Origin of the sequence: Sphingosinicella sp. LHD-64 (assembly GCF_031157375.1) — a bacterium.
GTDB lineage: Bacteria > Pseudomonadota > Alphaproteobacteria > Sphingomonadales > Sphingomonadaceae > Allosphingosinicella.
Genome location: NZ_JAVIFV010000001.1, coordinates 508,185 through 621,003, shown reverse-complemented (window position 1 = coordinate 621,003; position 112,819 = coordinate 508,185). Strand labels below are relative to the sequence as shown.

At 68.2% G+C, this 112,819-nt stretch carries 106 protein-coding genes, 1 tRNA gene and 1 pseudogene (2 of these 108 only partly in view); 45 read left to right on the top strand and 63 right to left on the bottom strand.

Annotation, left to right across the window (positions count from 1 at the left end):
• Both RCO27_RS03010 and RCO27_RS03005 read right to left on the bottom strand, forming a co-directional pair.
• Positions 1-1,207, bottom strand: partial view of an alpha-L-arabinofuranosidase C-terminal domain-containing protein gene (locus RCO27_RS03010; RefSeq protein ID WP_309001157.1) — the 5' portion only. The gene continues 365 nt to the left of window position 1, outside the view; 1,207 of the gene's 1,572 nt are visible here — the first part of the coding sequence; its start codon is at positions 1,205-1,207; the stop codon falls past the left edge of the window.
• A 45-nt stretch (positions 1,208-1,252) separates the two neighbouring features.
• Positions 1,253-2,563: a sugar MFS transporter gene (locus tag RCO27_RS03005; protein ID WP_309001901.1), complete on the bottom strand. Its 1,311-nt coding sequence runs from the start codon at positions 2,561-2,563 to the stop codon at positions 1,253-1,255.
• A 147-nt stretch (positions 2,564-2,710) separates the two neighbouring features.
• Here RCO27_RS03005 and RCO27_RS03000 point away from each other — a divergent pair, with 147 nt between their 5' ends.
• Both RCO27_RS03000 and RCO27_RS02995 read left to right on the top strand, forming a co-directional pair.
• Entirely contained in the window at positions 2,711-3,838 is a 1,128-nt protein-coding gene (locus RCO27_RS03000) for an aldose epimerase family protein (protein WP_309001156.1), read from the top strand.
• Positions 3,839-3,845: 7 nt separating this feature from the next.
• A complete protein-coding gene (locus tag RCO27_RS02995) occupies positions 3,846-5,636 on the top strand; it encodes an IlvD/Edd family dehydratase (RefSeq protein ID WP_309001155.1) in 1,791 nt (596 codons plus the stop codon).
• A 16-nt stretch (positions 5,637-5,652) separates the two neighbouring features.
• Here RCO27_RS02995 and RCO27_RS02990 read toward each other — a convergent pair whose 3' ends face one another.
• A complete protein-coding gene (locus RCO27_RS02990) occupies positions 5,653-7,269 on the bottom strand; it encodes a glycoside hydrolase 43 family protein (protein ID WP_309001154.1) in 1,617 nt (538 codons plus the stop codon).
• Between the two features lie 77 nt (positions 7,270-7,346).
• Here RCO27_RS02990 and RCO27_RS02985 point away from each other — a divergent pair, with 77 nt between their 5' ends.
• Complete coding sequence (locus RCO27_RS02985; RefSeq protein ID WP_309001153.1) at positions 7,347-8,096, top strand: FCD domain-containing protein; 750 nt, start codon at positions 7,347-7,349, stop codon at positions 8,094-8,096.
• Here RCO27_RS02985 and galB read toward each other — a convergent pair whose 3' ends face one another.
• The 4 genes from galB to RCO27_RS02965 form a co-directional block, all read right to left on the bottom strand.
• Positions 8,097-10,844 carry a beta-galactosidase GalB gene (gene galB / locus RCO27_RS02980; RefSeq protein ID WP_309001152.1) on the bottom strand — a complete coding sequence of 916 codons (2,748 nt, stop codon included), beginning with the start codon at positions 10,842-10,844 and terminating at the stop codon, positions 8,097-8,099.
• Positions 10,845-10,877: 33 nt separating this feature from the next.
• Positions 10,878-13,970, bottom strand: coding sequence for a TonB-dependent receptor (locus RCO27_RS02975; RefSeq protein ID WP_309001151.1), 3,093 nt, complete (start codon positions 13,968-13,970; stop codon positions 10,878-10,880).
• Between the two features lie 290 nt (positions 13,971-14,260).
• Positions 14,261-14,336, bottom strand: a tRNA-Thr gene (locus RCO27_RS02970).
• A gap of 50 nt (positions 14,337-14,386) precedes the next feature.
• The gene (locus RCO27_RS02965; protein ID WP_309001150.1) at positions 14,387-16,327 is read right to left on the bottom strand and encodes a TonB-dependent receptor domain-containing protein; all 1,941 of its coding nucleotides are present in this window, start codon (positions 16,325-16,327) and stop codon (positions 14,387-14,389) included.
• An 80-nt stretch (positions 16,328-16,407) separates the two neighbouring features.
• Between RCO27_RS02965 and RCO27_RS02960 the strand changes: the two genes are divergently transcribed.
• Complete coding sequence (locus RCO27_RS02960) at positions 16,408-17,349, top strand: LysR substrate-binding domain-containing protein (RefSeq protein WP_309001149.1); 942 nt, start codon at positions 16,408-16,410, stop codon at positions 17,347-17,349.
• Here RCO27_RS02960 and RCO27_RS02955 read toward each other — a convergent pair.
• The 6 genes from RCO27_RS02955 to RCO27_RS02930 form a co-directional block, all read right to left on the bottom strand.
• Positions 17,287-18,174, bottom strand: coding sequence for a hypothetical protein (locus RCO27_RS02955; protein ID WP_309001148.1), 888 nt, complete (start codon positions 18,172-18,174; stop codon positions 17,287-17,289). The genes RCO27_RS02960 and RCO27_RS02955 overlap by 63 nt on opposite strands.
• A complete protein-coding gene (locus RCO27_RS02950; protein WP_309001147.1) occupies positions 18,155-18,499 on the bottom strand; it encodes an MmcQ/YjbR family DNA-binding protein in 345 nt (114 codons plus the stop codon). Before RCO27_RS02950 ends, RCO27_RS02955 begins: the two co-directional genes overlap by 20 nt.
• Complete coding sequence (locus RCO27_RS02945; RefSeq protein WP_309001146.1) at positions 18,496-19,863, bottom strand: serine hydrolase; 1,368 nt, start codon at positions 19,861-19,863, stop codon at positions 18,496-18,498. The genes RCO27_RS02950 and RCO27_RS02945 overlap by 4 nt, the downstream gene beginning before the upstream one ends.
• Before the next feature lie 13 nt (positions 19,864-19,876).
• On the bottom strand, positions 19,877-21,196 hold the full coding sequence (locus RCO27_RS02940) for a replication-associated recombination protein A (RefSeq protein WP_309001145.1): 1,320 nt from the start codon (positions 21,194-21,196) through the stop codon (positions 19,877-19,879).
• 174 nt (positions 21,197-21,370) lie between these two features.
• A complete protein-coding gene (locus RCO27_RS02935; protein WP_309001144.1) occupies positions 21,371-23,581 on the bottom strand; it encodes a M28 family peptidase in 2,211 nt (736 codons plus the stop codon).
• A gap of 27 nt (positions 23,582-23,608) precedes the next feature.
• Positions 23,609-24,430 carry a DUF2189 domain-containing protein gene (locus tag RCO27_RS02930; RefSeq protein ID WP_309001143.1) on the bottom strand — a complete coding sequence of 274 codons (822 nt, stop codon included), beginning with the start codon at positions 24,428-24,430 and terminating at the stop codon, positions 23,609-23,611.
• 114 nt (positions 24,431-24,544) lie between these two features.
• Here RCO27_RS02930 and RCO27_RS02925 point away from each other — a divergent pair, with 114 nt between their 5' ends.
• Entirely contained in the window at positions 24,545-25,573 is a 1,029-nt protein-coding gene (locus RCO27_RS02925) for an aspartate-semialdehyde dehydrogenase (protein ID WP_309001142.1), read from the top strand.
• A 77-nt stretch (positions 25,574-25,650) separates the two neighbouring features.
• Positions 25,651-25,992 carry a GFA family protein gene (locus tag RCO27_RS02920; RefSeq protein WP_309001141.1) on the top strand — a complete coding sequence of 114 codons (342 nt, stop codon included), beginning with the start codon at positions 25,651-25,653 and terminating at the stop codon, positions 25,990-25,992.
• Between the two features lie 32 nt (positions 25,993-26,024).
• Here RCO27_RS02920 and RCO27_RS02915 read toward each other — a convergent pair whose 3' ends face one another.
• The 7 genes from RCO27_RS02915 to RCO27_RS02885 are packed head-to-tail and all read right to left on the bottom strand — an operon-like array spanning position 26,025 to position 30,649.
• Complete coding sequence (locus RCO27_RS02915) at positions 26,025-26,477, bottom strand: hypothetical protein (protein WP_309001140.1); 453 nt, start codon at positions 26,475-26,477, stop codon at positions 26,025-26,027.
• Positions 26,474-27,367, bottom strand: coding sequence for a GTPase Era (gene era, locus RCO27_RS02910; protein ID WP_309001139.1), 894 nt, complete (start codon positions 27,365-27,367; stop codon positions 26,474-26,476). Before era ends, RCO27_RS02915 begins: the two co-directional genes overlap by 4 nt.
• Positions 27,364-28,026 (bottom strand): ribonuclease III, encoded by a 663-nt coding sequence (gene rnc, locus RCO27_RS02905; protein ID WP_309001138.1) that lies wholly within the window; start codon positions 28,024-28,026, stop codon positions 27,364-27,366. The genes era and rnc overlap by 4 nt, the downstream gene beginning before the upstream one ends.
• Positions 28,026-28,883: a signal peptidase I gene (gene lepB / locus RCO27_RS02900; RefSeq protein ID WP_309001137.1), complete on the bottom strand. Its 858-nt coding sequence runs from the start codon at positions 28,881-28,883 to the stop codon at positions 28,026-28,028. Before lepB ends, rnc begins: the two co-directional genes overlap by 1 nt.
• A gap of 37 nt (positions 28,884-28,920) precedes the next feature.
• Complete coding sequence (locus RCO27_RS02895) at positions 28,921-29,046, bottom strand: hypothetical protein (RefSeq protein ID WP_309001136.1); 126 nt, start codon at positions 29,044-29,046, stop codon at positions 28,921-28,923.
• Positions 29,043-30,239, bottom strand: coding sequence for an MFS transporter (locus RCO27_RS02890; protein ID WP_309001135.1), 1,197 nt, complete (start codon positions 30,237-30,239; stop codon positions 29,043-29,045). The genes RCO27_RS02895 and RCO27_RS02890 overlap by 4 nt, the downstream gene beginning before the upstream one ends.
• A complete protein-coding gene (locus tag RCO27_RS02885; RefSeq protein ID WP_309001134.1) occupies positions 30,236-30,649 on the bottom strand; it encodes a MarR family winged helix-turn-helix transcriptional regulator in 414 nt (137 codons plus the stop codon). Before RCO27_RS02885 ends, RCO27_RS02890 begins: the two co-directional genes overlap by 4 nt.
• Positions 30,650-30,729: 80 nt before the next feature.
• Between RCO27_RS02885 and RCO27_RS02880 the strand changes: the two genes are divergently transcribed.
• The gene (locus tag RCO27_RS02880; RefSeq protein WP_309001133.1) at positions 30,730-31,245 is read left to right on the top strand and encodes a hypothetical protein; all 516 of its coding nucleotides are present in this window, start codon (positions 30,730-30,732) and stop codon (positions 31,243-31,245) included.
• Positions 31,246-31,303: 58 nt separating this feature from the next.
• Here RCO27_RS02880 and RCO27_RS02875 read toward each other — a convergent pair whose 3' ends face one another.
• Positions 31,304-31,789: an OsmC family protein gene (locus tag RCO27_RS02875; protein ID WP_309001132.1), complete on the bottom strand. Its 486-nt coding sequence runs from the start codon at positions 31,787-31,789 to the stop codon at positions 31,304-31,306.
• Positions 31,790-31,847: 58 nt separating this feature from the next.
• Here RCO27_RS02875 and RCO27_RS19250 point away from each other — a divergent pair.
• The 5 genes and pseudogenes from RCO27_RS19250 to RCO27_RS02855 form a co-directional block, all read left to right on the top strand.
• Positions 31,848-32,027 (top strand): annotated as a pseudogene (locus RCO27_RS19250) (GntR family transcriptional regulator); the annotation flags it as partial.
• Between the two features lie 33 nt (positions 32,028-32,060).
• Positions 32,061-32,468 (top strand): FCD domain-containing protein, encoded by a 408-nt coding sequence (locus RCO27_RS02870; RefSeq protein WP_309001131.1) that lies wholly within the window; start codon positions 32,061-32,063, stop codon positions 32,466-32,468.
• A 67-nt stretch (positions 32,469-32,535) separates the two neighbouring features.
• The gene (gene pgi / locus RCO27_RS02865; protein ID WP_309001130.1) at positions 32,536-34,035 is read left to right on the top strand and encodes a glucose-6-phosphate isomerase; all 1,500 of its coding nucleotides are present in this window, start codon (positions 32,536-32,538) and stop codon (positions 34,033-34,035) included.
• Between the two features lie 105 nt (positions 34,036-34,140).
• Positions 34,141-35,490, top strand: a complete 1,350-nt coding sequence (gene gorA, locus RCO27_RS02860) for a glutathione-disulfide reductase (protein WP_309001129.1) — start codon at positions 34,141-34,143, stop codon at positions 35,488-35,490.
• 52 nt (positions 35,491-35,542) lie between these two features.
• Positions 35,543-37,120, top strand: coding sequence for an NAD(P)/FAD-dependent oxidoreductase (locus tag RCO27_RS02855; RefSeq protein ID WP_309001128.1), 1,578 nt, complete (start codon positions 35,543-35,545; stop codon positions 37,118-37,120).
• Here the strand turns inward: RCO27_RS02855 and dapE are convergent.
• The gene (gene dapE, locus RCO27_RS02850) at positions 37,110-38,246 is read right to left on the bottom strand and encodes a succinyl-diaminopimelate desuccinylase (RefSeq protein ID WP_309001127.1); all 1,137 of its coding nucleotides are present in this window, start codon (positions 38,244-38,246) and stop codon (positions 37,110-37,112) included. The genes RCO27_RS02855 and dapE overlap by 11 nt on opposite strands.
• 35 nt (positions 38,247-38,281) lie before the next feature.
• On the opposite strand from dapE, the gene RCO27_RS02845 reads away from it, so the two are divergent.
• From RCO27_RS02845 to RCO27_RS02805, 9 genes are all read left to right on the top strand, one after another.
• Complete coding sequence (locus RCO27_RS02845) at positions 38,282-38,734, top strand: cupin domain-containing protein (protein ID WP_309001126.1); 453 nt, start codon at positions 38,282-38,284, stop codon at positions 38,732-38,734.
• A gap of 89 nt (positions 38,735-38,823) precedes the next feature.
• Positions 38,824-39,294 (top strand): carboxymuconolactone decarboxylase family protein, encoded by a 471-nt coding sequence (locus RCO27_RS02840; RefSeq protein WP_309001125.1) that lies wholly within the window; start codon positions 38,824-38,826, stop codon positions 39,292-39,294.
• Complete coding sequence (locus RCO27_RS02835) at positions 39,291-40,184, top strand: sigma-70 family RNA polymerase sigma factor (RefSeq protein ID WP_309001124.1); 894 nt, start codon at positions 39,291-39,293, stop codon at positions 40,182-40,184. Before RCO27_RS02840 ends, RCO27_RS02835 begins: the two co-directional genes overlap by 4 nt.
• 259 nt (positions 40,185-40,443) lie before the next feature.
• Complete coding sequence (locus tag RCO27_RS02830; protein WP_309001123.1) at positions 40,444-41,160, top strand: TylF/MycF/NovP-related O-methyltransferase; 717 nt, start codon at positions 40,444-40,446, stop codon at positions 41,158-41,160.
• A gap of 131 nt (positions 41,161-41,291) precedes the next feature.
• Positions 41,292-42,704, top strand: a complete 1,413-nt coding sequence (ahcY, locus tag RCO27_RS02825; protein ID WP_309001122.1) for an adenosylhomocysteinase — start codon at positions 41,292-41,294, stop codon at positions 42,702-42,704.
• A gap of 102 nt (positions 42,705-42,806) precedes the next feature.
• On the top strand, positions 42,807-45,206 hold the full coding sequence (locus RCO27_RS02820) for a PAS-domain containing protein (protein ID WP_309001121.1): 2,400 nt from the start codon (positions 42,807-42,809) through the stop codon (positions 45,204-45,206).
• A complete protein-coding gene (gene tsaE / locus RCO27_RS02815; RefSeq protein ID WP_309001120.1) occupies positions 45,203-45,646 on the top strand; it encodes a tRNA (adenosine(37)-N6)-threonylcarbamoyltransferase complex ATPase subunit type 1 TsaE in 444 nt (147 codons plus the stop codon). Before RCO27_RS02820 ends, tsaE begins: the two co-directional genes overlap by 4 nt.
• Positions 45,631-46,635: a phosphotransferase gene (locus RCO27_RS02810; protein ID WP_309001119.1), complete on the top strand. Its 1,005-nt coding sequence runs from the start codon at positions 45,631-45,633 to the stop codon at positions 46,633-46,635. The genes tsaE and RCO27_RS02810 overlap by 16 nt, the downstream gene beginning before the upstream one ends.
• Entirely contained in the window at positions 46,632-47,396 is a 765-nt protein-coding gene (locus RCO27_RS02805; protein WP_309001118.1) for a nucleotidyltransferase family protein, read from the top strand. Before RCO27_RS02810 ends, RCO27_RS02805 begins: the two co-directional genes overlap by 4 nt.
• A gap of 53 nt (positions 47,397-47,449) precedes the next feature.
• Here RCO27_RS02805 and RCO27_RS02800 read toward each other — a convergent pair whose 3' ends face one another.
• Both RCO27_RS02800 and RCO27_RS02795 read right to left on the bottom strand, forming a co-directional pair.
• On the bottom strand, positions 47,450-48,121 hold the full coding sequence (locus RCO27_RS02800; RefSeq protein WP_309001117.1) for a hypothetical protein: 672 nt from the start codon (positions 48,119-48,121) through the stop codon (positions 47,450-47,452).
• Between the two features lie 263 nt (positions 48,122-48,384).
• A complete protein-coding gene (locus RCO27_RS02795; protein WP_309001116.1) occupies positions 48,385-48,882 on the bottom strand; it encodes an AAA family ATPase in 498 nt (165 codons plus the stop codon).
• Between the two features lie 162 nt (positions 48,883-49,044).
• Here RCO27_RS02795 and addB point away from each other — a divergent pair, with 162 nt between their 5' ends.
• Complete coding sequence (addB, locus tag RCO27_RS02790; protein WP_374990347.1) at positions 49,045-51,942, top strand: double-strand break repair protein AddB; 2,898 nt, start codon at positions 49,045-49,047, stop codon at positions 51,940-51,942.
• A 106-nt stretch (positions 51,943-52,048) separates the two neighbouring features.
• On the opposite strand, the gene RCO27_RS02785 is transcribed toward addB, so the two are convergent.
• The 3 genes from RCO27_RS02785 to RCO27_RS02775 form a co-directional block, all read right to left on the bottom strand.
• A complete protein-coding gene (locus RCO27_RS02785) occupies positions 52,049-53,995 on the bottom strand; it encodes a prolyl oligopeptidase family serine peptidase (protein ID WP_309001114.1) in 1,947 nt (648 codons plus the stop codon).
• A gap of 70 nt (positions 53,996-54,065) precedes the next feature.
• Positions 54,066-54,434: a hypothetical protein gene (locus RCO27_RS02780; protein ID WP_309001113.1), complete on the bottom strand. Its 369-nt coding sequence runs from the start codon at positions 54,432-54,434 to the stop codon at positions 54,066-54,068.
• An 82-nt stretch (positions 54,435-54,516) separates the two neighbouring features.
• Positions 54,517-55,278: a sulfite exporter TauE/SafE family protein gene (locus tag RCO27_RS02775; RefSeq protein ID WP_309001112.1), complete on the bottom strand. Its 762-nt coding sequence runs from the start codon at positions 55,276-55,278 to the stop codon at positions 54,517-54,519.
• 191 nt (positions 55,279-55,469) lie between these two features.
• On the opposite strand from RCO27_RS02775, the gene RCO27_RS02770 reads away from it, so the two are divergent.
• Entirely contained in the window at positions 55,470-56,447 is a 978-nt protein-coding gene (locus RCO27_RS02770; protein ID WP_309001111.1) for a PilZ domain-containing protein, read from the top strand.
• 4 nt (positions 56,448-56,451) lie between these two features.
• Entirely contained in the window at positions 56,452-57,105 is a 654-nt protein-coding gene (locus RCO27_RS02765) for a DUF4893 domain-containing protein (RefSeq protein ID WP_309001110.1), read from the top strand.
• On the opposite strand, the gene RCO27_RS02760 is transcribed toward RCO27_RS02765, so the two are convergent.
• The 4 genes from RCO27_RS02760 to RCO27_RS02745 form a co-directional block, all read right to left on the bottom strand.
• Positions 57,102-57,581, bottom strand: a complete 480-nt coding sequence (locus RCO27_RS02760; RefSeq protein WP_309001109.1) for a DUF4440 domain-containing protein — start codon at positions 57,579-57,581, stop codon at positions 57,102-57,104. The genes RCO27_RS02765 and RCO27_RS02760 overlap by 4 nt on opposite strands.
• A 68-nt stretch (positions 57,582-57,649) precedes the next feature.
• Entirely contained in the window at positions 57,650-58,429 is a 780-nt protein-coding gene (locus RCO27_RS02755; RefSeq protein ID WP_309001108.1) for an STAS/SEC14 domain-containing protein, read from the bottom strand.
• 76 nt (positions 58,430-58,505) lie between these two features.
• Positions 58,506-58,709 carry a hypothetical protein gene (locus RCO27_RS02750; protein ID WP_309001107.1) on the bottom strand — a complete coding sequence of 68 codons (204 nt, stop codon included), beginning with the start codon at positions 58,707-58,709 and terminating at the stop codon, positions 58,506-58,508.
• 147 nt (positions 58,710-58,856) lie between these two features.
• The gene (locus RCO27_RS02745) at positions 58,857-59,336 is read right to left on the bottom strand and encodes a twin-arginine translocation signal domain-containing protein (RefSeq protein ID WP_309001106.1); all 480 of its coding nucleotides are present in this window, start codon (positions 59,334-59,336) and stop codon (positions 58,857-58,859) included.
• Between the two features lie 303 nt (positions 59,337-59,639).
• Here RCO27_RS02745 and RCO27_RS02740 point away from each other — a divergent pair, with 303 nt between their 5' ends.
• Positions 59,640-60,194 carry a methylated-DNA--[protein]-cysteine S-methyltransferase gene (locus RCO27_RS02740; RefSeq protein ID WP_309001105.1) on the top strand — a complete coding sequence of 185 codons (555 nt, stop codon included), beginning with the start codon at positions 59,640-59,642 and terminating at the stop codon, positions 60,192-60,194.
• Here the strand turns inward: RCO27_RS02740 and RCO27_RS02735 are convergent.
• Entirely contained in the window at positions 60,191-61,273 is a 1,083-nt protein-coding gene (locus tag RCO27_RS02735; protein WP_309001104.1) for an ATP-binding protein, read from the bottom strand. The two genes, RCO27_RS02740 and RCO27_RS02735, sit on opposite strands and share 4 nt — an antisense overlap.
• Positions 61,274-61,620: 347 nt before the next feature.
• Here RCO27_RS02735 and addA point away from each other — a divergent pair, with 347 nt between their 5' ends.
• The 4 genes from addA (at position 61,621) to secA (ending at position 68,549) form a co-directional block, all read left to right on the top strand.
• On the top strand, positions 61,621-65,013 hold the full coding sequence (addA, locus tag RCO27_RS02730; protein ID WP_309001103.1) for a double-strand break repair helicase AddA: 3,393 nt from the start codon (positions 61,621-61,623) through the stop codon (positions 65,011-65,013).
• Between the two features lie 54 nt (positions 65,014-65,067).
• Entirely contained in the window at positions 65,068-65,388 is a 321-nt protein-coding gene (trxA, locus tag RCO27_RS02725; protein ID WP_309001102.1) for a thioredoxin TrxA, read from the top strand.
• 69 nt (positions 65,389-65,457) lie between these two features.
• Entirely contained in the window at positions 65,458-65,721 is a 264-nt protein-coding gene (locus tag RCO27_RS02720) for a hypothetical protein (protein WP_309001101.1), read from the top strand.
• A gap of 95 nt (positions 65,722-65,816) precedes the next feature.
• Positions 65,817-68,549, top strand: a complete 2,733-nt coding sequence (gene secA / locus RCO27_RS02715; protein WP_309001100.1) for a preprotein translocase subunit SecA — start codon at positions 65,817-65,819, stop codon at positions 68,547-68,549.
• Positions 68,550-68,591: 42 nt separating this feature from the next.
• Here secA and RCO27_RS02710 read toward each other — a convergent pair whose 3' ends face one another.
• Positions 68,592-69,203 (bottom strand): hemerythrin domain-containing protein, encoded by a 612-nt coding sequence (locus RCO27_RS02710; protein ID WP_309001099.1) that lies wholly within the window; start codon positions 69,201-69,203, stop codon positions 68,592-68,594.
• Positions 69,204-69,362: 159 nt separating this feature from the next.
• Here RCO27_RS02710 and RCO27_RS02705 point away from each other — a divergent pair, with 159 nt between their 5' ends.
• Positions 69,363-70,706 carry a TIR domain-containing protein gene (locus RCO27_RS02705; protein ID WP_309001098.1) on the top strand — a complete coding sequence of 448 codons (1,344 nt, stop codon included), beginning with the start codon at positions 69,363-69,365 and terminating at the stop codon, positions 70,704-70,706.
• A 149-nt stretch (positions 70,707-70,855) separates the two neighbouring features.
• Here RCO27_RS02705 and RCO27_RS02700 read toward each other — a convergent pair whose 3' ends face one another.
• The 3 genes from RCO27_RS02700 to RCO27_RS02690 are packed head-to-tail and all read right to left on the bottom strand — an operon-like array spanning position 70,856 to position 73,251.
• The gene (locus tag RCO27_RS02700; RefSeq protein ID WP_309001097.1) at positions 70,856-71,740 is read right to left on the bottom strand and encodes an alpha/beta hydrolase; all 885 of its coding nucleotides are present in this window, start codon (positions 71,738-71,740) and stop codon (positions 70,856-70,858) included.
• A 41-nt stretch (positions 71,741-71,781) separates the two neighbouring features.
• On the bottom strand, positions 71,782-72,210 hold the full coding sequence (locus RCO27_RS02695) for an OsmC family protein (protein ID WP_309001096.1): 429 nt from the start codon (positions 72,208-72,210) through the stop codon (positions 71,782-71,784).
• Positions 72,211-72,246: 36 nt separating this feature from the next.
• A complete protein-coding gene (locus RCO27_RS02690; RefSeq protein WP_309001095.1) occupies positions 72,247-73,251 on the bottom strand; it encodes a WYL domain-containing protein in 1,005 nt (334 codons plus the stop codon).
• A gap of 84 nt (positions 73,252-73,335) precedes the next feature.
• Between RCO27_RS02690 and RCO27_RS02685 the strand changes: the two genes are divergently transcribed.
• Positions 73,336-73,944, top strand: coding sequence for a DUF1579 domain-containing protein (locus RCO27_RS02685; protein WP_309001094.1), 609 nt, complete (start codon positions 73,336-73,338; stop codon positions 73,942-73,944).
• A 139-nt stretch (positions 73,945-74,083) separates the two neighbouring features.
• On the opposite strand, the gene RCO27_RS02680 is transcribed toward RCO27_RS02685, so the two are convergent.
• Both RCO27_RS02680 and RCO27_RS02675 read right to left on the bottom strand, forming a co-directional pair.
• On the bottom strand, positions 74,084-76,603 hold the full coding sequence (locus RCO27_RS02680) for an FtsX-like permease family protein (RefSeq protein WP_309001093.1): 2,520 nt from the start codon (positions 76,601-76,603) through the stop codon (positions 74,084-74,086).
• Entirely contained in the window at positions 76,600-77,298 is a 699-nt protein-coding gene (locus tag RCO27_RS02675) for an ATP-binding cassette domain-containing protein (RefSeq protein WP_309001092.1), read from the bottom strand. Before RCO27_RS02675 ends, RCO27_RS02680 begins: the two co-directional genes overlap by 4 nt.
• 18 nt (positions 77,299-77,316) lie before the next feature.
• Here RCO27_RS02675 and RCO27_RS02670 point away from each other — a divergent pair, with 18 nt between their 5' ends.
• The 5 genes from RCO27_RS02670 to RCO27_RS02650 all read left to right on the top strand — a co-directional run bounded on the left by RCO27_RS02670 (position 77,317) and on the right by RCO27_RS02650 (position 82,040).
• Positions 77,317-78,021, top strand: coding sequence for an arylesterase (locus tag RCO27_RS02670; protein WP_374990346.1), 705 nt, complete (start codon positions 77,317-77,319; stop codon positions 78,019-78,021).
• Positions 78,022-78,054: 33 nt separating this feature from the next.
• On the top strand, positions 78,055-78,711 hold the full coding sequence (locus RCO27_RS02665; protein ID WP_309001090.1) for an epoxyqueuosine reductase QueH: 657 nt from the start codon (positions 78,055-78,057) through the stop codon (positions 78,709-78,711).
• Positions 78,712-78,751: 40 nt separating this feature from the next.
• Positions 78,752-79,504 (top strand): alpha/beta hydrolase, encoded by a 753-nt coding sequence (locus RCO27_RS02660; protein WP_309001089.1) that lies wholly within the window; start codon positions 78,752-78,754, stop codon positions 79,502-79,504.
• A 64-nt stretch (positions 79,505-79,568) separates the two neighbouring features.
• Entirely contained in the window at positions 79,569-81,452 is a 1,884-nt protein-coding gene (locus RCO27_RS02655) for a M2 family metallopeptidase (protein WP_309001088.1), read from the top strand.
• 57 nt (positions 81,453-81,509) lie between these two features.
• A complete protein-coding gene (locus RCO27_RS02650; RefSeq protein WP_309001087.1) occupies positions 81,510-82,040 on the top strand; it encodes a YbjN domain-containing protein in 531 nt (176 codons plus the stop codon).
• Between the two features lie 407 nt (positions 82,041-82,447).
• On the opposite strand, the gene RCO27_RS02645 is transcribed toward RCO27_RS02650, so the two are convergent.
• Together RCO27_RS02645 and RCO27_RS02640 are read right to left on the bottom strand one after the other, a co-directional pair.
• Complete coding sequence (locus RCO27_RS02645) at positions 82,448-82,606, bottom strand: hypothetical protein (RefSeq protein WP_309001086.1); 159 nt, start codon at positions 82,604-82,606, stop codon at positions 82,448-82,450.
• A 61-nt stretch (positions 82,607-82,667) separates the two neighbouring features.
• Positions 82,668-83,150 (bottom strand): peroxiredoxin, encoded by a 483-nt coding sequence (locus tag RCO27_RS02640; RefSeq protein WP_309001085.1) that lies wholly within the window; start codon positions 83,148-83,150, stop codon positions 82,668-82,670.
• 160 nt (positions 83,151-83,310) lie between these two features.
• Between RCO27_RS02640 and RCO27_RS02635 the strand changes: the two genes are divergently transcribed.
• On the top strand, positions 83,311-83,871 hold the full coding sequence (locus tag RCO27_RS02635; RefSeq protein WP_309001084.1) for a YqgE/AlgH family protein: 561 nt from the start codon (positions 83,311-83,313) through the stop codon (positions 83,869-83,871).
• Positions 83,872-83,874: 3 nt separating this feature from the next.
• Here the strand turns inward: RCO27_RS02635 and RCO27_RS02630 are convergent, their stop codons facing one another.
• The 8 genes from RCO27_RS02630 to RCO27_RS02595 form a co-directional block, all read right to left on the bottom strand.
• Positions 83,875-84,315 carry a nuclear transport factor 2 family protein gene (locus RCO27_RS02630; RefSeq protein ID WP_309001083.1) on the bottom strand — a complete coding sequence of 147 codons (441 nt, stop codon included), beginning with the start codon at positions 84,313-84,315 and terminating at the stop codon, positions 83,875-83,877.
• Positions 84,312-84,977, bottom strand: a complete 666-nt coding sequence (locus RCO27_RS02625; RefSeq protein WP_309001082.1) for a glutathione S-transferase family protein — start codon at positions 84,975-84,977, stop codon at positions 84,312-84,314. Before RCO27_RS02625 ends, RCO27_RS02630 begins: the two co-directional genes overlap by 4 nt.
• 88 nt (positions 84,978-85,065) lie before the next feature.
• Positions 85,066-85,704 carry a ribosome biogenesis GTP-binding protein YihA/YsxC gene (yihA, locus tag RCO27_RS02620; protein WP_309001081.1) on the bottom strand — a complete coding sequence of 213 codons (639 nt, stop codon included), beginning with the start codon at positions 85,702-85,704 and terminating at the stop codon, positions 85,066-85,068.
• Complete coding sequence (yidC, locus tag RCO27_RS02615) at positions 85,701-87,458, bottom strand: membrane protein insertase YidC (RefSeq protein ID WP_309001080.1); 1,758 nt, start codon at positions 87,456-87,458, stop codon at positions 85,701-85,703. The genes yihA and yidC overlap by 4 nt, the downstream gene beginning before the upstream one ends.
• A 26-nt stretch (positions 87,459-87,484) precedes the next feature.
• Positions 87,485-87,697, bottom strand: a complete 213-nt coding sequence (yidD, locus tag RCO27_RS02610; protein ID WP_309001079.1) for a membrane protein insertion efficiency factor YidD — start codon at positions 87,695-87,697, stop codon at positions 87,485-87,487.
• The gene (gene rnpA / locus RCO27_RS02605; RefSeq protein WP_309001900.1) at positions 87,694-88,020 is read right to left on the bottom strand and encodes a ribonuclease P protein component; all 327 of its coding nucleotides are present in this window, start codon (positions 88,018-88,020) and stop codon (positions 87,694-87,696) included. The genes yidD and rnpA overlap by 4 nt, the downstream gene beginning before the upstream one ends.
• An 8-nt stretch (positions 88,021-88,028) precedes the next feature.
• Positions 88,029-88,163 carry a 50S ribosomal protein L34 gene (rpmH, locus tag RCO27_RS02600; protein ID WP_309001078.1) on the bottom strand — a complete coding sequence of 45 codons (135 nt, stop codon included), beginning with the start codon at positions 88,161-88,163 and terminating at the stop codon, positions 88,029-88,031.
• An 89-nt stretch (positions 88,164-88,252) separates the two neighbouring features.
• Positions 88,253-88,573: a hypothetical protein gene (locus tag RCO27_RS02595; protein WP_309001077.1), complete on the bottom strand. Its 321-nt coding sequence runs from the start codon at positions 88,571-88,573 to the stop codon at positions 88,253-88,255.
• A gap of 113 nt (positions 88,574-88,686) precedes the next feature.
• On the opposite strand from RCO27_RS02595, the gene RCO27_RS02590 reads away from it, so the two are divergent.
• The gene (locus RCO27_RS02590; protein ID WP_309001076.1) at positions 88,687-90,195 is read left to right on the top strand and encodes a YifB family Mg chelatase-like AAA ATPase; all 1,509 of its coding nucleotides are present in this window, start codon (positions 88,687-88,689) and stop codon (positions 90,193-90,195) included.
• A 39-nt stretch (positions 90,196-90,234) separates the two neighbouring features.
• Here the strand turns inward: RCO27_RS02590 and RCO27_RS02585 are convergent, their stop codons facing one another.
• Both RCO27_RS02585 and RCO27_RS02580 read right to left on the bottom strand, forming a co-directional pair.
• On the bottom strand, positions 90,235-91,494 hold the full coding sequence (locus RCO27_RS02585; RefSeq protein WP_309001075.1) for a hypothetical protein: 1,260 nt from the start codon (positions 91,492-91,494) through the stop codon (positions 90,235-90,237).
• A 131-nt stretch (positions 91,495-91,625) separates the two neighbouring features.
• Entirely contained in the window at positions 91,626-91,886 is a 261-nt protein-coding gene (locus RCO27_RS02580) for a hypothetical protein (RefSeq protein ID WP_309001074.1), read from the bottom strand.
• 133 nt (positions 91,887-92,019) lie between these two features.
• Here RCO27_RS02580 and RCO27_RS02575 point away from each other — a divergent pair, with 133 nt between their 5' ends.
• On the top strand, positions 92,020-93,549 hold the full coding sequence (locus RCO27_RS02575) for a M20/M25/M40 family metallo-hydrolase (protein ID WP_309001073.1): 1,530 nt from the start codon (positions 92,020-92,022) through the stop codon (positions 93,547-93,549).
• Between the two features lie 11 nt (positions 93,550-93,560).
• On the opposite strand, the gene RCO27_RS02570 is transcribed toward RCO27_RS02575, so the two are convergent.
• From RCO27_RS02570 to RCO27_RS02555, 4 genes are all read right to left on the bottom strand, one after another.
• Entirely contained in the window at positions 93,561-94,415 is an 855-nt protein-coding gene (locus RCO27_RS02570; protein ID WP_309001072.1) for a hypothetical protein, read from the bottom strand.
• Positions 94,412-95,332, bottom strand: a complete 921-nt coding sequence (gene cysK / locus RCO27_RS02565) for a cysteine synthase A (RefSeq protein ID WP_309001071.1) — start codon at positions 95,330-95,332, stop codon at positions 94,412-94,414. Before cysK ends, RCO27_RS02570 begins: the two co-directional genes overlap by 4 nt.
• 3 nt (positions 95,333-95,335) lie before the next feature.
• Positions 95,336-96,667, bottom strand: a complete 1,332-nt coding sequence (locus RCO27_RS02560; protein ID WP_374990361.1) for an MFS transporter — start codon at positions 96,665-96,667, stop codon at positions 95,336-95,338.
• A gap of 144 nt (positions 96,668-96,811) precedes the next feature.
• Positions 96,812-97,264 (bottom strand): hypothetical protein, encoded by a 453-nt coding sequence (locus RCO27_RS02555; RefSeq protein WP_309001069.1) that lies wholly within the window; start codon positions 97,262-97,264, stop codon positions 96,812-96,814.
• 67 nt (positions 97,265-97,331) lie between these two features.
• On the opposite strand from RCO27_RS02555, the gene RCO27_RS02550 reads away from it, so the two are divergent.
• On the top strand, positions 97,332-97,802 hold the full coding sequence (locus RCO27_RS02550; RefSeq protein ID WP_309001068.1) for a GxxExxY protein: 471 nt from the start codon (positions 97,332-97,334) through the stop codon (positions 97,800-97,802).
• Positions 97,803-98,117: 315 nt separating this feature from the next.
• Here RCO27_RS02550 and RCO27_RS02545 read toward each other — a convergent pair whose 3' ends face one another.
• Positions 98,118-101,489 (bottom strand): UvrD-helicase domain-containing protein, encoded by a 3,372-nt coding sequence (locus RCO27_RS02545; RefSeq protein ID WP_309001067.1) that lies wholly within the window; start codon positions 101,487-101,489, stop codon positions 98,118-98,120.
• A 104-nt stretch (positions 101,490-101,593) separates the two neighbouring features.
• Between RCO27_RS02545 and RCO27_RS02540 the strand changes: the two genes are divergently transcribed.
• Positions 101,594-102,046: a nuclear transport factor 2 family protein gene (locus RCO27_RS02540; protein WP_309001066.1), complete on the top strand. Its 453-nt coding sequence runs from the start codon at positions 101,594-101,596 to the stop codon at positions 102,044-102,046.
• 100 nt (positions 102,047-102,146) lie between these two features.
• Here RCO27_RS02540 and RCO27_RS02535 read toward each other — a convergent pair whose 3' ends face one another.
• The gene (locus RCO27_RS02535; RefSeq protein ID WP_309001065.1) at positions 102,147-102,434 is read right to left on the bottom strand and encodes a putative quinol monooxygenase; all 288 of its coding nucleotides are present in this window, start codon (positions 102,432-102,434) and stop codon (positions 102,147-102,149) included.
• A 121-nt stretch (positions 102,435-102,555) separates the two neighbouring features.
• Here RCO27_RS02535 and RCO27_RS02530 point away from each other — a divergent pair, with 121 nt between their 5' ends.
• Entirely contained in the window at positions 102,556-103,824 is a 1,269-nt protein-coding gene (locus tag RCO27_RS02530) for an MFS transporter (protein WP_309001064.1), read from the top strand.
• Positions 103,825-103,848: 24 nt separating this feature from the next.
• On the opposite strand, the gene RCO27_RS02525 is transcribed toward RCO27_RS02530, so the two are convergent.
• Genes RCO27_RS02525 through RCO27_RS02510 form a run of 4 tightly spaced genes read right to left on the bottom strand, consistent with a single transcriptional unit; the run spans position 103,849 to position 106,995 of the window.
• The gene (locus RCO27_RS02525; protein WP_309001063.1) at positions 103,849-104,022 is read right to left on the bottom strand and encodes a DUF1508 domain-containing protein; all 174 of its coding nucleotides are present in this window, start codon (positions 104,020-104,022) and stop codon (positions 103,849-103,851) included.
• 57 nt (positions 104,023-104,079) lie between these two features.
• Positions 104,080-105,537 carry an AarF/UbiB family protein gene (locus RCO27_RS02520; protein ID WP_309001062.1) on the bottom strand — a complete coding sequence of 486 codons (1,458 nt, stop codon included), beginning with the start codon at positions 105,535-105,537 and terminating at the stop codon, positions 104,080-104,082.
• Between the two features lie 45 nt (positions 105,538-105,582).
• Entirely contained in the window at positions 105,583-106,128 is a 546-nt protein-coding gene (gene rsmD / locus RCO27_RS02515; protein WP_309001061.1) for a 16S rRNA (guanine(966)-N(2))-methyltransferase RsmD, read from the bottom strand.
• Positions 106,129-106,995 (bottom strand): pseudouridine synthase, encoded by an 867-nt coding sequence (locus RCO27_RS02510; protein ID WP_309001060.1) that lies wholly within the window; start codon positions 106,993-106,995, stop codon positions 106,129-106,131.
• A 130-nt stretch (positions 106,996-107,125) separates the two neighbouring features.
• On the opposite strand from RCO27_RS02510, the gene RCO27_RS02505 reads away from it, so the two are divergent.
• Positions 107,126-107,554 carry a response regulator gene (locus RCO27_RS02505; RefSeq protein ID WP_309001059.1) on the top strand — a complete coding sequence of 143 codons (429 nt, stop codon included), beginning with the start codon at positions 107,126-107,128 and terminating at the stop codon, positions 107,552-107,554.
• Between the two features lie 153 nt (positions 107,555-107,707).
• Here the strand turns inward: RCO27_RS02505 and RCO27_RS02500 are convergent, their stop codons facing one another.
• Positions 107,708-108,841: an SRPBCC family protein gene (locus RCO27_RS02500; RefSeq protein WP_309001058.1), complete on the bottom strand. Its 1,134-nt coding sequence runs from the start codon at positions 108,839-108,841 to the stop codon at positions 107,708-107,710.
• Positions 108,842-108,920: 79 nt separating this feature from the next.
• Here RCO27_RS02500 and RCO27_RS02495 point away from each other — a divergent pair, with 79 nt between their 5' ends.
• Complete coding sequence (locus tag RCO27_RS02495) at positions 108,921-110,279, top strand: MFS transporter (protein ID WP_309001057.1); 1,359 nt, start codon at positions 108,921-108,923, stop codon at positions 110,277-110,279.
• A 38-nt stretch (positions 110,280-110,317) separates the two neighbouring features.
• Positions 110,318-111,052 carry a tetratricopeptide repeat protein gene (locus tag RCO27_RS02490; RefSeq protein ID WP_309001056.1) on the top strand — a complete coding sequence of 245 codons (735 nt, stop codon included), beginning with the start codon at positions 110,318-110,320 and terminating at the stop codon, positions 111,050-111,052.
• Here RCO27_RS02490 and RCO27_RS02485 read toward each other — a convergent pair.
• Both RCO27_RS02485 and accD read right to left on the bottom strand, forming a co-directional pair.
• On the bottom strand, positions 111,049-112,377 hold the full coding sequence (locus RCO27_RS02485; protein WP_309001055.1) for a folylpolyglutamate synthase/dihydrofolate synthase family protein: 1,329 nt from the start codon (positions 112,375-112,377) through the stop codon (positions 111,049-111,051). The two genes, RCO27_RS02490 and RCO27_RS02485, sit on opposite strands and share 4 nt — an antisense overlap.
• 5 nt (positions 112,378-112,382) lie before the next feature.
• Positions 112,383-112,819: the 3' portion of an acetyl-CoA carboxylase, carboxyltransferase subunit beta gene (gene accD / locus RCO27_RS02480; protein ID WP_309001054.1), read on the bottom strand. 415 nt of this gene lie beyond the right edge of the window; 437 of the gene's 852 nt are visible here — the last part of the coding sequence; the start codon falls outside the window, past its right edge; its stop codon occupies positions 112,383-112,385.

The following is a 112,819-nucleotide window of genomic DNA, read 5'->3' as shown; positions in this document are numbered from 1 at the left end:
CGAAGACGTGATAGGTGGGCGTCAGCAGCATCCGCGGCCCGTCGGTCAGGATCATCGCCTGGAGGACGTTCACCATCTGGGCGATATTGGTCATCCGCACCCGATCGGTGTGACGGTGGAAGATGTTGAGGCTGAGCGCCGCGACATGGGCGTCGCGCAGCGTGTTCTGCTGGTAGAGGAAGCCCGGCGTCGAGCCTGGCTCGGGTTCGTACCAGGCGCCCCATTCGTCGACGAACAGGCCGACCCGCCGCTCGGGATCGTGCCGGTCCATCACCGCCTTGTGGCGGGTGATCAGATCGTCGATTCGACGCGCGGCGCGCAGCGTCGAAGCCCATTTGTCCTCGCCGAAGCCGGTCGCCGGACCCTTGTTCTGCCAGCTGTCGGGAATGGTGTAATAATGGAGGCTGAGCGCATCCATCTGCCCCCGCGCGCGCTCCATCATCACGTCGGTGAAGTTGGTGTCGTCCGAATTGGCGCCGCTCGCCACCCTTACGATCGGCGCCTCGCGCGGGGCCTTCACGAAGGTCTGGTAGCGGCGGTGCAGGTCGGCCGAATGGTCAGCGCGCATGCTGCCGCCGCAGCCCCAGGTCTCGTTGCCGAAACCGAAGAAGCGCACCCGCCACGGTCGGTCCCGCCCATTGCGGCGGCGCTCGTTGGCGAGCGTCGACTGGCTGCCGGAGGTCATATATTCGACCCACTCGGCCATCTCCTGCGGCGTGCCGCTGCCGAGATTGCCGGAAACATAGGCATCGGCGCCGATCAGCTCGGCGAAGTTCAGGAATTCGTGGGTGCCGAAATGGTTGCTCTCGGTGACGCCGCCCCAATGGGTGTTGACCCGCACCGGACGCTGGGTTCGAGGGCCGATGCCGTCGCGCCAATGATATTCGTCGGCGAAGCAGCCGCCCGGCCAGCGCACGACCGGGACGCGAAGCCGCCGCAGCGCCGCGACGACGTCGTTGCGATAGCCGCTGGTGTTGGAGATCGGCGAATCCTCGCCCACCCACACGCCCTCGTAGATGCCGCGGCCGAGATGCTCGGCGAACTGGCCGTAGATGTTGCGGTCGATGACCGGGCCGGCCCTGGTCGTGTCGACGGTGACCGTCACCGGCACCGGCACCGGCGCGTTGTTCTGGGCAATGGCCGCTGCTTCGCCCAGCCCCATGACCGCGACGGTCGCGGGAAGGAGGCTTTTGAGGATCTTGATCATTTCTTCCCCCGCTGCTGGCGGATGACTTCGACAGGGCTGCGCTGGTCAGGCGCCGGTCGCTGGCGGCTGCGCCTCCTCGACCTCGACCGGCGGCAGCGCGTGGGTCGGCCTGGCACCCCAGAGCGCATAGAACAGCACGTAGAGCTCGCACGCGACGGTCAGCAGGAAGGAGAGTTGCAGCCCGTATTGGTCGGCGAGCCAGCCCTGGGCCACCACCAGCGCGCCGCCGGCGATCGCCATGATCAGAAGTCCCGAGCCTTCCTCGGTCAGCGGGCCGAGGCCCTTGATCGCGAGCGTGAAGATCGTCGGGAACATGATCGAGTGGAAGAAGCCCACTGCGATCAGCGCCCACATCGCCGCCGGACCGTGGGCGAAGCTGGCGATCAGCATCACGGCGAAGGCGCCGATCGAGAAGACGGCGAGCACGCGAGCCGGATCGATCCTCTGCATGAGCACGCTGCCGAGGAACCGGCCGACCATCATCCCGCCCCACAGCAGGAAGAGATAATTGGATGCCTGCTGGTGGGTCAGGTTGCCGATGTCGGGCTGGCTGATGAAGTTGATGAACAGGTTCGAGACGCCGATCTCGGCGATCAGGTAGATGAAGATCGCCGGTACCCCGAGCACCAGGTTGCGATGGTGCCACAGCGACAAGCCCTTGCGCGCCTCGCGGCCGGCGCGCTGCGTCGCCTGCCCCATTGCGGGCAGCGGGAAGCGCGCGATCACCACCGCCAGGATCACCAGCACGGCCGCGACGATGATATAGGGCAGGATCACCGACTGGGCGTCGGCATAGCGCTCCGCGGCGGTCAGCGCGACGCCCGCTTCGGAGGTGCCGCCCTTGGACCGGCCGAGGATGAGATAGCCGCCGAACAGGGGCGCGAGCGTGGTCCCGAACGAGTTGAACGCCTGGACGAGGTTGAGCCGCGACGAGGACGTCTCGGGCGGGCCGACCACCGCGACATAGGGATTGGCGGCGACCTGGAGCAGGGTGATGCCGCTCGCGATCACGAACAGGGCGACCAGCACGACCTCGTAGGACGGGAGCCGCGCCGCCGGCACCATCATCAGCGCGCCGGCGGCCATGGCGAGCAGGCCGACCACCATCGCTTTCTGGTAGCCCACCCGTTCGATCAGCCTGGCTGAGGGGATCGAGGCGACGAAATAGGCGATGAACCACACGCTCTCGATTAATGTGGTCTGAGTATAATTGAGCTCGAATACGCTCCGCAGGTGCGGCAGCAGCGTGTTGTTGATGACGGTGATGAAGCCCCACATGAAGAACAGGCTCGCGAGCAGGGTCAGCGCAGGCCGGTAGGTATGAGCGGCATGCACGCCAGATCCGCTTCCGGCCATCGCATTGGGTGCCAGCGCCATCCGCTTCCTCTCCCTGGTCCTCCGGCGGGGTCGATGAATCGCCCGCTTGCTCCATTATTTTGTCGGACTATATGAGCAAAGGAGGACAGGTCAACGGCGCGCGGGACAAGAGGTGAGGAGTATTGCATGCGGGGGGCACTGATGGCGCTGGCTTCATGGTCGATGGCGACCCAGGCGCTCGCCGCTGAGGCGACGCGCGGCGAGGCCGGGCGGCTCTCCGACGGCACGCCGGTCGAGGCGGTGACCCTTCGGAACGCGAACGGGATCGAGGCGCGCATCCTCACCTACGGCGCGACGCTCCAGCGGCTGATCGCCCCCGACCGCAACGGCCGGCGCGCCGACGTGACGCTCGGCCATGACGACGTCGAATCCTATGTGCGCACGCCCAATTATTTCGGGGTGACGGTCGGCCGCTATGCCAACCGGATCGCCGGCGGCCGTTTCACGCTCGACGGGCGTGCCTATCAGCTCACCCTCAACGACGGACCCAACTCACTGCATGGCGGCACGCAGGGCTTCGACAAGCGCAACTGGACGATCCGATCGGTCGAAAACGGCCCCACGGCACGAGTCGTCCTCGGCCTCGTCAGCCCGGACGGCGACCAAGGCTATCCGGGCCGGCTCGACGTAACCGTCACTTATGCGCTCGACGAGCGCAACGATCTCACGGTCAGCTTCGAGGCGCGGACCGACCGGCCGACGATCGTCAACATGACCAATCATGCGCTCTTCAATCTCGCCGGCGAGGGCGCGCCGGAGGGGACTGCGGCGCATCGGCTGACCATCCCGGCGCGCGCCTATACGCCGGTCGACGAACGGCTGATCCCGACCGGAGAGCTGCGCGCCGTCGACGGCACGGTGTTCGATTTCCGCACGCCCCGAGCGATCGCCGCCGGGCTGCGCGACGGCCGGGACCCGCAGATCCGCATCGGCCGCGGCTACGATCACAATTTCGCGCTCGACAAGGGTGTGACGCGCGCGCCCGAACTGGCGGCGCGGCTGGAGGATCCGGGCTCGGGCCGAGTCCTGGAGGTGCTCTCGACCGAGCCCGGCCTCCAGTTCTACAGCGGCAATTTCCTCGACGGCACGCTGGTCGGCAAATCGGGCCACGTCTACCGCATGGGCGACGGTATCGCGCTCGAGCCGCAGAAATTCCCCGACGCGCCCAACCAGCCCCGCTTCGTCCCGGCGCGGGTCGACCCCGACGCGCCCTACCGCCACGTGATGATCTACCGCTTGAGCACGGCGCGCTGAGCCCGGCATGACCGACACAAAGCAGCTGCGCTCGCGCGCATGGTTCGACAATCCCGACAATGTCGACATGACCGCGCTCTATCTGGAGCGCTATCTCAATTTCGGCCTCAGCCTCGAGGAGCTGCGTTCGGGCAAGCCGATCATTGGCATCGCCCAGACCGGTTCGGACCTCTCGCCCTGCAACCGCCATCATCTGGTGCTGGCCGAGCGGGTACGCGAGGGCATTCGCGAGGCGGGGGGGATCGCGCTCGAATTCCCGGTCCATCCGATCCAGGAGACCGGCAAGCGCCCGACCGCCGGGCTCGACCGCAACCTCGCCTATCTGGCGCTGGTCGAGGTGCTCTACGGCTACCCGCTCGACGGCGTGGTGCTGACGATCGGCTGCGACAAGACGACGCCGGCCTGCCTGATGGCGGCGGCGACGGTGAACATCCCGGCGATCGCGCTGTCGGTCGGCCCGATGCTCAACGGCTGGTACAAGGGCGAGCGCACCGGTTCCGGCACGATCGTCTGGAAGGCGCGCGAGCGGCTCGCCGCCGGTGAGATCGACGATGCCGAGTTCATCCGCCTGGTCGCCTCGTCGGCGCCGTCGACCGGCTATTGCAACACGATGGGGACGGCGACGACGATGAATTCGCTGGCCGAGGCGATGGGCATGTCGCTGCCCGCCTCCGCCGCCATTCCCGCGCCCTATCGCGACCGGCAGGAGGCCGCCTGGCGCACCGGCAAGCGCATCGTCGAGATGGTCGCCGAGGATCTGAAGCCGTCCGACATCCTGACGCGCGAAGCGTTCCACAACGCGATCCGGGTCAATTCGGCGATCGGCGGCTCGACCAACGCGCCGATCCATCTCACCGCGATCGCGCGCCACATGGGTGTGGAGCTGCCGCTCGCAGACTGGCAGAGCGTGGGGCTGGACGTGCCGCTGCTCGTCAACCTCCAGCCCGCCGGCGACTATCTCGGCGAGGATTATTACCGCGCCGGCGGTGTGCCCGCGGTCGTGGCGCAGCTCATGCGCCGGGGGCTGATCCACGCGGATGTGCTGACCGTCAACGGCCGCACCCTCGGCGACAATTGCCGGAACGCAGGAATCGAGGACGAGCAGGTGATCCGTCCGATCGACCGGCCGCTCAAGGACGCGGCGGGCTTCGTTGTGCTGAGCGGCAACCTGTTCAACGCGGCGATCATGAAGACGAGCGTGATTTCCGACGAGTTTCGCCAGCGCTACCTCTCCAACCCCGACGATCCGAATGCGTTCGAAGGGCCGGTGGCCGTGTTCGACGGACCGGAGGACTATCATCGCCGCATCGACGATCCGGCGACCGGAATCACGTCCGGTACGCTGCTGGTGATGCGCGGTGCGGGCCCGATCGGCTATCCGGGCGCCGCCGAGGTGGTGAACATGCGTCCGCCCGCCTTCCTGATCGAGCAGGGCGTCCACAGCCTCCCGTGCCTCGGCGACGGGCGCCAGTCCGGCACCAGCGGCAGCCCCTCGATCCTCAACGCCGCGCCCGAGGCGGCGGCGATGGGCGGCCTCGCCCTGCTGCGCACCGGCGACAGGGTGCGGATCGACCTCGACGCCGGCACCGCCGACGTCCTGATCTCCGACGAAGAGCTTGCCGAACGCCGCCGCGCGCTCGAGGCCGAAGGCGGCTATCGCTATCCGCCCTCGCAGACGCCCTGGCAGGCGATCCAGCGCACCATGATCGGCCAGATGGATTCGGGCGCGATCCTGGAAGGCGCGGAAGCGTTCCAGCGTATCGCCCAGACCCGGGGCCTGCCGCGCGACAGTCATTGAACGCGTGCGGCCCTCCCTAGGGTCGGTAGCGCCGCTCCGGCCGGCCTGGCGTGATCCCGGAAAGGACGAAGTGGTCGACGTCGATCCATCCGCCGTCGCGACCCGGATTGTAGCAGAAGATCGCGAACTGCTGGCCCTGGAAGGTCCCCGTCCGCCAGTCATAGGCCAGCGGAAACGCACCGCCCAGCTCGGTCCAGGTCCGCCCGTCCTCGCTGTACGACAGGCGCGCCCGGTCCGTGGTGAAATCCATGTCGGTGCGCAGCCACAGACGGGTCGCGGCGATCGGCCGGCGTGCGACACGTGTTTCGGTGCGCGGACCCTCGGCCCTGTCCTCCATCACGCGCATCGACAGGTGCCGCGCTCCGCCATCGCCGCCGTTCACCACGATCTGGCCCGAATATTTGCCGAAGGTACCGAAGCCGCATTGATCGCCGGGCCGCATCGCACCGATGTCGAGCGCCACCTCGCCGCGGCTCGCCGGTCCCTGGCCCTTCTGGGTGAGAGTGTTGCGGGCGGTCCAGAAGCGGTCGGACCGGGTCGCCCTGAGCCTCAGGAAGCCGGGCCGCGCGGTCAGCGACCAGCTTCCGTCCTCGGGATTGTGGTTCCACTGCCATTGGCGGCCGAGCGCGGGGCCGGAAAAGTCGTCCGACGTCGGCGGCTCGCGGAAAGTGTGGCCCTGGATCGGCATGGGGGCGCTGGCGGGCACCCGGCCGGGCGCCCCAGGCGTGCCCCAGACCGGCCAGTCGTCCTGCCAGAACACCGGGCTGATATTGGTCATCCGGCCGATCGCGCCAGCATCGACCATGACAAAACCGTACCAGCTGCCGTCGGGCAGATCGACGATCGCGCCCTGGTGCCCGCCGGTCGTGTCGTCGATCTGCGGGCGCGTCTCCCACGGGCCGGTCAGCTCCCGCGCGCGCGACACGGTGAGCGCGAGCCGCGAAGGTATCGCGTTGAACATGTAGTAATAGTCGCCGCGCCTGACGACCTTCGAGCCCTCGGCGCCGCGATTGAAGTGCACCACCTGTGTCGCTTCGACGCGCCGCAGGTCCCGGCTCAGCGTCAGCATGGTGACGGTGCCGTCGGTGCCGATCGAGGTGAACAGATACGGCCGGCCGTCGCCATCGAAGAACAGCGCCGGATCGAACGCCTCCCGGTCGAGCGCGTTCATCTCCCAGGGTCCGCGAACGTCGCGCGTGCGGTAGATGCGGGTGTTCTGCCCGACCGGCGTCACCGCCACGTAGAAGGTCCCGTCATGATATCGCAGGCTCGGCGCGAACAGGCCGCGGCGGTACGACGTGCCGTCCTCCAGGTCATATTGGCTGCGCCCGGTCAGGCGCTGCACTACGTGCGAGACGATGTCCCAGTTCACCAGATCCCTGGACTGCAGGATGGTGAGCCCCGGCACGTTGGCGAAGGTGGTGGTCGCGAAATAGAAATCCGCGCCGACGCGGATGATGTCGGGATCGGGATAGTCGGCATAGAGCGGCGGGTTCCGATAGGTGCCGTCGCCCCGGTCGGCTCGCCACGCCGGAACGGCGTCGGAACCGGCGACCGCGGGCGTGCTCCGACCCGCTTCGCCGCCGGCCATCAGCGCCGCAATCGCCGCAACCTGGAGCGGGAAGGGCGTCATCGTGCCAGTTCGGCCGATTTGCTCCGCGCCGAGAGTGCGACTAACCTGATTGTGCCAGGCGCTTCGAGGCGCTTTTCATGGGGCGACGACGGGGTGGCGTGGAGGTGAGCGAAATCCAGCGCAGCGCGCGAGGCACGGGACGGCGACTCCGCGGCGCCGTCGCCCACTATCTCGGCACTGCCATCGTCTCGGGTGCGATCGCGCCGGGCGAACGCCTGTCGGGCGAAGTCGCCAATTCCGAGGCGCTGGACGTGTCGCGCACCGCCTATCGCGAGGCCGTGCAGGTCCTGACCGCGAAAGGGCTGGTCGAGAGCCGGCCCAAGGCGGGCACGCACGTCCTGCCGCGCAGCCGCTGGAACATGCTCGATCCCGACGTGCTCGCCTGGGCGTTCGCCAACGAGCCCGACATCGGCTTCGTGCGCGACCTGTTCGAGCTGCGCGCGATCGTCGAGCCGGCGGCCGCGCGGCTCGCCGCCGAGCGGCGCAGCAAGGAGGATGTCCGCGCGCTCAAGGACGCGCTGGCCAACATGCGCCGCTACACGCTCGCGACCGAAGCGGGACGCGCCGCCGACCGCGATTTCCACGACGCGATCCTGCGGGCGACCCACAACGAGGCGCTGGTGACGCTGAGCGCGGGGATCAGCGCGGCGGTCAACTGGACCACCCAGTTCAAGCAGCGCTCGCGCGCCCTGCCGCGCGATCCGGTGCCCGATCATGCGCGGGTCGCCGACGCGATCGCCGCCGGCGACATCGACGCCGCCGACAAGGCGATGCGGCTGCTGGTCGAGCTCGCACTGGAGGACACGCGCTCCGCCATGGCCCGCTAGCTAGTCCGCGTTCCGGCGCGTCTCGATCACGACCGACGCGCCTTCCAACCCCTCCGTCTCGGCACGCAGCGTGATCCGTCCGGCCTCGCCGGGCCGCGCGCGCACGATGGCGAGCGCCAGACCATTGAACGCCGGCCGGGTCGGCGAGGCGAATTCGACGAAACTGGTCGGATCGCCATTGTCGGTTGCGACCAGCTCGCCCGGTCCCTCGACGGTGAAGCGCACCGCATTGTCCGCGCGCGGTGCAGTTCGGCCCGCGGCATCGGTCACGCGCACCGTCACGAAGGCGAGGTCGCGGCCGTCGGCGTGGATCCGGCGGCGATCCACCTCGGCGGCGAGCGCTGTCGGCGGGCCGGCCGTGGTCATCGTCGCCGTCGCCCATTCCTGGCCGTTCTTCCAGGTCACGACCCGAAGCTCGCCGGGTTCATAGGTCACATAATCCCAGCGGAACCGGTAGGCGAAGGGTGCGCGCCGGATGCGTCCCTGCGACCGGCCGTTGACGAACAGCTCCGCCTCGTCGGCGGAGGAGAAGACATGGACCGGCGTCACCTCGCCCTCGCGGCCCGGCCAGGTCCAGTGCGGCAGGATGTGCGCGAACCTGAGGTCCGGCCGCCAGCGCGCCTGATAGAGATAGAAGCGATCCTTGCGGAATCCCGCCAGGTCGAAGATCCCGGAATAGGCGCTGCGCGCGTCATAATAGGGCGTCGGCTCGCCCAGATAGTCGAAGCCGGTCCAGACGAACTCGCCGGCGACGAACGGATGCTGGTCCTGCGCCGAGAAATCGCGGTCCGGCGTCGAGCCGAAATCGGCGGCGTGAAGCTCGTAGGCGCTCACCTGCCGGGTCCGCGGATCGCCGCCCGATCCGGGCCGGACCGGTCCGCTGACGCTGCCCGGGACCGGGAACAGATATTCGCCCCGGCTGCTCAGCGCCGACGCGCTTTCGCTGGCGAAGATCAGCGTATCGGGGAAACGGTCGTGAAAGGCCTGGAACTGGCCGGGCAGGGTGCGCACCCCCGTGCCCTGGTAGTTGAGGCCGATGACGTCGACCGTCCCGGGCAACGGCATGTCCGGCCTGGCCCAGTTCATCGCGGTGGTGGTGAGCCGGCTCGGATCCTCCTCGCGCGCGATCGCGGCCAGCCGGCGGGCGATCCCGGCGCCGTCCTCGCCGGTATATTGCTCGCCCACCTCGTTGCCGATGCTCCACAGGATCACCGACGGGTGGTTGCGGTCGCGCCGGACCATGGCGCGCAGATCGGGCTCGTGCCAGTCGGGGAAGACGAGGTGGAAGTCGAGCGGCGTCTTGCGGCGCTCCCAGACGTCGAACACCTCGTCGATGACGAGGAAGCCCATCCGGTCGGCCAGCTCGAGCAAAGCCGGGGCGGGCGGATTGTGGCTCATCCGGATCGCGTTGGCGCCCATCTCGCGCAGCAGCTCTAGCTGGCGCTCGGCGGCGCGGCGGTTGAAGGCCGCGCCGAGCGCGCCGAGGTCGTGATGGTTGTTGACGCCGCGGATCGGGATCCGCTCGCCGTTGACGAACAGGCCCTGGTCGGCGTCGAAACGCAGCGTCCGGATGCCGAACGGTGTCTCGTAGCGGTCGACGATGCGCTCGTCCTGGCGAACGGTCGAGACGGCGACATAGAGATGGGGCCGTTGGGTGGGCGGCGGTCCCCACAGGCGTGGCGTCGCGATCCGTGCCGTGCCCTGGATCGTCGTCGTGCCACGCGCCGCGACCCGTGCCGCCTGCGGGGCGATCTGCGCGACCGGCTGGCCGGTGCGCCGCCCGTCGGCGTCGAGCGCGTAGATCTCGGTCGCGACCTCGATTGCGGCCTCCTGTGCGGCGTCGTTGTCGATGGCGAGCTGCAGCGCGACCGTCGCCGCCTCGCGGGAGACCTCGGGCGTGGTCACGAAGCCGCCCCATTGCGCGACATGGACCGGCCGGGTCTTCACCAGCCAGACGTCGCGATAGAGGCCGCCTCCCGGATACCAGCGCGAGGATTCGGGCGGATTGTCGAGCCGGATCACCAGCTGGTTGCGCCCGCCGAATCGGACGTAAGGCGTGAGATCCAGCCGCCAGCTGTTGTAGCCATAGGGCCAGCCGCCGATGAGCCGGCCGTTCAGCCAGACCGTGGCATAGGCCATCGCGCCTTCGACATCGAGGAAGATCGACTTGCCGGCATCGCCGGCCGGGATGTCGAGCGCCCGGCGGTACCAGCCGATGCCCCAGCTCGGCAGCCGCCCCATCCCGCCATAGGGACCCTCCTCGATGAACGGCCCCGCGATCGCCCAGTCATGCGGCAGGTCGGCGCGCTGCCAGCCGCTGTCGTCGAATTCCGGCCGGACATAGGGCACCTCGCTGCCCGGATCGCCGTCGGGGCGGACGTGGCGGCGGGCGGGATCGGCGATGAAGCGGTTGGCGCTGGGCAGGATCCAGGGTCTCAGCACCCGCCGGCCCGCATCGCCGACCCGGACCGCTTCCTCGGGCTGGGCATCGGCGACCCGCCCGTCGGCGCTGCGCACGACCTCGGGGCGGACATCATAGCGAAGGTCGGTCGTGTTTCCCGGCGGGTCGCCCCGGGTGAAGCGCCAGCCGGTGCTGATCAGGATGCGCTCGCGCGGCGTCTCCGCCGGCTGCGCACGTGCTTGCGAACCCGGAACGATGAGGGAGAGGAGCACGGCCAGGGCCGCCACGCCGGGGCCGACGCGGCCGTGCATCCATTTCGCCCACCGCCCGAGCATCTTCGCCGTCATTCTCCCTCGATACGTCCAGGCTGCCGTGACCGATCAGAACCGGCCGGTCAGACCGAACACGAACGTCCGCCCCGGCGCATAGGCGCCATAGGGAAGGAGGGAGTCGCCATCGAGCTGCTGGAGCTGGATCTCGTTCAGGAGATTCTGCGCCTGCAGCGAGACCCGGATGTTGTCGATGCCCGGGATCGGGAAGCTGATCGACGCATCGAGATACTCGCCCTTGATCGAGACGCCGTCGCCCTCGACATTGTTCTGCGGTCCCAGGAAGGAGACGAACGGGTCGCGGTAGTTGTAGGACATGCGGGCCGAGATCCAGTCGCGCTCGAAATAGACCGTCACGTTGTAGGTGTTGGGCGAGAGGCCCACCACTGCGGCGCCGGGATTGAGCCGGTTGCCCGCAACCTCCGGCGCACCCTCCGATTCCTGGTCGATCCGGGTGTAGTTGGCGTTGATGCCGAGGCCCGGCAGGATGAAATCGAGCGGCTGGACGAGCGTGACCTCGAAGCCGCGCAGCGTGATCACCTCGTCGGTGTTCTGGCGCTGCGCCACCGTGACGATCGCCGCATTGGGATCGCCGTCGCCGCGCACGGTGAGGCCGTCCCGCGTGATCTGGAGCAGGTTGTCGAAGTTGATCCCGAGCTCGCCGAACCGCTGCTGGGTGCGGAAGATCGAGGTGAAGCCGGTCACCTGCTTCATCCAGAAGTTCACCGCGATCACGCTGCGCGGCGTCATGTACCATTCGAGGCCGAGATCGAGCTGGTTCGAGAAATAGGGCTCGAGCTCGGGATTGCCGAGCGTCAGTTCCTCGCCGCCCAAGCTGAGGTTGAAGGCCGGTGCGAGATCGCCGGGATTGGGCCGCGTCATGGTGCGTCCGGCGGCGACGCGGAAGACGACATTGTCGAGCACGTCGATCGATGCGTTGAAGCTCGGCAGCAGCTCGAAATAATCGTTGTCGAAGCGCGAGATGGTGCGTCCCACCGTCGGATCGGTGACGATGCCGGAGACGAACTGGTCGGTCCTGATCCCGCGTATGCCGAGGTTGAACCGCACCGGCCGGCCGGCGAGCTGTGTCTGCCCGTCGAGCTGGAGGTAGACCGCCGCGGTGGTCTCGTTGAGCTGGCGCGGATTGAGCGTGTTCAGCCGCGTGACCGGATCGATCTCGTTCTCGAAATAGTCGATGTTGATGACGTCGGCGATCGCGTCATAGTCCGGGATCGCCCAGCCGCCGTTGAACCCGACGTTGAACGGCGAGTTGGTGAAGAGCTGCCCGTATGGCCAGCGGACCATGTAATTGCCGAGCTGGGAATTGGGGATCGAGGCCAGTGCGCCGGGGAATGCCGACGGCTGCGTCGAGGTGGGGCCGCAGAAGCCGTTGACCGCATTGGTCGCGCAGGCGCTGACGTCCCAGGTCTCGATGGTGCGCTCGAAGCGGGTGACCTGCGCGCCGGCCGAGACCATGAAGTCCTCGTCGCCATATTGCAGGTGCACCTGCACGTCCTTCTGCTCCACCCAGCGACGGTTGGGCTGGACGCGCAGCGTGTCCCAGATCCACCCGAGGCCCGGATCGTTGACGTCGAAATTGGGCGTGAAGATGGGAGTGAGCGAGTCGCCGGTCTGCTCGAAGTCGACCGCGTAGCCCCGTCCGAGCGGGGTGCGCAGCAGGATCGTGTTCGCGCTCTGGCGCTGCTTGCTCTTGTTGTAGGTGAGCACGGCACGGACGCGCAGCAGGTCGCTCACCTCGTAGTTCATGCCGAACGACGTGTAGAAGAAGTCCGCGCGGGTCGAATAGGGGCGGTTCTCGGAGAGCAGCTGGGCGTTGGCGAAGGTGCCGCTCGTCAGGATATTGTCCTCATTGACCTCGAAATCGATCGGCACGTTGTTGCCGGTGCTGCGCACCGTCAGCATCAGGTCGTTCTGATTGAAGTCGTTCGCCGTCTCCGCATAGATGGTATCGAGGTTGAAGACGACCTCGGGGACCGGCGCCCATTGCGCGGTGACGAGGCCCGAGGTGCGCGTGCGTTTGCCCACCACCACCTCGGCACGCCCGAGCCGCGGGATCAGCGTATAGCTGAGCTGCTCGCAGCTGAGGCCCGACGTGCCGCCCGGCGTCGAGCCCGGGCCGCAGGGGACGAGCGGCGCCCCGTCGACCAGGCCGAAGCCGGTGCCGACCGGAACGGTCGTCGGGATCGACGCGCCGCCGCCATAGCCGACGGTCGGGTTGCCGGGAGCGCCGTCGAAATTGAGCGAGTTGCAGCCCACCTGGCCGGCCGGGCAGCGATTGCCGAGCGCGAAGGTGGTGAAGCCGACGGTGTTGAACGTGTCCGACCGATATTCGCGCTCGGCATAGGCCGCGCCGATCAGCAGGCCGATCTCGCCGATCCCGGTCTCCCAGGTGTTGCTGACGAACGCGCCGACGCGCGGCGAAATCTGCTCGCTGACGTCCTGGTAGCTGCCCTGCGCCTGGACGCTGATCTGGAAGCCGCGATTGTCGAACGGCCGGATCGGCGCGAGCTCGACATTGCCGGCGATGCCGCCCTCGATCTGCGAGGCGAGCGGGGTCTTGCTGATCGTCAGGCTGCGGAACAGCTCGGTCGGGAAGATGTCGAGGCTCGAGCCGCGGCCGTCGTTGATGAAGCCGACGCTGTTGTCGCTCGCGGTCTGGAGCTGCGCGCCGTTCATCGACAGCACGGTGAACTGCGAGCCGAGGCCGCGGACGTTGACCCGGGTCCCTTCGCCCGCCGCGTCGCGCTCGATCTGGATGCCCGGCAGGCGCTGCAGCGACTCGGCGAGGTTGAGATCGGGGAACTTGCCGATGTCCTCGGCGAAGATCGAATCGGTGAAATTGGTGTTGCGGCGCTTGGCGCCGATCGCATCCTCGAGCGAGCGGCGATAGCCGGTGATGACGATGTCCTCGGGTGCCTGGTCCTCGTTTGCTGCGGTGACGCTTTCCGCGCCCGGGGCGGCCGGGTCGCCGGTCGCCGACGACGTGACATCCTGCGAGGTCGATGCGGGCGTGTCGGTTCCCGGTACGGTCTGGCCCGCCGCCCCGCTCGACCAGATCAAAGCCGCCAGGCTGCTGCCCATCGCAAGGCCGCGCAGGGCCCGCGCGTAGGTGTCGCGCATCATCCAAATCCTCCCCTGACCCGATTTGTCCCGGCAACTTCAGCTGCCGATTTACGGTAGCGCTACCATTATGTCAGAGTAATATTGCTGTCAACGGACTCAAATTGCCTCGCTGCTAGAACGATGCGAAAGCACTATCATATTAATTTTAAAAGAATTTTATGAAAGTAGGTAGAGGCGATCGTTGTCGCTTCGCGTGTATGGCCAGTCTATCTGTATGACCATAATTCATGAGACGGCGGCGCTGCGGCCCTCCGTGAAAGATGGTGATTGGGCGGTGACGGGAGGGCCGATGGTGCCGGGTGTCGGACTCGAACCGACGGCCTACCGCTTACAAGGCGGTTGCTCTACCAGCTGAGCTAACCCGGCGCGCCCGCGCAAATGCGCCAAGTCGACCTTTTCGTCCAGCCTTTGCGAAGCTAGGCCTGCAGGTCCGCGGCGAGGGTGAGCAGGAAGGTCCGCGCGGCGACCGGGGTGAAATAGCCGCTGCTACTGACATTCCAGCCGAAGCGGTTGAAGAGATTCGTGACCTGCGCGCGCAGCAAAACGGGAGCGTTCCCGACGCTGAACCGGTAACGGGCGCCGAGGTTGACGATTGTCCGCGCCGGAATCGAAAGGCTGTTGGCGGCGTTGGCCGTCCTCGCGCTCGAACTGTCGACGAGGGCATCGATCGAGAGCCGCTCGAAAGCCGGGAAGCGATAGTCGATGCTGACGAGGGTGCGGCGGACGAATGCACCGATCGGTCGCCGCCCGATCGTGCCGGCGGCGACCTCCTCGCCGCTGATCCGGGCGTCGAGGAGCACGTTGCCGGCGACGACGTTGAGGCCGGGCGCGATCTGCCCGGCGACCGACAGCTCGACGCCGCGATTGGTCACTGCCCCGCGCTGGCGGAAGCGGCCCGCCTCGTCGACGTTGAAATAGGGCTTGGAGATGTCGAACAGGCCGAGCACGGCGGTGAGTCCCGGTGCGATCGACCAGCGCAGGCCGCCGTCGATCTGGCGCGTTCGGATCGCCGGCGGCGCCTCGTTGCGGTTGACCGCCTCGGGCGGACCGACCGGGCTTTCCTCCAGCCCGCGGACATAGCCGGCATACAGCGCCAGCTGCGGCGTCAGATGGAACGCCGCCGTCGCGCTCGGCAGCCAGGGCGAATCGCGCGTGTCGGGAAAGAGGACGCCGGGATCCGGGCTGGTGATCCGCTTGAGATAGTCGGTCCGCTGCACGCCCGCGGTCAGCTCCCCGACGCCGAGCCAGCGCAGCTGGTAGGCGATGCCGAGCGTCGCCTGCTCGACCAGGTCGCGGGTCTTGGGGCCGTCGGTGCTGCCCGGCTCCGGGCGCGGGTCCGGCCCGTCGCTGCGGCTCGGCCCGAGATCGATGAGCGCGCCCCCGCCGTAGCGTCGCGCCAGCTGGCGGGCGCGCAGCGACGCGATCAGGCCATGCCGCCGCGGCCCGTCGTCGAAGCTGCGCGACACCCGGAGCTCGCCCGAGGTCGAGGCCGACCGGTTGCCGCGCTCGCGCAGGATCAGCCGGCTGGCGACGGCGCCGTCGGGGCCGGTGCCGAACAGCAGGTCGGCGGTGGAGACGTCATTGTCGAACACGGATCGGAACAGGCCGAATCGGGTGTCGAAGCCCGCGATCCTGACATCCGCGATCACGCCGTAGGTGCCGGTCGTGTAGGAGTAATCATTCCAGGTCTGGCCGAAGAAGCGGTTGCGGGGAAAGCGCTTCGGCAGGAACGGGCCCGAGGTGAAGATGAACGGTTGCGACTCGTCATCCTCGACGCGGAAACGGCTGAAGAAGGCCCGGAGTTCGATCCCGTCGCGGGGCGCATAGCGCAGCAGGCCGGCGAAGGTGTGATCGTTGGGGGTGCCGCCGTAGAGGCGGCGACCACGATTGATGCCCAGCCCAAGCGCGACGCCGAGCCGATCGCCATAGAGGGGTAGTTGCAGATCGAGTTCCGCCGACCGCCCGCCGCGCGGCCCGTAATTGAGCCCGATCGACGCGCGCGTCTCCCCTCCCGGCTCGCGCAAGGAATAGTCGGCGATGCCGGTGGGGGCGGGAAAGGGATAGCTCTGAGCGGAAATGCCGACACGGATCGTCGAGCCCTGCTGCAGCCGGCCGGTCAGGATGCCCTGCTGGTCGTAATAGAGGCCGTGGATGCGCAGGTTGCCGGCGGTCGAGGGCGAAAAGCCGCGCACGTCGCTGTCGCTGTAGATGCCGATCGTGCTGTCACCGATGCTCCGGCCGAACGCGTCTTCGGCGGCGGTGGCTGCGTTGTCGTCGGTGCGCTGGGCCCAGGCGGCGGGTGCGGCGCAGAGGGCGGGTGCGAGCGCGGCGGAGACCAGCAGACGGGAGAAGGACATGGCTGCTGGCTACGGAGCGGCCGGTCTCCGGCAAAACGAGCAATCTACACAGTCACTTCAAGCTGTGCTTAAAATGCGCGATGGACCGCCGACTGCCGCCGCTCGAATCGTTGCGCATCTTCGAAGCCAGCGCGCGTCATGCGAACTTTTCTCGTGCAGCGCGGGAGCTCGGGATCACGCCGGCGGCGGTCAGCCTCAGAATTCGCGATCTGGAAGAGGATCTCGGCCAGCGCCTGTTCGTGCGCAACGGACCCCGGATTTCGCTGACTTCGGCAGGGGCGGCACTGTCGGCGCGCCTCGGCGAGGTCATGATGCTGGTCCGTGCCGCCGTCGCCGAATGCCGGTCGAGCGAGGCGCCGCTGCGCGTCACCGTCACGCCGACCTTCGCGGCCCGCTGGCTGGTGCCGCGTCTGCCGCGTTATCGCGCACTCACCGAGGCGGCCCGCATCCAGCTCGACGTCTCGACCGATCTGCGCACGCACGATCAGTTCGATATCGCCATCCGCAGTGGTCGCGGCGGATGGCGCGACATGATCGCCACCCGCCTCCTGCCGATGGACCTGTCGCCGATGCTGAGCCCCGGTCTCGCCGGGCGATTCCCCCTCGATTCGCCCGCCGATCTCCAGCGCCTTCCCCTGATCCGGGACGTCAGCTGGCCGGCCTGGTTCGAAGGCGCAAGCGTCGATCGCCCCGTCCTGTCCTATGCGCCCGTCGAATATGCGACCCAGGATATGGCGGCCGCCGCGGCGGCCGAGGGCGCAGGGGTCGCATTGCTGTCGCTTCAGCTGTTCGCGTCGAAGCTTGCTGACGGCAGCCTGGTCAGGCCGTTCGATCATGTCCTCAGATGCGAAGACGGCTATTACGCGCTCCGGCATCGGCAGGATCATCGTCTGTCGGTCGATCATTTCGTTCGCTGGCTGGAGGATGAGGCCGCTGCGCAAGCGGTTGATCCAGCCGCCCTAGACGACTCCGAACGTCCAGCCCTCGGTTCGAGCCAGCAGGGGGGTCAGGCCGGGAGGTGACCATCGGTGCGGGTCATCCGCGATAGCTCTCAGGCCTGCGGCCGCGATCAGGACGTCGGTCTCATGGTCGCTGAGTTGGCGATCAGGACATCCGGGCTCGCTTCCCAGCGCCTGCAGTGCCCGCGCCAGCTGATCGGGATCGCGGACCTTGCGGCCGCTCAGGCCAGCCAGGCGGATGAAAGCGCGGGTGTAGATTTCGATGATCAGGCTGCCGTACGTCGGGAGCGGATCGAAAGGCTCGCTCCAAGCGATGTCAAAGGGCCAGATCGGCAGGCGGCCGTCCGCATGATGCAGCAGCCGCATGCCGGCGAAGCTTGCCTTGGCGACCTGGGCTGCGCCGATCGCGTCATAGACGGTCGAGGCCTTGCCCCCGCCGCCCGCGTTGAACCTTTCCTCGCAGACCCGGTGATGAAGGAAGTCGCGCTTCACTCCGTCGGCGGCCCCGAAATAGAAATGGGGGCGGTGAGTCTGTTCGAGGAAGCTGGCGGCCCCAAGGTCCTCATCCTGGCATCGGTCATCGATATAGGCCCAGAAGCTTTTGGCTTCGCCAGGCAGATCGATCACCCCGGGCAGGTAGGACCCACGTGCGGCGATCGGCGGGGCGAAGCTGAAATCGAATCCGAACAGTGTCGGCGCTTCGGTGGCATATGCGATCAGCCAGTCGAGCACTTCCTGCCGCGACCAGACATGGCCCGGGCGGACGAGAGCGGGGGTGGCGCGCCCGGCCTCGGCAACGGCAATCGCGATGCCCTTGTGCCGCCGGCCCTTGGCGCCCGACCAGTCGATGGCGACGAAGCGCGCGAAGTCAGGGGCGTTCGCCGCCATGTGCCGCCCGCTGCCGGTTCGAGGCCCGATCCCACCAGGCGCGCCGGATCACATTCTCGATCCGTTCCCGGTCGACGCTGCCGAAGCGCACCAGCACGGCCGGCCAGCCGCGATAATGGGCCGTTTCCCAGAAGGTGTCCGGATCGGTCTCCATCAGGATCTCCTTCTCGTCGAGCGGCGTCGACACGGCGAAGCTGCCGGCCTCGCGTCCCGGATAGACGAACGCCTTGCCGCGGACCTTGACTGCCGGCCGGCCGTAGGACGTGGACAGCTCCGTCTCCGGCAGCGCCAACGCGAACGCCACGACCTCGCCCCAGTCCTTCATTCCAGCGCCTCCAGCAGGTCGCCGGTCAATGCCGCGGGGTCGAGGCCCATGCCGGCCCGGTCGAAGCCGCGCCGGACGATCACGAGCCGGCGCGAGGGGATGACGACGACATATTGGCCGCGATTGCCGTTGGCGAGGAAGGCGTCGACGGGCAGGCCCGCGTCGGGCGCAAAGGTCCACCAGGAGGCGCCATAGCCGTTGCCGGCCGCCGGCTGGGCGGGGCCGTGGCGGCGGACATAGTCACGCCAGCCTTCGGGCAGGATGCGCTCGCCATTCCACAGTCCGTCGCTCAGGTAGAGGAGGCCGAGCCGGGCGAGGTCGCGCGCGCTCGTCCAGACCTGGCTCGACATGACGAAATGGCCCTGCCAGTCGGTCTCCGGCACCGTCCGGGTCATGCCGATCTTCCAGAACAGGGCGCGGAACGGGAAGGCGCGCGACTCCTCGCCGTCGCCGAGCCGGTGCTGCAGGGCGCGGATCGCCAGCACGATGTCGTTGTTGGCGTAGCGGAAGCGGGTGTCCGGCGGCGCCACGACCGGCCAGCTCGCCGCCTCCTCGCCGACCGACAGGCCGCCGAAATAGAGCGCGTCGGTGCGGTTGCCGGGATAGTCGCTGTGCAGACCGCTCGCCATGCGGAGCAGGTGGTCGGTCGTGATCCGCTGCCGCGGATCGCCGGGGCGCTGCCATTCGGGCACGCCGGCGGGGGCGTTCACGTCGACCAGCCTCTGCTGGACGGCGGCACCGATCACCGTGCCGGTGATGCTCTTGGCGACCGACCAGGTGCGCTGCGACATGTGCATGTCGAAATCCGGCCGGTAGCGCTCGAAAACGATGCGGCCGTCCTGGACGATGAGGAGGGCGGTGGTCTCGCTGCCCTGGCCGTAGGTGCGGCGGTCGAAGGCCTGAGCGGCAACCTGCTCCAGCGCGTGCGTGTTGCCTCGCGGCCGGGCGGTGGCATTCCGGTCGCCCATCGGCCAGGGACGGGCATCGAGCTCGGCAAGGTCGAGCGGTGATGCGTCGATCCGCGGCAGTTCGGCAGCCGCGGCCGGATCGGCACCGATCGGCAGTAGCGCGCAGCCGAGATGCGGGCGCCAGGCGGCGACGCGCGGCGGCAGGTTGTCGGCGAAGCGGACGGTCACGCGCCGGTTCGCCTCATCCAGCTCCGCGGCCAATGTCGCGAGGAGCGGGTTCAGCTCGGCATAGGTGCCCTGCAGGTCGTCGGCAGCGGTGCGCGCCGGATCGATGCCGCCGTTGAACTGGTTGCTGCAAATGAAGCTTGCCTTGTAACCAGCTGCAATTGCGCGGAGATATTCCGGCGCATTCTGCTGCGCAGAGGCAGGAAGGATTGCCAGTCCCGCCGCCAGCAATCCCGCCGCAAACCTAATCGCCCCTTTTGGCACGCTGTTCCTCCCACCAGGCCATGCGCTCCGCGACGCGCTTTTCGAATCCGCGGTCCGTCGGCGCGTAGTAGGACTGCGGCGCCATCTCCTCCGGCCAGTAATTGTCGCCGGAGAACCCGCCCTCGGCATCATGATCGTACTGATAGCCCTTGCCGTAGCCGATCTGCTTCATCAGCCGGGTCGGCGCGTTGAGAATGTTCTTGGGCGGCATCAGCGAGCCCGTTTCCTTCGCCGAGCGCCAGGCGGATTTCTGCGCCGTATAGGCCGCGTTCGATTTGGGCGCGGTGGCGAGATAGAGACAGGCTTGGACGATGGCGAGCTCGCCTTCGGGAGAGCCCAGGAAATCATAGGTATCCTTGGCGGCGATGCACTGCACGAGCGCATTGGGGTCGGCAAGGCCGATATCCTCGCTCGCCGCGCGGGTGAGGCGGCGCAGCACGTAAAGCGGCTCCTCCCCCGCGGTCAGGATGCGGGCGAGATAGTAGAGCGCCGCCTGCGGATCCGAGCCGCGGATCGATTTGTGCAGGGCGGAGATGAGATTATAGTGGCCCTCCCGGTCCTTGTCGTAGACCGCGACGCGGCGGTGAAGCAGGGCGGCAAGCTCGCCGGGGCTCAGCGGCTGCGCGATCTCAATCGAGAACAGGGTCTCCGCCTGGTTGAGCAGGAAGCGGCCGTCGCCGTCGGCGGTCGCGACCAGCGCCTCGCGTGCCTCCGGCGTGAGCGGCAGGGGCCGCTCCGTCAACACCTCGGCGCGGTCGAGCAGCTTGCCGAGTGCAGCGGCATCGAGCCGATTGAGGATCAGCACCTGGGCGCGCGAGAGAAGCGCCGCGTTCAATTCGAAGCTCGGATTCTCCGTGGTCGCGCCGACGAGGACCACCGTGCCGTCCTCGACATAGGGCAGGAAGCCGTCCTGTTGGGCGCGATTGAATCGGTGAATTTCGTCAACGAACAGAAGTGTCTGCTTGCCGATCTTGATGTGATCACGAGATTCCGCGAACACCTTCTTGAGGTCCGCGACGCCCGAGAAGACCGCCGAGATCGCGACGAAGCGCATGCCGACCGCATCCGCAAGCAGACGGGCGATCGTCGTCTTGCCGGTGCCGGGAGGCCCCCACAGGATCATCGAGGCGAGCTTGCCCGCCGCGACCATCCGTCCGATCGCTCCGTCCGGGCCGGTCAGGTGCTCCTGCCCGACCACATCCTCCAGTCGCTGCGGCCGGAGGCGGTCGGCGAGCGGCGCGCTCTCGGAGGGCGCCGACGAAGCGGGCGGCGGGGGGTCGTCGTTGAAAAGATCGGCCACGGGCGCGGACTAGCGCATTTCTCGGGGCTTGGCACCTAGAGCGCGATCAGCTTAGCCTGAAACATCTCGTCATTGCGAGGAGCGAAGCGACGAAGCAATCCAGCCTGACTCGAAGGCCGCACTGGATTGCTTCGCTGCGCTCGCAATGACGATGCTGCTTAAGATGATCGCGCTCTAGAGGCGAAGCCGTGCATAGGCGACGGTGGAATCTGTGCCATATTGCGGGCGGGCATGGGCCGGACGCGCCCGGACGAGCGGTGCGGCCGCAGGCGGCAGGCCGCTGCGCGTGCCGACGATCGTGAACTCGATCGGCGCCTGACCCTGCGCGACGATCTCGATCAAGGCGCCGTCGCAGCTGCGGCCGACGCAGCGCGCGATCCAGCGGTCGTCGGCATCGCCGCGTCCGAACGGTTGAAGGAAGCCGGCACTGCCCGCCGCGCGCAGCACCGCTTCCGGTGGGGCGATCAGCGAGATCGTCTCGGCACCGTTTGCGGCGAGGCGAAGGGTGAGGCGGCGACCGCCGGCTTCGGCGCGCTGGGCGACCAGAATTGCGGCGGGCGGCGGCAAGGGCAGAGATGGCGCGGTCGTGGCCCAGCGCTTGCGTTGCGAATGAGGCAGCTCGATCCGCGCCCAGTCCGCGACATAGGGCACCGGCGCGCCGTCATTGTTGACCGTCCAATGGCCAGAGCGCGCATCGGCATCCCAGACATAGTCGATGGTGAATTGCTGCTGCCGGTCGGCGCTGTAGGCGGGGGCCAGGCCGGCGGCGAGCCAGCCGAGCAGGACGAGGTCGGCGGCACCGGCGGCGAGGAAGATGCGCGGGATGCGGTCGATCAGCGGCTTCAGCTCGATCAGGACGGGGAGGACGAGGACGGCGCCCAGCGGCGCGAACATGAAGTGCGGGCCACCGTTCATCAGCTCCTCGAACAGGCCGAGGGCCGGGCCGAAGGTGATGTAGAGCAGCAAGATGGCGATGATGGCGCCGATCCGCTCCGTATGGGGCCAGCGCCGGCTGGCGACGATGCCGAGCGCCATGGCGAGCGGCGGCGCGAGAAAGAAGATCGACCCGCCCGGCGCGATGACGGCGAGGGCGGCACCCAAAGCGGCGAAGGCGAGCCAATAGGCCGCACGCAGCCGCTCGATGCTCGAGTCCCGCGCGACAAGACCAAGCGCGAGGAGGATGCCGGCGATCGCCGAGGCATAGACGGCGGTGGTGGTGACGATCGGCCAGGCGCGCCAATAGTCGCCGCTGCGGACGAGACCGAGTACGAGCTGGCCGAGCCAGGCCAGGACCTGCGCAGTGGCGAACGCGGTAACGATCGCGGCCAGCGGACGCTGCAGCGCGGCACGGCGCCATGACGTCACGGCGAAGAAGGCGAGCAGCAGGCCGAGCAGGGCCAGCCCGGCGGCCAACGGCAGGACGACGAGCTGGCGGCCGAGCACATCCATGTAGAGCCGCGCGCCCCCGGCCGATGGCGTGGCGCCGGCGATCGCTACGGCGCGGGTCAGCGCCAGCGTCTGTTCGCCCATATGCTGGAGGCTGCGCCGGTCGAGCGCGGCGAGATTGTCGCCGGCGCTGTGGTAGCGGGTCTCGTTGCCGATGATCGCGAAGTTGAGGATCGTCCAGGGTCGCTCGGCGAAGACGGTGACGTCGGTGGAATTGGGGATGAGGCCGTAGAGGTCAGTGGTGAGCGAGTTGGCCAGCGGTCGGTTGACCGCGGCGCGGTAGAGCGCGATCGCCGCAGTATTGGGCCGGTTGGTTTCGAACATGACTGCCGGGCCGGTGACGCCACGCGCCTCGAGGTTGACGAGCAAGCCGACGCGATCGGCGAGCGGATCGCGGTCCATGAAGGCGCGGGCGCCGATCAGGCCCATTTCCTCGCCCTCGTTGAACAGGAAGGTGACCGGGCGGGTCAGGCGCCGGCCGCGCAGCAGGGCGGCGGTTTCGAGCAGGGTGGCGACGCCGATGCCGTCGTCGCCGGCGCCGGGGCCGGCGAACGTGCTGTCATAGTGCGCGTTGAGGAGGAGGTGCCGGCCCTGGACCGGGCCGATCGTGGCGACGAGGTTGCGGACGCGGGCGCAGCTGACGGTGCGGCTGCGCGCGAAGCCGTTGCACGCGAAATCGTCGGTGATGCGCGGGTTCAGGCCCACGGCGTGCATTTCGGCGATCAGCCGGTCGCGCACCGCGTCATTGGCGGGGCTGTCGACTGGATGTGGCCGTTCGTCGCCGAGGATGCGCGCGAGACGAGCGGCGGCGCGATTCGCGTCGAAGCCGTCGCTTGCGCCGGCGGGTGGGGCGGGCAAGGCGATGAGCGCGCCCTTGAGCGCCATTGCTGCGAGCAGCGCCGCAACGACCAGAATGAGCGCCAGCCCCCGTCTCACCATGGCGGAGGCATAGCAGATGCGCGCGGCTTAGCGAGAGCCGGGCGCGGCGACCGGAATCGCGCTGCGATCGACCAGGCGCGTGTAGAGATGCCAGGTCGCGTAGCCGAGCCAGGGCAGGACAAACGCCAAGCCGACAAAGGCCGGGATCGCACCCAGCACGAGCAAAGCCGCCACGATGATGCCCCAGCGCACCATGACGCCGCGATTGGCGCGGACGGCGCGGATCGAGGTCGCGAGCGCGGTGCGGGCGTCGGTGTCGCGATCGACCAGCATCGGCAGCGAGACGATGCTCAGCATCAGCACCACCCAGGCGAAGGCGGCGCCGACGAGATTGCCGACGACGATCAGGCCCCAGCCGCGCGTGGTCGTGAACAGGGCGGTGAGGAACTGGCCGGGCGTCTCGGGCGGCGTCTCGATGAAGGCGGCGTAGAGGATCCAGGCCGCGGCGAGCCAGGCGAAGAAGATCATCAGCAGGATGCCGGTCACCGCCATGATCGCGTCCCACGCGGGCCGCTTCACCACGTCGAAGAAGTGCGACCAGGTCGATTCGAGCCCGGCCTCGCGCCGCCGCGCCAGCTCGTAGAAGCCGAGCGCCGCGACCGGGCCCAGCAGGGCAACGCCGGCGAGCATCGGGAAGAAGAGCGGGATGAACGCCCCGCCGAGCGCGATCACCGCCGCGGCAAAGCCGATCATCGGATAGATCAGGCCAACGATGAGGAGGTCGCCGCGCTTCTCCATGAAGTCGGCATAGCCTTCGCGGAGCACGGCATTGAGGTCTTGCGCCCCGATCGTGCGGACCGGGACATCCGGCGTGTGGCCGGCGGCGGGGAGGGTGTGGGTGGCGGCCATTGGACGTCTCCTTCGGCTTGCGCGAGTCGCGTATAGCAAAAAGCGTGGCGCAAGGCTCTTGGTTCCGGGGGCATCCGTCGCTAGATCGCCCTTTCGCCAAGCGGAGATGTGAGAATGGGTTATCGGGTCGTCGTCGTGGGTGCGACCGGCAATGTCGGGCGCGAGATGCTGAACATCCTGGCCGAGCGCCAGTTTCCGGCGGACGAGGTGGCGGTCGTCGCCAGCCCGCGCTCGACCGGCGACATCATCGATTTCGGCGACAGCGGCCAGGAGCTGAAAGTCCGCAACATCGAGCATTTCGACTTCGCCGGCTGGGACATCGCATTGTTCGCGGCGGGATCGGGTCCGACCAAGATCTACGCACCGAAGGCCGCCGAGGCGGGCTGCACGGTGATCGACAATTCGTCGCTCTACCGGATGGACCCGGACGTGCCGTTGATCGTGCCGGAGGTGAACCCGGAGGCGATCGATCTCTACACCCGGAAGAACATCATCGCGAACCCGAACTGTTCGACCGCGCAGATGGTGGTGGCGCTGAAGCCGCTCCATGATGTCGCGAAGATCAAGCGGGTTGTGGTCGCGACTTACCAATCGGTCTCGGGCGCGGGCAAGGCCGGCATGGACGAGCTGTTCGAGCAGAGCCGCAACATCTTCGTCGGCGATGCGAACACGCCGGTGAAGTTCACCAAGCAGATCGCCTTCAACGTCATCCCGCATATCGATTCCTTCCTCGACGACGGCTCGACCAAGGAGGAGTGGAAGATGGTCGTCGAGACCAAGAAGATCCTCGACCCGAAGATCAAGGTGACCGCGACCTGCGTGCGTGTGCCGGTCTTCGTCGGCCACAGCGAGGCGATCAACATCGAATTCGAGAACGAGCTTAGCGCCGCCGACGCCCAGGCGATCCTGCGCGAGGCGCCGGGCGTCATGCTCGTCGACAAGCGCGAGGACGGCGGTTACGTGACCCCGGTCGAGTGCGTCGGCGAATATGCGACCTATGTGAGCCGCGTGCGCGAGGACCCGACCGTGGAGAACGGCCTCAACCTGTGGTGCGTCTCCGACAATCTGCGCAAGGGCGCTGCACTGAACGCGGTGCAGATCGCCGAGCTGCTCGGCCGGCGTCATCTCAAGAAGGCCGCCTGAATCGCGGCGGCTTTCATGAGAGCCGGACAGGCGAGACGGGCGAACTGGTGCCGGCCCCGGGGTGAAGGAGGTGCTCGATGATCGAAGGCAGCTGCCATTGCGGGGCGGTTCGCCTCGCCCTGCCGGAGGCGCCCGAAGATCTCGGCAGCTGCAATTGCTCGATCTGCCGCCGCATCGGCGGGCTTTGGGGCTATTATCGGCCGAACGAGGTCGGAGTCAGCGATCCCGACGGGCGGCTCGCCGGCTATGTCCAGGGGGATGCGACCCTGACCACCTGGCACTGCGCGCACTGCGGCTGCACGACCCACTGGTCGCCGCGCGATCCTGCATATGAGCGGATGGGCGTCAATCTGCGCATGTTCGATCCCGCGGTCTGGGAACCGCTGCCGCGCCGGCTCGTCGACGGCGCGAGCTGGTAGGGCTCACTCCACCCAATCCAGCCCATTTCCCGCTAGGATCGGTTGTCTTCCTGATCGACGATCGTTTCGGCCTGCGCATAGAGCGCCATGAATTCGGTCGCCCGGTCGACGGTCCCCACGTGAACGATCAGGCTGTTTTCGATGAGGTCGTAGGGATCGTGGGCGCAAAACCGCGCGAACCAGAAAACCTCCTCGAGTGTCTCCCTTTCATGCCAGGTCGTCATGACGAAGTCGGCCTGGGGGGGTTCATCGGGATATTTCTGGATCTGGGCGTAATCGACGGAATCGTCCCAGCTGCCGCAGTTTGGGCCCCAGGCCATCATGTAGAGGCAACCCGCATCGACCAGCCAACGACTGACCTCGTCCTGCCAGCTGTCGCTATAGTCCGCGTCCAGCACGACGACGGCACGGAACGGCCGGTATTCGCTTATTTCCGGTAGCCCGGACGCTTCCGAGATGCGGACATAGATGGGCACGGTGCTCATTCCACCCAATCCAGCCCGATCTCCTGATAAAGGCCTCGATCTTCCTCCCATTTGGGGTTCACCTTGACGTGGAGGAAGAGGTGGACGTTGCGGCCGAACATCGTCGTGAGCTCGGCCCGCGCCGCCGCACCGATCGCCTTGATCCGTGCGCCGCCCCTGCCGAGAATGATCGCCTTCTGGCTGTCGCGGCCGACCAGGATCTGCTGGTGGATCGCGACCGAGCCGTCCTTGCGCTCCTCATATTTCTCGGTCTCGATCGCGCTCGCATAAGGCAGCTCGTTGTGCAGCTGCAGGTAGAGCTGCTCGCGCGTCACCTCCGCCGCCATCATCCGGTCGGTCGCGTCCGAAACCTGATCCTCCGGGAAATGCCACGGCCCTTCCGGCATCCGCGCCGCCAGCGCCGCCTTGAGGTCCGCGACGCCGTCGCCGCTCGCCGCCGAGATCATGAAAATCTCCTCGAACGCCGCGCGGCCGTCGAACTGGGTAACGAGAGTGAGCAGCTCCTCCTTCCTCACCAGATCGACCTTGTTGAGGATCAGGAGCTTCGGCTCGGGGCGTTCCTTCAGCCGATCGAGCAGGTCGGTGACGCCGCGCTTCAGGCCGCTCGACGCGTCGACGACGAGCGCGATCAGGTCCGCGTCCTGCGCGCTGCCCCAGGCGGCGGCGACCATCGCGCGGTCGAGCCGCCGCTTGGGCTGGAAGATGCCGGGCGTGTCGAGGAGGAGGACCTGCGCCTCGCCCGCGATCGCGATGCCCATCAAACGGGTGCGCGTCGTCTGCGCCTTGGGGGTGACGATCGCGACCTTCTGGCCGACCAAAGCATTGACCAAAGTCGACTTGCCCGCATTGGGCGCGCCGACCACGGCGACGAAGCCGCAATGCTCGGTCATGCGAGGCTCGCCAGCAGCGCTTTCGCCGCTTCGGTCTCGGCCTCCTGCTTGGACAGGCCCTGACCGGTCGCGGCACCGACGCCGCTGACGCTGACCTCGACGGTGAAGCGGCGGGCGTGGTCGGGGCCGCTGGTCTCGACGATGCGGTAATCGGGCGGGCGGCGCTTGTTGGCGGCCGACCATTCCTGGAGCGCGGCCTTGGGATGCTTGGGCGGCGCGGCGAGGCGGTCGACGCGATCGGCCCAGGCGCGGTGGACGAAGGCGCGCGCCGCCTCGAACCCCGCGTCGAGATAGAGCGCGCCGATCAACGCCTCGACGACGTCGCCCAGCACATTGTCGCTGCGGAACACGCCGTCGTCGATCGCCTGCTTGCCGAGGCGGATGTGCGGCTGGGCGTCGAGCGCGCGGGCGATCTCCGCGCAGACCTCGCGCGTCACCAGCGCGTTGAGGCGATGGGAGAGCTTGCCCTCGGGCTCGTCCGGATAGGTCTCGTAGAGCCAGAGCGCGACGATCATGCCGAGGACGCGGTCGCCGAGGAATTCGAGCCGCTCGTAGTTCGCCTCGCCGAAGCTGGCGTGGGTCAGCGCGCGCTCGAACAAGGCGAGGTCGTTCGGCCGGTGTCCGGTCGCGCCTTCGATCCAGTCGGCAAGATTGCTCATCAATAGGTCCTGGCGAGCCGGTCCCAGCGGGCGGCGGTGAACCAGGTCCAGGGTTTCAGCCATTCGGCCGAGCCGTCGGTCGACCAGAAGGCGATCGCGACCTCGCCCAGCACATTGTCGAACGGCAGCAGGCCGACGCCGCCGGCCATCGGCTCGAACCGGCCGTCGAGGCTGTCGTCGCGATTGTCGCCCATGACGAGGAGGTGGCCGTCGGGAACCACGATCGGCGCGACATTGTCGCCGGGACTGGTCCGGGTCTGGTCGAGCACTTCGTAGCTGCGCCCACCGGGCAGGGTTTCGCGGAAACGCGGATAGGCGCAGATCGATGCCCCGTCCGGAGTTTCGATCCGCCGCGCACCGTCGCGGGCGACCGCGCGGCAGGGGCTGTTGGGGCTGATCGCCATGTTGAAATCGGCGATCCGCTCGCGCAGGATCGGCGTGCCGTTCAGGATCACCACCCCCTGGCGGACCTCGATCGTGTCGCCGGGCAGGCCGATGACGCGCTTGACCAGGTCCTTGTCGGGCTCGGCCGGGTGGCGGAAGACGACGATGTCGCCGCGGTCCGGCGCGCGGGCGAAGACCCGCCCGTCGAAGCTCGCGAGGCCGAAGGGGATGGAATAGCGCGAATAGCCGTAGGGCCATTTCGTCACGAACAGATAGTCGCCGATCATCAGGTTCGGCAGCATCGAGCCCGAGGGGATGCTGAACGGCGCGATGATGAAGCTGCGCAGCACCAAGGCGGCCACGAACAGGTAGAGGAAGAAGCGCAGCGTCTCGCCCCACGTCTCCTGCTTCTTTGCCGGCGTTGCCGCGGCCGGCGGCTCGGCAAGGGGCTCGGACAGGGGCTCGGACTCCATCCCGCCGCTTTCGCTTGGGGGCGGCGGAGGGTCAAGCTCAGAAGCAGGCGGCGACGAAGCCGGAGAGCCAGATCCAGGTCGCCTGCGCGCGCCAGGCTTCCAGCCCGATCAGCGCGACCGGGACCAGCGCCAGTGGGGCGAGCCAGGGCAGGGCTTTCTTCATGCCGGCTGCGGACGAGCGACCGCGGTATCGCGGATGGGCAGGTGGACGATCGCGGCGAAGACGGCGAGCAGGATCGATGCGCCCCAGGCCCAGTCGTAGGTGCCGCTGCGATCGAAGAAATAGCCGGCCGCCCAGGCGCCGAAGAAGCTGCCGACCTGATGGCTGAGGAAGACGATGCCGTAGAGCGTCGAGAGGTAGCGCACGCCGAACATCTGGCCGACGAGGCCGGATGTGAGCGGCACCGTGCCGAGCCAGAGGAAGCCCATCGCGCCGGCGAAGGCGAGGGCGGTGAACGGCGTCAACGGCAGCAGCAGGAAGACGGCGATGACGACGCCCCGGGCGGCGTAGAGCCCGCTCAGCACATAATTCTTGCGCCAGACGTCGCCGGACAGGCCGAACAGGTAGGAGCCGAAGATGTTGAACAGGCCGACCAGCGCCAGCGCGCTGGCGCCGATGCCGAGGCCCAGCCCCTTGTCGTCGAGATAGGCGGGGAAATGGGTGGCGATGAAGGCGATGTGGAAGCCGCAGACGAAGAAGCCGGCGTTGAGCAGCCAGTAGCTCGGATGTCCGGCGGCTTCGGAGAGCGCGTCCTTCAGCGACTGGCGTGGGCCTTCCTCAGCCGCGCTGTCCGGCTTGCCGGCGACGCCGATCGCCAGCACGGCGCAGACGGCGACCAGGCCGGACAGCGCGATCAGGGCGAGACGGTAGCCGAGGTCGGAGAGCAGCATCTGCGCCGCCGGCACGACCAGGAACTGGCCGAGCGAGCCGCCGGCCGTGACGATGCCGAAGGCGAGGCCGCGGCGCTCGGGCGGGACGACCCGGCCGACCGCGCCGAGCACGACGACGAAGGTGGTCGCGGCGAGGCCCACGCCGGTCAGGAAGCCGAAGGTGAAATGAAGGCCGATCGCGCTGCCGATCCACGAGGCGCCGATCAGGCCGGCGACGTAGATCAAGGTCCCGAAGAACACGACGCGGCCGGCGCCGTGGCGGTCGGCGAGCGCGCCGATGAAGGGCTGGGCGAGGCCGAAAACGAGGTTGCTGAGCGCCATTGCAAGGCCGAAGCCCTCGCGGCCGATGCCGAGCGACACGCTCATCTGGGGCAGGAAAAGGCCGAACGCCTGACGCACGCCCATCGCCAGCGTGACGATGAACGCGGCGCAGGCGATGACGATCCAGGGACGCCTCATGGTCATGGTCGAAGGGACTCCACGCGGTCCAGGATGGAGAAGAGGGCGTCGCGGTCGGCGCCGAGGGCGGCGTCGACCTTCGCCTGCGCCTCTTCCCAAAGGGGCTGGGCTGAGCGCATTGCCTGGCGTGCCTCGTCAGTGATCTTCACGATCCGGGCGCGCTGGTCCTCGCCTGGGCAGGAGGTGACATAACCCGCCTCCTCGAGCGGCCGCAGCGTCCGGTTCAATGTGGTGCGATCGTGTCCCGTCGCGCCGGCGAACTCGGTGAGCGAGCAGGGGCCGGCGCGCTGGAGCATGCGCAGCAGCGAGAATTGCGAGACGGTGAAGCCCGAAGACGACATCGTCTCGTCGTAGATCGCGGTGATGACGCGCGCCGATCGTCGGAGCTTGTTGCAGGCGCAGACCGTGTCGAGCATGTGCGTGCACATACACGTATTGATTTGAAATGCAACTGCCAGGAGGCGAAATCGTTGCCCGATCTGTTTGCGCGGGAGTGGTGGCCTTGATCGGAGAATGGGTGATCGACCCTTATGTCGGCGTGGGACCGCTCAGGTTCGGGATGAATGCGACGGAGGTTGCAGCGATCATGGGCCCGCCGGAACAGATTCTCGAACGCACGGAACCCCGCGAGGACGAGAGAGAGCAATCGCGGCCCGTTCTGAACGAATATCGCAAGCTGGGCGGAACGATAGAGCCGGTTATCGAATATGTGGCGGGCCGGGTCACTCTGATCGATTTCCCCAAGAACACCAGGAATTTGCTGCTGGACGGCGAGGATCTGTTCAAGACCAAGAGACAGGCGCTGATCGACCATCTGATCGCGCGTTCCGATAATGTCTTCGAGACGTTCGAGGGTTTCATCTTCCTCGATTTCGGGCTCAGTCTCTGCAGCGCCGAGAATTTTCGCAGCGAGCCCAATATCGGCCTGTTCGCGCGAGGAACGAGCGATGCGAACATCCGGTTCATGCTTGCCGAAGATCTGGGAGAGTTCGTCAAAGGCGAGTTCGTGTGAACACGGACTCGGCCATCTGCCGGCAATCCTTCCTGCAAGGGGCTTGCCGTCGGCTCGCTCAGATGGTCGCTGGCGCCCGCTCCACGAAGGTCGACGCGTAGGCGACGGGGAAATTGATCGAGCGGGCGATGAAGCAGTATTTGTGCACCTCGTGGTGCAGCTCGGCAGCGCGCGCCAGGTCCGCGCCGGGCTCGACCTCGATCCGCGGGCGCAGCGTGGCGCTGAGGAAGCGGCCAGCGCCGTCCGGCGCAGTCTCGCCGATCGCCACCGGATCGTCGCTGTAGGAATGGACGACGATCCCTGCGTTGCAGGCGAGGTGCAGGTACCAGAGCATGTGACAGGCCGAGACGGTCGCCAGCATCAGGTCCTCCGGATTGGGCAGGGTCGGGTCGCCGCCCAGCAGCGGATCGTTCGAGCAGTGGATGACCGGCTTGCCGGGCGTCGCGATGTCCCAGGTCCGCGCATAGCCGCGATAGCGCCGCGTGCCCTCGCCGGCGTTTCCCGTCCAGACGATCCGCGTGGAATAGTCGTGCTGCTTTATCATGTTTCCTCCGGCCGACTCCTGATGTATACATGTATACAAAAGCTGGGTGGAGTGGTCGATGGTCCCAAGGAAAATCTTTGAGCTGCTCAGGTCCGAGATCATTCAGGGCGCCCTTCCGCCTGGCGCCGAGCTCAAACAGGAAGAGCTTGCAGCTCGGTTCGGAGCGAGTCGCATTCCGGTTCGTGAAGCGCTCCGCTTGTTGGAGGCTGAGGATCTGGTCGCTTTCGGACCGAACCGCAGCGCCTATGTTGCCGCACTTTCGGCCGGTGAGGTGGACGAAATCTTCCATCTGCGGCTCCTGCTCGAAACAGACTGCCTCGCGCGGGCGATCGAGAAGATGGGCGAGCCGGACCTTGCGCTCATCGAACGCGCGCGCCGGCGTGCCGAGATCGATGCCGATACCAGCGACTGGTCGGAGAGCGACCTGGCCTTCCACGAGGCGCTCTATGCGCCGGCGGCCCGCCCGCGACAGGTCGCGCTCATCCGTCGCCTGCGCATGACGAGCGAGCTCCAGGCCCCGGCTTACCAGCGCCTGCCGGACGAGACTGCGCGCTGGCTGACCGATCACGAGGCGATCGTCGCGGCCTGTCGCGAACGACATGCGGATCGCGCTGTCGCCCTGCTGCGCGCGCATATCGAAGGCGCGCGTCGGATCGTCCTCGATGCGATGCGACGCTGAGTCCGGCGTCAATTGCTTTCCTGCCGGGTCGCCCTAGATAGGCGCGGGCGGGGGCCCGGAGGATCATATGGACGAAGCCTGGTCGGCAGTCGAAAACGCCGAGACGAAGACCCTCAAGGACCTGTTCGCCGCCGAGCCCGACCGGCTGGAGCGCCTGACGATCGACGAAGCCGGCATCCGTTTCGACTTTGCCAAGACCCACCTGTCCCGCGCCGAGGTCGATGCCTTCGCGGCACTGGCCGGGGCGGCCGATCTTGCCGGGCGCCGTGACGCGCTGTTCGGCGGCGACATCGCCAACCCCACGGAAGGGCGCGCCGCCGAGCACACGGCCGAGCGCGGGGAGGGTGCGCCGGAGAGCGTCGCGCGCGCGCGCCAGCTCCATGCGCGGATGCGCACGCTGATCGATGCGATCGAGGCGGAGGCGTTCGGGCCGGTCCGCCATATCCTCCATGTCGGCATCGGCGGCTCGGCGTTGGGGCCGGATTTCCTGGTCGACGCGCTGGGGCGGGACGCGGGCCGCTACGACACCGCGATCGTCTCGAATGTCGACGGCTCGGCGCTGGAGGAAGCGGTTGCCGGGTTCGATCCGCACAGCACCCTGCTCGTCATCGCGTCGAAAACCTTCACCACCACCGAAACGATGCTGAACGCGTCGTCGGCGCTGGCCTGGATGGAGGAGGGCGGGGTCGAGGACCCGCTCGGCCGGGTGATCGCGCTCACCGCCAGTCCGGAGAAGGCGCTGGAGTTCGGCATCGACGAGACCCGCGTCCTGCCGTTCTCGGAGAGCGTCGGTGGGCGTTTTTCGCTCTGGTCCTCGATCGGCTTTCCGGCGGCGCTCGCGCTCGGCTGGGATGCGTTCGAAAGCCTGCTCGAAGGCGCTGCGGCGATGGACCGCCATTTCCGGCTCGCGCCGCCGGAGCGCAATGCGCCGGTGCTCGCCGCCTTCGTCGACCGCTATTACGCCGACGTCCGCGGCGCCGAGACCCGCGCCGTCTTCGCCTATGACGAGCGCCTCCGGCTGCTGCCGCCCTATCTCCAGCAGCTGGAAATGGAATCGAACGGCAAGTCGGTCCGAGTCGACGGGTCGCCGGTCGGCCGCGCCACCGCGGCGATCACCTGGGGCGGCGTCGGCACCGACGCGCAGCATGCCGTCTTCCAGCTCCTCCACCAAGGCACGCATCTCGTGCCGGTCGAGTTCGTCGCCGCGATCGAGCCGGGCGATAGCCTCGACCCCGAGCATCACCGGCAGCTGCTGATCAACTGCTTCGCGCAGGGCGCCGCGCTGATGGCCGGGCGCGGTTCGGACGATCCGCACCGTTTCTATCCCGGCGACCGGCCCTCGACGACGATCCTGCTCGGCCGCGTCGATGCGCGCACGTTGGGTGCGCTGATCGCCTTCTACGAGCATCGCGTCTTCGCCAACGCCGCGCTGCTCGGCATCAACCCGTTCGACCAGTTCGGCGTCGAGCTCGGCAAGGAAATGGCGAAGGCGTTGGACGGCCGGAACGCATTGGACTTCGATCCTTCGACCGAGGCGCTGATCGCACGGGCATTTGACGCAGAATAATCCCTATACGTCGCCCCAGCGAAGGCTGGGGTCTCGTGGAGACCCGCGGTGACTTCTTGTCTTGAGATGCCAGCCTGCGCTGGCATGACGAGCTAAGGAACAAGAATGACCAAGACCTACGACTACGACCTGTTCGTGATCGGCGCCGGATCGGGCGGCGTGCGCGCCTCGCGCGTCGCCGCCGCGCACGGCGCGCGCGTCGCCGTCGCCGAGGAGTTTCGCGTCGGCGGAACCTGCGTGATCCGCGGCTGCGTGCCCAAGAAGCTGCTCGTCTACGGCGCCCATTTCGCCGAGGATCTGCAGGATGCGCGTCGCTTCGGCTGGGAGGTCGGCGACTGCGCATTCGACTGGCCGACCCTGCGCGACAACGTGCTGGCCGAGGTCGAGCGGCTGGAGGGGATCTACGGCGACATCCTGGAGCGCCACGACGTCGAGGTCGTCAACCAGCGCGCCACGGTCAGCGGCGCCAACGAGGTGACGCTCGCCGACGGGACCAAGGTTGGCGCCGGCACGATCCTGATCGCGACCGGGGCGCACCCGGTGATTCCCGACGTGCCCGGCGCCGGGCACGGCATCACCTCGAACGAGGTGTTCCACCTGGAGGCCATGCCGCGGCGGGTCGTGATCGCGGGCGGCGGCTACATCGCCAACGAGTTCGCCGGCATCTTCCACGAATTCTCGTGCCACGTGACCCTGGTCAATCGCGGCGACCGCATCCTCAGGCATTATGATGAGCAGATCCGCGACCGGCTCCTCCAGATCTCGCTGATGAAGGGCATCGAGTTCAAGTTCAACGCGCCGTTCGAGAAGGTCGAAAAGCAGGAGGACGGCACGCTCAGGATCTTCCTCGCCGGCCAGGACCCGATCGAGACCGATCTGCTGCTCTGGGCGGTCGGCCGTGCGCCGAACACCGCCGACCTCGGCCTCGAGGCGGCCGGCGTCGCTCTCGGCAAGAACGGCGCGATCCTGGTCGACGAGGACAACCAGTCCTCGGTGCCGTCGATCTACGCGATCGGCGACGTGACCGACCGGGTCCAGCTCACCCCGGTCGCGATCCGCGAGGGCCAGGCCTTCGCCGACACCGTGTTCGGCAACAAGCCGACCCGGGTCGACTATGCCAATATTCCCTCGGCGGTGTTCAGCCATCCCCCAATCGCTGGCGTCGGCATGACCGAAAGCGAGGCGCGCAACAAGCTGGGCTCGCCCAAGACCTACACCTCGGATTTCCGTCCGATGAAGAACGTGCTCGCCGGCCGCAACGAGCGGTCGCTCTACAAGCTCGTCGTCGACGAGAGCAACGACAAGGTCGTCGGCATCCACATGATCGGCCCTGACGCGCCGGAGATCCTCCAGGCGGCGGCGATCGCGGTGAAGGCCGGCCTCACCAAGGCCCAGTTCGACGAAACGATCGCGCTCCATCCGACCATGTCGGAAGAGCTGGTGCTGATGCGCTAGAGTCCGCATGACCGGACTCGCACCGCACATCCCAGCCCTTTAAGGACGCGGAATGACAACCGACGTCCTCATCATCGGCGCCGGCCATAACGGCCTCGTCTGCGCCTGGTATCTCGCGTCGCGCGGGCTCAAGGTGACGGTTCTGGAAGCGCGCGCCATTGTGGGCGGCGCGGCGGTGACCGAGGAGTTCCATCCCGGCTTCCGCAATTCCACCGCGAGCTACACGGTGGGGCTGCTCAACCCGCAGGTCATCCGCGACATGCGGCTGTACGATCATGGCCTTCGGGTCGTGCTGCGCAAGATCGACAACTTCCTGCCGACGCTGGGACCCGATTACCTGCTTGCGGGTCGCGACGGTCTGACGAAGCGGGAGATCGCGCGCCATGCGCCGGCCGACGCGCAGAATTACGACGCCTATTCGGCGGCGCTGGGCGCGGTGGTCGGCGTCGTCCGGCAGTGGCTGCTCAAGGCGCCGCCCAATGCGGGAGGCGGGCTGGCCGACCTGCTGGCGCTGATCAAGCTCGGCGGGGGCGTGGGGCGACTGGGACTCGAGGATCAGCGGCACGTCGTCGATTTCTTCACCCGCTCGGCGGCTGACGTTCTCGGCCGCTATTTCAGCCATGAGCTGGTGCAGGCGCTGTTCGGGTTCGATGCCGTCGTCGGCCATTATGACAGCCCGTACAGCCCCGGCTCCGCCTATGTGCTGCTCCACCACGTGTTCGGCGAGGCGGCGGGGATCGAGGGCGCCTGGGGCCATGCGATCGGCGGCATGGGGGCGATCACCCAGGCGATGGCCAAGGCTTGCCGGGAGCACGGTGTCGAGATCGTGCTCGATGCCCCGGTCGAGGAGATCATCGTCGAGGAGGGCAGGGCAGTCGGCGCGGTCGCCGGCGGCAAGACCTATCGCGCCAAGGCGGTGGCGGCCGGCGTCAATCCGAAGCTGCTTTTCACCCGCCTGTTGCCCGAAGGCACGGTCGAGCCCGAGATCGAACGACGCATGACGCATTGGGGCAGCGAGTCCGCAACGTTCCGGATGAACATCGCGCTGTCGGAGCTCCCGCGTTTCACGTCGTTGCCGGATCCGGGCGATCACATGACCGCCGGCATCATCATCGCGCCGTCGCTCGGCTACATGGACCGCGCCTATCTCACCGCGCGCACTGAGGGCTTCTCGGAGGAGCCGGTGGTCGAGATGCTGATCCCCTCGACGCTCGACGACAGCCTCGCGCCGGCCGGAACCCATGTCGCCAGCCTGTTCTGCCAGCACTTTCCTTATGACGTGCCGGGCGGCTGGGAGGCGCGGCGCGACGAGGCCGCGGACGCGATCATCGCCCATGTTGATCGCTATGCGCCGGGGTTCGCCGGGAGCGTGGTCGGCCGGCTCGCGCTCTCGCCGCTCGATCTGGAACGCCGCTTCGGCCTGGTCGGCGGCGACATCTTCCACGGCAAGATGGGGCTGGATCAGCTCTTCTCGAACCGGCCGATGCTGGGCCATGCCGACTACCGCATGCCGCTCGACGGCCTCTACCTCTGCGGTTCGGGCGCGCATCCCGGCGGCGGCGTTACCGGCGCGCCGGGGCACAATGCCGCCGCCGCGATCCTCAAGGACCGCCGCAAGCTCAGGCTGTAGCCAGCGCGCTGCGGATCACGCGCGCGTAGATGCGCTGCAGCGCTCGGATGTCGTCGACCGCCGTGGCCTCGTCGAGCTTGTGCATCGTCGCGTTGGGCAGGCCGAAATCGACCACCGGGCAGAGCGCGATCAGGAAGCGGCCGTCGGAGGTGCCGCCATAAGTGGTGAGCGCGGGCGTGGCGCCGGTCTCCGCCTCGATCGCGGCGCGGACGATGTCGTAGATCGGCCCGGCCGGGGTGAGGAAGGCCTCGCCGGAAATCTTCGCCTCGACCGTTGCGCCGGGCGCGGCGGCCTCGGCAGTGCGGCGCACCAGCTCGACTAGGTCGGCGCCGCGCTGGAGGTTGTTGAAGCGGATGTTGAGCTGGGCCCGCGCGGCGCCCGGGATGACGTTGGTCGCCCTGCTCGACGTCTCGACCGCAGTGATTTCGAGGTTCGAAGGCTGGAAGGCGTCGTTGCCGTCGTCGAGACGGATCGCCTCGAGCGCGTCGATCACCCGCGCGAGCTTCGGCACCGGATTGTCGGCACGGTGCGGATAGGCGACGTGCCCCTGCACGCCCGGCACGGTGATCCACATATTCACCGAGCCGCGCCGGCCGATCTTCACGACATCGCCCAATCGCGCCTCGCTGGTTGGCTCGCCGATCAGGATCATGTCGGGGCGGATGCCGCGCGCGGCCATCCAGTCCATGATCGCCGGCGTGCCGAAGGTCGCCGGTCCTTCCTCGTCGCCGGTGACGATCAGGCTGACGGTGCCCGGCTGGTCGGGCGTGTCGGCGCAGGCGGCGACGAAGGCGGCGATGCTGCTCTTCATGTCGACCGCGCCGCGGCCGTGCAGCAGGCCGCCGCGGATTTCCGGCACGAACGGGTCGCTCGCCCAGCCGTCGCCCGGCGGCACGACGTCGAGATGGCCGGCAAAGCCGAAATGCGGACCGCCGGACCCCCGCGTCGCGAACAGGTTCTCGACCGGCCCGTCCGGCGCGTCCCCGGCGATGAAGCGATGCACCTCGAACCCCAGGGGCAGCAACGCCGCCTCCAGCACGTCGAACACCGCGCCGGAGGCCGGCGTGATGCTGGGACAGGCGATCAGGCGTTCCGCCAGCGCCACCGGGTCGATTGCTCCGCTCATCCGGTTCGCCTAGCACCGGGCTGGGGAGAAACGCCATGCCGAAGCTCGACCTCGAGGCGATCGAACAGACCAACCGGACGACCTATCCGATGCCGTTCGCGGCGGAGATGGGCGGGCGGCATTTCCGGCGGCTGGCGCCGGCCGGCGGGCTGAGCCAGATCGGGGTCAGCCATGTCGTGCTCGATCCGGGCGGCGTCTCCAGCCAGCGCCACTGGCACGAAGGCATCGACGAGTTCGTCGTGATCCTGGAAGGCGAGGCGATGCTGGTCGAGGACGGCGGCGAGACGCCGATGCGCGCCGGCGATTGCGCGGCTTTCCCCAGGGACGTGCCCAACGGCCATCGCCTGATCAATCGCAGCGACCGGCCGTGCGTGTTCATCGCCGTGGACTGCCAGATCGGGGAGGGCGATTGCCACTATCCCGATATCGATCTGCATGCCGACGTCGCCAATGACCGTTATACGCACAAGGACGGCACACCTTATTAGGAGGCGGCCTGCGAAAATTTCGCCGGGCATGTCACATCGCCGGATCCTGTCTCGTCTTGTCTGCACCAGCAGGCGAAAGGATGACTGACATGACCGCACGATTGAACATCTTCAAACCCGCCCCGGACGCGATCGGGAGCTGGGTGGCCTATAGCCAGAAGGTCGCCGCCGACGGCCTCGAGCCCGGCCTGGTCCACCTCGTCACGACCCGCGTCTCGCAGCTCAACGGCTGCGCGAACTGCGTCAACATGCACACCAGGGAGGCCCGCCGGGACGGCGAGAGCGAGCAGCGGCTTCATCTCCTGAGCGTATGGCGCGAGGCGCCCGTCTTCAGCGCACGCGAGCGGGCGGCATTGGCCTGGGCCGAAGCGCTGACGATGATCGCCGTACGCGGCGCGCCGGACGACGAGACCTATGCGGCATTCGCCGAGCATTTCAGCGAGGAGGAGCAGGTGAAGCTCACCTTGCGGATCAATGCCACCAGCGGCTGGAATCGGTTCGCCGTCGGCTTCCGCCTGTTCTACGAGGACAGGGAGAGTGCATTGGCGGACGCGGCATGAACGCCGGGGCAGACGTCTCCGCCGAGGCCGCAGCGGTGTTCGCGCCGCTGCGGCCGACGCTGCAGCGTGTCGCCTACCGGATGCTCGGCTCGGTCGCCGATGCCGAGGATATGGTGCAGGAAGCGTTCGTGCGCTGGCTGCGGACGGACCGCGATGCGGTGCGCGAGCCCGAGGCATTCCTGAGGCGGATGGTCACGCGCCTTTGCCTCGACCAGCTCAAGTCGGCGCGCCGCCGCCGTGAGCTCTATGTCGGACCCTGGCTCCCCGAGCCGGTGGTGGCGCCGGAGGCCGAGCGCGACATGGACGAGGATGTGACGCTGCCGCTCCTCATGGCGCTCGACCGCCTCTCGCCGCTGGAGCGCGCCGCCTTCCTGCTCCACGACGTGTTCGGCCTCTCCTTCGACGAGGTCGCCGCGACGCTGGAGCGCGAGCCTGCCGCCTGCCGCCAGCTCGCCACCCGGGCACGCACTCATGTCCGCGCCGACCGGCCCCGTTTCCCGGTGGCGAAGGAGCGCGGCCTCGAGATCGCCAGGGCCTTCTTCCAGGCCTCGCGCAGCGGCGACATGGGCGCATTGCGCAGCATGCTGGCCGACGATGTCGCGATCTTCTCCGACGGCGGCGGCAAGCGCGCCGCAGCGGCCCGGCCCTATTACGGCATCAACGAGGCGGTGACGGTGTTCGCCACCCTGGCCCGGCTGCTCCGCCAGGGCCGCTACGAGCTGGTCGGCTATCGCATGATCAACGGCCTGCCGGGCTTCGTCACCCGCGAGGCCGACGGCATGCTCCAGACCACGGCATTGCTGATCGAGAATGACCGGATCGCCGGCGTCTATGTGGTGCGCAATCCGGACAAGCTGCGCCATCTCGAGCCGGGTCCCGAAGAAGCCTAGGACCAATCGACATTCAGCATGAAACTCCCTCTCCCCGGCGGGGAGAGGGTTGGGGTGAGGGGGTTCTGCCTCCGAGAATAGTCTCAAATGCCCGACACCCTCACCCTGCCCTCTCCCTCAAGGGAGAGGGTACAAAACTGAATGTCGATCCGCCCTAGGCGACCTTCGATCCGGCGCAACCGGAAGGCCGTCCGCCGAATCCGGCCGGACCCTTCCGGCGATGGGGCGTTGCCTTGCCGTCATTGCAAGAGGATGTCGGATGCTGCGTGGAATGCGGGGGAGGGCGCATCGCCTCGTCGATTTCTGGTCGCTGAGCCCGCTCGCCCGGTCGGTGCTGCGCCGGCGGCTCACCTATCTCCACCCGGGCAAGCTCCGCCACATCGAGCGCCGCCTCCATGAAACGATCGGCGCAGGCGTGCCCGGCGACATCATCGAATTCGGCGTCGCCCTCGGCGGGTCGACTGTCCTGCTCGCCCGGGAGGCTTCGGCCGAACGCCGCTTCTACGGCCTGGACGTGTTCGGCATGATTCCGGAGCCGACTTCGCTCAAGGACGATGCGAAATCGAAGCAGCGCTACCAGGACATCGTCGAACGCCGGTCGATCGGGATCGGCGGCGACCCCTATTACGGCTATCGCCATGATCTCTACGAGCATGCCTGCACCCAGCTCCTCTATTACGGCACACCGATGGACGGCGAGCGCATCCGGCTGGTGAAGGGGCTGTTCGAGGAGACCTGGCCGACGCTCGGCGTCGATCGGATCGCTTTCGCCCATATCGATTGCGACTGGTACGATCCCGTCAGATTCTGCCTCGGCGAGACCGCCCGCCGCCTCAGCCTTGGCGGCGCGATCGTCATCGACGACTATCACGACTATGAAGGCTGTCGGACCGCTGTCGACGAATTCATCCGCGACAATCCGGGGTTCGAACTCGTCGATGCGCGCAATCCGGTGGTGCGGCACCGGCGCGCCTGAGCTTCGGCCGGCCGCGCGGAAATCCGGATATAAAGACATCTTTATATTTGCATTTGCGCGCATGCGCGACTAGGGAGCCGCGGTGCGGCCGCCCTATTCCGGGCGGCTCCCGGCCTTTCAGGAGACGCTACGTGGCGACCCAGCCCCAGACTTCGTTCGACGATTATGTGGTCCATGACATCTCGCTTGCCGCCTTCGGCCGCAAGGAGATGGAGATCGCCGAGACCGAGATGCCCGGTCTGATGGCCCTGCGCGCCGAATATGGCGCGTCGAAGCCGCTCGCCGGCGCGCGGATCACCGGCTCGCTCCACATGACGATCCAGACCGCGGTGCTGATCGAGACGCTCACCGCTTTGGGTGCGAGAGTCCGTTGGGCATCCTGCAACATCTTCTCGACCCAGGACCATGCCGCCGCCGCGATCGCCGCGTCGGGCGTGCCGGTGTTCGCGATCAAGGGCGAGAGCCTCGAAGACTATTGGGACTATGTCATCCGCATCTTCGACTGGGGTCAGGAGGAGACCTGCAACATGATCCTCGACGACGGTGGCGACGCCACCATGTTCGCGCTCTGGGGCGCGCGGGTCGAAGCCGGGGAGACGCTGTTCACCCCGACCAACGAGGAAGAGGAGATCTTCGCCGCGACGCTGAACCGCTTCCTGAAGGAGCGTCCGGGCTACCTCACCAGGACCGTCCAGACCATCAAGGGCGTCTCCGAGGAGACCACCACCGGCGTCCATCGCCTGTACGAACTTGCCAAACAGGGCAAACTTCCGTTCCCGGCGATCAACGTCAATGACAGCGTCACCAAGTCGAAGTTCGACAATCTCTACGGCTGCAAGGAATCGCTGGTCGACGCGATCCGCCGCGCCACCGACGTGATGCTCGCCGGCAAGGTCGCCTGCGTCGCCGGCTTCGGCGACGTCGGCAAGGGCTCGGCCGCCAGCTTGCGCAACGGTGGCGCTCGGGTCCTCGTCACCGAGATCGACCCGATCTGCGCGCTGCAGGCGGCGATGGAGGGCTATGAGGTCGTGACGATGGAGGAGGCCGCCACCCGCGCCGACATCTTCGTCACCGCCACCGGCAACATGGACGTGCTGACGCTCGACCATATGCGCGCGATGAAGAACATGGCGATCGTCTGCAACATCGGCCATTTCGACAGCGAGATCCAGATCGCCGCGCTCCAGAACTTCAAGTGGACCGAGATCAAGCCGCAGGTCGACGAGGTCGAGTTCCCGGACGGCAAGAAGATCATCGTCCTCTCGAAGGGTCGCCTCGTCAACCTCGGCAACGCCACCGGCCATCCGAGCTTCGTGATGAGCTCCAGCTTCACCAATCAGGTGCTGGCCCAGATCGAGCTCTGGACCAAATCGGATCAGTACAACAACGAGGTCTATGTCCTGCCCAAGCATCTCGACGAGAAAGTCGCGGCGCTTCACCTCGACAAGCTCGGCGTCAAGCTCACCATTCTCAACCAGCGCCAGGCCGACTATATCGGTGTCCCGGTCGAAGGGCCGTTCAAGCCGGATCACTATCGTTACTGAGCGACCGTCCGCGCCGGCATCGCGACAGTTCGAGCCCGCTCGAACCGCCCGATGCCGGCACGGCTTTCGTAACGCCGTCCTCGCGTCTAGACACTGGCGCTGATGGCGCTTTCCCCCACTGCGGCTGCCCTTATCGCGCTCGTCGCCGGCATCTGGCTGGCGGTGGCGCTGTGGGCGGTGCTGCGCGCCCGCGGACAGGCGGCCGAGGCCGCCGCGGTGCTCGGCGAAAACCGGCGGCTCGCGGCTCTGCTCGGGGCCGGTGCGGCGATGCCGCTGCTGATCGGCACCGATGGCAGGATTGCAGGAACCGAGCGGCTGGCCGGCGCTCTGGGCCTGGTCGCGATTCCCGAAACCTGGCCGGACCTCGCTGCGCCCGGCGGCCCCTGGCAGAGCGAGGACGCCTCGGCGCTCGCCGCCGGCATCGCCGCAGCGCGTGCCGGCGACCGCTTCGGCCTCACCGCGCGCCCCGAAGGCTCGCAGCGCATCTTCCGGATCGAAGGGGCGCCGGCGCCCATGGGTTGCGGCGACGGCACCGTGCTGCTCTGGTTCCAGGACGTGACCGAGGCGGAGGGGCAGGCGGCCGTGGTGCGGGCCCGGCTCGACCGGCGCAGTGCTGCGCTCGAGGCCCTGTCGCGCCTGATCGAGGTCGCACCCTTCCCGATCTGGCATCGCGGGCCAGACCTGTCGCTCGCCATGGTCAATTCGGCCTACGTCGCCGCGGTCGAGGGCGATGATGCCGCCGCCGTCGTCCGTCAGGGTGTCGAGCTCATCGACGAGTCCGCCGGTCAGAGCCCGCGCCTCGACGCCGCCCGGGTCCGCGACCAGCAGGAGGCGACGCACCGCACCGTCCCCGTCACCATCGCCGGCGAGCGGCGGATGATGCGCGTCGTCGAGGTGCCGCTCGGCAATCAGGGCGTCGCCGGCTACGCGATCGACGTCGAGGATCAGGAGGAGGCGCGCGCTGAGCTGGTCCGCTTCGTGCGCGCCCAGCGCGACATGCTCGATCGCCTCTCGGCCGGCGTCGCCCAGTTCGGCCGCGACCGCAGCCTCATCTTCTTCAACCAGCCCTTTGCCCGCCTGTTCGAGCTGACGGCCGAATTCCTGGCCGACCGCCCGGAATTCGAGCGGGTGATCGATGCGATGCGTGACGCCGGCAACCTGCCCGAAGTGCGCGACTTCCCCGTCTGGAAGCAGGAGCGGCGCGACTGGTTCATCAGCGGCCCCGGGGCGGACGAGGAGGAGTGGCTGCTCCCCGGCGGGAAGCATCTGCGCGTCGTCGCCCAGCCGCTGCCCGACGGCGGCCTGCTGCTCATCTTCGAGGACCGCACCGAGCAGATCCAGCTCGCGTCCGCCCGCGACACGCTGCTCCGGGTTCGCTCGGCCACGTTCGACAACCTGTTCGAGGCGATCAGCGTCTTTTCGTCGGACGGGCGGCTCAGCCTCTGGAACAACCGTTTCAAGGAGCTGTGGGGGTTCGAGGAGGCGCAGCTCGCCGCCCATCCGCGCGTCGATACGCTCACCCCGCACCTGGCGGCACGCCTCAAGCGCTCCAATCATGCCGGCCTGGTCCGCGAGCTGGTGCGCAGTGCGACGCAGGAGCGCAAGGCGCGCTCCGGTCGGGTCGCATTGATCGACGGGCGCGAGTTCGAGTTCGCCGCCGTGCCGCTCCCCGACGGCGCTGCCCTCTTCACCATGCTCGACATCACCGACAGCCGGAAGGTGGAGGCGGCGTTGCGCGAGCGCACCGAGGCGCTCGAGGAGGCGGACCGCCTCAAGACCGCATTCGTCTCCAACATGAGCTATGAGCTTCGGACTCCACTCACCTCGATCGGCGGGTTCGCGGAGATGCTGTCGGCAGGCTATGCCGGTGAGCTGCCCGATCTCGCGTCCGATTATGTCGCCGCCATCCTGGACAGCGTCGCGCGGCTGGGGGCCCTCATCGACAATGTCCTCGATCTCACCCAGAGCGACATGGGTAGCCTGCTGCTCGCCGAGGACGAGGTCGATCTCGCCAACTTGTGCGAGGAGACGGCCGCCGCGGCGCGCGACTTTGCGGTCAAGCGCAAGGTCGCGCTCGCCGTCGAGATCGACCCCTCGGTCGGCATCATCACCGGGGACCTGCGTCGGCTCGGCCAGGCCCTCGGAAATATCGTCGAGAATGCGCTGCGCTACACGGACGAGGACGGCCGTGTGCTCTTGCGTGCCGACGGCAATGCGAAGGAGGCGCGGCTCATCGTCTCCGACAATGGTCGCGGCATCGCGGCGGCGGACCAGGCGCGTGTCTTCGATCGCTTCACCCGCACCGTTGACGGGCGCACCCAGGACGCCGCCGCGGTCGGCCTCGGCCTGCCGCTCGCCCGCCAGTTCGTCGAAGCGCATGGCGGCTCGATCGCGCTCGAATCGAAGGTGGGGCAGGGGACCACCGTCACCATCCACCTTCCCCGCACCGCCGACCAGCAGGCGGCCTATGCCGGGGAGCAGGGGGCCGCGGATCCCGCATGACCATTCGTCTGGCCGATGCCGACGCCACCGAAGCCTTCGGCCGTTCGCTCGCCCCGCTGATCCGTCCCGGCGACGCGGTCGCCCTCCACGGCACGCTGGGCGCCGGCAAGACGACGCTGGCCCGCGGCCTGCTCCACGGTCTCGGCCACGCGGGCGACGTCGCGAGTCCGACCTTCCCGATCGTCTTGGCCTATGATCCGCCCGACGTGCGCCTGCCGGTCTGGCACGTCGATCTCTACCGCATCGAGGAGGCGCGCGAGCTCGACGAGCTCGGCCTCGACGACGCGCTGATCGACGGTGCGCTGCTGATCGAATGGCCGGAGCGGCTCCCCGGCCTCTGGCCGCAAACGCTCTGCCTCACGCTGGCGGCGGACGGCGCCGGCCGCGCCTTGACAGCCGAGGTGCCGCCCGCTTGGGGAACGCGATGGCCGCCCCGATGATTCCGCCGTCCTACGCGCCCGATTTCCTCGCCGCCCACGGCTGGGCCGGCGCCGAGATCAGGCCGCTCGCCGGCGATGCGAGCTTTCGCCGCTATTTCCGCGTTTTGCGCGAGGGCGAGAGCGCGGTGCTGATGGACGCGCCGCCGCCGCACGAGGATCCAAAGCCGTTCGTCGCGGTCGCCGAGTGGCTCGCCCATGCCGGCCTTTCGGCGCCGCGCATCCTCGCCAGCGACTATGAGCGCGGCCTGCTGCTGCTCGACGATTTCGGCGACATACGTCTGCGCGAGACGCTCGACGACACGCCGGACCGCGAGCGGGCGCTCTACGAACAGGCGACCGACCTCCTCATCCATCTCCATGGCCAGCCGCCCATGCCGGGCCTACGGCCGCACGGTCCCGACGAATGGCTGTCCGAACTGACTCTGTTCCCCGACTGGTATTGTCCCGCGCTGGGACTTGACGTGGACGCCGACGCCTATCGGACGGCCTGGACCGAAGTGCTGGCGCCGGTCGCAGCCGACGGCCTCGGTCCGGTCACAGTGCTGCGCGACTACCATGCCGAGAACATCATGCTCGTGGGGGGGCGAGAGGGCATCCGCCATCTCGGCCTGCTCGATTTCCAGGACGCGCTCGCCGGCCACCCGGCCTACGATCTCGCCTCGGTGCTGGAGGACGCCCGCCGCGACGTGACCCCGGCGATCGAGACGGCAATGCTTCGGCGCTATCTCGACGCCACCGGCCACGCGACCGGCTTCGAGCGCGCCTATTGGGCGCTCGCCGCCCAGCGCAACACCCGCATCCTCGGCGTCTTCACCCGCCTCTGGAAGCGCGATGGCAAGCCCCATTATCTCGGCTACCAGCCGCGCATGTGGGGCCTGCTCGAGCGCGATCTCGCCGACCCCAACCTCGCCCCCGTCAGGGCCTGGTTCGATGCCCATATCCCCCAGGACAAGCGCGCCGCCGCCTGGGCGAACGGAGTGCCCGCATGAGCCGCTACAAGAAGCCGCTGGCGCTCCGCCCCGATCCGGGTGCCGCAGTGCCGAAGACGGCGATGGTGATGGCGGCGGGCCTCGGCAAGCGCATGCGCCCGCTGACCGCCACCCGGCCGAAGCCGTTGATCGAGGTCGCCGGCAAGCCGCTGCTCGATCACACGCTCGATCGCCTGCGCGCGGCGGGCGTCCGAAAGGCTGTGGTCAACGTTCACTATCTCGCTGGTGCGATCGAAGGGCATCTCAAGAATCGTGTCGAAGGCATTGAGATCACGATTTCCGACGAGCGCGACGTGCTGCTCGAAACTGGCGGCGGCCTGGTCCGGGCGCTGCCGCAGATCGACGCCGATCCCTTTCTCGTCGTCAATTCCGACAATCTCTGGATCGACGGCCCGATCGACACGCTGAAGCTGCTCGCCTCCTTCTGGGACGACGCGAAGATGGACGCGCTTCTCCTGCTCGTGCCGCTGGCCCGCGCCCATTGCCACGCCGGCCGCGGCGATTTCCACATGAGTGCCGTCGGACAGCTCAGGCGCCGCAAGCCCAAGGGCGTCGCGCCCTTCGTCTATACCGGCATCCAGATGGTCTCGAAGCGCCTGTTCGAGGGCGCGCTGCCGGAGGGGGCGTTCAGCACCAACCTCCTCTGGGACCGCGCGATCGAGGCCGGGCGCTGCTGCGGCGCCGTCCACCAGGGCCTGTGGTTCGACGTCGGTCGTCCCGAGAGCATCCGCCAGGCGGAGGAGATGCTGCGGGAGGGGTAGGCACGGGTTTCAGGGAAGAATGGGACCAGAACCAGCCCCGTCGATCCCTTCGACTACCGCATCTTTCCCACGATGCGCTCCACCAGATCCAGCCGCATATTGTGGTCCGGCATCAGGCGATCGTCCGCCATCCGATACCCCGCCTTCGACATGAGGCGCGCTGCGATGACATGGCGGTCGGCCTCGGGGGCCGCAGCCATCTCGTCCGCGATCGCGTCGATCAGCCAATCCCAATCGTCTGCCGGCACGACTGCGCCGCTGCGGGCAGGTGTCCGCATTGCCTGATTGGTCATCGGAACGGATATCGTTTCCGGCGCACCCGCCCGGTCTGTCGGCGCGAGGTGCGCGCGGCGCAGCCGGCCGTAGATGTCACAGGCGAGATAGAGACCGAGCCCGGTGCCGAAATAACCCGCCCAGACCATGACCCAGCGGAGATGGTCGTTGAACCGGATCAGATGGTTCGGCCAGACCTGATAGGTCACCAAGCTGGTCAGGAGGACGGCCAGGGCGGCTGGAAGGATCGCGGGAATGACGGCGAGCGGGTGAGGAAACGCCCTGGTTTCCGTCCTCTCGAGTCGCGTCACGATCACCCAGAGCGCGAACGCTCCGACCAGCGTCCCGAAGAAACGCGGCGCGCTCAGCATCGGGATTGCGCCGTCGATGCGCAGCGCCGACCAGAGCGAGAGGATTGCATAGCTCGTCAGCCAGAACAGGCCGGCGATCATCGTTGCGCGGCGCGGCCCGGAGGGCGCCGGCCGCGACCGGAGGCTCAGATTTCCATTCATAGGCTTACAGGCGGGGCCGCTCCTTCTCGTCCAGACGCACACTGGCCCTGAAAGGACCATTCGCAACCCGCCCCGCCGAATCGCCGAACCATGGTCCCGTGCCAACAGGCACCGGGCCGTGAGACGCCTCATAGCGAAGCGTGGCGAGGCCGCCAATCCTCGTCGCGGCCGATCGTCTGGTCCTTCCTGTAGATCATCGCCTGCTAGCGCGACTTCACCAGCGTCAAAACGTCCTCGACCGCGTCGGTGACGGACCGTGCCGTGTTGATCTCATGATCTGCGGATCGCCGCAGCAACGGCTCGATCGTCGCAACGAGTTCGGCGATCTTCCGGCGCTCGTCCGCCATGTGGCCATATCCCCCTGGCCGCCGGGCTGCGAGCCGGCCCATGAGCGTGTCCAGCGGCATGGAGAGCAGGATGATCGTATCGATCACGTCGAACAGCTTGCTCATGTTGGTGGCGCAACCACTGACGAACAGGTCCTCCCCGTCGCGTCGCGAGAGCAGGTCCCGAACGCGATCCTCCCGCCAGACCCAATCCTGTCCCGCGCGCGGCGTCAGGTGGTCCTCCGGCGCGGCATCAGCCCAGTGCGACCATTGGGGCGTGTCCAGATCGACCGCGCGATATGCGCGGCGCCGCAACTCGCCGATCACGGCCGATTTGCCGGTGCCGGACATGCCGGTGATGAGGATGCGCTTCATGCGTGGGTCCCGATGTACAGAAACATGGCCGATGCTCGAGCGCAATCCAGGACCGCAAGAGGCGCTTGTGACCCTTTCGGACCTGGGGCCTGGAACGATCGAAATCCGACACGGGGAATGGCCAATCTCGACTTCGCCCGCATCACGGCTAATCTGGTGGGTGTGATCCCCGCCGTCTTCACCATTCCGCCGCACCGGTCGTTCGCCGACGCGCTCGCTGCCGGCCTGATCGCGCGGTTCGGGCGGGAGAAGACGGGTCTCGCCCGCGGGCTGCTGCTGCTGCCGAACAACCGCGCGGTGCGGGCGGTGCAGGACGCCTTCGTGCGCCGCTCGGACGGCGGCCTGCTGCTGCCCCGCCTCGTGCCGATCGGCGATCCCGAGCTCGACGAGCGGATCGGCGGCGCGCTGGAGCCGCTCGACGACACGGCGCCGATCCCTGCCGCAATCGATCCGGTCGAGCGGCTGATGCTGCTCGCCCGGCTGGTCCAGCGCCACCATGGTCCCGACGCCGCCGAGGCGCTCCGCCTCGCCGAGGATCTCGGCCGCACACTCGATCAATTGCGCGTCGAGGAGGTCGATCCCGCCCGCCTCGGAACCTTCGCTGCGGAGGTGCCCGATCTTTCGCTCCACTGGCAGAAGTCGCTCGATCGTCTACAGCTGATCCTCGACGATTGGCCGCGCATCCTTGCCGAGCGTGGCCGGATCGACCTCGCCGATCGCCGCAACCGGCTCCTCGATGCCGTGGCGAAGCGCTGGCGCGAACGGCCGCCCGCCGGCTTCGCCTGCGCCGCCGGCATCACCACCACCGCACCCGCCGTCGCCCGGCTGCTGCGCACCGTTGCGCGCCTGCCCAAGGGCATGGTCGTGCTCCCCGCGCTCGATCTCGCCATGCCGGACGAGGAGTGGGCGGCACTCGGCCCCCACGAGCCCGATCCCGCCACCGGCCGTCGCCGCCCCGCGATCGAGACCCATCCGCAGTTCCAGCTGAAGCTGCTGCTCGACCGGATGGGCGTCGGCCGCGGCGAGGTCGGGCGCTGGCGCCGGGGCAGCGGCCGTGATGCCCCGGCAGCGCGCAGCCGCGCCATTGCCAACGCCATGGCGCCGCCCGCCTTCACCCGCAAATGGCAGGCGCTGAAGCCCGCCGATCGCCGCCTCACCGGCGTCCGCGCGCTGGAGCTCGCCGATCCGGCCGAGGAGGCGCAGGCGATCGCCATTGCGCTGCGCGAGGCGCTGGAGACGCCGGAGCGCACTGCCGCCCTGGTGACGCCCGACCGCAACCTCGCCGCCCGCGTCTGCGCGCACCTCAAGCGTTGGGGCATCGAGGCCGACGACAGCGCCGGCCGTCCGCTTTCCCAGACCCCGCCCGGCACCCTGCTCCTCGCCATCGCGACGGCCGTGGCCGAACGCTTCGCCCCGGTGCCGCTGCTCGCCCTCCTCAAGCATCCGCTGGTCCGGACGGGCGAGGGCAGGCTCGACTGGCTCGACGGCGCGCGCGACCTCGACTTCGCCCTGCGCGGCCCCCGCCCGCCGGCGGGTCTCGACGGCCTGTCCCGCCATCTGAAGGGCGATGTCGCGCTCTGGTGGGCCTCGGACGCGGCGCCGCTGCTGGGTTCGCTGGAAACGGCCTTCGGCGCCGGGTGCCGCTTCTTCGACCTCCTCGCTGCGGTCCGCGAGGCGGCGCAGGCGCTGGCCGGCGATGCGGTCTGGGCCGGTCCCGCCGGCCGCGCCGCCGCCGATCTCCTCGCCCGTCTCGAGGAGGCCGCGGGGGAGGGGCCGGAGACGGTGGCGGTCGCGGCCTTTCCGGCGATGCTGGAGCGGTTGCTCGCCGCCCAGGCGGTCCGTCCGCCCTATGGTCAGCACCCGCGCCTGTTCATCTGGGGCCTGATCGAGGCGCGGCTGCAGCAGACCGATCTCATGATCCTTGCCGGCCTCAACGAGGGCACCTGGCCGGCGCTGCCGGCGCCCGATCCCTGGCTCGCGCCGCGCCTGCGCGCCGATCTCGGCCTGCCGTCGCTGGAGCGGCGGATCGGCCTCGCCGCGCACGATTTCGCCTGTGCCCTCGGCGCGCCGCAGGTGCTCGTCACCCGCGCCCGCCGCGATGCCCGCGCGCCCGCCGTCGCCTCGCGCTTCTGGCTCAGGCTGGAGGCGATGACCGGTGGCCTCACCCGTGCGCCGGCCTGTCGCAAATGGGCGCAGGCGATCGACAAGCCGGGCGGTTATCGTCCCGCCGGCCGTCCCGCGCCGGCGCCGAGGGAGCGTCCGCGCCGAATCTCGGTCACCGAAGTTGATCGCCTGAAAGCCGATCCTTTCGCTTTCTACGCCCGCCGCATCCTCGGCCTTTCCGCGCTCGACGCGGTCGATGCCGATCCCACCGCCGCGTGGCGGGGCATCGCGGTCCATGCCGTGCTCGAAGCCTGGATGAAGGAGGACGCGTGCGACCCGGCGAAGCTGCGCCCCCGCGCCGAGGCCCTGCTCGCCGGCGCCGACGCCCATCCGCTGATGCGCGCGCTCTGGCAGCCGCGCCTCTTGGAAGCGATCGACTTCATCGCCGCCGAGGTCGAGAAGAACCGCGCCGCCGGCCGCTTGCCGCTCAAGGCCGAGGCCTGGGGCGAGATCGAGATTGCCGGCGTCACCCTGGGCGGCAAGGCGGACCGCATCGACCGCCTTCCCGATGGCAGCCTCGCCATCGTCGATTACAAGACCGGCAAGCCGCCTTCGAACAAGGCAGTGTCGGAGGGCTATTCGCTCCAGCTCGGCCTGCTCGGCCTCATTGCCGAACGCGGTGGATTCGAAGGCATCGAGGGCGCCGCAGCCTTCTTTGAATATTGGAGCTTGGCCCGCAAGGCCGGCAGCCTCGGCTATGTCGCCAGCCCGGTCGGCGGTCGTACCGGCATGGACGTCGCGGACTTCACCACGGCAGCGGCCCGCAACTTCATCGGCGCCGCGGCACAATGGCTGACCGGAGAAGAGCCCTTCACGGCCAAGCTCCACCTGGAATATGCACCCTATGGCGACTACGACCAGCTCATGCGGCTCGACGAATGGTACGGCCGCGAATGATCGACATCGTCACCCCGGCGAAGGCCGGGGGTCCCAGGTTGGGTCGGCGCCAGACCATCCGGCAGCGCGCACTCTCTACGGGATCCCGGCCTTCGCCGGGATGACGTCAGGGAGCCTCGAAAAGCCGGCGGAGAAACACCGTCTCGACCTCGCGCCTCAGATCGTTGTTGTGCTTCTTCTGGAAGCCGTGCCCCTCGTCGGCGAACAGCACGTACCAAGTCTCGACCCCGTTGGCCCTGAGGTCGCGCACCACCTGGTCGGACTCCGATTGCGGCACGCGCGGGTCGTTCGCGCCCTGCATCACCAGCATCGGCCGCCCGATCCGGCGGATGTTGGCGAGCGGCGAGATCCGCTCGAACACCGCCCGCATCTGGGGGTTGCGCTCGTCGCCATATTCCGCCCGCCGGTTGTCGCGCCGATAGGCCTCGGTGTTCTCAAGGAAGCTGATCCAGTTCGAGATGCCGTAGCGTTCGACCCCGCCGACCAGTCTGTCGCTGTAATGGGTCATGACCGCCAGCGACATATAGCCGCCATAGGACTGGCCGTAGACCGCGACGCGCGCGGGATCCAGGTTCGGCTGCCGGCCGATCCAGTCGAGCAAAGCGCCGATGTCGCGCACGCTGTCCTCCCGCTTCTCGGCATTGTCGAGATTGAGGTAGCGGGTGCCGTAACCGTCCGATCCGCGGACGTTGGGCAGGATCACGGTCGCGCCGAGCACATCCGCGAAATATTGCGCGCCCGGATTCCAGCCCGGCCGCGTCTGCGCCTCCGGCCCGCCATGGATATCGATGATCACCGGCGTCCGTGTCCCCGCCAGGACATTGCGCGGCCGATAGACGAAGGCCGGGACCGAAAGCCGATCGAAGCTCTCGAAGCGGATCAGCTCGGGCGAGGCGAGCTGCGCGGGATCGAGGTCGCCGAGCTCCGACATTGTCCAGCGCTCCAGCCCGTCGCGGCCGGTAAGGTCGAAGGTCCAGACGTCGCCCGCGCTGGTCGCGGTCGTCATGCCGATCGCCAGCTTTTGTCCGTCCGGCGAGAATTCGAGCCCGGTCAGCACGCCGCGCGGCAACGCCTCCGGCTGGGGCAAGGCGCGGCGGGTGACGAAGTCCTGCACGACGACGCGCGAGAAGCCGTCCTCGTTCATCGCATAAGCGAGCGCGCGCCCGTCGTCGGAGAGGTCGTAATCCTCGACGTCCCAGCGGCTTTCGGGCGAGACCGGCCGCCGCTCGCCGGTGGCGATGTCGATCTCGACCAGCCGGCGCACGTCGCTGCCGGCGTCGGTGATGGCGAGGATGGCGCGGCCGTCGCGGACGAAGCGCGGCTCCTCGTAGCGCGCCGGAGTCGCCGCCGACCAGGCGAGTTCCTGCACCTGGCCCGTGGCCAGATCGAGGATCATCAGTCGCGTCTCGCGGTTGGAAAGGCCGCGCGCGATCAGGATGCGGCTATTGTCGGCCGAGATGTCGACCGGCCCGACCGCGCCGGTGCCCTGCCAGGCGACCCGCCGGGTCGAGGGATCCTGCGGATCGGCGATCATGATCGCATAATCGGCCGACCCCCGGCTGGCCCGCGACCAGGCGAGCAGCCGTCCATCGCGGCTGAAGGTGGGCGACTGGTTGCGCGTCCCGGGCTCGGTGAGCTGTCCGGCCGCGCCGCCTTCCACTGCCCGGGCGTAGAGCTGGAACCACTCGTCGCCGCCGGTGTCGCGGCCGAACAGGAAGTGGTTGGTACCGGGCACAGTCTGCGCGCCCGCGATCGGCTCGTCGTAGAAGGTCAGCTGGGTCCGCGCGGTCCCGGGGGCGGCGACGCGGTGAACCTGTGCCGTGGTGCCGAATCGCGTGGTGATCAGCATCGATCCGTCGGGCAGCCAGTCCTGGAAGCGCGCCTCGCGATAATTCTGGTAGCGCTGGACGGCGGTGCGCACCTCGGCCGGGATCTCCGGCACGTTCTCGAGCCGCGCGGTGCCGATCTGTCGCGTCTGGACGGCCTGGGGCTGGGCGAGGACGGGGAGGGGGGCGAGCGCCAGCAGGGCGCAGAGCAGGACGGGTCGAATCACGGGCACCTCGGCGGCTGGGACGTGGCGCGAACGTTCCCCGCCACATCCCCGCCGTCAAGCCACGATGGCGCTACATGCCGCGGACGTCGCTCTCGGTCTCGTCCCGATGACGGGCATGGCTCGGGCTGTCGGTGGCGCAGCGCTCGTTGGCGGCGAGCTGATGGGTGCGGCGGGCCGGACGCTCGCGTTGCGGCTCGGCGGCAGCGGCCTCGACCCGCTCCCCGCCATGGGCAGCCTGCCAGCGCGCATAGGAGGCGCGCACGCTGCGCTCATAGAGCTGGATGCAGCGATCGTCGCTTGGGTCGCCGCGCCGGCAGGGGCGGTAGCTGGCGGCGGGCGCCTGGGCGGTCGCGGCGCCGGCGGGGGTGGGCGCCTCGGGATAGGCGGCGCCGACAAGGACGAAACCCGAAAGCAAGGCAAGGACGAGCGGCTTCTTCATGACCATCCCCTTCTTCGCTGGGAGAGTCTTAACTAACATGGTTAATAGAGATGTGCCGCAGGTTGTTTCGCCTGCGGACCGATCAGCTGAGCGCGGTCCAGATGCCGTAGATGCTGGTCAGGGTGAGCACGACCCCGACGAGGACGAGCAGGCCCTTGGCCGGAATCTTCTTCGCAGCATAGCCGCCGAACGGGGCGGCGAGCATGCCGCCGATCAGCAGGCCGACCAGGGTGGTCGTGAACGCCTCGGCCCCGAGCGAGAAGAGGAAGGTCGCGGAGATGGCGACGGCGAGGAAGAATTCGGACGTGTTGACCGTGCCGATCACCTTCCTCGGATGCGCGCCCTGGACGAGCAGGTTGGAGGTGACGACCGGCCCCCAGCCGCCGCCGCCGGCCGCGTCGAGGAAGCCGCCGACCAGGCCGAGCGGCTCGACGACGCGCGGCTTGCGCTCGCGATGAGCGTGTCTCAGACCCCGCCACAGCAGATAAAGGCCGATGGCGGCGAGATAGGCGAGCACGAACGGCCGCGCCCGCTCCGCGGCCAACGTCAGGACATAGGCGCCCAGGACGCCGCCGATCACGCCCGGGATGACGATCCGGCGGAACAGCTTCCAGTTCACGTTCCGGTGCAGCACGTGGCTGATCCCCGATGCGCCGGTCGTGAACATCTCGACGGCATGGACGCTCGCCGAAGCGACCTGCGGCGGCACGCCAAGGCTGATCAGCAACGTGCTGGAAATTACCCCGAAGGCCATGCCGAGCGCGCCGTCGACGAGCTGCGCGGCGAAGCCGACGGCGATGAAGGGAAGGATGGCGGTCAGGGTGTCGGCGGACAGGTCGAACAAATCCCTGGCTCCCGGTCAATTGGAAAGAAAGGCCGGGTTCCGACATAGCGGCACGGCGAGCCGGTGCAAATGTCGGGTCGTCAGGGGGAAGTGCGACGTTACGAGTCCGAAATATTAGGATTTCGTAAACCCTTTTCGGCGGAAAATGGCGTAATCCATATGGGGCGGTTCCTCATATGGTTAATGCGAGGATGCGCGCTCTGTTGGACACCATCTATTCCCTGTCCGGCGAGGTGCCGCTGGTCGAAGCGTCGGTGGAGGAAGTCGACGAGTCCGTCCTTCAGCCCGGTTCGCTGATCATCGGCTCGATCCGCCAGGTCTGCCTGATCCGCAAGATCAGCGCGGGCGGCGCGGTCCTGCATGTCGACACCCCGGCCGAGGAAGGCCGCCGGTTGGAGCTCGAGCTCGAGACCGGCGAGCATCTCGATGGCACGATCGTCTGGTGCCGCGGCTCCGAACTGGGGCTGCGCTTCGACCAACCGATCGACGTCCTGCCGATTCTCGCCCGCGCGCTGGTCAGCCAGCCCGGCGAGCGGCGGCGCATGCCGCGCGTCGAGGTGTTCTGCCCGGCCCTGCTCGAGACCGCAGGCCGGACCGAGCTGATCACCGTGCGCGATCTCGCCCAGGGCGGCGCCAAGATCGACACGCCGTTCCCGCTCGATCAGGACGCCCGTATCGTCATCACGCCCGAAGGCCTGCGGCCGATCGAAGGGAGCGTGCGCTGGGTGCGCGGCACCGTCGCCGGTATCTCCTTCCAGCCCGAGCTCGCCTGGCAGGAGATGATCCCGTGGCTGCGCGGGCGCCGCAATGCGCCGCCGGCCGATTTCCATGCGCCATCGCCGCTACCGGAAGTGCCGCAACCGACAGCGCAAGTGCCGTCCGAAGGCGCGATCCAGCTCAGCCTGCCGGCGCGGGTCCGCGAAGGGACGCGACGCTGGGCGATCGATGTCGCCTCGCTCACCACGCGGGCGGTCGAGTTCGACTCCTTCGTGCCGCTCAGGCTCGGGACCTTGCTCTGGATCGTGCTGCCGGGGCTCGAAGGCTGGCCGGCGCGGATCGTCTCGATCGATGGCTACCGCTTCACCTGCGAGTTCACCCAGCCGCTGCACCCGGCGGTGCTGGAGCGGATCCTCTCGGCCGCCACGACCCAAGCCCGCGCGCAGGCCTGACGCCATGGCCGGCGTCCGCTTTGCGCTGCTTCTCGGCTGCCTGGTCCTCGCCGCCTGCCAGTCCTCTCCCACGCCGCCCGCGCCGCCGGAGCCGGTCGCCGCGCCGCCCGAGGAGGAAAGCTGGCGCACCGCCGTGCGGGAGGCGGATACCGACCGTCTCAATCGCCTCGACAGCGCCTGGAGCGAGGGCCTTGCCGAGGCCCGGCCGCGCTTCGGCCGCGCCATCGACGCGGAAGGGGTGCTGCTCAATCCCGGCGCCGGTCTGCCGCGCGCCGCATTGCCGCCCGGCAGTTACAATTGCCGCGTGATCCGGCTCGGCGCCGGTCCGCGCCGCGCCGCCTTCACCGCCTATCCCTCCTATTTCTGCTATGTCGGCGTGGAGGACGAGCTGCTCGCCTTTACCAAGCAGACCGGGTCCGAGCGCCCGGCCGGCTATGTCTGGAACGACACCGACGTGCGCAGCATCTTCCTCGGCACGATGGTCGAGGGCGTCGAAGGCGATCCGACCGCTTACGGGCAGGATCCCGAAAGGGACATGGTCGGCATCGTCGAGCGGGTCGGGCCGTTCCGCTACCGCATCGTCTTCCCCTGGCCGCGCGGCGGGGCGAAGATCGAGGTGCTAGAACTCGTGCCCGTCGTGCCGCCCGCGGCGGACTAGGGCGCCGGCCGATCAGGAACGATGTTGGCGTGGCGGGCGAGGTGCAGCCATCGGCTGCCGTCGCGCACGTAGATATTGGTGTAGCGCCGGTCGAGGATGCGATGGCCGTACATGCGCGACTGCTCGCTGGCTGCGCCCGGAAAGACGCGCTCGCGTCCCATTACGACGCCGACATCGCCGGTGACCACCACCTGCTCGGGCACCCGCTCGAACACCTCATTGCGGATTTCGCCTGATCCGACCATGCGCACCAAGTCGTCGCGCGTGAGGATGCGGTTGTTGGGCGCGTTCACCCGCAGATTGGGATGGGCGCTCATCGCGATGGCGCCGAGATCGATGTCGGCGACGGCGGTGCGCTGCGCCGCATCGGCGGCGAGCACGGCCGTCTCGTCGGGCGTGCGCGCGATCGATTGCGGCGCCTGGGCCGAGGCGGCGCTGGCCAGCATGCAGGCCGCGGCAAAGATGAGCTTGCGCATGATCCCCTCCCGGATGGTCGGCTACGGGTAGCGCGTCTCCGTTGCGCAGGCGAGACAGGTTGTCAGCCTCAGGAAACCAGCGTCCGCTCCGACGCCGGCCTGGCGCCGAGCCACGCCCAGGCCGCCTCTTCCTCCTCCGGCTCGAAATGCCGGATCTCGGCCTTGAACAGGGGCGAGAGGGTATTGAGCATCGTCCGGATCCACGGTGGACCACCGACCACGGCATAGCGTTCCAGCCGCTGCAGCGCCTCGCGCTTCAGGGCGAAATAGTCGCCGGTGAGCAGGCCGCCGAACTGGAAGCCGCCGAGATTGCGGAGGCGTCCTAGGAAGCTGACCTTGTCCTTGCCTTCGATCGCCTTGAGGAAATGCGCGGAAATCGCGTCGAGCTCGGCCTTGCCCGCGTGCCCGTCTATCTCGAAGCCGAAGACGTCTGGCGTGTCGGTCTCGATCACCTTGATCGCCGCGGCATGGGGCGAGTCCAGCCGCCCCTCGACCCAGGCGAGGGCGCGGTCGCGCTCGTCGCTCTTGAACGTCTCGTAGCTGACGTGCGGCAGCACCGCGCTCTCGACCTTCGCGAGCCAGCGGATCCAGTCCTGGTCCGCGACGATCGCGACGCGCCCGATCCTGTCGAGCTTGCCCAGCCAGGGGCCGCTGCGCTTCAGCGTGTCGAGGAACCTGTCGGTCTCGAAGCCGCTGAAATCGATCACTTCCGCATAAAGATGCGTCTTGTCGCGCGCGGCGAACGAGGCCTCGATCCGGTCCATGTAGGAGTCGATCTCGGCATGGGTGAACCGGCCGCTGCAGCGCACGGCAACGACATCCTCGTTGGATGGCAGGAATTCCAGCATGTCGGCATCTCCTGAAGACCGGGTGGTTCAGGGCCAGAATGCAGGTGGCGCCGGCGAAGTTCCGGCGCGAGCGGGTTCAGCTCTTGTCGTTCTTGCGATTGCGGCTGGCATAGAGAAGGGCGGCCACCAGCGCCGCCGAGCCGACGCCGATCGCCGCGCCGGTGACGAGCTGGCGGGTGCGCTTCGTTCCGGCCGCCTTGTCCGCCGAACGCTTGGCTGCGGCCGCTTCCTCGAGAATGCTCGGGGTCTCGTCTTCACTGTCGCTGGGCTCGCCGGACATCGTTCCTCGCTCATTTGCGGATCGGACCATCGTCTTTAGCGGCTCCGGCGCAGATAGGAAACCGGCGGCCGCGCCGGATGTGACGAAGAGACGGCAGCCGGCGCCGCCGTCCCTCCTGTCGCGCGCGTCGTCGCTGTGGGTGAGGGCCTAGCGGCGGTTGCCGCGCCGTCCGCGACCATTGCCGGGGGGGTCGGCATCCGGGCCGGTGTCGCCGTCGGTAATGCCCGAGCGGCGCCCGCAGCTGCGGCCGTTGCCCGGCGGATCGCGATAGGTGCCGCTGTCGGTATCGCTGCAGCCGCTTTGGCGCCTGCAGCTGCGGCCGTTGCCCGGTGGATCGCGATAGGTGCCGCTGTCGGTGTCACTGCAGCCGCTTTGGCGCCTGCAGCTGCGGCCGTTACCCGGCGGATCGCGATAGGTGCCGCTGTCGGTGTCGCTGCAGCCGCTTCGGCGTCCGCAGCTGCGACCGTTGCCCGGTGGATCACTATAGGTGCCGCTGTCGGTGTCGCTGCAGCCGGTCTGGGCCGTCGCCTCGTCGCTGATCAGGGTCAGGGCGGCACCGCCGACGATAACCCCGCCGGCCACCCGCCCGAGAAACGAGCGACGGCTCAGCTTCCGTGTGGGTTTCATGTCTGATCTCCCCTGTGTCCGGGCGGCATTGCGAACCCAAGGCAGCCACGCCGTCCGCAACAACCAGACGTTTCGAACAGTAGATGAACCGCAGGGGCTGTCAAGCAGCCGCAAAGGCTGGAATCCGTGCAATCGGGAGGGATGACCGCCACCGGATTCGCGCTGTTCGAAACCCCGCTCGGGCTCTGCGGTCGCAGGCCGTCTTAGCCTGTCCCGGGCGTGAAGCCAAACCGGCGACGGGGACCGCTGTTCCCCCGCAAGGAACGGGAAGGCATGCGCTGTATCGCCGGCTAGAAGGGCGATATGAACGACTCAGGATTCACCTTGTTCGATACGCCGCTCGGCCCCTGCGGGATCGCGTGGGGCCAGGATGGCCTGCGCGGCCTCCAGCTCCCCGAGCCGACCGAGGCCGGGGCGCGGGCGCGGCTCGCGCGGCGCTTTCCCGATCTCGAGGATACGGAGCCGCCGGAGTCCATTTGTGCGATCACCGTCCGGATAGTCGCCCATCTCGGCGGTGGCCGCGACGACTATGCCGACGTGCCGATCGATTTCGCGCGGGTCGGCGATTGGGAAGCGTCGGTGTATCGCGCCGCTTTGGCGATCCCTGCCGGCGAGACGCGGACCTACGGCCAGCTCGCAAGCGGCCTCGGCGATCCCGGCGCGGCGCAGGCGGTGGGGCAGGCGCTCGGCCGCAATCCCTGGCCGATCGTCGTACCGTGCCATCGGATCACGGCTGCGGACGGCCGCACCGGCGGCTTCTCGGCACCCGGTGGCGCGGCGACCAAGCTCAAGCTGCTCGAGATCGAAGGCGCGCTTGCCGCCGAACGGCTGCCGCTTTTCGCGCCGCGCGACGCCTAGGCGGGCGGCGTCGCCCGCGGCAGGGTGAAACGGAACACGGCGCCGCCGCCATCGCGCGGCGCGCCCTCGATCGTGCCGCCATGCGCTTCGACGATCGTACGGCTGATCGACAGGCCGACGCCGAGCCCCTTATCCTTGCCGCTGCTGAACGGCGTGAACAGCTCGCGCCGTATGTCCTCGTCGAGACCTGCGCCGGTATCCTCGACGGCGACCTCGATCTGGCCGTCAGGTGAGAGGCCGGTGCTGATCGTCACCCGGCGCAGCTCGGCGCCGCGCATCGCCTCGATCGCGTTCTTGATGAGGTTGATCAGCACCTGCTGGATCTGCACCGCATCGGCCTTCACCCATTTCGCGAAGCGGTCGAGCCGGAACTGGATCTCCACGCCTTCGCTCTGGGCGTGCGGCAGGACGAGCACCGACGCGTCGGCGACGATCGTCTGGATGTCGTGGGTTTCGGTCTCGGTGCGCCCCTTGGCGACGAAGGCGCGAAGTCGCTTCAGGAGCTCGGTCGCCCGTTCGGTCGAGGTCGCGGCGAAGCCGAGCGCCTGTCGCGCATCCCGTGCCTGGGCGGCGGGGACGGCCTGGAGCAGGCGGCGTGCGCTGTTCACGTAGTTGCCGACGACGGTCAGCGGCTGGCTGAGCTCATGGGCCAGGGTCGCCGCCATCGCCCCCATCGCGCTCATCCGCGAGGCGTGGATGAGTTCGCTCTGTGTGCGTCTGAGCTCTTCCTCCGTCTCGCGCTGGCTGCTGACGTCACGAAAGAAGATGGCAAGCCCGTCCCGGCTCGGATAGGCGCGCGTCTCGATCCAGGCCTGCCGCCCGTCGGGCCAGGTGTAGAGGTGCTCGAACGAGACTGGCCGGCGGTCGTGCATGGCTTCCCTGAGCAGATGGCCGAGCTGGCCGTCCTTCACATTCGGCCACGAGTCCCAGAGCGACCTGCCGACGATCTTCGCGGCGGGACGGCCGTCGATCCGCTCGCCCTCCGCATTCATTTCCAGCACTGTGAAGCCGGTGTCGACGAGCACGAAGCCTTCACTGATCAGCTGCAGTATCTCACGTGACCGGTCCTGTGCGCCCACCCCCGTGGTCTCCTTAGAGTGACCTGTTTGAACTACAGTCTCGCGCGGATTCAAAATCTTTCGCTCGCATTCATAAAATATGTTAACTTTCGATCTTTCTCAATTTTCTCAATTCTTTGCAAGGCAAAGTGCGCGTCGCTTGCTAGCATCTCGCTGCCGCAGTGCATCCTTGGCCGCGGCCTCGGCGACGCGTCCCGGTGCCGATCCCATGCCGAATGCGGGCGTCGCTGAGTCGAACCGGGGGACCATATCATATCCCGCCCGTTTGCGCAGGGCGTGACGGATGACGGACGGGCGGCTAGCGTTATGGCGATGTCGTTCCGGTCCACGATCGAGGCTCGCCGCCGATGAGTCGCCTCAGGCCGCTTGCCGTGCTGGAGGGGGACCAGCTCCGGGCCTCGCATCCGCGCGACCATGCGGCGCTGTCGGCCTCGGCGGGCACGGGCAAGACCCATGTGCTGACCGCCCGGGTGCTGCGGCTGCTGCTCGCCGGCGTCGACCCGGCCTCGATCCTCTGCCTCACCTTCACCAAGGCCGGCGCCGCCGAAATGGCCGAGCGCATCCATGCCCGGCTCGCTTATTGGGTGCGGCTCAAGGACGCCGAACTCGGCGCCGAGCTGCTCGCGCTCGACGAGGATCCCGGTCCGGAGACGCGGGCGCTGGCCCGTACCCTTTTCGCCCGCGTGCTGGAGGCGACCGGTGGGGGCCTGCGCATCCAGACGATCCACGCCTTCGCCCAGAGCCTGCTCGCCGCTTTCCCGACCGAAGCGGAGCTGGTGCCGGGCTTCCGCCCGCTGGACGGACGTGACGAGCAGCTGCTGGCCCGTACCGCGCTCGCCGACTTGCTGGTCCGTTCGGAAGCCGAAGGCGACCTGGGCCTGATCGCCGACATGCAGGCGCTGAGCCTGCGCCTGGGAGAAGGCGGTGCCGAGAGCTTTCTCAAGGCCTGCGCCCGTGCGCCCGACGCCATGACGACGCTTGGCGTCCGCGGAGGGATCGAGGCCCGCCTGCGCCACGCCTTCGAGCTACCGCTTGGAGACATTGACGAGGCGATCGCTGCCGCTTGCGCCGACGACATGTTCGACATCGCCGCACTCCGGCGCATCGGCGCACTCAACGGCGCCTGGGGGACACGGAGCGGGCTGGAACGCGAAGACATGTGCGCGCGCTGGCTCGCCGCCGAGCCCGCGCAACGGGTCCGACTGCTGGCGGACCTCCATACCGTCTGGGCGAAGGCGGACGGCGAGCTGCGCAGCTTCGGCAAAGGCCAGGCGCCTCCCGATCCGGACTATGCAGCGCTTGCTGAGGCGGCGTTCGATTTCTCCGCCAGGCTTCTGTCGATGCGCGCCCGCGCAGTAATGGTCGCGAGCCTCGCCGCGGGCCTTCGCGCCGGACAGGCCTTCGCCCTGGCCTATGCCGACGCCAAGCGGGCCGCCGGCGCAGTCGATTTCGACGACCTGATCCGCCGTGCCGAGAAACTCTTGCTGACGCCGGGCATGGGCGAATGGGTGCGCTACAAGCTCGACCAGCGCACCGACCATATTCTCGTCGACGAGGCGCAGGACACCAACACGCGTCAATGGAACATCGTGCGCGCAATCGCGCTCGAATATTTCGCCGGCGAGGGCGCCCGGGGGCGCCACCGCACCATCTTCACCGTCGGCGACTACAAGCAGGCGATCTTCGGCTTTCAGGGCACCGATCCGGAGAGCTTCGACCATGCCCGTGCCTGGTTCGCGCGCGAGGCCGAAGCGATCGAGCGTGCGTTCCTCGATCTGTCGATGGATCGCAGTTTCCGCTCCGCACCCCAGATCCTGGAGGTGGTCGATCGGGTGATCGGCGATCTCGGCCATGACGCATTCGGCCTGCCGCGCCGCCCAAACCCCCACGAAAGCCATCATGCCGGCCGCACGGGCTCGGTGACATTGTGGGCGCCCTATTCCGTCGAGGCCGAAGACAATGACGGGGAGGAAGGCTGGATCGCCGAAGGCACCCGTGCCTATGCCGGCAAGCTGGCGCGGCAGGTTCGACGCTGGCTCGACCACCCCTTCCATGTGCAGAGCCGCGGCCGTCCGCTGCGCCCCGAGGACATCCTGATCCTCGTCCGCCGTCGCGGCGACCTGGCAGCCCTGCTGGTCGCCCGGCTCCATGCCGAGGGCGTGCCGGTCGCTGGCGTGGACCGGCTGCTGCTGTCTGCGCCGCTTGCGGTCCAGGACCTCCTCGCCGCTGCCCGTTTCGCGGTTCAGCCGCGCGACGATCTCAACCTCGCCAGCCTGCTCGTCTCGCCCTTGTTCGGCTGGGATCAGGACCGGCTCCACGCGGTCGCGGCCGGGCGGGACGGGCCGTTGTGGCCTCGGCTGCGCGGGCATGGCGAGACGCCGGCAGAGACTTTGCAAGGCCTTCAGGCGATCCTGGCCATGGCCGATTTCGCCACGCCGCACGGCTTCTTCGAGGCACTGCTGTCCGGCCCCTTCGGCGGGCGCCGTAAGTTGCTGGAGCGGCTCGGGCCCGAGGCGCGTGATCCGATCGAGGAGCTGTTGTCGGCGGCGCTGGAGTTCGAAGGGACGGGCACGTCGCTCCAGGGCTTCCTCGACTGGTTCGCGCGTGGCGACGTCGAGATCGTCCGCGACCCGTCGGGCCCCCGTGACGCGGTACGAGTGATGACCGTGCACGGCTCCAAGGGCCTGCAATCGCCGGTGCTGATCCTTGCCGACGCCTGCGCCGATCCGGATCGCAAGGGCCCGGGCACCGCGATGGCGGAGCTGGAACTGGCGGACGGGGCCCGCATCCCGGTCTTCCGCCCGCGCAAGGACGAGCTGGCCGAGCCGCTCGCCTCGCAAGTCGCACGCCGCGAGAAGCTCGAGCGCGAGGAACATTGGCGTCTGCTCTATGTGGCGCTCACCCGGGCGGAGGAGCGGCTCTATGTCGGCGGCGCCTTGACGTCGCGCGACCGCAACGGCGCGCCGGAGACGAGCTGGCATCGTGCGGTGGAGACTGCATTGGCGGGGCTCGGCCAAGACTGGACGGAGTCCGATCTGTGGACTCGCGAGATTCGCCTCGGCCCGGCCCCGCAACCGCAGCGGGCGCCCGCGGCCCCGGCCGAATCCTCCGTCGCTGTTCCAGGCTGGCTGTGGAGCGCGGCGCCGGTCGAATCCCGACCGCCGCGCCCGCTTGCGCCCTCGTCGATCGGCGAGGACGATGTGTCCGATCCGCCGCCGAGCCCGGACCAGCGCGCGGCAGCCTTGCGTGGCCGGCTGCTTCATCAGCTGTTCGAGCGGCTGCCCGGCGTCGCGCCACCCCTTCGGCCGACGCTGGCCGACCAGTGGCTGGAGCATGCTGCGGGAATCGCCGATCCGGCCCTCCGCGCCCTATTGGTCGCCGATGCCTGCCGTGTGATCGAGGACGCCGCCTTTGCCGAGCTGTTCGGCCCGCAAGCTCTGGCCGAGGCACCGATCGCGGCGGTCATCGCCGGCGGCGTGGTCGTCGCCGGAACGGTCGACCGGCTCCTCGTGAGCGAAACCGGAGTGCTTGTCGCCGACTTCAAGACCGGGCGTCGGGCACCGCTGGAGCTCGACCTTATCCCGCCTGCGCATTTGCGCCAGATGGCGGCCTATCGCGCCGCGCTCAGGGTCGTCTTTCCGGATCGGCCGGTCAGGGCGGCATTGCTCTACACCGCGGCCCCCATCCTGCACGCCCTGCCGGACGACTTGCTCGACGCGCATGGTCCATCGGGTGCTTGAGCGCCGCGCCCGCGCACCCTACATCCGCTTCAAAGCTCTCCAGGAGACAGATTCATGGCCACCAAGACCGTCACCGACTCCTCCTTCCAGTCCGATGTGCTTGGCGCATCCGGCCCGGTCCTCGTCGATTTCTGGGCGGAATGGTGCGGGCCGTGCAAGATGATCGCCCCCGCGCTCGAGGAGCTGAGCGAGGAGCTGGGCGAGAAGGTCACCATCGCCAAGCTGAACATCGACGAGAATCCCGATGCGCCGGCGAAATATGGCGTGCGCGGCATTCCAACGATGATCCTGTTCAAGAACGGCGAGCCGGCCGCGACCAAGGTCGGCGCCGAACCCAAGAGCCGCATCCAGGGCTGGCTCGAAGGCGCCCTCTGATCGATATAACTGCCTGATCTTACGCCCCGCCGCTGGACCTTGGCGGCGGGGCTTACTATGTGACCGGCGATGGAGCTGATCCTCGCCCTATTGTCCCTGCTGACCGCCGCGACCGGCGCGCTCACCGGCGTCCGTGCGCCGGAGGCGGGACTGCAGCAGGCCGCACAGGTCGGCACCGTCCGCGCCCTCGCGCCAAGCGCCGTGCGTGCCGCGCGCGCCGTCGTTCACCAGGCCGCGGCTACGCCCGCAGCCCCGCGCAATGTGGTCGATTCGCTTCCCGCCTTCGCGCTGACTCCGGCCGCCCCACTCGATACGGTCCGCCTGATCGAATAGGCTTTCGCCGTTCCGGCGCACCCGCCGCGCCGTCTTCAGCCCAGTTCCAGGTCCGGCCCCGCGCCGGCGCGTCCATATAAAGTCAGGATTCCACTATGTTCGGGGGTTTCGCCAAAGCCATTTTCGGATCGTCCAACGACCGTTACGTCAAGTCGCTGCGCAAGATCGTCCAGAAGGTCAACGAGTTCGAGCCGGCCATCCAGGCGCTGAGCGACGACGAGCTCAAGGCCCAGACCCAGCGCTTCAAGGAGCAGCTGGCGAACGGCGCCACGCTCGACGACATCCTGCCCGAAGCCTTCGCCACGGTTCGCGAAGCCGCCTGGCGGGTGCTCGGCCAGCGTCATTACGACGTGCAGATCATCGGCGGCATCGTCCTTCACCGCGGCGAGATCGCCGAGATGCGCACGGGCGAAGGCAAGACGCTGGTCGCGACGCTCGCGACCTATCTGAACGCGCTCGACGGCAAGGGCGTCCATGTCATCACCGTCAACGACTATCTCGCCAGGCGCGACGCTGACTGGATGGGCCAGATCTACCGCTTTCTCGGCCTTACCGTGGGCGTGATCGTCCCGAACATCGCCGATTTCCAGCGCCGCGAGGCCTATCACAGCGACATCACCTACGGCACGAACAACGAATTCGGCTTCGACTATCTGCGCGACAACATGAAGTACGAGCGCGCGCAGATGGTGCAGCGCCCGTTCAACTTCGCCATCGTCGACGAGGTCGACTCGATCCTGATCGACGAGGCGCGGACCCCGCTGATCATCTCGGGCCCGACCGAGGACAAGTCCGAGCTCTACATTGCCCTCGACCAGATCGTGAAGGCGACGCCGGCCGAGGACTATGAATATGACGAGAAGGACAAGCGCGTCCTCCTGACCGAGGACGGCACCGAGCGGATGGAGCGCCAGCTCGAGGCGGAAGGCCTGCTCGTCGGCTCCAACCTCTACGACTATGAGAACACGCAGGTCGTCCACCACCTCAATCAGGCGCTGCGGGCGAACATCGCCTACAAGCGCGACATCGACTACATCGTGAAGGACGGCAAGGTCGTCATCATCGATCCGTTCACGGGCCGCATGATGGACGGCCGGCGCTGGTCCGAGGGCCTGCACCAGGCGGTCGAGGCCAAGGAGGGCGTCGAGATCGAGCCCGAGAACCAGACGCTCGCCTCGATCACCTTCCAGAACTATTTCCGCATGTATCCGAAGCTCAGCGGCATGACCGGCACCGCCGCGACCGAGGCGGCGGAGTTCTTCGACATCTACAAGATGAACGTGGTGACGATTCCGACCCACAAGCCGGTGCTGCGCGCTGACGACGACGACGAGTTCTACAAGAACCAGAACGACAAGTTCGCGGCGATCGTCGAGGCGATCAAGGAGAAGCAGAAGATCGGCCAGCCGATCCTGGTCGGCACCGTCTCGATCGAGAAGTCCGAACTGCTCTCCGAGTTCCTGAAGAAGGCCAAGGTCAAGCACGCGGTGCTGAATGCCCGCGAGCACGAGCGCGAGGCGCATATCGTGGCCCAGGCGGGCCGGATCGGCGCCGTGACGGTCGCCACCAACATGGCCGGCCGCGGCACCGACATCCAATTGGGCGGCAATGTCGAGTTCCGGATCGAGGACGAGCTTTCCGGCATGGAGCCCGGCCCGGCCCGCGAGAAGGCCGAGGAGAAGATCCGCGCCGAGGTCGCCGAGGAGAAGGAGCGGGTGATCGCCGCCGGCGGCCTGTTCGTGCTCGGCACCGAGCGGCACGAGAGCCGGCGCATCGACAACCAGCTGCGCGGCCGCTCGGGCCGTCAGGGCGACCCGGGCCTCAGCCGCTTCTACCTGTCACTGGACGACGATCTGCTGCGCATCTTCGGCCCGCAGACGATGTTCTCGCGGCTGATGAACAAGAATCTCGCCGACGGCGAGGCGATCATCAGCCCTTGGATTTCCAAGGCGATCGAGACCGCCCAGAAGAAGGTCGAGGCGCGCAACTACGACATCCGCAAGCAGGTCGTCGAATATGACGACGTCATGAACGACCAGCGCAAGGTGATCTACGAGCAGCGCGCCGACATCATGGACGCCGCGACCGTCGGCGACGTCGTCGAGGACATGCGCACCGAGACGGTGAACGGCATCGTCGGCGAGGCGATCCCGCCCAATACCTATCCCGAGCAGTGGGACATCGAGCTCCTGAAGGAGCGGGTCGACACCGTCTTCGCCCTGCAGCCGCCCTTCGACGACTGGATGAAGGAGGATGCGGTCGATCCGGAAATCTTCGTCGAGCGGCTCCAGGGCCTGGCCGACCGGCAGATCGCCGACAAGCTTGCCGAGGTGCCGCAGGACAGCTGGATCCAGATCGAGAAGAGCATCCTGCTCCAGAGCCTCGACCATCATTGGAAGGAGCATCTGTCGATGCTCGACGCGCTGCGCCAGGTCGTGCATCTGCGTGCCTATGCGCAGAAGAAGCCGATCGACGAGTACAAGCGCGAGGCGTTCATGATGTTCGAGCGTATGCTCGGGCTGATCCGCGAGGACGTGACCTCGACGCTCGCCCGCGCCCGCTTCTCGATGCAGCCGGCCGAGCTGCCGCCGATGCCCGACTTCATCACCCACCATATCGACCCGTTCTCGGGCGAGGACGATACGGCGGACATCGATGCCGGTACCGGCGCGATCCTGTCGCGCCTGCCGCCGCTTGCCGTCCCGCAGTCGGAACTGCTGCCGGTCGGCGCCGGCGAAGGCGAGGTGGCCGCGCCGACGAGCCGCAACGCCCCGTGCCCCTGCGGCTCGGGACGCAAGTACAAGCACTGCCACGGGGCCGGAGCCTAGATTCTCGCCCCTCCCGCCGGACTCGCGGGACGGGCGAAAGCCTCATGCCAGCTTCATCCCTTCGCGGCTCATCGCGTGGAAGAGCCTGGCATTCTGCTCGTCCGAAAGCTCGCGCTTGAGGGCCGGGAAGACCTCGCGCTCCTCCATCTGCATGTGCTTCTGGAGCAGGCTGCGGAAATCGCGGATCTTGGCCAGCCATTCCGGACTGTCGGCCTCCATGTTCTCCAGCTCGTAGAGAAAGGTCTTCACATAACCGTGCTCGGCGTTGAGCGCGTCGGCGTCATGCGCGGAATTGGCGTCGCGCAGCGCCGGGTAGATCACGTTCTCCTCCTCGATCGCATGCTTGCCGAGCGCGTTCTTGACCTTGGTCAGGAGATGCTTGCGGATCGTCGTCTGGTGGTTCTCGGTCGCCTCGATCTTGTCGAACAGCGCCAGCACCATCGCATGCTCGTTCGCCAGCGTCTCGGCCCAGTCGCCCGACGCACCGGCGAGGCCCTGGACGACGAACTTGCGTCCGAGATTCGCCGCCAGCCCGACGGCGGCGCCGGCGACCGCCGCGGCCGCCAGGGTGCCGGCCGACCCGGCCGACCAGGTGAAGGCCGGGCGGCTGCGATTGCCCTGCCGTGACGTGCTTTCGCGTGTTTTGGTGGCCATTTTCCTCTCTCCCATCGGTTTCCCGTCCAAACCGATGCTGGCCGCCAATGTTCCTCTCTTCCGAGCTAAGCCGTTTGAAACGAAGGATTTCCTGACGGCCACGAAATGACTATCCCAAACCTGTCGGCAGCCATGCTAAGGCCCGGCGAGGAGTGCTTCATGGTCGATGTGTTCATTTCCTATGCGCGGGACAATCAGGACGTCGCCAAGCGCCTCGCCGAGGCGGTCGCGCGCGACGGCTACGATGTCTGGTGGGACGACGACATCCCCCCGCACGTCTCCTACAGCGAGCTGATCAGCGAGAAGATCGCCACCGCCAAGGCGGCGATCGTCGTCTGGTCGAAGAGCGCGGCAGCCTCCGAATGGGTGCGCGCCGAGGCCGACATGGGCCGCAGCGCCCGCAAGCTCATCCAGACCTCGGTCGACGGCACCACGCCGCCGCTCCCCTTCAACCTGATCCAGTTCGCTGCGATCGGCGACTGGCAGGGCGAGGACGATCATCCCGGCTGGAAGGCGGTGAAGACCAGCATCCGCGCACTCTGCGGCCCGCCGTCGGCGACGCCCGGCACGATCCAGGCCGCGCTGCCGCCCGACCTGCCGCCGCCGCCGCCTCCGCCACCCCCGCCATCACCTTCCCCCGCGGCGACGCAGCCGATGGCGGCGCTCTTGACCACGCCGCCGGTTCAGCAGGGGGGCGGCAACCGAGGCATTCTGGCGATCGCCGGGGTCGGCGGCGCGGCGGTGCTCGCGCTCGGCGCCTTCCTGTGGTGGCGGGGCGATCCGCCCGCGCCGCAGGATCCGACACCGGCGACCAACCAGCCGCAAGCCCTTGCGCAGAATCAGCCCGAGACCACCCAGCCGACGAACCAGCAGCGGCCGGTCGCGACGCCGGTTGCGCCGCAGCAGGCCGATCCGGCGCTGTTCACCCGCGCCGCGGCGATCCAGGGCGCCGAGAGCATCAACATTCATGCCGGCCCGGCCGAGGGCTTCGGCGTGATCGCCCGGGCGGGCGCGACCGATCCGCTCACCACCTACCCGCAGACCGCGCCCTGGTGGCGGGTGCGCACCGCCAGCGGCCGCGTCGGCTATGTCCTGGCCTCCCGCATCCGGTTGCTCGAGCCGGGCGCGGTGCCGGGAGCACCGCCCGTCACCGTGCCGGGCGAGGAACCCCCGGAGGCGCCGCCGGCCCAGGCGTCGATGGAGGGCCGCTGGAGCGTCTTCTGGGTCTGGGGCGGCGTCCGCCACAGCGGCACGATGAACGTCACCGGCAATTCGGCCGCGATCAACATCAACGTTGGCAGCGACTATCGCATCCGCGAGGATTGCCGCGTGCGCACGACCGGCGCGACGGTCCGCATCAACTGCTTCAACGTCCGCGTGCTCGAAGGGAAGGGGACCTATTCGCCCGATTCCTTCGATCTCCGGCTCAGCAACGCGCGGGTGATCCGGGGCAATGTCAGCGACACCAACGCCCGCGTCCCGGCCACCTTCACGCGCCACTGAGCGAGGCTGGCCTCTTTTCCGTCATTGCGAGGATCGAAGTGACGAAGCAATCCAGCGGGCTTCAACGCACCCTGGATTGCTTCGCGGAGTTTATCCTGAGCGACGCCGCAGGCGGCGTCGAAGGGCTCGCAATGACGGCTTTCGGCAGATCAGGCCGGGATCGCCGGATTGACGATCAGGCTTTCCGTGCCGGTCGGGAGCTGCTCGCCCTTCACGAAGGCGAGGAGATCGGCATTGATGATGTCGGCATGGGTCGTGCACATGCCGTGCGGCAGGCCCTCGTAGCTCTTGAGCGTGCCGTTCTTCAGCAGCTTCGCCGAGAGCGGCGCGGAATCGTCATAGGGCACGATCTGGTCGTCGGTGCCATGCATGACGAGCACCGGCAGCTCGATCGCCTTCAGATCGTCGGTGAAGTCGGTTTCCGAGAAGGCCTTGATGCAGTCGTAATGGGCCTTTGTGCCGCCCATCATGCCCTGCCGCCACCAGTTCCAGATCACGCCCTGATCGACCTTCGCGCCCGGCCGGTTGTAGCCGTAGAAGGGGCCGCTCGGGATATCGAGGAAGTTCTGCGCGCGGTTTGCCGCGAGTCCCGCGCGGAAGCCGTCGAACACCTCGATCGGCAGTCCGCCCGGATTGGCCTCGGTCTTCAGCATGATCGGGGGCACCGCGCCGATGATGACCGCTTTGGCGACCCGGCCCGGTTCGGATCGGGCGACATAATGGACGACCTCGCCGCCGCCGGTCGAATGGCCGACATGGACGGCGTCCCGGATGTCGAGCGCCGCGGCGAGCTCCTTCACGTCGCGGGCATAGGTGTCCATCTCGTTGCCGGTGTCGGTCTGGGTCGAGCGGCCGTGGCCACGCCGGTCATGGGCGATCACCCGGTAGCCTTCATGCAGGAAGAACAGCATCTGGCTATCCCAGTCGTCCGCGCTGAGCGGCCAGCCATGGTGGAACCAGATGGTCTCGGCGTCCTTCGCGCCCCAGTCCTTGTAGAAAATCTCGGTCCCGTCGCTGGTGGTGAAGGTCGGCATGGCACGTCTCCTGCTGGCAAAGTCCCCCGGTGACGAAATGTTCAGGCGAGCGCGGCGTCGAGCGTGATCTCGGGATTGAGCGCCTTCGAGATCGGGCAGCCGGCCTTCGCCTTGTTGGCGAGTTCGTGAAACTGACTCTCCTCGATGCCCGGGATACTGGCGCGCAGCGTCAGCTTGATCGCGGTGATCGAAAAGCCGCCCTCGACCTGCTCGAGCGTGACGTCAGCGTTTGTCTCCATCCGCTCGGCGGTGTGGCCCGCCTCCTGCAGGATCAGCGACAGCGCCATGGTGAAGCAGCCGGCATGGGCGGCGCCGAGCAGTTCCTCGGGATTGGTGCCCGGCTGGCCCTCGAAGCGGCTGGCGAAGCCGTAAGGCTGTTCGCTGAGCACGCCGCTGCCGGTCGAGATCGCGCCGCGCCCGTCCTTGAGACCGCCGGTCCATGCTGCCGATGCCTTGCGAACGATCTTCATGGGCGGGTCTCCTGTTGGCGAGTCCCGTGGGTTATATCAGGAATCGGCCGCCCGGTTTGTGACATCTTCACGCCCCGCGCCGTACAGCGCGCCGAGCCGGGCGCCGATCCCGGCCAGGTGCGCGCGCAGCTCCGGCGGCGCCAGCACCTCCGCCTCGCCGGCGCCGAGCCTCAGCACCTCGCTCGCGGCATGGTCGACCGATTCCACCGGGATTTCGACGCACACCCATCCTTCGGCATCCGGCGGCCCGGCGGTATGCGCCGCCATCTCTGTCACCGCCGCGCCAAGTAGCGCGAGCAACTTGTAGCCCGCTGGCGAGACGCGCAGTGTCGCCCGGCCCCGGTAGATCCGCGTCTCGAATTCGGCCGCCCATTTCGTCCAGTAGGCGGCGAGATCGAAGTCCGCTGGCCGTTCGAACCGTTCGTCGCTGACATCCAGCCGTTGGATCGCGGCGACGCGATAGGTGAGGGGCCCCCGGCCGGCCTCGGCGACCAGGTACCAGATGCCGGCCTTGAGCACGAGGCCAAGCGGCTCCACCTCGCGGTCGCGCACATCGGTCCAGCTCTCGTAGCGGATGCGGATTCGCCGGGCGTTCCAGACGGCCGCGGCGAGCTGCGGCAGGATGTCGGCCTGCTCGGCCTTGCGGTACCAGGCGACGGGATCGAGATGGATGCGCGCCGCCGCCCGGCTCGCGCCGCGCCGGGGCTCGTCGGGGAGGGCGGCCAGCAGTTTCAGCTGCGCCGCCGCCATCGCGTCGCCAAGGCCCAGTTCTGCCGCCGGCCCGGGCAGGCCGGAGAGGAACAGGGCCTCGGCCTCCGCCGGCGTCATGCCGGTCAGCCGCGTACGGTAGCCGTCGAGCAGCTGGAAGCCGCCCATCCGGCCACGGTCGGCATAGACCGGCACGCCCGCGGCGCTGAGATCGTCAATGTCGCGATAGACGGTGCGGACCGACACCTCGAACTCGTCGGCCAGCGCCTGCGCGGTCATCCGCCCCCGGGTCTGCAGCAGCAGCAGGATCGAGAGGAGGCGACTCGCACGCATTTTTCCACCCTCGCCGAAAAATAACTGACATTAGATGACAGGTATCGGCCCGTACAAGCGTCGACGCAACTCCAGGAGAGCCATATGACCGAATCTTCCCATCTGCTCAGCCGCCGCGAGGCGCTCGGCGCGGGCTTCGCCATGGGCGCGCTGTCGACCTTCATCTCGACCGGCGCCACCGCCGCCACGGCGCAGGGCGACGCGCCGGCGGCGGGCGCCGAGCTCGATCGTCATCGCCGCGACTGGGCCTGGCTGGAAGGGCGCTGGAATGTCCGCCACCGCCGCCTCAACGGCCGGCTGGTCGGCAGCACCGACTGGCAGGAGTTCAACGGTACCTCCACGATGTGGCTGACGCTCGAGGGGCTCGGCACTGTCGACGACAACATGCTGGAGCTGCCATCGGGAATCTACCGTGCCGTCGGCATCCGCGCCTTCGATCCGGCGACCCGGCGCTGGGCGATCTGGTGGCTGGACGCCCGCAATCCGACCCGGATCGAGCCGCCGGTCTATGGCGGGTTCGAGAACGGGGTCGGCACCTTCATCGGCGATGACGTCCACAACAACCGGCCGGTCAAGGTCCGCTTCCGCTGGACCGACGTCGACACCCGCATGCCGCGCTGGGAACAGGCCTTCTCGCCGGACAATGGCACGACCTGGGAGATCAACTGGCTGATGCAGTTCACCCGCGCCTGACCGCCGACTCGGATATCTTGCGCTCCTTCGTCATTGCGAGGAGCGAAGCGACGCGGCAATCCAGCCTGTCTTCGAGACCGTTCTGGATTGCTTCGCTTCGCTCGCAATGACGAGATGTTCTGGATCGAGTTATGCGGCCCTAGAGCGTGCGCAGCGCCTGCGCCGGCCGGACCGAGAGCAGGGGCAGCGAGCCGAGGATGCCGATGCCCAGCGTCAGCAGGGCGCCGGCGCCCAGCGTGCCGAGCACGACCGTCCAGTCCGGCGCCCAGCCGAACTCGAAAATCTCGACGATCACATACCAGGCCGCGCCGAGGCCGAGGCCGAGCGACACGACCGACAGGATCGCGGCGAGTACCGCATATTCGAGCGCGTGGGCGCCGAGGATCTGCCAGCGCGTCGCGCCGAGCGTCTTGAGGATCACGCTGTCATAGGCGCGCGCCTGGCGCGCGGCGGCGATCGCCCCGATCAGCACAGCGATGCCGGCGAGGATCGCGACCGAGGCGACGAGCACGATCGCGCTCGACATCTGGCCGAGGAGGGTGCCGATCTGCGCGACGATCTCGCCGACCGCGACGATCGAGATGGAGGGGAAGGCGGCGAGCAGCGCCCGCGACACCGCGCCTTCGCGGCTCCCGTCCATGCTGATCGTCGCGGCGAGGTTGTGCGGCGCGGCCTGCAGCACCGAGGGCGGGAAGACGAGGATGTAGTTGAACCCCATCGTGTCCCAATTGACCTGGCGGAGCGAAGCGATCCGCGCGTCGATCTGGCGCCCGAGCACGCTCACCGTCAGCGTGTCGCCGACGCCGACGTTCATCACCCGCGCCGCCTCGCGGTCGAGCGAGACGAGCGGGGGCCCGCGATAGTCGGCCGGCCACCAGGCGCCGTCGACCAATTCGCTGCCCTCCGGCAGCGCGCCGCTGTAGGTGACGCCGCGCTCGCCGCGCAGGAACCAGGCGCCGTCGGGCAGCTCGGCGAGATCGGCGACGCGGGTGCCGGCGAAGGCGGTGATCGTGCCGCGCAGGGTCGGCACGACGTTGATCTCGGCGGCGGGCGCCTGGTCGCGGACCAGCGTCTCGAAGCGCCGCTGCTCGGTCGCCGGGATGTCGAGCACGAACTGGTTGGGCGCGCGGCGCGGCACGGTACGCTCGATCTCGGCCGAGAGGCTGGTCTGGATGCCGGCCAGCGTCACGAACAGGGTGAGGGCGAGGCCGAGCGCGATGACCAGGGCGATGGTCTGCGCGCCGGGCCGGTAGAGGCCGGCGACGGCGAGCCGGACCAGCGGCCGGCGCGAGCGCGGCAGCCGCTCGGCGAGCCGGCGCACGCCCCAGCCGATGCCGAACAGCAGCAGGATGACGAGGCCGGTCGCGCCGAGCACCGCAGCGGCGAACAGCGGCTCGCGCGCCGTCGCGACGGCGAGCGCGAAGACCGTGGCCACCGCGCCGCCGGCCAGCAGCAGGCTGCGCCGGTCGAGCCGGCCGCCGCTCTCGACGCCGCCGCGGAACAGGGTCGCGACCGGATAGAGCCGGGCGCGCGCCAGCGGTGGCAGCACGAAGATGAAGGCGACGAGCAGGCCATAGGCGGCGCTGGTCGCGAGCGGCAGCCAGTAGACGGCGAAGCCCGGCCGGACCGGCAGGAGATCGCCGGCCAGCGCGACCGCGGCGGGCGGCAGCAGCGCCCCGACGGCAAGGCCGACGACGACCGCAATCAGCGTCACAAGCCCGATCTGCAGCAGGTAGATGCGCGAAATGTCGGCCGAGGTCGCGCCGAGCACCTTCAGCGTCGCGATGCTGTCGCGCTTGAGGCCGAGATAGGAGGAGACGCCGTTGCTGACCCCGATGCCGGCGATGATCAAAGCGGCGAGGCCGATCAGGCTCAGGAACTGGCCCATCCGCTCGAAGAAGCGGCTCGCGCCCGGCGCGGCGCGATCACGGTCCTTGAACGCCCAGCCTTCGGAGACGTAGCGTTCCCGCAGGCGGTCGACGACGCTTGAGGGCGTGACGTTGCCGGGCAGGCGCAGCCGGTATTTGGCGACGAACAGGCTGCCCGGCTGGACGAGACCGGTGCGGCGCAGGCCCTCGATCGAGGTGAGCGCGACCGGCCCGAAGGTGAAGCCCTCGCCGATCCGGTCGGGCTCCTCGGCGATGATGCCGGCGATGCGAAAGCGGGCCTCGCCATAGCGGATCGAATCGCCGACGCCGACCGACAGCCGTTCGGCGAGCGCCGGCGCGACGATCACCTCGTCCGCAGCGAGCCGGGCGACCGGCCGGCCATCATCGATCCGTAGCGTCCCATAGAGCGGGTAGGCGCCGTCGACCGCCTTGAACTCGGTCAGGATCGCGCCGTCGCCCGGCGGCGCATCGGTGCGGCTCGCCATCGCCCGCATCCGGAGCGTCTCGCTCAAGGTGCCGAAGGCGCGGAAGGCGGCCTTCTGCTCGGCCGTAGCCTCGCGCTGGGTCATCGAGATCTCGACGTCGCCGCCGAGGATCGCCTGGCCGCGTCCGGCCAGCTCGCTGGTGATCGCGGCGGTAAGGCTGCCGATCGTCGCCAGCGTGGTGACGCCGAGGAACAGGCAGACGAAGAGCAGCCTCAGGCCCCGGAAGCTCGCATGCAGATCGCGCCGGGCCGCGGCCCAGGCGAAGCTCCAGCCGGGCGGCCTCATGCGGCGCGGTCCAGCGCGATCAGGCCGTCGGCCATTTCGAGGATGCGGTCGCAGCGCGCCGCCAGCGACGGATCGTGGGTGATGATGATCAGGGTCGCGCCGGCCGCCGCCTGTCGCGCGAACAAAAGGTCGATGATCGCCGCGCCGGTGTGGCCGTCGAGATTGCCGGTCGGCTCGTCGGCGAAGATGATGTCGGGGCCGGGCGCGACCGCGCGGGCGATCGCCACGCGCTGCTGCTCGCCGCCGGAGAGCTGCGCCGGATAGTGGCCGAGCCGCTGGCCGAGGCCGACCGCCTCCAGCTCCGCCTGCGCCCGCGCGAACGGCTCGGGGAGGCCGGCGAGCTCCAGCGGCACCGCGACATTCTCGAGCGCGGTCATCGTCGGCAGCAGGTGGAAGGACTGGAGGACGATGCCGATCCTGCCGCGCCGCGCCGCGGCCAGTGCGTCCTCGTCGAGCGGGCCGTAATCGGTCCCCGCGACGTTGACGCTGCCGCCGGTCGCGCGCTCCAGGCCGGACAGGATCGCCATCAGCGACGACTTGCCCGATCCGGATGGCCCCAGGATGCCGATGCTCTCGCCGCGGCGGATGTCGAGGTCGATTCCCCTCAGCACGTCGGTCCTCGCGCCGCCGCTGCCGAGCTGGAGCGTGACATTGCGCGCGCTGATGACGATATCGGAGCCGGCGTCGGGCCGCATGACTGGGGAATTCCTTCGATGTTCAAGCTGGTGCGATATGTAGGTCTGCTGCTCGCGGTTCAATTGGCCGTGAGTTGTTCAACCGAAACACCCCAGAATATTTCGACCGGGGACCGTGCGGCATCGACGAATACGGCTGCGCCGGTCGCCGAGGGCAGGCTGGTCCTCGCCTTCGGCGACAGCCTCTATGCCGGCTACCAGCTCCGGCAGAACGAGGGCTTCGCGCCGGCGCTGGAGCGGGCGCTCGTCGCCCGCGGCGTCCCGGCGACGGTCGTCAATGCCGGCGTGTCGGGCGACACGACCGCGAGCGGTCTCCAGCGGCTTGCCTTCACGCTCGACGGGCTGCCCCGCGCGCCCGATCTCGCTATCGTCGGGCTGGGCGGCAACGACGCGCTGCGCGGGATCAGCCCGGACGAGACGCGCCGCAACCTCGCGGCCATCCTGACCGAGCTCCGGCGGCGCAACATCCCGGTCCTGCTCACCGGCATGATGGCGCCGCGCAACCTGGGCGCCGACTATGCCGCCCGCTTCGATCCGATCTATCCGGAGCTCGCGCGGGCGTTCGGCACCGGCCTCTATCCCTTCTTCCTCGACGGCGTGATCACCCGGCCGGACCTGCTTCTCCCGGACGGCATGCATCCGACCACGCAAGGGATCGGGGTCGTCGTCGAGAGGATGGCACCGGACGTCGCCCGTCGGCTGGACGCACAGCCCGGGACGTGATTCGCCGGCGCGAGCGTGCTAAGGGCGCGCACCATGAGCGATTTCGAACGTCCCGTCCTCGTCCCGCCCGCCGGCCACAAGAAGGTGCTGCTGCATTCGTGCTGCGCGCCCTGCTCGGGCGAGGTCATGGAGGCGATGACCGCAAGCGGCATCGACTACACGATCTTCTTCTACAATCCGAACATCCACCCGAAGGAAGAATATCTCCTGCGCAAGGAGGAGAACATCCGCTTCGCCGAGCAGCACGATGTGCCGTTTGTCGATGCGGACTATGACACCGTCAACTGGTTCAAGCGGGCCAAGGGCATGGAGTGGGAGCCGGAGCGCGGCATCCGCTGCACGATGTGCTTCGACATGCGCTTCGAGCGGACCGCGCTCTACGCGCACGAGCACGGCTTTCCGGTGATCACGTCGTCGCTCGGCATCTCGCGCTGGAAGAACATGGACCAGATCAACGATTGCGGCGAGCGCGCCGCATCGCACTATCCGGACATGACCTATTGGACGTTCAACTGGCGCAAGGGCGGCGGCGCGAGCCGGATGATCGAAATCTCCAAGCGCGAGCATTTCTACCAGCAGGAATATTGCGGCTGCGTCTATTCGCTCAGGGACACCAACGCCCACCGCGTTGCCCAAGGGCGTGAGGAAATCCGCATCGGCGAGCTCTTCTACGGCGACGCCGACAGCTGATCCTCTCCAGTCCGAATCTCCTTTCCATCCGGAGCCATTGATGAATCCGACGGTCCACCGTTTCACCGCGCCCGACGGCGTCGAGCTGGCCTGGCGGGAGGTGGGGGAGGGGCGGCCTCTGGTGTTGATCCACGGCTATTTCTCGAACGCCGAGGTCAACTGGATCCGCTACGGTCACGCGCGGCTGCTCGCGGACGCCGGTCTGCGGGTCATCATGCCGGACCTGCGCGCCCATGGCGACAGCGGCAAGCCGCACGATCCGGCGCGCTATCCACCCGACATCCTCGCCGAGGACGGCTTCGCGCTGATCGGCCATCTCGGCCTCACCGATTATGACCTCGCCGGCTACTCGCTTGGCGGCCGCACCGCCGTCCGCATGCTGGTGAAGGGCGCCAAGCCGGGCCGCGCAGTGCTGAGCGGCATGGGGCTCGAGGGCATCCTCGATACGGCGGGGCGGGGCGGCTATTTCCGGAACGTCCTCACCCATCTCGGCAGCTTCCCCCGCGGCACGTCCGAATGGATGACCGAGGCCTTCCTCAAGACCACCGGCGGCGATCCCGAAGCGCTGCTGCTCATCCTCGACACCTTCGTCGACACGACCCGCGCAGAGTTGGCGGCGATCGACCTGCCGGTGCGCGTCGTCACCGGATCGGAGGACGACGACAACGGCTCCGGCGAAGCGCTGGCCGAAGCGATCCCGGGCGGGCGGTTCCGGTCGATCCCCGGCAATCATATGAGCGCCGTCGTCAAGCCCGAGCTGGGCCAGGCAATCGCCGACTTTCTCGCCCGTTGACCCTCCGTCGGAGCGGGTCCACAAATCCGTCGGAAAACCCGTTCAGGATGAGGATGCTCCATTGATGAGAACCAGCGTCTCCGCGCTCGCCATCGCTCTTTGCGCCTGTGTCGCCGCCGTCGGCGCCACCGCCTCCGCAAGTCAGTCCGCCGCCGCGCAGACGGGCGAGGCGGCGCCGGCGACCAAGGCGGGCGCGGAGGCCTTCATCCAGCGCGCCGAGCGCGAGCTTGCCGAATTCTCGGTGATCAGCGCCCGTGCTGCCTGGGTGAACCAGACCTACATCACCGACGACACCAATGCGCTCAATGCCTATTTCGGCACGATCGGCACGGAGATGGGCGTGCGCTTCGCCAATGAGGCCGCGCGCTACGCCAATGTGCAGGGCCTCGATGCCGACACCCGGCGCAAGCTCAACATCCTGCGCACCGGTCTCACCCTGCCGGCGCCGACCACGGCGGGTGCGGCGGCCGAGCTCAACCGCATCTCGACCGAGCTCGGCGCCCAATATGGCCGCGGCCGCGGCACGATGGGCGGGGATCAGCTCACCGGCAACGAGATCGAGGCGCGGATGGGCACCGTCCGCAACCCCGATCAGCTCCGCGAGATGTGGACGAGCTGGAACGACAATGTCGGCGCGCCGATGCGCACCGGCTATGCGCGCATGGCCGAAATCTCCAACGCCGGCGCACGCGAGCTCGGCTTTCCCGACACCGGCGCGATGTGGCGTTCGCAATATGACATGAGCCCGGACGAGTTCGCCGCACTCACCGAGCGGCTGTGGGGCGAGGTCCGCCCGCTCTACGAGCAGATCCACTGCTTCGCGCGGGCCGGCCTCAACCGCCAATATGGCGATGCCGTCCAGCCCCCCACCGGCCCGATCCGCGCCGACCTGCTCGGCAATCTCTGGGCACAGGAATGGGGCAATATCTACGACGTCGTCGCGCCGCAGGGTGCAGGCGAGGGCGCCCCTTACGACCTCACCGAGCTCCTGACCCACGCCAACTACACGCCGGAGCGGATCGTCCGCCAGGGCGAGTCCTTCTTCACCTCCCTGGGCTTCGCGCCGCTCCCCGAGACCTTCTGGCAGCGTTCGATGATCACCCAGCCGCGCGACCGCGAGGTGATCTGCCACGCGTCCGCCTGGGATCTCGACAATCAGGAGGACCTGCGCATCAAGATGTGCACCCGCGTGAACGGCGACGATTTCGTCACCGTCCATCACGAGCTCGGCCACAATTTCTACCAGCGCGCCTACAACCGGCAGCCCTACCTCTACCTCAACAGCGCCAATGACGGCTTCCACGAAGCGATCGGCGACACGATCGCTCTGTCGGTGACGCCGGAATATCTCGTCCAGATCGGTCTCTTGCAGCAGAACCAGATGCCGAACGAGGCGCAGGATCGGGCGCTGCTGCTCCGCCAGGCGCTCGACAAGATCGCGTTCCTGCCCTTCGGCCTGATGATGGACCGCTACCGCTGGGGCATCTATTCCGGCCAGATCACGCCGGACCGTTACCAGGCGGCGTGGGACGAGATGCGCCTCCAATATCAGGGCATCGTCCCGCCCAGCCCGCGCAGCGAGCGCAATTTCGACGCCGGCGGCAAATATCACACCGCGGCGAGCGTGCCCTACACCCGTTATTTCCTCGCCCGCATCCTCCAGTTCCAGTTCTACAAGGCGGCGTGCGAGCAAGCCGGCTGGCGCGGGCCGCTCCATCGCTGCTCCTTCTACGGCAACCGCGAGGTCGGCCGGCGGCTGAACGAGATGCTGGCGATGGGCGCCTCACGGCCATGGCCGGAGGCGCTCCAGGCCTTCACCGGCACCCGCGAAATGTCCGCCGAGCCGATGGTCGAATATTTCCAGCCGCTGCTCGGCTGGCTGCGCGAGCAGAACAGGGGGCGGCAGTGCGGCTGGTCGCAATCCGCCGCTCGTCGCACCGCAGGGTAAATCGGCGGTACAGGTGGCGGGCGCCACGGGCCCGCCACCCAGTTTCGGAGGACCCCTATGCGAGCCGTTTGCGCCGCACTCATTCTCGTTTCCGCGTCGGCGGCGTCCGCCCAGGTCGCGCCGTCGCGCTTCAACCCCGCCGCACCGGAAAACCGGCAGGTGATCCCGGCCTTCAGCTATCAGACGGTCGAGGCGGTGCTGACCCAGATCGGCGCGCGCTTCGAGCGGCGCGGGACAGCGGAGCGGCCGGCGCTCACCGTCACCTTCCCGAACAATCGCCGCGCCGCGATCCTGTTCGGCAGCTGCGACCGGCAGGGTTGCAAGGCGATCAGCATCCAGGCGGTCTGGACACGGCCGGACAATCTCCCCGCCGAGCGGATGGCGACTGGAATCCAGGCCTTCAACCAGCGCTATGCCTTCTCACGGGCTTTCATCACCCAGGACGGGCGGCCGGCGCTGCAGCGCTATCTCACCGCCGATTTCGGCTTCATCCGCGGCAATCTCGCGGTCAACCTGCTGGTCTTCGCCAATCAGGCGGAGCGATTCGCCGTGGAGGTGATGCGACCGGCTGAAGCGTCGCCGCGCTAGCCGCGACCGGTCCGGTCCCGCATGTAGGCGCCGAGTCCACCCCGCCATAAATACTCATGCAGTCGTTGAACGCGGCTTCCCAGCACTCGAAGGTCACCTGGATGGGCTGGCCGGTATGCGGGTCATAGGAGCAGTAGTTCCAGGCATACTGGCTGCAATATTGCTCTGGATCCGGCTGGGCATGGCTCGGCGCGCTGCCGACCAGCAAAGCAAGGGATGCGCATGCAACGAGTCCGAAACGGGAAACCTTCATGACTTTCCTCCTCCGTGCCGGGCAATTTTGCCCTGAAGGAAGCTAATGGCTATTCACGCAAAAGTCACTGTGGCCTGAGGTCATTATGGACACAACAAAGGGCAGTGCGTGATGAGGGTCTGTCTTCGGAAAAACGACGGTCCGGGTCCGGCCTTCATCCGTTTCTTCGCGACGTACCTTGCGCCAGTTCCCGCGCGGTTGCGGCGGTCTTCATCACGTTGCTCAGCGATTTGCCGCAGGTTTCGCGGTTGCGCGCGGCGATCTCGCGGGCGCTGAGGCCCTCTTTCGGTTCCGAGTTGAAGTTTTGGACCATGACCCTTCCCGGCACATTGGTTGTCGACTCAACGTGCCGGGAATAGCCCGATTTGCCTTAACTAAAGCTGATTGAGCAGAAATTCCGCGCTCGACACGCTGAATGCGCCGGGCTCTTCCACGTTCAGCTCCCTGACCACGCCGTCCTCGACGATCGCCGACCAGCGCTGGCTGCGCTTGCCCATGCCGAACTTCGAGAAGTCGGCGGCGAGGCCGAGCGCCTCGGCGAAGTCGCCATTGCCGTCGGCCAGCATCGTCACCTTGCCGTCGGCGCCGCCCTGCTTGCCCCAGGCGTCCATGACGAACACGTCGTTGACCGAGACGGCGGCGATCTCGTCCACGCCCTTCGCCTTGATCTCACCGGCCTTCTCGACGAAGCCGGGGAGGTGGCGGGCGGAGCAAGTCGGGGTGAAGGCGCCGGGTACCGCGAAGATGGCGACCTTGCGGCCGGCGAAGAAGTCGTCCGTCTGGACCGGTTGCGGACCGTCCGAAGAGGGCTTGGTGAGCGTCATGCTGGGGATGCGGTCGCCGACCTGGATCGTCATCGTCTTTTCTCCTTGAAGCTGCGGGCCGGTGGCGTCTCGTCAGCGCGATTTCCGAGTCGCCGGGCGCGTGCCCGGCTGGCAATCGCTCTAGCAAGCCGGCCCGCCCCGAGATAGGGGCGCGGGGCTGGGCGGCAACCGCCGGCGGGACTATACCAACCGAATGGACGATCCCCGGTTCCTCGGCGGCCAGTTCCTGCTCGCGATGCCGGGCATCGGCGATCCGCGCTTCGAGAAGGCGGTGATTGCGATGTGCGTCCATGACGAGGAGGGCGCGCTCGGCATCGGCCTCGGCCGGGTGATCCCGCGGCTCGGTTTCCACGACCTGCTGAAGCAGCTCGAGATCGATCCCGGCGCAGCGCCCAACGTCGCGATCCACCATGGCGGTCCGGTCGAGCCGCAGCGCGGCTTCATCCTCCATACCTCCGATTGGGGCGGCAATGAGAGCATCCAGGTCGCCGACCGCTGGGTGCTGTCCGCGACACTCGACATCCTGAAGGCGATCGCCGCCGGAAAAGGCCCGTCGCACTGGGTGGTGGCCCTGGGCTATGCCGGATGGGGCCCGAGCCAGCTCGATGAGGAACTGGCCCGCCACGGCTGGTTCGCGACGCCGGGCGACGACCATCTGCTCTACGAATGCGACGTCGAATCCCGCTGGTCCGCGGCGTTCCTGAGTGCCGGGATCGATCCGCGCCTGCTCGCTGCGGAATCGGGCACGGCCTGACGGCTACCGGGCGGCGGGCACCCGCGTCGCCTGGATGTGGACGGCGCGCCAGGTGCCGTCGATCCGGCGGAAGGTGTCGGCAAAGCGGATATGGGCGGCGAAGGGCTGGCCGTTGGACGTGCCGCGCACGACCACATCGCCGCCGACCACGCCCGTATCCGGGCCGAGCGGCAGGAAGTAACGGTCCTCGACGGTGATCGGTTCGTAGCGCGTGTTCGGGTCCATCCAGCCGGCGATGAAGTCGGCGCGGCTCTGGCGGCGGCCGTCGCTGCCGACGAAAACGAGGCCTTCGGACGTCATCGCCTCCATCGCGGCGCGGTCCTGTCCGATCTGGGCCTGGTCGAAGCGGTCGCCGATCTCGCGCAGGGTTTCCGGCGACACGTCCTCGGCAAAGGCGGGCGCAGCCAGCGAAACGGCGGCGAGGGCGGCGAGCAGGAGCTTCATGCAACCGGGCTTTCATATTGCTCGATCACCCAGGGTTCCTCCTGCGCTGCCTCGATCCATTCCTTCATCCAGGCATGGTCGAGGATGGTTTCCATATAGGCGGCGGCGAAGCGGGGGACGGGGATCGAATAGGTGACGAAACGGGTGACGACCGGGGCGAACATGATGTCGACCGCGCCGAAATCGCCGAACAGATAGGGGCCGCCGCTGCCGTGGCGCGCACGGGCCTGCGCCCAGAGCTCGAGGATGCGGATGATCTCGGCCTTCACGGGTTCGCTCAACTCCGACGTCGGAAACTGCTTGCGCACGTTCATCCCGCATTCGCGCCGCAGGTTCGCGTAGCTCGAATGCATCTCGGCGGCCATCGAACGCGCCATGCCCCGAGCCGTCTCGTCGCGCGGCCAGTAGCGCGCCTTGTCGGTCTTGTCGGCGAGCCACTCGATGATCGCGAGACTGTCCCAGATGACGGTCTGGTCGTCCCACAGGATAGGGACCTTGCCGCCGGACGGCGCAAATTCGTCGCCCTCCGTCCGCTTGTCCCAGTCCGCGTCGAACATCGGGACGGTGATCTCCTCGAACGGCAGGCCGGACTGCTTGACCGCCAGCCAGCCGCGCAGCGACCAGGACGAATAAGCCTTGTTGCCGATGATGAGCTTGAGCATTCCCGTCCTCTCACCTCGTCATGCCAGCGAAGGCTGGCATCCAAGCCGACTCAGTATGGACCCCAGCCTGCGCCGGGGTGACGATGAGTCAAAGTTCCGCCGCCTCTAGCACCGCCGTCCGCAGACGGTCCATGCCCGTGCCCTTCTCGCTCGACGTCGCGATGACCTCGGGATGGGCGGCCGGATGCTTGCGCGCTTCCTCGGCCGTCGCGCGCGCCACCGCGTCCAGCTCGGTCGGCTTGATCTTGTCGGCCTTGGTGAGGACGACGTGATAGCTGACCGCCGCGTCGTCGAGCATCTTCATGACCTCTCGATCGATGTCCTTGAGGCCGTGGCGGCTGTCGATCAGGACCAAGGTGCGCTTCAGCACCTGCCGGCCGCGCAGATAGTCGTTGACCAGGTAGCGCCAGCGCTTCGCCATCTCCTTCGGCGCCTTGGCAAAGCCGTAGCCGGGCATGTCGACCAGCCGCAGCTGGAGCGGTTCGCCGACGTCGAAGAAGTTGAGCTCCTGCGTCCGCCCCGGCGTGTTCGAGGTCCGCGCGAGGCCGTTGCGGTTGGTCAGCCGGTTGAGCAGCGACGACTTGCCCACGTTCGAGCGGCCGGCAAAGGCGATCTCCGGCACGGTCGGATCGGGCAGGAACTTGAGCTCCGGTGCCGATTTCAGGAAGGAAACCGGCCCGGAAAAGAGCTTCCGGGCCGATTCTTCGAGGTCCGTTTCGTCGGTCACCGCTTGCGGCTGCGCCCGGATGACGGCGCTGCGGGCTCAGGCTCCGGCGATGCGCCGACCAGCGGCTCCTTGAGCTGCGGATGGCGCATGTAGAGCAGCTTCTGCTGGGCGATCGACAGGAGGTTGTTGGTGACCCAGTAGAGCTGCAGGCCCGCCGCGAACGGCGCCATCACGAAGATCAGCACCCAGGGCATGATCGCGAAGACCTGTTTCTGGACCGGGTCCATCGGCGCCGGATTGAGCCGCATCTGCAGCCACATCGTGACGCCGACCAGGATCGGCAGGACGCCGATGATCAGGAAGTGCGGCGGCGTGAACGGCAGGAAGCCGAACAGGTTGACCGGGGTGAGCGGATCGACGGCGGAGAGGTCGCGGATCCAGCCGACGAAGGGCTGATGGCGCATCTCGACCGAGATCAGCAGCACCTTGTAGAGTGCATAGAAGATCGGGATCTGCAGGAAGATCGGCAGGCAGCCCGCGAGCGGGTTCACCTTCTCTTCCTTGTAGAGCTTCATCATTTCTTCCTGGAGCTTCGCCCGATCGTCCTTGTAGCGCTCCTGCAGCGCCTTCATCTTCGGCTGGACGACGCGCATCGCCGCCATCGAGGCGAACTGCTTCTGCGCGATCGGGAAGAGCAGCAGGCGGACGATCAGCGTCAGGCAGATGATCGCCACGCCGAAATTGCCGAGATGGGTGAACAGCCAGTGGAGCAGTCCGAAGATCGGCTTCATGAACCATTCGAACCAGCCCCAGTCGATCGCCTTGTCGAGGCGGGTGCCGAGGCTCGCCGAATAGGTGGAGAGCAGGGCCTCCTCCTTGGCGCCGGCGAACAGATGTGAGGTGGTGCGCAGACCCTGGCCCGGGGCGACGACGACGGCCGCGCCGGCATAATCGGCCTGGAAGGCGTTGGTGGAGCCGTTGTGACGGAACGCGGCCTCGACGGTGCGGCCCTGATCGGGGATCACCGCCGCCAGCCAGTATTTGTCGGTGAAGCCGAGCCAGCCGCCCTGGCTCGGGAAGCGCTGCACACCGGCTTCGGTGACGTCGCTCCAGTTCGAATCGTAGTGGGCGGCGCCGCTGAACACGCCGACCGGGCCGACATGGACGGTCCAGCTGTCCGGATCGGCCGAGGGGCCGACGCGGCTGACCAGGGCGAAGGGCTGGGCGACGACCGGACCGGTACCACGGTTGAGCAGCCGCTGCTCGGCGGTGAACATATAGCCGTCGTCGATCGACAGGCGGATCTGGAAGGTCTGGCCCTGGCCGTTGTCCCAGCTCAACGTCACCGGGGCCTCGGGTGTCAGGCGGGCGCCGTCGGTGCGCCACACGCTGTTCGAATCGGGTGCGCGCAGCCCCTGGCCGGTCCAGCCGAAGCCGCCGAAATAGGCGCCCGGCGCGCCGGCGGGCGAGAACAGGCGGACGGGCGGCGAGTTGCGGACGATCGTCTCGGTCTGGGTGGTGAGGACGAGGTCGTCGATCCGCGCACCGCGCAAGTTGATCGAGCCGGCGAGGCGCGGCGTCTCGATGCGCACGCGTGGGGTTTCGGCCAGCACGATCTCACGGCCGCGTATCGCCTGGGACGTGTCGGCGGCGGGATCGGCCTGCGGCTGCGGGAGGGGGACCTCGCGGCCCTTCTCGACCTTGGTCACCGGCGGGTTGGCGGTCGGAAACCAGGTCTGGGTGACGAAGCCCCAGCCGATGAGCACGATCGCCGACAGGACGACCGCCAGGATCATATTCTTATGGTCGTTCACTTAAGACCCCTCAATAGACCTTTCCCTCACGGGACCGGGTCATAGCCGGATCCCCCCCAGGGGTGGCAGCGCAGCAGCCGCCTCAGGGCGAGCCAGCTTCCGCGCAGCGCGCCATAGCGGGAAAGCGCGGTGATTGCATAGGCCGAGCAGCTTGGGCAGTAGCGGCAGCTCGGTGGCAGGATGCGCGACGGCCCCAATTGCCAGCCGCGCGCGACCAGGATGAGCGCCCGGGCGATCATCGCGCGACCTTGCCAAGCGCACGTTTCAAATCGGCGGCAAGCTCTTCGAATGGGCGCTCGATGCCGCTGGCCCGGCCAATCATGACATGATCCGCTCCCGGGATACCGGAGCCGGGCAGGACCGCGCGGGCGAGCTCGCGGAAACGCCGCTTCATGCGGTTGCGCACGACCGCATTGCCGACCTTCTTCGAAACGGTGAGGCCGAGCCGCATGGCGGGATCGCCGTCATCGCGCGGTCGGACGAGCAGGACGAAGCCCGGCGTCGGCGCGCGCTTCCCGCCATTGGCGGCAAGGAATTCCGCCCGGCGGGTGAGCTTTTCGATCGGTGCTGTTACGCGGACAGCTTCTTGCGGCCGCGGGCGCGGCGCGCGGTCAGGACCTTGCGGCCCCCGACCGTCGCCATCCGGGCGCGGAAGCCGTGCCGGCGCTTGCGCACGAGATTGCTCGGCTGGAAGGTGCGCTTCATCGCTCATTCCTCGTAATTCAGGTCGAATGAAAAGGGCCGCCCGAAGGCGGCCTCGTTGCGGGCGCCGATACGGGAGGGAGGGGGCAAAGTCAATTGCCGGCGGCAACGTCGTCGGCCTCGTCCTGCTGGCGCAACTCCTCGCGTCGCTTGGCGCTCTCGCGACGCATGCTCCAGTCGGTCCAGCGGCCCTTGTTCGGATGACGGCGCTTGAACCGGACATATTGGCGCTTCGCCCATTCGCTGTATTTCAGCACGAGCCCGGCGCCGACCGCGAAGACCACGACGCCGCCGGGCCCCGGAATGATCCCGACGAGGGGCGAAGCCAGGATCAGCACGCAGCCCAGAATGAAGAGGCATTGCCTGACGAGCGGGTTGCGACCCCAGGTCAGCCATCTTTGTCTTGGGCTCATCTTCTTCATCTGGTGGCCCGAGCGGGAAAGTCAAATAACGATCCCCACTCGACTTCCCCGACCTTCCGTTTCACAAGTGGAACGGTAAGGCGGAGGGGGATGGGCCAGCCCATATGGTCTCGCATGTTGCCACAGTAGCATTTCTGGGGCTGGAGGCACGTGCGGTCGAGGTGCAGGTCCAGATTGCGAGCGGCCTGCCCAAGTTCCTTGTCGTCGGCCTGCCCGACAAGGCGGTGGGCGAAAGTCGCGAGCGGGTCCACGCGGCGCTGGCCGCGATCGGCCTGTCGCTTCCGCCGAAACGGATCACCGTCAACCTTTCCCCTGCCGATCTTCCCAAGGAAGGGTCCCACTATGACCTTCCGATCGCGCTTGGCCTGCTCGCTGCGATGGGCGCGATCGATGCGGAGACCTTGTCGGGATATGTCGCAGTCGGCGAACTCGGCCTCGACGGGCGCATCGCGCCGTCGCCGGGCGTCCTGCTCGCCGCGATTCATGCCTCGTCGCTCGGCCTCGGGCTGATCTGCCCGGCCGCGCAGGGCAGCGAAGCGGCCTGGGCCGGAGATGTCGAGGTGATCGCCGCGCCGGACCTGATCGCGCTCACCAACCATCTGCGCGGCAGCGCGGTGCTGTCGCCGCCGTTGCCTGGCGAAGCCGATCCGCCGGGGCTCGGGCCCGACCTTGCGCAGGTGAAGGGGCAGGAGACGGCGAAACGCGCGCTCGAGATCGCTGCGGCCGGCGGGCACAACCTGCTGATGACCGGCCCGCCGGGCGCGGGCAAGTCGCTGCTCGCGGCCTGCCTTCCGGGCATCCTTCCCGAGCTGACGCCGGCGGAAGCCCTCGAGGTGTCGATGATCGCGTCGGTGGCGGGCGAGCTGAAGGACGGGCGGCTGATCCGGACCCGGCCGTTTCGCGCGCCGCATCACAGCGCCTCGATGCCGGCGCTGGTCGGCGGCGGGCTCAAGGTCCGGCCCGGCGAGGCGAGTCTCGCGCATCTCGGCGTGCTGTTCCTTGACGAGCTGCCGGAATTCCAGCGCGTCGCGCTCGATTCGCTGCGCCAGCCGCTGGAAACCGGAATCGTGCAGGTTGCGCGTGCCAACGCCCATGTCACCTTTCCGGCGCGCGTTCAGCTCGTCGCGGCGATGAATCCCTGCCGATGCGGCCATCTCGGCGATCCCGCGCTTGCCTGCTCCCGTGCGCCGAGATGCGCCGCCGACTATCAGGCCAAGGTTTCCGGACCGCTGCTCGACCGCATCGACATCCATGTCGATGTCGCCGCCGTAGCCGCAGCCGATCTTGTCCTGCCGCCGCCCGCGGAGGGCTCTGCCGAGGTTGGCCGGCGCGTTGCAGAGGCGCGGGGGGTACAGACGCGGCGTTACGATGGGCAGGGCCTGCGGACCAACGCCGAAGCCGATGGCGAGCTTTTGGACACGGTCGCGACGCCCGACGAGCCGGGACGTCGCCTGCTCGCCCAGGCGGCCGAGGCGATGCGCCTCTCCGCGCGCGGCTATCACCGGGTGATGCGCGTCGCCCGCACCATCGCCGACCTGGCCCACAGCGAAGGAGTGGGACGCGTCCATGTCGCCGAGGCGCTGAGCTATCGCCGGCAGGCGCCGCGCAACTAGGTCCAAATAAGACTAGGTCCAAATGAGAAACGTGGCGCGTCAGCCGACGGGCGGTTCGTAGCCGTTCCGCCTGAGATCGGCCTCGAACGCCTGCGCCGCCCCCGCGCCGGCGATTTCGGCGATCTTGGCAAGAAACCCGGCGGTCCGGTCCGGCGGGTCGCGGGCCAGCTCGCCGATGATCCGGTCCATGGCCGGCCGGCCGATCCGCGCCTCGAGGTCCCTCAGCAGAAGCGGACCCTTTGTGTAGATAGCGGCACCGCTCGGCCGCCCGCCGCCGAGAATCGGCCCGGTCTCGCGGCTCTCCCTGCGCAACGCGGCCAGCTCGTGCGGGGCCAGACCGTAACCGATCGACTCCAGATAGCGGCCGCTGACATAGCTGGCCATCGACTCGGTCATCCAATAATCCTCGGTGGTCGGGCCGCCCCGATACCACCAGGCATGGCCGAACTCATGAGCGACCAGCCCGGCAATGCCGCGCTCGTTGGGAGTGTTGCCGCCACGCTCGGCGACCACGACGTAGCCGCGCCGTGCATAGCCTGGGCCGGCCGCACGGCTGACGACCACCATGCGGACCGGCCGGTACGGCAATGGCCCGAACCAGCGTCGGAAATAGTCGATCGCCGCCGTGCCATGGCGGCGAAAGAGCGTGGCATGCGCCGTGCCCAGATCGCGGGCATAGACTTCGACGTCACCGTCGACGACGCGCGTCAACCCCCGCTCCGCGACCATTGCGAAGTCGACGTCCTGGATCTCGCGGCGGATCCTTACAACATCGCCGTCGCGATCGATCTGCCCTTGCGCAACCACCACCATATCGCGCGCGAGCCCGCTGATCCGCGCGTCGAGCGTGTAGATGAGGCCGAGGTCGTCGCGAAACGGCAGCCACATCGAATCGATGAACAATTCCACCCGATCGGGCGACGCGGCGACGACGGGTGAGCCGGATTGCGGGGGATTGAGCGGTCCCTCCCACCGGATCGTGATCCGCCGCGGCGGTGGACGACCGGTGCGGGTCCGAATCGTGACCGCCTGAAGACCCGGAAAGGGCGCCGTGGCCGGGCCGATTTCGGTTGATGTATCGGGCCCGGCATCGGCAGCGACGATCCGGAACCGCTCGCCGACGACGTATCGGCTTTCCGCAAGCGCCTGCTCGACCGGAAGATCGATGATCAGGCGCGCTGAAATGGTTCCCGCCGTCGGGTCGATTCGGGCCTCAAGATCATAATGCTCAGGAGCCGCCCCCGCTGCGGTCGCCGAGATCAGAGCGGCAAGCCCGGCCAGGGCCTTCAACAGTCCCATCGCTCGTCCTCCACTGGTAGAGGCTAAGAGCGATCAGTCGCGACTATCCGCCAGTGAGGATCGCGGCCGTCATACCGGATTCGTCACGCACCGGCTCGAAATCGCCTTTAGGGCTCGAGCCCAACCCGAGCCTAGTTGGTCGTCGCGTTCGTCGGCTGTGCCTGCTGCGGCGGCTCGATCCTGATGTCGGGAAGGTCGATCTTCGGGGTGACGACATTGACGCTCACATCGACCTTGTCGGTCTCGCCCTCGAAATAGCCGCCGAAGAAGAAGAACGCGATTGCGCCCACCAGAAACAGAAAGACGATGGCAATGATGACACCACTTCCGCCGCCGCCATTTCCTGTCTGGACAATGGTCGTTTCGCGCTCGATTGGCCGTTCGTCGTCCATCTGACGCTCCAAATTGGTTTCGGAGGCAGAACGCGGGCCCGGAGGGCGGGGTTCCGGAAGGTGCGGCCTGCACGGGCTGGACAGAGCCGTCCGCGGGTTGTTCTATCCGCCCCTCGCTCAACAGGGGAATGCCATGACCGACCGCCGCTCTTCGACCGATCGCCGCTCGCTCCTCAAGGCCGCAGCCGCCTCCGCTGCCCTGCTCGCGCCGGGTGCGGGACTTGCCCAAACGCGCCGCGACGGCGATCGCGAGGCGATCCGCCGGGCGGTCGACGCCGGATTCGACGAGTCCGTCCAGCGGCTGAAGGACTGGATCGCGCACCCCACGATCGCCGCCGAGCAACTCAACATCGAGCAGGGTGCCGATTACATGGTGCGGCTCGCCACGGACGCGGGCTTTACCGCTGTGCGCAAGGTGCCGACGGGCGGCGTACCGGCCGTGTTCGGCGTGCTCGATGCCGGTGCGCGGCGGACGATGGGCATCTATTTCATGTACGACGTGAAGCAGTATGACGCGTCCGAATGGACCTCGCCGCCGCTCGAGGGGCAGATGTTCGATCATCAGCTCGGCCGCGCCATCCGCGGCCGCGGCGCGACCAACCAGAAGGGACCCGAAAGCGCGTTCCTGGCGGCGGTCCATGCATTCCGGGCGGCGGGCAAACGGCTGCCGGTCAACCTGGTGCTGCTGGCCGAGGGCGAGGAGGAAATCGGTTCGCCGAACTTCCACAACGCCTTCAACGATCCCGAGGTTCTGGCGGCGATGCGCCGCGCCGAAGGCGTGATCATTCCGATGAACACCCAGGCCGCCAACGGCGCGGTGTCGATCGCGCTTGGCTCCAAGGGCATTGTCGAACTGGAACTGGTGTCGTCGGGCGAGCGCTGGGGCCGCGGGCCGGCGCGGGACATCCATTCGAGCCTCAAGGCGCAGGTCGACAGCCCGGTCTGGCATCTGGTGGAAGCGCTCAAGACGCTGGTGACCGACCATGGCAACACGCCGGCAATCGAGGGCTGGTTCGAGCACGTCCGCCCGCTCACCGATCGCGAGCGCGCCCTGATCGCCGAGTCGGCGCGCACCCGCAGCGAGGAGGAGGTGAAGCGCCAGCTGGGCGTCCAGCGCTGGATCGACGATCTGCCTTGGCGCGAGTCGCTGGAGCGCCTCGCGTCCCAGCCGACGGTGAACATCGAGGGCCTCGTGGCCGGCTATACCGGGCCGGGCGGCAAGACGGTGCTGCCGGCGCGCGCCGTCGCGAAGCTCGACCTCAGGCTCGTCCCCAACATGACCCGCGAGGATTGCGTCGCGAAGCTGCGTGCGCATCTCGACCGGCAGGGCTTCAACGACATCGAGGTCAATGTCAGCGGCGGCTACAATCCGACCGAGACCGCCGAGGACAGCCGGGTCATCCGGGCGCAGCAGGCGGTGTTCACCCGCGACAACGTCCCGTTCGCCCTGTTTCCCCGGATGGCAGGCTCATGGCCCGGGGTCACCTTCACCGGCGATCCGCTGCGCAAGCCCGCTGCGCAATTCGGCCTGGGTTACGGCAGCGGCGCCCACGCGCCGGACGAGTTCATGCTGATCGAGAGCAACACCCCCGCCGTCGCCGGCTATCGCGAGGCAGCGATGGGCTATGTCGACTTTCTCTACGAGATGGCGACGATCAGCTAGAGGGCGCTCGGTCAGAGGGCGCGGCCGACCGCTGCGGCGAAGGCCGCGCCCGCTCGCGCATCATGCTCGAGGTAGAGCTCGGGTTCGACCAGCTCGACCTCCATCAGGACCGGCCGGCCTTCCATGTCCCGGACGAGATCGATGCGCGCATAGAGCAGGTCCTCCTCGACGTGCGACAGGACGAGGTCGGCGGCGGCGATTTCGTCCGTGTCGGGCGTGTGGGCCGTGATGATACCGTCGAACTCCGGCTGGACGCGAAAGTCGCCCGGCTGGGGCCGTTTGCGGATCGCATGGCTGAACTGCCCGCCGAAATAGAGCAGCGAGATTTCGCCGCCCGCTTCGATATCGGGCAGATAGGGCTGGATCATCGCCGCGCGCTCCGGCGCGTCGTCGAGCGGGGTCCCCGGCGACCAGCGGATGGTGCGGTAGGCGCCGGCCGACACGGTCGGCTTGGCGATCAGCCGGTCGGTGCCGAACCGTTCGGCGGCGTCTTGCAGCGCCGCTTCGTCCACCTTGTCGACGAAGAGGGTCGGCACGATCGGCGCGCCCGCCTCCGCCAACCGACCCAGGTAGGCCTTGTCGGCGTTCCAGCGCAGCACGGCGGCGGGATTGCGCAGCCGCGCACCGGACGCTTCCAGGGCAGCGAGCCGACCCGCCCAGTCGCCGTCGCTGTGATAGCCCCAGGCGAGCAGCGGGAGGACGAGATCGCAATCCGAAAGGTAGCGGCCATTGGTCCAGTCGGAGGTTTCGACCCGCATTCCCGCCGCTTCGAGTGGTCTCGCGAGCCGGGCGAGCACCTCCGGCCAGCGTCCGCCGCCGTGGGCGCCGTCCGCGGCCGGAGTCAGGATCGCGATGCGCGGGCTCACTGTTCGGGCAGGAAATCCGGCACCGAAAGGTAGCGCTCGCCGGTGTCGTAGTTGAAGCCCAGCACGCGCTTGCCGGTGCCGACCTCGGCCAGCTTCTGCGAGATGGCGGCGAGGGTGGCGCCGGAGCTGATGCCGACGAGGACGCCTTCCTCGCGCGCGGCCCGGCGGGCCCATTCCTTGGCATCGCCCGGATCGACCTGGATGATCCCGTCGAACAGCGAGACGTCGGTGATCGCCGGGATGAACCCGGCGCCGATGCCCTGGATCGGGTGCGGGCCGGGCTCGCCGCCGGAGAGAACCGGGGAGAGGGTGGGCTCGACCGCGAAGACCTGCAGGTCCGGCCATGCCTTTTTCAGCACCTCTGCGCAGGCGGTGATATGGCCGCCGGTGCCGACGCCGGTGATGAGAATGTCGATCGGCGAGTCGCTGAAATCGCTCAGGATTTCCTGCGCGGTGGTGCGGCGATGCACTTCCAGATTGGCCGGGTTCTCGAACTGCTGGGGCATCCAGCTTCCGGGGGTCTGCTCGATCAGCTCCTGCGCCCGCGCGATCGCGCCCTTCATGCCCTTCTCGCGCGGGGTGAGATCGAAGGTCGCGCCATAGGCCAGCATCAGCCGGCGGCGCTCGATGCTCATGCTCTCCGGCATGACGAGGACGAGCTTGTAGCCCTTGACCGCGGCGACCATGGCGAGGCCGATGCCGGTATTGCCGGACGTCGGCTCGATGATGACGCCGCCGGGCTTCAGCTTGCCGGTCTTCTCGGCGTCCTCGATCATCGAGAGCGCGATGCGGTCCTTGATCGAGGCGCCCGGATTGGCGCGCTCCGATTTGATCCAGACCTCGGCGGGCCCGAACAGGCGGTTGACGCGGATGTGCGGCGTGTTGCCGATCGTGTCGAGAATGCTGGCGGCTTTCATGTCCTATCCTTTCTCGGTTTGCGGTTTGAGGCCCGCGACCATGGCGGGAAGCTCGACGTCGGGCTGGTCCTTGCCACAGGCCTCGTCGAGGAGTTCGGCGTCGGGGGGAACGAAGCGGTCGGCCTTGCGCAGGCTCGGGAACATCCAGGCGAACAGGCCGGTGACGGCGATGGCGAGCACGCCGCCGCCGACCACCGCGGTGACGGGGCCCAGGGCGGAGCCGGTGAGGCCGGCGCGGAACTCGCCGAGCTCGTTGGAGGCGGAGATAAACAGGCCCGAGACGGCGGAGACGCGCCCGCGCATCGCATCCGGCGTGTGGAGCTGGATCAGCGAGGTGCGGACATAGACGCTGATCATGTCGGCCGCGCCGAGCACGAACAGGCTGGCGAGCGACAGCCACATCCAGCGGCTCTCGCCGAAGACGACCGTGGCGAGGCCGAAGATGCCGACGCAGGCGAACATCTTCACCCCCACATGGCGCTTCAGCGGATAGCGGGCGAGGGCCAGCGCGGTCAGCGCCGCGCCGACCGCGGGCGCGGCGCGCAGCGCGCCGAGGCCTTCCGAGCCGACGTGGAGGATGTCGCGGGCATAAACGGGCAGCATCGCCGTGGCGCCGCCGAGCAGGACGGCGAACAGATCGAGGCTGATCGCGCCGAGCACGATCTTGTTGTCGCGCACATAGGCGAGCCCTTCGATGACGGCGCGCAGCGGACGCGACTTGCCGGCATCGCCGAGCGGGATCGGCAGGATGATCAGCATCGCGACCAGCGAGACCGCATAGAGCACGCCCGACGCCTCATAGGTGAGGCTGGTCGACAGCGCATAGGCCGCGCCGCCGAGCAGAGGGCCGGCGATCGCGCCGGTCTGCCAGGCGATCGAATTGAGCGCGATCGCACTGGGCAGCAGCGCCGGCGGCACGAGATTGGGCGCGATCGAGGAGAGCGCCGGGCCGGCGAAGGCGCGGCCGATGCCGAGGATGACGGCGACGACGAACAGGGGCACCAGGCTCATCGCGTCGAGCCAGACGAGCGCGGCGAGCGCGAAGGCGCAGAGCATCTCGGCGGCGAGGCAGAGGCGGACGATCAGCCGTCGGTCCACCCGGTCGGCGACATAGCCGGCGACGAGGACGAGCAGGAAGAGCGGCAGGAACTGGGCGAGGCCGACCATGCCGAGCCAGAAGCTCGCCTCGCGGATCGACATCGTCTCGCGGGCGATGTCGTAGACGTGGATGCCGATGACGACGACCAGCATCGTGTTCGCCGTCGTGCTCGCCAGCCGCGCCGCCCAGAAGGCGCGATAGTCGCGGTACTGGAAGGGCGACGTGGGCTGCATCAGTACGGCCCCTTAGGACGGCGGCGCGCGGGCGGCAACAAAGCGGTGCGGATTGGAGGATTGTGGTGCGCGAGGGCGCCGGGCGGGGAAGAATCTGCTCCCGGCGGGCGGATCGGCGGCAAGAAAGGTGACAAAGGTGCCGGCACGTCACGTCAATCCTGCGACGAACCGTTGGATGGTGGCGAGATCCTCCTGCGGCGAGGGCAGGGACGCGTCCGCCCGCTCGACGGCGCGCAGCGCCGCGATCAGCAGGCGATTGTCATAGACCGTCCGCACGCCGCGCTGGAGGCCGCCGTGGAAGACCGGGATTTGCGTGCCGTGGATGGCGCGCTCGATGCCGAGATCGAGGGCATGGGCGCGGCCCCGGTCGACCGCCGCGTCCCAGGCGCGGGCGAAGCCGCTCTCCGGCCCGGCGCGCTTCAGCAGGGCGTAGGCGGACTTGCGGCTCATCCCCACGCTCCGCGCCGCGGCGCCGACCAGGCCGAGCCCGGCAAGGGCGAGAATGAAGGCGCGCTGACGCTCCGGCGTCCACCCGTCGCGGCGCTGGCGGGCGGAGGGGACAGGATCGAAGGCGAGGTCGTCGGGGAGGGCGTCGTCCATTACGAGCTTATGATGGAGGGAGGGGCGTGTAGGAAAGTTCTTTCTTTGTTCTGGTGTCAGGCTTAGCGTGAAACCCCAATCGATCATTCAGGCGGGGAGGCTGGATTGGTTCACGCAAAGACGAAGGCGCGAAGAGGTCGGCGCGGATGTCGAACGGATCGCCTCTCTGGCGGTGGATTGCGGGTTCAGGATTCACGAGCGGCTCGGACCGGGCCTGCTGGAGTCAGTATATGAGGCGGTGCTTGCGCAGGGCCTTGCCCGACACGGGCTTTCGGTCGAGCGGCAGAAGCCGATCCCGATACGTTTCGACGGCCTTGTGATCGAGGAAGGGTTTCGGGCCGATCTTCTGGTCGAAGGCACTTTGCTGATCGAACTCAAATGCGCGGAGCGCTTCGCGCCGGTGCACGGGAAGCAGCTCCTCACCTATCTGCGTTTGATGGATCTGCCGTTGGGCCTTCTCATGAACTTCGGCGCCGCGACTTTTCGCGAGGGCATCAGGCGCGTTGTGAACGGGTATGAAGCTCATGCGCCTTTGTGAGGTGCTTCGGACCTCAGTTCTGCGGCGATGTGATGATAGTTTCACGCAAAGACGCAAAGACGCGAAGACGCAAAGGGGCTTCAGCCTTTCTCATCGCGAAGCGTATAATTTCAGAGCCTACAAAGAGGATGCCGGATTCGCCGGAAACGCGCAGCTTCAACGCTTCTCGGTACCTTTGCGTCTTCGCGTCTTTGCGTGAAATAGATCCGGCGTTCGAGCCGCTCGGGCGTGACCGGTTAGGATACGCGCAAAGACGCGAAGGCATGGAAAAGAAACGGAAGATTCCAGCTTTCGCTGGAATGACGTGAATGAGGGTTACGCCACACTCACGAAACTATCCAGCACCCGCTTCCGCCCCGAATGTTCGAAGTCGATCTCCAACTTGTTGCCCTCGATCTCCGCGACCTCGCCATAGCCGAACTTGGAGTGGAACACGCGCTGGCCGACCCGGATGTCGGTGCGGCCGGGATTGCCGAAGCTGACGGCGCTGGCCTTCGCCTCCAGCACGCGGCTGGCGTTCGGGTCGAAACGGCCTGACGCCGCGGCGCGTTGCCAGCCGGGGCCCCTCGACTGCGCTCGGGACAGGCCGCGGTCGGTGAGCGCGACACTGGCGAAGGGATCGGCGCGCTCCGACCAATTGGCGCGCCAGAGCGAGGCGCCGCCGGTCATCGTCGTTTCCTGATCGAGATGGGGCTCGGGCAGCTCGGCGACGAAGCGGCTCGGGATGCTTGACGTCCATTGGCCGTAGATGCGGCGGTTGGCGGCGTGCAATATGAAGCACTTGCGGCGCGCTCTTGTGATCGCGACGTAGGCGAGGCGGCGCTCCTCCTCCAGTGACGCATTGCCGCCTTCGTCGAGTGCGCGCTGCGAGGGGAAGACGCCTTCCTCCCAGCCGGCGAGGAAGACGGTGTCGAACTCCAGCCCCTTGGCGGCGTGGATGGTCATGATCGTGACCTTGTCCGCCTGCGGATCCGCATCATTGTCCATGACGAGGGAGACGTGCTCGAGGAAGGCGCCGAGATTTTCGTACTCCTCCATCGCGCGAGCCAGTTCGGCGAGGTTTTCGAGGCGGCCGGCGCTCTCCGCCGAGCGGTCGGCCTGGAGCATTGCGGTGTAGCCGCTCTCGTCGAGGACGAGGCGGGCGAGCTCGGGATGGGGGAGATCGTCGAGGCGGGCGCGCCAGCGGGCGAAATCGGTGACGAGGTTGCCAAGGCTGCGGCGGGCGGCGCCGGTCAGCTCGTCCGTGTCGAGGATCTGTGCGGCCGCCAAGGAGAGCGGGATGCCCTCGGCGCGGGCGAGGCTGTGGAGCTTGGCCACCGCCTTGTCGCCGAGACCGCGCTTGGGGACGTTGACGATGCGCTCGAAGGCGAGGTCGTCGGCGGGCTGGGCGATGACGCGCAGGTACGCGAGGGCGTCGCGGATTTCGGCGCGCTCGTAGAAACGGAAACCGCCGACGATGCGGTAGGGCAGGCCGATCGCGATGAAGCGGTCCTCGAACTCGCGAGTCTGGAACTGGGCGCGGACGAGGATGGCGGCCTGATCCAGGCGGCCGCCGCGGCGCTGCAGGCTCTCCAGCTCGTCGCCGACGCGGCGGGCCTCCTCGGGGCCGTCCCAGACGCCGATCACCTGGACCTTCTCGCCCTCGTCGGCTTCGGTCCACAGCGTCTTGCCGAGCCGCGTCGCGTTCTGGGCGATGAGGCCGGAGGCGGCGCCGAGGATGTGCGGGGTGGAGCGGTAATTCTGTTCCAGCCGGATGATCACGGCGCCGGGGAAGTCCTTCTCGAACTTCAGGATGTTCGAGACCTCGGCGCCGCGCCAGGAGTAGATCGAATTGTGGGTGACGATCCCGCCGGCGACGAAATTGTGGGTGCCTTCGACATCGATGTCATAGACCGCGCCGCCCCCCGCGACGGTTTCCACCGCGGTCACGACATCGTGCGTGCCGTCCGCGCAGGCGACCATCATGCCGGGGCGGACCTGCGCGGCGGGGCGCAGGGCGAGCGGCTTGCCGAGAAGATTGGCCTTGGCCTTGAGCTGGAGGTCGAAGCGCGTGGCGAGGAGCTTTCGAACGGAATCGAGCTTCGCCACGTCACGGTATAGCGTCTCGTAGCGCCAGTTCGCCGGATTGCGCTTGTACGGGCGCGGATTGAGGCCGAGCGCCGTGACGGCTTCCCGTCCCTCGGGATCGTTGCCGCTCAGCGAGATGCGGTGCATCGGCGTCGCGCCGCGATGCTCCGCATAGAGCGTCAGATTGAGCGCCGCGCGGCGGCCCGCGGCCGTTTGCGGAACGTGATGGGGATGCTCGAGTGACAGGCCATGGTCCTGCATCAACCGAAGCGCCTTCGCCTCGCTGTCGAGGCCCCGATGGAGGCGGTCGAGCCGTGCCTGGTCATGGACCAGCCCGTTCGTGCTCCCGCCTTTGCGTGCGACGAAGGGCAGGGTCGTGATCCCATAAGCGAGGCTGAGGCAATGCTCCCGCTCACGCGCGTCATTCTCGTTGTCGAATGCGTCGATCAGCCAAACGGCGTCGGCCCGTTCCTGGAGGCAGCGTTGCTTGAAGCCGATCACCGGCTTCAACTGCCCGCGCGTGTAGATTTGTGACGTGCCGAGCCGATAGCCAACATCGCGCTTCCACATCAGATACGTGAAATATTTCTGCGGACTCTCCGCCCGGATGAAATCGGCGAAGTGGGTATGCTCGGTGGTGCCGATGAGCTGGCGCCCGCCGGCGGTGCGCAGACGCACGAGGGCGGATCGGCACTCGCGGCGTGCGACACGGGCGACACGGGCGGGGCGGAAGTCGCCCGAACCGTGGCAGGAGAGGACGAGGTCGTCGGTCGTCACCGCCTCGATCGGCTTGAGCGAGCCATCCGCCATCGTCACTGGCGTGCCTTCCGCCAGGCACTGGTCATCGTCGCCGACGCAGCAGATGTTCTTGCGCTCCTGGGCGAGCAGGCGGAGCCAGAGATACTGGCTCTGGTTGGTGTCCTGATATTCGTCGACGAGGATATAGCGGAAGCGCTGCTGGTAGAGTTCCAGCACGTCGCGGTGGGTCTTCAGGATAACCAGCATGTGGAGCAGGAGATCGCCGAAATCGCAGGCGTTGAGATCGCGCAGGCGCGCCTGATAGAGTTTGTAGAGCTGCGCGCCCTTGCCGTTGGCATAGCCCTCCGCCTCGCCGGCATCGACCTGATCCGGCGTCCAGCCCTTGTTCTTCCAGCGGTCGATCATCCCGGCGAGCAGGCGGGCGGGCCAGCGTTTCTCGTCGATGTCGGCGGCGAGGATGATCTGCTTGAGCAGCCGGAGCTGGTCGTCGGTGTCGAGGATGGTGAAATTGCTCTTGAGGCCGACCAGCTCGGCATGGCGGCGGAGCATCTTCGCGCCGATCGCGTGGAAGGTGCCGAGCCAGGGCATGCCCTCGACCGCCTCGCCGATATGGCGGCCGACGCGCTCCTTCATCTCGCGCGCCGCCTTGTTGGTGAAGGTGACGGCGAGGATCTCGCTCGGCCAGGCGCGGCGGGTGGCGATGAGATGGGCGAGGCGGGCGGTGAGCGCCGCCGTCTTGCCGGTGCCGGCGCCGGCGAGGACGAGGACCGGCCCTTCCGTGGTCAGCACCGCCTCGCGCTGGGGCGCGTTGAGGCCCCGGAGATAGGGGGGATCGGGAAGCGGGGCGGGAGTCTGGCTCACCGGTGAACATCTAGGGAACGGCGGCGCCCGGGGCAACCGGTTGGGCGGGCGGGCTGGTCAGGCGGCGGCAAATGCGTCATCGCTGCGCGCGAAGGGAGAGGGGAATGACCGTGATCGCCGCCTGGCATGACTATGTGCGGCTGCGTGATCCGGCACTGCTCGACGCGCTGATCGCGGACGAGGCGGTGTTCGAATCGCCCGCCGTGCATCGGCCGCAGGAGGGGAAGGCGATCACCATCGCCTATCTCACCGCGGCGATGGAGGTGCTCGGCAGTGGCGACTTCCGCTATCTGGAGGAATGGCACGGCGAACGCTCGGCGGTGCTGGAATTCGCGACCGTGCTGGACGGGCTCACCGTCAACGGCGTCGATATCATCCGCTGGAACGCGGCGGGGCAGATCGTCCACTTCAAGGTGATGGTGCGGCCGGTGAAGGCGCTGAACAAGGTGATCGAGGCGATGGCGGCGGCGTTGCAGCAGCAGGCGGCTGATGCTCGCGTAGATGGTATCAACGTCAAGCTCCTTACCCTCTCCCCTTGGGGGGAGAGGGCAGGGTGAGGGGGCTCGGCCTCGGCGATGACCATCGGAATCAGAACCCCCTCACCCCAACCCTCTCCCCGCTGGGGAGAGGGAGTGATGTGCTGAATGTCGGTTGGCGTTAGGCGAACGGGTCCATCAGGAGGATGCGCGCCGGCTGCCGCTGGTGGGCGTTGATCTGCGGCACGAGGCGGGTGAAGTGCTCGGTCTTGCAGTGGGCGTCGAGCGCGGCGCGATCGGGCCATTGCTCGACGAAGATGAAATGGCCCGGATCGGCCTGGTCGACGAACAGGTCGTAGGACATGCAGAGCGGCTCCTGACGGGTCTGCTCGACCAGCTCGCGGTAGAGCGGCGCGACCGTTTCGACCTGTTCCGGCTCGATGAAATCCTCGGCGATGACCTTGAGCATGGGCGTCCTCGATGGGTTAGGGCAGGCGAACAAATATGGAACACGTGGGCGCGATGCAAGCGGCGCTTGACCTCCCCCGGCGCGGCGGGCACCGGAGGCGCAAAGAGAGCCGGGGAGGACGATGGCGAATCCGATCAGGGCGAGCGCCCGGGTGCTGACGGCGAGCCTGGTCGGCACGTCCGTCGAATTCTACGATTTCTACATCTACGCGACGGCGGCGGCGCTCGTGTTTGGGCCGCTTTTCTTCCCGGCCGATTCTCCGTCGGTGCAGCTGCTTGCCTCCTATGCCAGCCTCGGCGTCGCCTTCGTCGCGCGGCCGGTCGGGGCGTGGGCGTTCGGCCATTATGGCGACCGGATCGGGCGCAAGTCGACGCTCGTGGCGTCGCTGATGCTGATGGGCGGATCGACCCTGCTGATCGCCTTCCTGCCGACCTACGAGACCGCCGGCTGGCTGGCGCCGCTGCTGCTCTGCATCCTGCGCTTCGGGCAGGGATTCGGGCTGGGCGGCGAATGGGGCGGGGCGGCGCTGCTCGCGGTCGAGAACGCGCCGCCGGGCTGGCGCGGGCGGTTCGGGATGATGCCGCAGCTCGGCGCGCCGGTGGGCTTCATCGCCGCCAATGGCCTGTTCCTGATCCTCGGCCTCTCCATGACGAGCGAGCAGTTCTTCGCCTGGGGCTGGCGGATCCCGTTCCTGCTGTCGATCGTGCTGGTCGGCCTCGGTCTGTGGGTGCGGCTGAAGCTCAGCGAAACGCCGGCCTTCGCCCGGGTGCTGGAGGAGGGACCGCCGCCGGCGGTGCCGCTCGCCGAGCTGCTGCGCAAGCACTGGCTGGTGACGCTGGGCGGCACGTTCGGCGCGGTCGCCTGCTTCGCGGTCTACTATCTCGCGACGGCGTTCGCGCTCGGCTACGGGACCACGACGCTCGGGATCGACCGGCAACTGTTCCTGTCGATGCAATTGGGCGCGATCTGCTTCATGGCGGTCGGCATCGTGCTCGCCGGCTGGTTCTCCGACCTGTGGAGCTCGACCCGCGTGCTGTCATGGGGCTGCGTCGCGTCGGCCGTCGCCGGCGTGCTGCTGGCGCCGACGCTGGTATCGGGGTCGATCCCGGCGATCTTCGCGGGGCTGAGCTTCGCCCTGTTCGTGATGGGCTTCGTCTACGGGCCGCTCGGCGACTGGCTGCCGGGCCTCTTCCCGGCGCGGGTGCGCTATACGGGGGTCAGTCTCGCCTTCAACGTGGCGGGGATCCTCGGTGGCGCGCTGACGCCCATCGCGGCGGTGTGGCTGGCGGAGCAGGGCGGACTGATCTGGGTCGGCCTCTATCTCGCCGCGGCCTCGTTGCTGAGCCTGCTGGCGCTGATCGCGCTCAGGAAGCGCGGGCCGGCGGACTGACGCACAGTCCGCCGGCGTCGCGGATCATTCCTCTTCGGTCGGCGCGCCGGGGCCGTTCTTCTGGATCGATTCGATCGCGTTCACGGCATTGGCCTTGGAGCTGTAGCCCTCGGTCCAGAAGATCGTCTCGCTGTTATACTTGAAATAGGCGACATACTCGCCCGCCTTGTTCTGCTTGATCGTGAACTTGTGGGCCATGGAAGAACACTCCCTCCCGGTTGTTGGGCAGGTCCGTGCTAACATGGGTTAGCGGGATCAGGAAAGCAGGATCGCGCCGGCGATCATCGCGGCACCCGCCAGCACGGCGACCGGCAGGGTCCGGTCCGGCCGTGGCGGGGGCGGTGTCGGGTCGGTGAGACGTGTCGTTGCCGCGCGGATCAGGCGGGGCAGGTTGTCCTCGACTGTGGCAAGCTCCAGCATCAGGCTGCTCATCCGGTCGCGGACCGCGCCGGGCGAGAGGCGGGCACGCATCGCCATCAGCCAGGCGCGGCGCGTGGCGGCAGTGAGGTCGAAGTCGGGATCGATCCGGCCGAGCACGCCGTCGAGGGTGATCAGCGCCTTGAAGGTGAGGACGAGATCGGCCGGCATGGCCAGCGCGTGCTGGCGCAGCAGCGCCATGATGTCCTCGACGACGCGGGCGAGGATCAGCCGGCCCTGGCCGTGGCGTTCGACGAGGCGGGCAGCGGCGGCTTCTACGGCGGCGCGGTCGACATGCTCGGTCCAGTTGCCGAGCAGGTCGGCGAGCCGGTCGGGATCGCGGCCGGTGATCGACTGCACGAAGCCCAGCAGCTCCTCGCGGCGCTTCGGCGAGACATGGCCGACCATGCCGAAATCGAGCAGAGCGATCCGGTCGCCCGGCTGGCCGAGCAGGTTGCCCGGATGCGGATCGCCGTGGAAGAAGCCGTCGATCAGCACCATCTGCAGCACCACCTCGGCGCCGAGCGCGGCGATGGCGGCGGGATCGATGCCGGCGGCGGTGAGGCGTGCGGCGTCGCTCATCGGCACGCCTTCGACGAAGTCCATGACCAGCAGGGTCTCGCTGCTGAGCTCCCAGTGGATGTCGGGGACGATCAGATTCGGCCGGCGCGCAAAATTGGCGCGGAAGCGATCGGCGTTGCGGCCCTCCTGGGTGAAGTCGAGTTCGGCCAGCACCGCCTCGGAGAGCTGCGCGACGATCTCGCGCGGGCGCAGGCGCGCGATCGACGGCTTGGCCTCGATCGTCCGCGCCATCGCGGCGATGAGCCGCAGATCGGCCTCCATCAGCGGGCGGATGCCGGGGCGGCGGATCTTGACCGCGACGTTGCGGCCGTCAGCGAGGCGGGCGCGGTGGACCTGCGCGATCGAGGCGGCGGCAACGGGTTCGGCCTCGAATTCGGCGAAGACGGCTTCCGGCGCGTCGCCGAGCGCCGCTTCGACGGCGGGGCGCAGCTCCTCGAACGGGAGCGTGGGCGCGGTGCTGTGCAGCTTCTCCAGCTCGACAATCCAGTCGGGCGACAGCAGATCGGAGCGGGTGGCGAGAATCTGGCCCAGCTTGATGAAGGTCGGGCCCAGCGCCTCGATCGCAAGGCGGGCGCGTTCCGGCGTGCCGGGCGCCTCATCGCCGCCGCGGCCGAGGCGGGCGATCAGGCTGTCCAGGCCGAAGCGGCCGAGCACGGCGGTGATCTCGGCCAGCCGCTTGCGGTCCCGCGCGGCGACGATGAGGTTCTCGAACATGACGGGGCAGATAGGGTGCGCCGACCGCCGTTGCGAGCTGAACCCTTAAACCGCTGCCTGAAGAAGGAGGATCAACGCCTTGCCGAAGCGTCGTTCGACCCGGGGGTTTAGCCCGGGCGGGAAAGCGAGGCTTTCACCATCGGTTTCGATGCTCAGCCAGCCCCCTGGAGCCAGCCAGCCTCCGCCAGCGAGCCGGTCCATTGCCGCCTGGGCAAGGCCGACGCCGTAGGGTGGGTCCATCAGGATGAGGTCGCAGGGTTTCGCCGGAGGTAGCGCATGCTCGACCGGCTGGGCGCGGAGGTCGGCGCGGTCGGCCGCGCCGAGCTTGTCGAGGTTACGCTTGAGGACATCGAGCGCCGCGCGGTCCTTTTCATAGAAGGTGCAATGTGCCGCGCCGCGCGACAGCGCCTCGATCCCCAACGCGCCGGTGCCGGCGAAGAGATCGGCGACGGCGAGGTCTTCGAAGCTGCCGAGGCGGCTGGCCAGCATCGAGAACAGGCCTTCGCGGGCCCGGTCGCTGGTCGGGCGGGTGGCCTGGCCGGGGGGCGAAAGGAGCGGGCGGCCGCGCCACTGGCCGGCGATGATCCTCACTTACTGGTTCCTCCCCGGAACGGGGAGGGGGGACCGCGCGCGTTTAGCGCGTGGTGGAGGGGCTGCTCCGAGCTTCGTGCCAGCCCCTCCACCCCGACGCTTCGCGTCGCGGTCCCCCTCCCCGTACCGGGGAGGAATTTTGCCGAGCAACTTCCGGAACGCGACGAGATCGTGCTGCCTGACCTCGTCCACACTGCCTGTCGGCATATCGGCCAGCGCGAACGGGCCGTAGGCGGTGCGGATCAGGCGGGAGACCTGGAGGCCGAGATGCTCCAGCACGCGGCGGACCTCGCGGTTCTTGCCTTCCTTGAGGCGCATCTCGACCCAGGCGTTGCGGCCGGTTCTACGCTCGAGATTTGCGTCGATCGAGCCGTAGCGGATGCCCTCGATCTCGACGCCGTTGATCAGCTCCTCGAGCTGGGCCTGGCTGATCTCGCCGAACACCCGCGCCCGGTAGCTGCGTTCGACCCCGGTGGCGGGCAGCTCCAGCTGGCGCTTCAGCTCGCCGTCGGTGGTGAGGAGCAGCAGCCCTTCGGTGTTCATGTCGAGCCGGCCGACCGGCATCACCCGCGGCAGGCCCATGGGCAGGCGGTCGTAGATGGTCGGGCGTCCCTTGGGGTCGCGCTCGGTGGTGAGCAGGCCTGCCGGCTTGTGGAAACGGAACAGGCGCGCCGGGGCAGGGGCCTTCACCGGCTGGCCGTCGACCGTCACGCCGTGCAGCGAGGTGAGCAGGGTCGCGGGCTTCTCGACTGGAACCCCGTCGATCGCGATCCGGCGTTCCTCGATCATCCGCTCGATCTCGCGGCGCGAGGCGATGCCAGCGCGGGCGAGGAGCTTGGCGATCCGCTGCGGTTCGCGGGCAGGCACTTTTCACATCTCCCGATGGCCACCAGACGGCCCGAAATCTTTTTGCGCTCAGGCGCTTGCATGCCGGGCACCAGCGCCCAAATCGCTCGTTACGCGTCTCATATAAACACGCGGGAGGAATGCCCCTAACATGCTGTTCAGCAGGCGCCAAAGGCTGATCCATCGAATCCTGATCGTCGAGGACGAGCCGCTGGTCGCGTTCGACAACGAGCGCCTGCTGCGCGAGGCCGGATACGAGGTCGTCGCCACCGTTGACAGCTTCGCCGAGGCCAGTGCGGTGATCGCGCGCGAGGCGATCGATCTCGTGCTGACCGACATCGGCTTGGCCGGGGAAGGCGACGGGATCGACGTCGCCCGTGTCGCCGGCGCGCGTGGCATTGCCGTGCTGTTCGTGACCGGGGGCTGTGCGGAGGAGGTGAAGCCGCTGGCCCTCGGATGCCTCGCCAAGCCCTACACGGCCAAGGTGCTGCTCGATGCGTTGTCGGCAATCGACGATCATCGTCAGGGCCGGCCCGTACGACGTGTCCCGCCGCAGCTGATCCTTCATGTAGCGGCTTAGGACCAATCGACATTCAGCATGAAACTCCCTCTCCCAGCGGGGAGAGGGTTGGGGTGAGGGGGTTCTGCCTCCGAGAATGGTCCCAAATGCCCGACACCCTCACCGTGCCCTCTCCCTCAAGGGAGAGGGTACAAAACTGAATGTCGATCCGTCCTAGACCAGCGCGCGTTCGACCTCGTCGTGGAAATCGCGGATGCCGGTTTCCAGCGTGCCGAGCATCACCTCGTCGATCGCCCCGGACGAGAGGCCGTTCTGGCCGAGCGCGGCAGCGCGAAAATCCTCGCCGCCGAACGTGCCTTCGTCGAGCAGGGTCCAGCTCTTCTCCCAATGCGCCTCGGCCTCGGGCGTCTGGGGCGGTTCCGGGATCAGCATGAAATCCTCGACCAAAGTGCGGTCCACCGCCTGCGGCATCAGGGTCATCACATTGACGTAATCGGGGCTGACCACGATCACCGTCGCCGGGAAGAGCTGGTAGGCGAAGGTGATCGCGCCCCTCAAGGCCGGCCAGTCGTCCGGATCGATCTTCGCGAGATACTCGGCGCGGCCGACGGCCGAGCGCTGGTGAACGCCGATCCGGTCCGCGGTGGTGACGCCGTCGGCGAAGAACTTGCCGATCGTCGGCGCGTGCAGCCGCTGGACGTGATAGCTCTCCAGGAACGCGTCCATGATGAGCTTCCAGTTGGAGGTGACGTCATGGACGCGGCGGCGGTAGAGATGATGGCCGCCAAGGCCGAAGGCGTCGAACTCTGGCGCGAGCGTCGCGGCATCCTCGAAATTGCTCGGCTCGCGCGCGAACCAGATCAGGCCGCCCGCCTCGGTCGAGGGCAGCTCGACGAGATGGTGCGCGGCCTTGTCGAGGCCCGGGAAGCTGTCGGGGCGCGGCACGCCGGCGAGGCTGCCGTCGAGCTTGTAGCTCCAGGCGTGATAGGGGCAGACCAGCATCGGCGCGCACTGGATGTCTTCGCCCTCGAGCAGCCGGGTGCCGCGATGGCGGCAGACGTTGAAGAAGACGTGCGCCCGACCAGCACGATCGCGGGTGAGCAGCAAGGGCACGCCGAACTGGTCGTGCGCGACGGCGCTGCCGGGTGCCAGCAGCGCCGACGGGGCGATCACCTGCGGCAGGCGGTCGAACAGCCTGGCCTTCTCGTCCGCGAAACGCGCGGGGTCGGTATAAACGGAGGCGGGAACAGAGGTGATTCCGGCGCCCATCGATGCCTCGCCCGCCGCGATCCGGCGGGCGAGCTCGAGCTGGCCTTCGGTGGGCCGCTGTCGGGTCGGCATATCCATCAGGCGAGTGTGCGCTTTACGCGAACGTAAGGCAAGCAAAGAGGCTTTCCGACCTGCGTCCGCTCGTTACAAGAGCGGGATGAGCGAAGCGATCCCGACCGCGCCCCCGAGCTGGCGCGACAGCCTCCCCGCCGGCATCCGCCCCTATTTCGAGAAGGCACCGATCGCGGCCTTCTTCGTCGGCGTGTCTTCCGGCTTTCCGTTCGCGATGATCGGCGCCACGCTGACCACGCGGCTGGCGCAGGAGGGGATCACCAAGTCGACGGTGACGACCTTCGCGCTCGCCTTCCTGGTCTACAATTTAAAGTTCCTCTGGGCGTGGATCATCGACGGCGTGCGCATCCCGGTGCTCGGGCGACTGGGTCAGCGCGTATCCTGGCTGATCGTCGCGGGCGTTTTCGTGATCCTCGCGGTCGCCAATCTCGCCTTCCAGGACCCGTCCGCGAACATCTACCAGACGGCGATCGCGGCGATCCTCGTCGGCGTCGCGGGCGCGACCTACGACATCGTCATCGACGCCTACCGGATCGAACTGCTCGAGCCGCGCCAGCTCGGCGTGGGTTCGGGCATGTCGCAATATGGCTGGCGGATCGGCTCGACCGCAGCGGGTGCGCTGGCGCTGGTGCTGGCGGCGCGGGTGGGCTGGGAGTGGGCTTACCTTGCCTGCGCGCTGTTCGCGCTGCCGGCGATCCTGACCGGGCTCATCGTCGGCGAGCCGAAGCGACATCGCGAACCGACCGAGCGCAAGGGCATCGCGCAGACCCTGACGGCGGTCTGGGGGCCGTTCGCGGAATTCTTCCTGCGCAAAGGCGCGATTCTCGTCCTGCTGTTCATCCTGCTTCACAAGATCGGGGATACGCTCGGTCAGCTGGTTTTGCGGCTTCTGCTCGACGACATGGGCTACAGCAATGACGAGATCGCGATCTGGGACGTGGGCGTCGGCTTCTGGGCTTATCTCATCGGCATCTTCATCGGCGGCTGGCTCTACGCGCAGGTCGGCATGAAGCGGTCGGTGCTGATCAGCCTCGTCCTGATGGGCGTCTCGAACGCCAGCTTCGCTTTGCTGGCGATGGCGGGCCACACCAACCTCGGCCTGGCCGCCTGCATGACCTTCGAGAATGTGGCGAGCGGCATCGGCGGCGTGGTCGTCGTAGCCTATTTCTCGGCGCTGACGGACCTCAGGTTCACCGCCTCGCAATATGCGCTGATATCGGCCGCGGCGAGCGTCGTCGGACGGGTGCTGACCGGGACGACGGCGGGCGCGATGGTGGACTCGATCGGCTTCGTAAACTTCTACTGGTTCACCACCCTGGCGGCGCTGCCCGGCATCCTGCTCTTCTGGTGGATGATGCGCACCGGCCTGGTCGACGCTTCGGTCGGCACCGCTGGCAAGGAAGGCGCAGGCGACGCGCGGGTGGAGACTCAGCCGGGCGGCTGAAGGATCGGGCGGGGGCTATGCATTTCATTGCGTTATCGGTGATCGTTCAGATCGTTTGTGCGGTCCATTGCGTGCGCAACGGACGCAACAGCCTGTGGTTGATGGTGATCCTGTTCTTCTCACTGCTCGGATGCGCCGCTTACGCCTGGTTCGAGATCCTGCCCGATTATATGGGCCGCCGCGAGGTGCGTCGGGTCCGTCAGGCGGCGGTGAAGGCGCTCGACCCCGATCGCGATGTGCGCGCGGCGCGGGCCGCGCTCGAAACCGCGGACACCGCCGCCAACCGCGCCGCGCTGGCCGATGCGCTCGCCGAGCAGGGCAAGTGGAGCGAGGCGATCCCGCACTACGAGATAGCCGACGGACGTTCGCCGTCGCCGGATCGCGCGATCCGCTTCAGGCTCGCGCGGGCCTGCTTCGAGGCGGGCCGCAATGCGCGCGCCCGCGCCCTGCTCGAAGCGCTGCCTCCTTCCTCGTCGCCCAGCCAGAACGACCGCACCAAATTGCTGCTGGCCCGGACGCTGGACCAGGATGGCGAGAGCGAGCGGGCGCTCGCGATCTATGCCGACGTCGGCACGCGGCTGCCGGGCGCGGAAGCGCAATGCCGCCAGGCGGCGCTGCTGCTCGCGCTCGGGCGGCGGAGCGCAGCCGTGCCTGTCCTGGGCGAAGTCGAACGGCGGCTGAAGCGGATGGATTCGTTCGAGCGGGCCCGTGACGCCGACATGTACGATTGGGCGATGCGCAACCTCGCCGAATTGCGCGCCGGCGGCATTTAGGTCGGCGGCTGAGCGTTGGCCTTCAGCACCTCGCCGGCGAGATAGAGCGAGCCCAGGATCAGCACGATCGGCGGCTTCGCGCGGTCGGCGTGGCGGGCGATCCAGTTCAGCGCATCCGTGACGTCTGCCGCGGGCATGGCGGTGAGGCCGAGCTCGCGGGCGGTGTCGGCGAGCTTCGCGGGGGCATGATGCTCGTGGCCGGGAACGGGGATGGTGTGGAAGGTCGCCTGGCGGCCGCGGAAGGTGCGCAGCACGCCGGAGGCGTCCTTGTTGGCGAGCAGGCCGAAGATGATGTGGAACGGCCGCCCTGCCGGGACATGGCCGCGGAAGAAGTCGGCGGCGGCGCGCGCCGCATTGGGATTGTGGGCGCCGTCGAGCCACAGCTCCGCCTCGGCCGGCAGCAGGCCCCGCAGCGGGCCGGGGGCGAGGCGCTGCAGGCGCGCCGGCCATTCCGCCCAGCCGATCGCGGCGCGGAAGGCGCCCTCGCCGACGCGCAGGCGGTTCTGGTGGCGCAGCATCGCGACGGCGAGCGCTGCGTTCATCGCCTGATGGGTGCCGGGCAGGCGGGGCAGGGGGAGGCGCAGGCTGCCCTTGCGGTCGCGATAATCGAGGCCGCCGTCGCGGACGTCCGCGTCCCAGCCCTGGCCGCGCGGCAGCCAGCGCGCGCCCGCCGCCTTGGCGGTCTCGCCGACCTTGAGCGACACGGCGACCGGGTAGCGCTGGGTGAGGAGGGGCGCCCCGCGCTTGGCGATGCCGGCCTTCTCGACCGCGATCTGCTCGATCCGGTCGCCGAGGAAGGCATTGTGGTCGACGCCGAGCTCGGCGATGCCGCAGACCAAAGGCTCGGCGATCACGTTGGTTGCGTCGAGCCGCCCGCCCAGGCCGACCTCGACGATGCAGGCGTCGGCTGGCGTCCGGGCGAAGGCGAGGAAGGCCGCGGCGGTGGTCGCCTCGAAGAAGCTGATCTCCATGTCCGCCGCGGCGTCGAGCGCCTCGGCGAGATAGGAAGCGAGTGCGTCGTCCTCGATCAGCCGGCCGGCGAGGCGGATGCGCTCGTTGAAGCGGACGAGATGGGGGCTGGTGTAGACATGGGCGGTAAGCCCGGCCGCCTCGATTGCCGCGCGGAGGAACGCGCAGGTCGAGCCTTTGCCGTTGGTGCCGGCGACGTGGAGGACGGGCGGCAGCGCACGCTCCGGATTGCCCAGCCGGTCGAGCAGGGCGGCGATCCGCTCCAGCCCCAAGATGTCGCGCCCCGGCGACAGGCGCGCCAGCCGGTCGAGCTGCGCCTGGACCTGTGGATGATCGGACGACGCATGGTCGGCCACGGGCCTCAGGCGGCCTCCCGCCGCGGCGTCAGATAGTCGAGCAGCAAGGCGAGGCGGGCGCGCAGGTCGCGGCGGTGGACGACCATGTCCACCATGCCGTGGTCCTTGAGGTACTCGGCACGCTGGAAGCCTTCCGGGAGCTTCTCGCGGATCGTCGACTCGATGACGCGCTGGCCCGCGAAGCCGATCAGGGCGCCGGGCTCGGCGATGTGGATGTCGCCGAGCATCGCATAGGAGGCGGTGACGCCGCCGGTGGTCGGGTCGGCGAGCAGGACGATGTAGGGAAGGCCCGCTTCCTTGAGCTCGGCGATCGCGACGGTCGCCTTGGGCATCTGCATCAGGCTGAGGATGCCTTCCTGCATGCGTGCCCCGCCGGCGGCGGTGACGATGATGTAGGGCGCGCGGTCCTGGATCGCGGCGCGGGCGCCGGCGACGAAGGCGG

Bases quoted from the DNA above. Each gene is read 5' to 3' on its own strand.
- RCO27_RS03005 (WP_309001901.1), bottom strand. From the start codon at position 2,563: ATGGCCGGAAGCGGATCTGGCGTGCATGCCGCTCATACCTACCGGCCT.
- RCO27_RS03000 (WP_309001156.1), top strand. From the start codon at position 2,711: ATGCGGGGGGCACTGATGGCGCTGGCTTCATGGTCGATGGCGACCCAG.
- RCO27_RS02995 (WP_309001155.1), top strand. From the start codon at position 3,846: ATGACCGACACAAAGCAGCTGCGCTCGCGCGCATGGTTCGACAATCCC.
- RCO27_RS02990 (WP_309001154.1), bottom strand. From the start codon at position 7,269: ATGACGCCCTTCCCGCTCCAGGTTGCGGCGATTGCGGCGCTGATGGCC.
- RCO27_RS02985 (WP_309001153.1), top strand. From the start codon at position 7,347: ATGGGGCGACGACGGGGTGGCGTGGAGGTGAGCGAAATCCAGCGCAGC.
- galB (WP_309001152.1), bottom strand. From the start codon at position 10,844: ATGACGGCGAAGATGCTCGGGCGGTGGGCGAAATGGATGCACGGCCGC.
- RCO27_RS02975 (WP_309001151.1), bottom strand. From the start codon at position 13,970: ATGATGCGCGACACCTACGCGCGGGCCCTGCGCGGCCTTGCGATGGGC.
- RCO27_RS02965 (WP_309001150.1), bottom strand. From the start codon at position 16,327: ATGTCCTTCTCCCGTCTGCTGGTCTCCGCCGCGCTCGCACCCGCCCTC.
- RCO27_RS02960 (WP_309001149.1), top strand. From the start codon at position 16,408: ATGGACCGCCGACTGCCGCCGCTCGAATCGTTGCGCATCTTCGAAGCC.
- RCO27_RS02955 (WP_309001148.1), bottom strand. From the start codon at position 18,174: ATGGCGGCGAACGCCCCTGACTTCGCGCGCTTCGTCGCCATCGACTGG.
- RCO27_RS02950 (WP_309001147.1), bottom strand. From the start codon at position 18,499: ATGAAGGACTGGGGCGAGGTCGTGGCGTTCGCGTTGGCGCTGCCGGAG.
- RCO27_RS02935 (WP_309001144.1), bottom strand. From the start codon at position 23,581: ATGGTGAGACGGGGGCTGGCGCTCATTCTGGTCGTTGCGGCGCTGCTC.
- RCO27_RS02930 (WP_309001143.1), bottom strand. From the start codon at position 24,430: ATGGCCGCCACCCACACCCTCCCCGCCGCCGGCCACACGCCGGATGTC.
- RCO27_RS02925 (WP_309001142.1), top strand. From the start codon at position 24,545: ATGGGTTATCGGGTCGTCGTCGTGGGTGCGACCGGCAATGTCGGGCGC.
- RCO27_RS02920 (WP_309001141.1), top strand. From the start codon at position 25,651: ATGATCGAAGGCAGCTGCCATTGCGGGGCGGTTCGCCTCGCCCTGCCG.
- RCO27_RS02915 (WP_309001140.1), bottom strand. From the start codon at position 26,477: ATGAGCACCGTGCCCATCTATGTCCGCATCTCGGAAGCGTCCGGGCTA.
- era (WP_309001139.1), bottom strand. From the start codon at position 27,367: ATGACCGAGCATTGCGGCTTCGTCGCCGTGGTCGGCGCGCCCAATGCG.
- rnc (WP_309001138.1), bottom strand. From the start codon at position 28,026: ATGAGCAATCTTGCCGACTGGATCGAAGGCGCGACCGGACACCGGCCG.
- lepB (WP_309001137.1), bottom strand. From the start codon at position 28,883: ATGGAGTCCGAGCCCCTGTCCGAGCCCCTTGCCGAGCCGCCGGCCGCG.
- RCO27_RS02895 (WP_309001136.1), bottom strand. From the start codon at position 29,046: ATGAAGAAAGCCCTGCCCTGGCTCGCCCCACTGGCGCTGGTCCCGGTC.
- RCO27_RS02890 (WP_309001135.1), bottom strand. From the start codon at position 30,239: ATGACCATGAGGCGTCCCTGGATCGTCATCGCCTGCGCCGCGTTCATC.
- RCO27_RS02885 (WP_309001134.1), bottom strand. From the start codon at position 30,649: ATGCTCGACACGGTCTGCGCCTGCAACAAGCTCCGACGATCGGCGCGC.
- RCO27_RS02875 (WP_309001132.1), bottom strand. From the start codon at position 31,789: ATGATAAAGCAGCACGACTATTCCACGCGGATCGTCTGGACGGGAAAC.
- pgi (WP_309001130.1), top strand. From the start codon at position 32,536: ATGGACGAAGCCTGGTCGGCAGTCGAAAACGCCGAGACGAAGACCCTC.
- gorA (WP_309001129.1), top strand. From the start codon at position 34,141: ATGACCAAGACCTACGACTACGACCTGTTCGTGATCGGCGCCGGATCG.
- RCO27_RS02855 (WP_309001128.1), top strand. From the start codon at position 35,543: ATGACAACCGACGTCCTCATCATCGGCGCCGGCCATAACGGCCTCGTC.
- dapE (WP_309001127.1), bottom strand. From the start codon at position 38,246: ATGAGCGGAGCAATCGACCCGGTGGCGCTGGCGGAACGCCTGATCGCC.
- RCO27_RS02845 (WP_309001126.1), top strand. From the start codon at position 38,282: ATGCCGAAGCTCGACCTCGAGGCGATCGAACAGACCAACCGGACGACC.
- RCO27_RS02840 (WP_309001125.1), top strand. From the start codon at position 38,824: ATGACCGCACGATTGAACATCTTCAAACCCGCCCCGGACGCGATCGGG.
- RCO27_RS02835 (WP_309001124.1), top strand. From the start codon at position 39,291: ATGAACGCCGGGGCAGACGTCTCCGCCGAGGCCGCAGCGGTGTTCGCG.
- RCO27_RS02830 (WP_309001123.1), top strand. From the start codon at position 40,444: ATGCTGCGTGGAATGCGGGGGAGGGCGCATCGCCTCGTCGATTTCTGG.
- RCO27_RS02820 (WP_309001121.1), top strand. From the start codon at position 42,807: ATGGCGCTTTCCCCCACTGCGGCTGCCCTTATCGCGCTCGTCGCCGGC.
- tsaE (WP_309001120.1), top strand. From the start codon at position 45,203: ATGACCATTCGTCTGGCCGATGCCGACGCCACCGAAGCCTTCGGCCGT.
- RCO27_RS02810 (WP_309001119.1), top strand. From the start codon at position 45,631: ATGGCCGCCCCGATGATTCCGCCGTCCTACGCGCCCGATTTCCTCGCC.
- RCO27_RS02805 (WP_309001118.1), top strand. From the start codon at position 46,632: ATGAGCCGCTACAAGAAGCCGCTGGCGCTCCGCCCCGATCCGGGTGCC.
- RCO27_RS02800 (WP_309001117.1), bottom strand. From the start codon at position 48,121: ATGATCGCCGGCCTGTTCTGGCTGACGAGCTATGCAATCCTCTCGCTC.
- RCO27_RS02795 (WP_309001116.1), bottom strand. From the start codon at position 48,882: ATGAAGCGCATCCTCATCACCGGCATGTCCGGCACCGGCAAATCGGCC.
- RCO27_RS02780 (WP_309001113.1), bottom strand. From the start codon at position 54,434: ATGAAGAAGCCGCTCGTCCTTGCCTTGCTTTCGGGTTTCGTCCTTGTC.
- RCO27_RS02770 (WP_309001111.1), top strand. From the start codon at position 55,470: ATGCGCGCTCTGTTGGACACCATCTATTCCCTGTCCGGCGAGGTGCCG.
- RCO27_RS02765 (WP_309001110.1), top strand. From the start codon at position 56,452: ATGGCCGGCGTCCGCTTTGCGCTGCTTCTCGGCTGCCTGGTCCTCGCC.
- RCO27_RS02760 (WP_309001109.1), bottom strand. From the start codon at position 57,581: ATGCGCAAGCTCATCTTTGCCGCGGCCTGCATGCTGGCCAGCGCCGCC.
- RCO27_RS02755 (WP_309001108.1), bottom strand. From the start codon at position 58,429: ATGCTGGAATTCCTGCCATCCAACGAGGATGTCGTTGCCGTGCGCTGC.
- RCO27_RS02750 (WP_309001107.1), bottom strand. From the start codon at position 58,709: ATGTCCGGCGAGCCCAGCGACAGTGAAGACGAGACCCCGAGCATTCTC.
- RCO27_RS02745 (WP_309001106.1), bottom strand. From the start codon at position 59,336: ATGAAACCCACACGGAAGCTGAGCCGTCGCTCGTTTCTCGGGCGGGTG.
- RCO27_RS02740 (WP_309001105.1), top strand. From the start codon at position 59,640: ATGAACGACTCAGGATTCACCTTGTTCGATACGCCGCTCGGCCCCTGC.
- addA (WP_309001103.1), top strand. From the start codon at position 61,621: ATGAGTCGCCTCAGGCCGCTTGCCGTGCTGGAGGGGGACCAGCTCCGG.
- trxA (WP_309001102.1), top strand. From the start codon at position 65,068: ATGGCCACCAAGACCGTCACCGACTCCTCCTTCCAGTCCGATGTGCTT.
- RCO27_RS02720 (WP_309001101.1), top strand. From the start codon at position 65,458: ATGGAGCTGATCCTCGCCCTATTGTCCCTGCTGACCGCCGCGACCGGC.
- secA (WP_309001100.1), top strand. From the start codon at position 65,817: ATGTTCGGGGGTTTCGCCAAAGCCATTTTCGGATCGTCCAACGACCGT.
- RCO27_RS02710 (WP_309001099.1), bottom strand. From the start codon at position 69,203: ATGGCCACCAAAACACGCGAAAGCACGTCACGGCAGGGCAATCGCAGC.
- RCO27_RS02705 (WP_309001098.1), top strand. From the start codon at position 69,363: ATGGTCGATGTGTTCATTTCCTATGCGCGGGACAATCAGGACGTCGCC.
- RCO27_RS02700 (WP_309001097.1), bottom strand. From the start codon at position 71,740: ATGCCGACCTTCACCACCAGCGACGGGACCGAGATTTTCTACAAGGAC.
- RCO27_RS02695 (WP_309001096.1), bottom strand. From the start codon at position 72,210: ATGAAGATCGTTCGCAAGGCATCGGCAGCATGGACCGGCGGTCTCAAG.
- RCO27_RS02690 (WP_309001095.1), bottom strand. From the start codon at position 73,251: ATGCGTGCGAGTCGCCTCCTCTCGATCCTGCTGCTGCTGCAGACCCGG.
- RCO27_RS02685 (WP_309001094.1), top strand. From the start codon at position 73,336: ATGACCGAATCTTCCCATCTGCTCAGCCGCCGCGAGGCGCTCGGCGCG.
- RCO27_RS02680 (WP_309001093.1), bottom strand. From the start codon at position 76,603: ATGAGGCCGCCCGGCTGGAGCTTCGCCTGGGCCGCGGCCCGGCGCGAT.
- RCO27_RS02675 (WP_309001092.1), bottom strand. From the start codon at position 77,298: ATGCGGCCCGACGCCGGCTCCGATATCGTCATCAGCGCGCGCAATGTC.
- RCO27_RS02670 (WP_374990346.1), top strand. From the start codon at position 77,317: ATGTTCAAGCTGGTGCGATATGTAGGTCTGCTGCTCGCGGTTCAATTG.
- RCO27_RS02665 (WP_309001090.1), top strand. From the start codon at position 78,055: ATGAGCGATTTCGAACGTCCCGTCCTCGTCCCGCCCGCCGGCCACAAG.
- RCO27_RS02660 (WP_309001089.1), top strand. From the start codon at position 78,752: ATGAATCCGACGGTCCACCGTTTCACCGCGCCCGACGGCGTCGAGCTG.
- RCO27_RS02655 (WP_309001088.1), top strand. From the start codon at position 79,569: ATGAGAACCAGCGTCTCCGCGCTCGCCATCGCTCTTTGCGCCTGTGTC.
- RCO27_RS02650 (WP_309001087.1), top strand. From the start codon at position 81,510: ATGCGAGCCGTTTGCGCCGCACTCATTCTCGTTTCCGCGTCGGCGGCG.
- RCO27_RS02645 (WP_309001086.1), bottom strand. From the start codon at position 82,606: ATGGTCCAAAACTTCAACTCGGAACCGAAAGAGGGCCTCAGCGCCCGC.
- RCO27_RS02640 (WP_309001085.1), bottom strand. From the start codon at position 83,150: ATGACGATCCAGGTCGGCGACCGCATCCCCAGCATGACGCTCACCAAG.
- RCO27_RS02635 (WP_309001084.1), top strand. From the start codon at position 83,311: ATGGACGATCCCCGGTTCCTCGGCGGCCAGTTCCTGCTCGCGATGCCG.
- RCO27_RS02630 (WP_309001083.1), bottom strand. From the start codon at position 84,315: ATGAAGCTCCTGCTCGCCGCCCTCGCCGCCGTTTCGCTGGCTGCGCCC.
- RCO27_RS02625 (WP_309001082.1), bottom strand. From the start codon at position 84,977: ATGCTCAAGCTCATCATCGGCAACAAGGCTTATTCGTCCTGGTCGCTG.
- yidD (WP_309001079.1), bottom strand. From the start codon at position 87,697: ATGATCGCCCGGGCGCTCATCCTGGTCGCGCGCGGCTGGCAATTGGGG.
- rpmH (WP_309001078.1), bottom strand. From the start codon at position 88,163: ATGAAGCGCACCTTCCAGCCGAGCAATCTCGTGCGCAAGCGCCGGCAC.
- RCO27_RS02595 (WP_309001077.1), bottom strand. From the start codon at position 88,573: ATGAGCCCAAGACAAAGATGGCTGACCTGGGGTCGCAACCCGCTCGTC.
- RCO27_RS02590 (WP_309001076.1), top strand. From the start codon at position 88,687: ATGGTCTCGCATGTTGCCACAGTAGCATTTCTGGGGCTGGAGGCACGT.
- RCO27_RS02585 (WP_309001075.1), bottom strand. From the start codon at position 91,494: ATGGGACTGTTGAAGGCCCTGGCCGGGCTTGCCGCTCTGATCTCGGCG.
- RCO27_RS02580 (WP_309001074.1), bottom strand. From the start codon at position 91,886: ATGGACGACGAACGGCCAATCGAGCGCGAAACGACCATTGTCCAGACA.
- RCO27_RS02575 (WP_309001073.1), top strand. From the start codon at position 92,020: ATGACCGACCGCCGCTCTTCGACCGATCGCCGCTCGCTCCTCAAGGCC.
- cysK (WP_309001071.1), bottom strand. From the start codon at position 95,332: ATGAAAGCCGCCAGCATTCTCGACACGATCGGCAACACGCCGCACATC.
- RCO27_RS02555 (WP_309001069.1), bottom strand. From the start codon at position 97,264: ATGGACGACGCCCTCCCCGACGACCTCGCCTTCGATCCTGTCCCCTCC.
- RCO27_RS02540 (WP_309001066.1), top strand. From the start codon at position 101,594: ATGACCGTGATCGCCGCCTGGCATGACTATGTGCGGCTGCGTGATCCG.
- RCO27_RS02535 (WP_309001065.1), bottom strand. From the start codon at position 102,434: ATGCTCAAGGTCATCGCCGAGGATTTCATCGAGCCGGAACAGGTCGAA.
- RCO27_RS02530 (WP_309001064.1), top strand. From the start codon at position 102,556: ATGGCGAATCCGATCAGGGCGAGCGCCCGGGTGCTGACGGCGAGCCTG.
- RCO27_RS02525 (WP_309001063.1), bottom strand. From the start codon at position 104,022: ATGGCCCACAAGTTCACGATCAAGCAGAACAAGGCGGGCGAGTATGTC.
- RCO27_RS02520 (WP_309001062.1), bottom strand. From the start codon at position 105,537: ATGTTCGAGAACCTCATCGTCGCCGCGCGGGACCGCAAGCGGCTGGCC.
- RCO27_RS02505 (WP_309001059.1), top strand. From the start codon at position 107,126: ATGCTGTTCAGCAGGCGCCAAAGGCTGATCCATCGAATCCTGATCGTC.
- RCO27_RS02500 (WP_309001058.1), bottom strand. From the start codon at position 108,841: ATGGATATGCCGACCCGACAGCGGCCCACCGAAGGCCAGCTCGAGCTC.
- RCO27_RS02495 (WP_309001057.1), top strand. From the start codon at position 108,921: ATGAGCGAAGCGATCCCGACCGCGCCCCCGAGCTGGCGCGACAGCCTC.